Source organism: Pseudomonas sp. PVC-3-1, from assembly GCF_057444315.1.
The window spans coordinates 1,310,828-1,424,892 of record NZ_CM172023.1; the positions used below are offsets into that span (position 1 = coordinate 1,310,828).

The window sequence follows — 114,065 nt, forward strand, 5'->3', positions numbered from 1 at the left end:
CAAATGCTTCGTCAGCCAGCACAGCGATGCCGGCCTGCCGCTGATGATCGTCGGCATCGCCGAGGACATCACCGACAAGAAGCACCTGGAGACCGAACTGCACCGTCTGGCCACCACCGACGTGCTGACCCAGAGCAGCAACCGCCGCTACTTCTTCGACAACGCCGAGCAGGCTTTCCGAGACTGCAAGGCCACCTCCACGCCGCTGGCTTTCCTGCTGCTGGACGTGGATGACTTCAAGAAGATCAACGATCTCTACGGCCACCAGGTGGGTGACGTGGTGCTGCAGCGCATCGCGCAAAGCGGCGCCGGAGCGTTGCGCCGCGGAGACCTGTTCGGCCGTATCGGCGGCGAGGAATTCGCCGTGCTGCTGCCCGGTTGCGATGAGGGTATGGCGCGGCAGATTGGCGAGCGCCTGCAGCGGGAAGTGCAGCGGCTGCGCTTCAACGAGGCCGAGCATTTCTTCAGCGTCACCATCAGTCAGGGGCTGACCCTGTTGCAGCCTGATGACCAGAATCTTTCCGCGCTCTACAGCCGTTCCGACGCGGCTTTGTATCAGGCCAAGCGCACCGGCAAGGACCGCATTGTTCAGGGATGAAACACTCCGCCGCGTCCGTGGCGGGCCTGTTAATACTTTCTGATTAATACTTTTCCGCAGATGCGGAGCTGTATGTTTCTGCTGTCAAAAGGCCTGTGTCGGGATTATGGCGCCTTAGTAATCAATAACTTACAAAGTGCGAATTGCCTTTTGTCGGATTCTTGGCGTGTCGCGACATCGTTCATTGACATGCCTTCACCCCCCCCTCTATTACTATTCACATAGCAATATCGTGTGGTGTCTGGATGAGACACCTCAGGGAGCAGTCGCACGAGCAGTGTGTCACGGAAGATTCTGCCACCTCTTCTTCCTGTCACTTTCCTATCGCTGCCTGACAACTTCCGTCAGCACCCCTCGCTGCGGAAGCGCGATAGATTTTTGCTTTTGTTTTTCCAGATTTTCGGAACTTGGCCGAAGGGCGGTAGCTTTGCCCAGCGAAAAATAACGGCCACTCCAGGGACGAACAGTTGATTGTCGTTAATTGAATCGGGTCATTCGAACTCGGGCGGTAGCCTTGTCTTCGAAATTTGCATGTGGCCCGGCGCAGAGCATCTCCTGGACTGGAGTAAGTGACGATGGCCGCTGGAAGAATGGAAAACGACGGAACTTCGTGTGCCGTCCTTTCAAGCAAAAAGAGCAGCGCCTCCCCGGCGGGAATTGTTTCGCAAGTGAAACTGCGGAAGTTTGGCGCCAATCCCCTGGGTGCTAATGAAAAGTTTAGAAGGACTCTCTCGCTTAGTTCGAAATTTTGTTATGCCCCTATTTGTCGGCACGAATCAGGGTGTAACAAATATGAACTTATCGCTGAGAAAGAGCCACGCCAGATACTCTTTGTTTCATTCCTGAAACAGCAACTTCTGTCCATCACCGAAGTTAATCTGCAGGCGTTCGCCATCCATTCCGAACTGACTCCCGCGACCTTCCCGAATAAGGATCGTGCGACGGCGGCTGCGCCGCGAGTGACGGAATTCCGGCGCGTACGCCGCCACCCTGCCGGCCGACAGCGCCGGCATCACGAGAGCCGCGCGCCCCGCCGCGCTGGGAGTCAAGGCTGATGGCCGAGCAAACGCTTCGTTCCAATTATGCCTGTGTGGTCGGCGGCGCCGGCCCGGCAGGCATGGGATTCCTCTTCAACGCCTACAAGACCGGCGCGCTGGCGAGCCTCGCGCGCGATGGCCTGCTGGTCGTGGACGCTGCACTGGCGGTCGGTCGTGGCCGGCTGGGGGACTACCACATCACCGCCAACTCGGTGGGCGATGTGTTCCTCGATTGCCTGCGCGACCCGGCGCTGCTGCCGATCTTCGCGCCGCTGGCGCACTCGCCGGCGTTCCGCGCATTGCAGAACGACCCCCACGGCGCACCGATGCTCACCCAGGTGGGTGAGTTGCTGGCGCATGCCTCGACGCTGTTCATGCGCTACGTCACTGAGCACCTGGGCGTCGAAGTGGCGCTGGGGACACGTATCGAGAAGATCACCGCGCAGGACGACGGTAGCTTCCAGCTGGCGCTGCGCAGCGGCTCCCATGGCGCGCAGATCGACGCCGGTGCATTGGTGATGAACCTGGGCGGCCGGCAGAACCGCGAATACCTCAACTGGAGCCTCGCCGAGCAGGACCTGAACCTGTCCCACGACGGCCCCACGGTGTACTCCTCCGACGCGCTGCTGAGCCTGAGTCCGGCCGAGCTGGTGGAGCTGTTCGGCGACCGGGTGACCCCGGGCAGCCGCTTCACCGTGGTCGGCGGTTCCCACAGCGCCTTCTCGATCCTCGACAACCTTGCCTGCGCCCTGGATTGCCTGGGTCTGGAACAGATCACCCTGCTGCACCGCGCGCCGATCCGCCTGTTCTTCGAGAGCGTGGAGGAAGCCCGTGCGGCCGGCTATGTGGTGGACGAAGGCATGGACGTCTGCCCGGTGTCCGGGCGGGTCAACCGTTCCGGCGGCCTGCGCTATCGCGCCCACCAGGTCGGCACCGACGTGCTGTCCAACGGCGTGGTCAGCGGGACCCGCGTGAAGGTCGAACTGCTGTGCCTGGAAGACCGTTCGCCCGCCGTGCGCGAGCGCCTGGAGCAGTGCTGCAGCGAAGACGGCGTGATCGTCCAGGCCATCGGCTACCAGCCCTGCCTGCCGGCGCTGCGGCGTGCCAACGGCGAGCCGCTGCAGGTGCGCGAGAGCAAGGGCGGGCTGGATTCCGACGCCGCCGGTTGCCTGCGTGACCACACCGGCCGGCCGATTCCCGGCCTCTACAGCTTCGGCCTCGGCTCTGGCCTTGCGGCCAACCCGATGCTGGGCAGCGAGCGTTCCTTCGACAGCCGCATCTACGGCGTCTGGCAGTTCCACAACGACGCCAGCGGCCGCGTCATCGAGGCCTTGCAGGAGCACCTGGCCAGTCGCACAGCACAGGCCGAACCCGCTTCGCAGGACCACAGCCACACCCGCATCGACGACGCGCCCTTCGCGCTGTCGGCACTGGGTTGAGCGGCGCCTGCGCCGGCTCTGGCCAACGGACTTTCCATCCAACAGAGGGATGCGACCGTGATCAATGTGACCAAGACCTACCTGGGCAACCTGGACAAGTTCAAGGCCTACGTGGAACAGATCTATGCCTCCGGCTGGATCACCAACCACGGCCCCTTTGTCACGGAGTTGGAAGAACGCCTGCAGGACTACTTCGGCGTTCGCCATGTGATTCTCACCAACAATGGCACCATCGCCCTGCAAGTGGCCTACCGGGCCCTGGGCGTGACCGGCAGTGCCGTGACCACCCCCTTCAGCTTCGTTGCCACCAGCAGCACGCTGCAGTGGGAGAGTATTCGCCCGCGCTTCGCCGACATCGATGCGCGGACCTGGAACCTCGACCCTGCGCGCATCGAAGCCAGCCTTGCGCCGGATACCACCGCCATCGTCGCCACCCACGTGTTCGGTAATCCCTGTGCGGTGGAGGAGATTCAGGCGGTGGCCCAGCGCAACCAGTTGAAAGTGATCTATGACGGCGCCCACGCCTTCGGCTCGCGCTACCGCGACCGCTCGGTGCTGGCCTGGGGGGACGCCACCACCCTGAGCTTCCACGCCACCAAGCTGTTCCACACCATCGAGGGCGGCGCCATCGTCACCTCCGATGACGAGTTGGCCAGGCAGATCCGCCTGATGTGCAACTTCGGCATTGCCGGCGTCGACCAGATCGTCGGGCTGGGCATCAACGCCAAGCTCAACGAGTTCTCCGCGGCCATGGGCCTGTGCGTGCTCGACGAAATCGACAGCATCCTCGCCCAGCGCGAGGAGATCGCCGCCCGCTACACCGCGGCGCTCAGCGGCTACTACGACCTGCAGGCCAGCGAGAGCTACGCGCGGCTGAACAACAGCTACTACCCCATCGGCCTGCGCGATGAGGCGCAGGTGCTGCGCGTGCGCACTGCGCTGAACGAGATCGGGGTCAACCCGCGGCGTTACTTCTACCCGTCGCTGGACACCCTCGATTACCTCGCCCCGCAGGTGCCGCAAGTGCAGTCCCGCGAGCTGAGCCAGCGCATCCTCTGCCTGCCGCTTTATCCGGGCCTGCCGCAGGAGATCCAGCGCGCGGTGATCGAAGTGCTGCTGCTGGAAAGCGGCCGCGTCGCGGTCGCGGTGTAAGGGGACGATCATGCGCACCGCACGCTCGCTGTCGATGGTCCGCAACACCCTGCTCAACTATGCAGGGCAGGCGTACGCCATCGTCATCGGCATCCTGATCCAGCCGTTCTACCTCGGCCACCTCGGGGCCGAGGCCTACGGCCTGATCGGCTTCTTCGCGGTGCTGCAGAGCTGGCTGCTGCTGCTCGATGTCGGCCTGTCGCCGGCGCTGGTGCGGCAAGTCGCCCACGGCCGTGGGGTCAATGGCGAAGGCCAGGACCAGGCGCGCCTGCTGCGCTCCTTTGAGCTGATCCTGCTGCCGCTGACATTCCTCAGCAGCCTGGCGGTGTGGGGTGGCAGCACCTGGGTCGCCGGGCAGTGGCTCAACGTGCAGCAACTCTCGCCGGAGCTGGTGGCGCAGTGCATCAGCCTGATGGGGCTGCTGGTGGCCCTGCGGCTCTACGCCACCCTGTATCGCAGCGCGCTGCAGGGGCAGGAGCTGCACGGCTTCATCAATGCGGTGAACGTGTTCATCACCACCCTGCGTTACTTCGGCGGCCTGCTGCTGGTGGCGCAGGTCAGCCAGGACCCGCTGGTGTTCTTCCAGTTCCAGGTCGGTGTGTCGCTGATCGAGGCGCTGCTGCTGGGCGGCAAGGCCTACCTGTGGATGGATGTGCGTCTGCTGACCCGCTTCTGCTGGGACACGGTGCGCCCGGTGCTGCCCTTCGCCCTGGGCATGTCCTTCAGCTCCTGCCTGTGGATCGTGCTCACCCAACTGGACAAGGTCCTGCTGTCGAATCTGCTGCCACTGCAGCAGTACGGTTATTTCTCCCTGGTGGCGCTGATTTCCGGCGGCATCCTCACGCTGGTCAACCCGCTGGCGCAGTCGCTGCTGCCGCGCATGACCATGCTGGTCGCCGAAGAACGCCACGAAGACATGCAGCAGCTCTATCTCAAGGCGAACCGTTTCGTCTGCGTGCTGCTGTTCCCGATGGTCGCGGTGATCGCCGCTCATGGTCATGACCTGGTTCTGGCCTGGAGCGGCGATGCCGAGGCCGCCAGTTGGTGCCGGCCGATCCTCGCCTGGTACGTACTCGGCTCAGGTCTGCTGGCGGTGGCCAGCTTCCAGTTCTACCTGCAGTACGCCCACGGTCAGCTGCGCATGCACGTCTGGTACAGCGTCATTTCCACGCTGGTGACGGTGCCGCTGGTGATCGCCAGCGCCTACCTCTACGGCGTGCTCGGTGTGGCGATGTGCTGGTTCGGCCTGCGCCTGCTGTCATTCCTGATCTGGCCGGCGATCGTGCACCGCACCTTCGCCCCCGGCCTGCATGGCGCGTGGATGCGCGACACCCTGCAGATCGCCGCGTTGAGCGCCGCCGGTCTACTGATCAGCGAACCCTTCTACGCGCTGCTGGCCCGTTCCGGCGAGCGCCTGTGGCTGCTGGTGGCGCTGGCCGTGTGCGGCCTGATCACCCTGTTCCTCGTGGGCGCGGGCTCTGCCCCGGCTTTGCTGCGCCTGTTCAAACCGTCCCACAAGCCGAGTGTCTAGACATGGATATCCGCTCCGAGCTGCAGATTCTCTCCAACTGGCCGGAAGACCCCAAGCCCCTTCTGAGCATCGTTTGCCTGGCCTACAACCAGGTGAACTACATCGGCCGCACGCTGGACAGCTTCCTCGAGCAGGTCACCGATTTCCGCTTCGAAGTGCTGGTCAATGACGACGCCTCCAACGACGGCACCAGCGAGCTGATCGCCGACTACGCCGCGCGCTACCCGCACATCATCAAGCCGATCTTCCACAAGGAAAACCAGTACTCCAAGGGCGTCTCCCACGGCCTGCCGGTGTTCCGCAAGGCGCGCGGCCGCTACATCGCCTACTGCGAGGGTGATGACTTCTGGACCGACCCGCGCAAGCTGCAGATCCAGGTCGACTTCCTGGAGAAGAACCCGGACTACGTGATCACCTACCACGACGCCTACACCTACAACGAGGACGGCGTGATCAAGCCCCGGCAGCTCACCGGCAAGTACCGCGGCGATGCCAGCCGCCTGGACCTGCAGAAGGCCCGGCCGATCTCCACCCTCACCACCTGCTTCCGTAACGTCCTCACCGAGATGCCCGAGGAGCTGCGCACCACGCGCATGGTCGACCTGTGCTGGTGGTCGCTGCTGGGTGCCTTCGGCAAGGGCAAGTTCATCGAGGAAATCCGCCCGGCCGCTTACCGCGTGCACCAGGGCGGGATCTTCTCCATGCAAGCCGATCGTGTGCAGCAGCAGATGACCCTGCACACCTACTACTGCCTGTCGCGCTACTACCAGCGTCTGGGGAGTCAGGAGCTCAACGAGTACTTCCTGATGCAGGTCTGCCGGATGTCCATGGCGGCTGTCTCGCCCATGCGCAAGGTGCAGGCCTTCCTGATGTTGATCGGCAATCACGGCGCCAACCTGCTCAAGCGGCTGAACCCGATTCAGGCGCGCTGAGCCGCGCCACCTCAATGGAGGATGGAAGTCCATGAGTGTCATGCCCCAATCACGCCTGGAAACGCTCCAGGACACCCGCATCGACGTTGCCGGCCTGCTGCGCCTGCTGTTCGATCACAAGAAGATGATCCTTGCCGTCACCGGCCTGTTCGCGGTGCTCGGGCTCTTCTATGCGGTGATCGCAACGCCCATCTATGTCTCCGGCGCGATGATCCAGATCGAGCAGAAGAAGAACGGTCTGAACGGCACGCCGGAGGTGATCAACCGCCCCGACTCGGTGTCGATCGCCTCCACCGAGATCGAGCTGCTGAAATCCCGCGCCGTGCTCGGCAAGGCGGTGGAGATTCTGAAGCTGGACATCATCGCCAAGCCCAAGCGGCTGCCGCTGATCGGTGACTACCTGGCGCGGCGCTATCACCCTGAAGCCGGGCAGGCAATCGCCGCGCCCTGGCTGGGCATGGGCGCTTATGGCTGGGGTGGCGAGCAGATCAAGGTGTTCGCCCTCGACGTGCCGGAGGAATACCTGGGCGAGCCGCTGACCCTGGTGGCCGATGGCGGTGAGGCCTATCACCTGCTCAACGCCGACGACCAGTTGATCCTGCGCGGCGAGCTGAAGAAAACCGTGATGGAGAAGGGCTTCAGCATCGAGGTGGACGAACTGGTGGCGCGCCCCGGCACCGAGTTCATCGTCGCCAAGAATCGTCTGCTGACCACCACCCTGAACTACCAGAAGCTGCTCAAGGTGGCCGAGGCCGGCAAGGACTCGGGGATCATCTACATGACCCTGGAGGACCCGAACCCGCTGCAGGCTGACCGCATCCTCGACAAGATCAGCCAGCTCTATGTGCTGCAGAACGTCGAGCGCAGTTCCGCCGAAGCGTCCCAGCGCCTGCAGTTCCTGCGCTCGCAGCTGCCGGTGGTGCGCATGGACCTGGAAAAGGCCGAAGCCGCCTACAACGCCTACCAGACCACGGCCAAATCCGCCGACATCAGCGTCGAGACCCGTGGTGTGCTGGACCAGGTGGTGGGCATCGACAACCAGCTCTCCGAGCTCAAGCTCAAGCGCGCCGAGTATGACCGCCTGTACACCCCGACCCACCCGACCTACCAGGCCCTGCTCAAGCAGATGAGCAGCCTGGAAGACCGCAAGGCGCAACTGCAGAAACGCATCCAGACCCTGCCGGCGACCCAGCAGGAACTGCTGCGCCTGTCCCGTGACATGCAGGTCACCCGGCAGACCTACACCACCCTGCTGAACAAGGCCCAGGAGCAGGACATCATCCGCGCCGGCACCATCGGCAACGTGCGGGTGATCGACACCGCCCAGGCCAACGTCGAGCAGCCGGCCAAGCCCATGCGCAAGGTCATCGTGTTGCTCGCCACGCTGCTCGGCTTCTGCGTCGCGCTCGCCATCCTGTTCCTGCGCCAGGCCTTCTACCGTGGCGTGGAGAACCCCGAAGCCATCGAACAGCTCGGCCTCTCGGTGCTGGCCGCGATTCCGTACTCGCGGCAGCAGGAGCGTCTGGAGAAGGAGCGCAAGGGCGACATCCTCGGCCATACGCCGAAACTGCTGGCCGCCTCCACCCCCGGCGACCTGGCCAACGAGGCGATCCGCAGCCTGCGTACCAACCTGCATTTCGCCCTGCTCGAAGCGCGCAACAACGTGGTGATGCTCACCAGCCCCGCGCCGGGTGCCGGCAAGTCGTTCGTCTCCAGCAACCTCGCGGCCATCGTCGCGCAATCGGGGCTGCGCACCCTGCTGATCGACGCCGACATGCGCAAGGGCTACCTGCATCGGGTGTTCGGCCTGACCCCGCGCCATGGCCTGTCCGACGCGCTCAGTTCGCACCGTCCGCTGAGCGAAGTGATCCTGCCCACCGAGGTGCCGGAGCTCGACTTCATCTCCTGCGGCTTTGCTGCGCCGAACCCGTCCGAGCTGCTGATGCACGACAACTTTGCCCAGCTGCTGCGCGATGCCTCGGCGATGTACGACCTGGTGATAGTCGACACCCCGCCAGTGCTGGCGGTGACCGACGCCGCCCTGGTCGGCCGGCTGTGCGGCATCTGCCTGCTGGTGACGCGCTTCGGCCAGAGCCCGGCCAGCGAGATCGACACCGCTCGGCGTCGCCTTGGGCAGAGCGGCATCCACCTGCAGGGAGCAATCCTCAACGGTGTGAAACGCAAGGCCTCGACCGCGGCATACGACTACGGCGCCTACGCCTACCGCTACGACGCCAAGGATTGAGAAAGGAACTTAGGGAAAGGATGCAGCCATGGTCCATATCGTCAGTCTCATGCAGCCGTACCTGTTCCCCTACCTGGGGTACTTCCAGCTGATCGCCGCGAGCAGCCTGTTCATTCTCGGCGACAGCCTGCAGTACACCCGGCGTGGCTGGATCAACCGCAATCGCCTGCTGGTCGGCGGGAAGATCTGGCAGTTCAGTTTTCCCCTGGAACAGGGCTCGCAGAGCCAGGCGATCAACGAGCGCAGGCTGAGCCAGGAGATGCGCCTGACCAACCAGCGCCTGCTGCACACCATTCGCCACGCGTACCACCGCGCGCCCTGTTACGGGCAGGTGATGCCACTGCTGGAGGAGATCCTCGAACACCCCGAGCGCAACCTGTCGCACTTTGCCGAGCATTCGATCCGCAGCATCTGCCACTACATGGGTATCGATACACCCATGGCGCGGGTGTCCGAGCTGGACCTGGCCGAGGACATCGGCCGCGACCAGCGCCTGATCGAGGCGGTGAAGCAGAGCGGCGGCGACGTCTACCTCAACCCGGAAGGCGGCCGCCACCTGTACTCGCCCGAGGTGTTCCAGGCCCACGGTCTGGAGCTGCAGTTCCTGCGCATGGACGAGCTGAGCTACCCGCAGTTCAGCCCCGATTTCGTCCCCAGCCTGTCGATCATCGATGTGCTGATGTTCAACCCGCCGGACGAGATGCAGCGGTTGCTGGGCCGCTACACCCTGGAGCGTCCTGCTCCCTCGTCGGAAATCATTGGGGAGTACGAATCATGAATGCCGTGATCGGCGTGGACCTGAGTGCCGCGCAGTACCGCTGGTACCTGATCCAGAGCAAGCCGCACCAGGAACAGCGCGCCGAGGAAAATCTCGGCCGCCAGGGTTTCTCCTGCTATCGCCCGGTGGTGACGCTGGGCAACCGTTCGCAGCCGCTGTTCCCCGGCTATCTGTTCATCCGTCTCGATCAGCAGCATGACAACTGGTTCCCGATCCGCTCCACCCGTGGCGTGGCGCGCATCGTCAGCTTCGGCGCGCAGCCACTGGCGGTGACCGACGAACTGGTCGAAGGCATTCGCCAGCGCCTGGCGGCCATGCCCGAGCGGCCGTCCAGCGGCTTCCACGAAGGCCAGGTGGTGCGCGTGAAGTGCGCAGGCGAGTGCGAGGTGGAGGCCATCTTCCTCTGCGACGACGGCACCGAACGCGCGCTGATCCTGCTCAACCTGCTGCAACGCGAACAACGCATCCGGGTCCCGCTCAGCCAGCTTTCGGCGGTGGGCGGCAATGACGGCTGGCGCGCCTGAAGCGCGCAGCGCTCACAAGGGCAAGTACAAGGAGGAGTAGCGAGATGAATGGATCGACAGTGCTGGTGACGCTGACCTATGGCGATCGCCTTCAGTACCTGGAGGAGCTGCTGGCCCGAGCCTTCCGCGAGAAGGACATTTCCCGCGCCATCGTCGTCAGCAATGCCTCGGTGGCGGAGCTGGACCAGCTGTTCATGCTCTGGCCCAACCGCGTGCAGGTAATCGAGCTGGACAGCAATACCGGCTCGGCCAATGGTTACGCCGTGGGCATCGAGGCCGCGCTGCAGACCGGCTGCGATTTCATCTGGCTGATGGATGACGACAATGCGCCGACGCCGGGGTCCTTCCCGCTGCTCAAGCAACGCCTGATCGACTGCGCCCTGCGTCATGGCTCCGACAACACCGCCGTGCTGGGCTTCCGCCCGACCCACCAGGCTGACGTTGCCTCCGGCGTGCCGACCCGCTTCATCGCACCGCCGCGCTCCAGCTACTTCGGTTTCCACGTCCGTCAGTTGCCCTACAAACTCTGGCGCCGCACGCCCTGGGGCAAGCCTAAGCCGCGCCCGGCGCAGCCGCTGCTGGAGCTGCCGTTCGCCTACTACGGCGGGCTGCTCGGGCATGCCGACCTGTTCCGTCGCATCGGCCTGCCGCGCCGCGACCTGGTGCTCTACGCCGACGACACCGAATACACCTTCCGCATCGGCGCCCTGGGCGGCCATCTCTACCTGGTGCCGGAGGCCGGCCTGGATGACCTGGAGAACTCCTGGAACATCAAGGCGCGCACCTCCAACATCTACGAGACCTACCTGCTCGGCAGTTCCGACCTGCGCGCCTATTACGCGGCGCGCAACCAGGCCTGGTTCGACAAGAACCTCTGGGTCACCTCGCCGCTGATGTACCGCTTCAACCGCTGGGTGTTCATTCGCCTGCTGCACTTCTTCGCTCGTCGCCATGACCGTGGCAGCCGTCTGGCGCTGCTGCTGGAGGCGATCCGCGACGGCGAGGCCGGCGCGCTCGGCATGAACCGGGCCTACCCGTTATGAGACTGCTGCTGCTCAACACCCTCTACGCCCCGCACATCGGAGGTGGGGCGGAGGTCATGCTGCAGCACATGGCCGAGGGCCTGCGTGCCCGCGGCCATGACGTACAGGTGCTCTGCACCGGCCCGCAGGCGGGCCTGCAACACGAGACGCTGAATGGTGTGCCGGTGCTGCGCGCCGGCCTGCGCAACCTCTACTGGCCCTTTGACGAGCGCAACCACGGCTCACTCCAGCGCCTCGCCTGGCACGGGCTCGATCGCTACAACCGTGGCATGCGCAAGGTGTTGGCGCAGGTGCTGGAAGAGTTCGAGCCGGACCTGGTGGTCTGCCACAACCTGTCGGGCTGGTCGATCTCCGCCTGGGATGCAATACGCGCCGCTGGCGTGCCCATCGTGCAGATCCTCCACGACCAATACCTGACCTGCCCGCGCGGCGTGCGCTTCCACAAGGGGCGCCACTGTGAGCAGCAATGTGCGCCTTGCGCGCTACTGCGGCGCTCCCATGCCGCCGCATCGCGGGACATCGAGGCAGTGGTCGGGGTCAGTCGCTACCAGCTCAATGCTCTGCTCGACGCCGGGTACTTCACCGACAGCCAGGCCCATGTGGTCTACAACGGCTCGCCGATGGCGGAAGTGCCCGTTGCGCCGCCGGCCGGTGAGCGCCGTCCGCTGCGCTTCGGCTTCATCGGTGCACTGACGCCGAACAAGGGCGTGGAGTGGCTGATCGAGCAGTTCCAGGCGCGCGGTGACGATGCCTCGCTGCTGATCGCCGGACGCGGCGACGGTGCCTATGTGAACCAGCTGAAGTCCCTCGCCGACCCGCAGCGCGTGCATTTTGTCGGCTACCGCAAGGCGGCCGAGTTCTTTACCGAGATCGACGTTGCCGTGGTCCCCAGCCTGTCACCGGAATCCTTCGGTCTGGTGGCGCTGGAAGCCTGCGCCCACCACCTGCCTGTGATCGCTTCGCGCATGGGCGGCCTGGTGGAAATCGTCCAGGACGAAATCAATGGCCTGCTGTGCTCGCCCGACCAGCCTGATTCGCTGGGCGATGCGATCCAGCGCCTGGCGTGTGATGGGGCGCTGCGTCAGCGCCTGGCCGCGCGCGCCCGCGAAGTCGTGGCGCCGATGCTCAGCGTGGAGCGAATGCTCGACGAGTACGAAGCCATCCTGCGCCACACCCTGCTTACCCGCGGAGTCCAGCATGGAACTGCAATCCCCGTATCCCCGCTTTGAGCTCGACCGTCGCGTGACCTTCGACCGCTCGCTGCTGGCGCTCGGGGTGCTGGTGGCGTTGCTGCTGGTGGAGACGTTCAATGGCGCGCTGCGCTTCTACACCGACCAGGCCGGGCTGTCGGCCCTCGTCTACCTGCCCAAGGTGGCCTGTGTCATCGCGGTGGCCTGGGAGCTGTTCTCCCGCCCGCAGCAGCGCGGCCTGTGGTTGCTGCTGATCCTTGCGGCGGCTTCGCTGCTGCTCGGCCGGTTGCACGGCGCCGAGTTCAAGAGCGGCTTCTTCGCCGTGTTCATCTACGCGCCGCTACTGTTCGGCCTGCTCTGCGGCCCGTACCTGGAAATGCACCGCAAGGCGTTGGGCTGGATCATCGCCTTCTGCCTGATCGCCTCCCTTATCGGCATCGCGCTGGATCTGCTGATCAACGTGCCGTGGAAGGGATACACCTACTCGATGGGCGGGGTCGAGGTCAGCGCCAACCGCTCCTGGAGCGCCTATGGCCTGGACCGCATCGCCGGCTTCTCGCGGATGTCCTCGAGCCTGGCGATGATGCTGGCGATCTTCAGCCTCTACCTGGGGTCGTTCCGCCTCGCATTGCCGGTGCGCGGGCTGATCTACCTGGTGGCGCTGGTAGGCATTGTGCTGACCACCAACAAGTCCTCCGCCGGCGCCTTCTTCGTCGCCCTGCTGGTGATGAGCGTCAGCCGCCAGCGTCTGCTGTTCCTGCTGGCGGCGCTGCTGGTGGTGCTCGGCGCGTTGCTGCTGCCGCTGTACGGCCTCTACGCGCAGGTCGATCCGTACCTGGCCAGCGCCACCGGCGACAACCTGATGGGCTCGATGGTGGATCGCCTGGTCAATACCTGGCCGAACCTGATCAAGGTGATGGACTACAACGGCTGGATCTACACCGGCGCCGGCCTGGGCATGACCGGCAGTGCCTACGCGGCCTTCCCGATCTTCGGCGTCGAGCAACTGGCGGTGGCGGACAACTCGCTGCTCTACCTCTGGTGCCTGTTCGGTGTCGCCGGCGTGGCGCTCTACCTGATGGCGGTGCCGATGCTGATGCGCCTGCAACGCCAGCCCGGCCGCGAGGCTCGCGCGCTGCTCGGCATCGCCTACTGCATCCTGCTCATCGGCTGGACCAGCGACGTGCTCGAATCGCCGATACCCAGCCTGTTCCTCGGCCTGGCCATCGGCCGTGCCCTGCGCCTGCCGGGCGAGACCGCGCCACAACCGGCCCCGCGCACCCTGCGCCTGCAAGGCGGAATGCTCAGCCTGCTGGCGTGCGCGTTGCTGCTCGGTGGCCTGCTGCAATCGCCTTCCAGCATGGCCAAGGAAGCGCCGGTGGCGAACCTCGGTGCGCCGGAATTCATCGTCGGTGCCAGCACCCACCAGAACATCCGCGCGGGCAACCGTGACGGCATCAATCGCCTGGCCCGCGAGGCCGGCATCCTGTCGTTCCGCGATGACGCCTACTGGTCCAGCGTCGAGCGCGAGCCAGGCAAGCTTTCCATCGACGCCGCTTGGCGCGCGCAGTTGCGCAGCACCCGCAGCTTAGGGATAGACACCCTGCTGATCCTGGGCAACGAGAACCAGTTCTACGGCAACGCCAAGCCGCGCGACGACGCTTCCCGCGAGGGCTATCTGCGTTATGTGCGCTACGTGGTGCGCAGCTTCAAGGGGCAGGTTTCCTTCTACGAAGTGTGGAACGAGTGGGATTCGGAAAACGCCACCGACAAGGACTTCAGCGACGATTACCTGACCCTGGTGCGCGCAGCCGCCAAGGTGATCCGCGAGGAGGACCCGCAAGCCAGGGTGCTTGCCGGAGCCGTCACTCTCAAGGGCATCCGCCAGGGCTTCGCCGAGCGTATTGCCGGTGGCGGCGTGCTGGACGTCGTCGACGGCATTTCGCTGCACCCCTCGGTGTACTGCGAGGGCGAGATGTCCACGCCCGAGGCCTGGCTGAACTGGTTCCAGGGTGTGAACCAGAAGCTGGAGAACGCCGCCGGCAAGCCGGTGCCGCTGTACTTCACCGAGTTCAGTTGGCCGGCCCACGAAGGCGACTGCGGCATCAGCCGCGAGCGCCAGGCCGCGTACCTCGCCCGCGCCTACGTGCTGGTGCGCAGCCTGCCGAACGTGAAGGGCGCCTGGTGGTACGACCTGGTAGACGACGGCATCGACCGCACGGACATGGAGCACAACTTCGGCCTGCTCACCGCCAGCGGCCAGCCCAAGCCGGCCTACCACGCCATGGCCAGCATCGCCGACATCATCGGCCGCTACCGCTTCGTCGGCCGCGTGCCGAACCAGGACCCGAACGTCTACCTGCTGCGCTTCGCCAAGGCCAGCGAGGAAATCCTGGTGGCCTGGACCCTCGGTCACGAACAGACCCTGAACATCACCAGCAAGCCCGGCAGCAGCGACACCCTCTGGCGCCTGGACGCCGTGGAAGGCATCGCCCGCCGCGAGGGCCGGCCGGTGCCCTGGCAGTGCCCCGAAGGCGGCGGCGACTGCCAGGCCAGCATCCGCATCGACGAGTCGCCCACCCTGGTGCGCAGCGCGTCGGCCCCGCAGCTTTCGTTGCGCTGAACAGTGCGCGGAGAACCCCTCATGATCGTGATCAACGCGCGCTTCCTTACCCAGCAGGTAAGTGGTGTACAGCGCTTCGCCGAGCAGATATCGCTGTCGCTGGCGCGGCTGCGCAGCGACCTTCATTTCGTCGCCCCGCCTGGCGAAATCCTTCGCCCGGAGATCGCCCGTCAGCTCAACGTCGAACAGATCGGTCGCAACGGCGGCCACCTCTGGGAGCAGGTCGACCTGCCGCTGTGGCTGGCCCGGCATGGCCGGCCGTTGCTGGTCTCGCTGTGCAGCACGGCGCCGCTGGCGTACTCGCGGCAGGTGATGACGCACCACGACATCACCTACGTACGCCACCCGGAAAGCTTCTCCTGGAAGTTCCGCGCGCTGTACCGCCTGATGATCCCCCTGCTGCTTCGCCGCTCGCTGGCGCAGGTCACGGTGAGTGAGTTCTCCCGCCAGGAGATCGCCACGCACTACGGCGTCGAACCCAAGGGCATCCACGTGATCGCCAATGCGGTGTCCGCCGAGTTCTGCGCCGGCATCGAGCCGGCGGCGCTGGAGCGTCCCTATGTGCTGGCGGTGTCCTCGCCGGCCGCGCACAAGAACTTCGCCCGGCTGATCGAAGCCTTCCGCCTGCTCGGTGAGCTGGACGTCGAATTGCGCATCGTCGGCGCGGCCAACCGCAGCTTCGTCGATGGGCAGTTGCAGCAGAGCGGGCAGGCCGACCGGGTGCGCTGGCTCGGCCGGCTGGATGACGATCAACTGATCGAGCAGTACCGCAACGCCGCCGTCTTTGCCTTCCCGTCGCTGTATGAAGGTTTCGGCATCCCGCCGCTGGAGGCTCAGGCCTGCGGCTGCCCGGTGGTGGCCGCCAGCAGCGCCTCGATCCCCGAAGTGCTGGGCAACTCGGTGGTGTACTTCGACCCCCTCGATCCGCCCGGCATCGCTGCCGCGCTGCGCCGCGTGCTGCTTGACCACAAGCTGCGCGCCGACTTGCGCCGTCTCGGGCAGGAGAACGTCCTGCGCTACTCCTGGGATATCTCCGCGCTGCGGCTATCCAGCCTGATCGACACCTTTCTGATGGAGCGCTCGGACTACCCGGCGCGCTTCGACGCCAAACAGATTGCCAAGCAAGGAGGCAGACCGTGAAAGGCATCATTCTCGCCGGCGGCTCCGGCACGCGGTTGCACCCCATCACCCTGGGCGTGTCCAAGCAACTGCTGCCGATCTACGACAAGCCCATGGTGTACTACCCGCTGTCGGTGCTGATGCTGGCCGGCATCGACGACATCCTGCTGATCTGCACGCCCACCGACCTGCCGAACTTCCGCGCCCTGCTGGGCGACGGCGAACAGTTCGGGGTGCATCTGGAATACGCCGTGCAGCCGTCGCCGGATGGGCTGGCGCAGGCCTTCCTGATTGGCTCGCAGTTCATCGGCGACGACTCGGTCTGCCTCGTTCTGGGTGACAACATCTTCTACGGCCAGGGCTTCACCGAAACCCTCCGCGAGGCCGCCGCGCGACCCCATGGCGCCACCGTGTTCGGCTACCAGGTCGCGGACCCGACACGCTTCGGCGTGGTGGAGTTCGACGCTCAGGGCCGGGCGATTTCCATTGAGGAAAAGCCCCGCGCGCCGCGTTCGAACTATGCCGTCACCGGCCTGTACTTCTACGACAACCGCGTCGTGGAAATGGCCCGCCAGATTCGCCCTTCGGCCCGTGGCGAGCTGGAAATCACTGACATCAACAACCTCTACCTGGAGCTCGGCGAACTGCACGTGAGCCTGCTCGGCCGAGGGTTCGCCTGGCTGGATACCGGCACCCACGAGTCGCTGATGGAAGCCGGTCATTTCGTGCAGACCATCGAGGAACGCCAGGGACTGAAGGTCGCCTGCCTGGAGGAAATCGCGTACCAGCAGGGCTGGCTCAGCGAGACGCTGCTGGCCCTGCAGGCCGAGCGCCTGAGCAAGACCGGCTATGGCCGCTACCTGCAGCAGTTGCTGCTGGACAAGCGACAGTGAACCCGCACCCGGCGAGCCCGAGGAGGGCCCACCGGCACTGCGCCCGATAACGGACTGCGATAACGATGCAGCGGCGCCAGGAACGGCGCCGGCAGTCGTGAGGTCATCATGCCCAACAAGACGAAAGGAATCCTGCGCGCGCACCAGTCGCTGATCTCGCTGGCGCATCGCCTGAGTGACATCCTGGTGATCGTGCTCACCGGCGTGGTCCTGCTCAGCGCTGGCAACGGCGTGCTGGACGCACAGATCTGGGTCTCGGTGCTGCTCTGCGTGATGCTGTTCCACTGGCTCGGCGAGCTGAACCAGCTCTACGGCTCCTGGCGCGGTGAGTCGCTGCTGCGTGAATCGCTGAGCGTCACCCTGTACTGGTCACTGGCGTTCTTCGCCGTGCTGCTGCTGGACATCTCCCTGCGCCACGTGGAGCTGGAAGAACCCCGGCGCCTGGGCTGGTTCGCGGCGGCGCTGCTGATCATGTGCGGCTACCGCCTGGCCATCCGCATGCTGCTGCGGGTCGCCCGCCGGCACGGCTTCAACAGCCGTAACGTGGCCATCTATGGCACCGGCGAAGTCGGCGCGCGACTGGCCGAGACCATCCTCGCCGCGCCCTGGATGGGGCTGCGCCTGATCGGCTTCTACGACGACCGCCCGCAGCAGATGGAGCTGGGCGAGCGCGTGCCGGTGAAGGGCGACCGCCTGGCTCTGATCGAGGCCGCCCGCTCGGGGCAGATCGACAAGGTCTACCTGACTCTGCCGCTGTCCCGCGAGCCGCTGCTCAACGAACTGATCCGCGAGCTCTCCGACACCACGGTGTCGGTCTACCTGATCCCCGACCTGTTCATGTTCGACCTGCTGCACGCGCGCAGCGAAAGCATCAACGGGCTGGCCACCATCAGCATCTTCGACACTCCCATGGACGGCCCCAACGCCGTGCTCAAGCGAATCGAGGACGTGGTGCTGGCCTCGCTGATCCTGCTGCTGATCGCCGTGCCCATGCTGTTCATCGCGGTGGCGGTGAAGCTCACTTCGCGCGGCCCGGTGCTGTTCCGTCAGACCCGCTACGGCATGGATGGCCGGCCCATCCGCGTCTGGAAATTCCGCAGCATGACGGTCATGGAAGACGGCGCCGCCGTCACCCAGGCCTCGCGCAACGATTGCCGCATCACCCCGCTGGGCGCCTTCCTGCGGCGCACCTCGCTGGATGAACTGCCACAATTCTTCAACGTCTTGCTCGGCGACATGTCAGTGGTCGGCCCACGCCCCCACGCCGTGGCGCACAACGAGCAATACCGGCGTCAGGTCAGCCGCTACATGCTGCGTCACAAGGTCAAGCCAGGCATCACCGGCTGGGCCCAGGTGAACGGCTGGCGCGGCGAAACCGACACCCTGGAGAAGATGCAGAAACGCATCGAGTTCGATCTGGACTACATCGAGAACTGGTCCGTCTGGTGGGACCTGAAGATCGTCATGCTGACCCTGTTCAAGGGTTTCGTACACCGCAACGCCTATTGAGTTTTCACACTCGTTTCAAGGAAGGATTGCCATGAAAAACCTGCTCGCTTTCAGCTTTGTAGTCGGCAGTCTGGCGCTACAAGGCTGCGTGTTCTCACCCGGTCAGCACATGACGGACTCCGATATCCAACGCGAGGCACAGAAAGAGGGGATGAACATCACCCTCGTGCCCATCACGCCCCAGGTGCTGCAACGCCAGGAGGCGGCCTTCGCCGCCAGGCCCGGCGTACCGGCAGAGCTGACGAACTACCGTCCGCCCCAGGAGGATTATGTGATCGGCGGCGGCGACGTGCTGCTGGTGACCGTCTGGGACCACCCCGAACTGACCAGCCCCGGCTCAACCCAGCAGATGGAAGCCAACGGCCGTGTGGTCGGCGCCGACGGCAACATCTTCTTCCCCTATGCCGGCGTTGTGCGCGCCGAAGGCCAGACACCGGCGCAGCTGCGTAAACGCCTGTCCAGCCAACTGGCGAAGAAGGGCATCGTCGACCCGCAGGTGGACGTCACCGTGTTGCGTTACGCCAGCCAGCACGTGGTCCTTTCCGGAGCCTTCCAGAACGGCGGACAGGTCGAACTGAACAACACGCCGACCACCCTGGTGCAGGCAGTCAGCAAGGCCGGGGTGATCACCGGCGAGGCCGACCTGTCCGGGCTGGTGCTCAAGCGTGACGGTCGCGAATACGTGCTCGATGTCGATGCGCTGAACCGCTCCGGTTCGACGCTCAGCGGCATCTACCTGAAGAATGGCGACCAGATCCACCTGCCGTACAACGACCGCAAGAAAGTCTACGTGGTGGGTGAGGTGGAACGTCCGCAGGTGGTCACCTACCGCACCACCGGCCTGTCACTGCTGGAAGTGCTTGGCAACGCTGGTGGCCTGGCCCCGGAAACCTCCGACGGTGACTCGGTCTACGTGATCCGCGGCAACCCGCAATCGGTCGCCGGTAGCGCACCGGGCACCTTCCAGGCCCAGGTCTTCCACCTGGAAGCCAAGCGCCCGACCGCCTACGCCCTGGCCAAGGAGTTCGCCATGCAGCCGCAGGACGTGGTGTTCATCGGCCCGGCCAACATCACCCGCTGGAACCGTTTCATCAGCCAGTTGCTGCCGTCGGCCAACATCGTCAGCACCAGCGCCGCCGTTGGCGGCAACTGATGGCATAGCCGGTCCGGTGGGCAACCATGGACCGGCCTGACCTGGGTGTCTCGCCGAGTCTCTGCGGCTAGGGAATTTTCCTACGGCTGAGGGAGGCTTGTTGGAATCGACTCTTTGCAGGCTGCTGGCCACTATCTCGCCAGCCGGCGCAGTGATGCGCCACTCCTTAAGGCTGACTGATGTCTGCCACTCTCCTTTGGGGCCTTCCCCTAGCACAGGGTCCCGAACCCGCCCGCGTTGCAGCGCCGGCGGGTTTTTTTTGCCTGGCATTTGATGGCGAAGATTCCTACAACCAAATTGCTGGCAGGAGTACCACTAGCGATGGACTGCCAAAGGCATTCGAGACGCGTATCATATATTCCATAAAGAAATTACATATTAATAATTAATTCTTTTTGGATTTATGACGGTTCTTTTATCGTTGCCCTGCGTTGCCGCGAGCTGTCTCGGGCAGAGCAGAAGAGGGTGGCGATAAACCGCCAGTCCATTGCGGTAGTGTGGCGGTTTTCCGCTGACCTGGCCTTGGGGGAGTGGCTCTGAAATCGAGCCGGAGGCCGGAAAACGGGAGTGTCGGGCAGGACAGGCCGGTTGGCCTGGGGATTGCCTTGTCAGGTGGCGAATGCCCAGCGCATCGCCACAACAACAAGACACGAGAATCGATCCATGCCCTTCCCATCTTCTGCCGTATCCCTGTCCGCCTGCCTGCGCTTCGTTCCCGTCTAGCGGGGCGTCGAAACAACCAACGAATCCTGCATGCCCGTCGTGCTCGTCACGCCGTGGCCGCTGCCTGCCATTCGGTCGGACTCCCGGGGGAGCCAGTCGTCGTTGCGAATGGTGTGTTTCCAAGATCAATAAAATGGGGAAATTCCAATGAAAAGCCGCACTCTCACGCAATCGAGCCTCGCGCTCGCCATAGCCGCCGCAGGACTCGCGCAGTCCGCCGTCGCCGGCGGCTTCATCGAAGACAGCAAGGCCAACCTGACCCTGCGCAACTTCTACATCAACACCGACAACCGTAACGGCACCGCCGACCCGAGCAAGCAGGAAGAGTGGGGCCAGGGCTTCCTGCTCAACTACAGCTCCGGCTTCACCGAAGGCACCGTCGGCTTCGGCGTCGATGCACTGGGCCTGCTGGGCGTGAAGCTCGACAGCGGCGGCGGCACTCACTACGAGTCCTCTTCGCAGCGCGGCGGCACCGTCTTCCCGTCGGATAGCCACGGCGATGCGGTGGATGATTTCAGCAGCCTGGGCCTGACCGCCAAGGCCAAGGTGTCCAACACCGAATTCCGTTACGGCACCCTGCAGCCCAAGCTGCCGGTCGTGACCTACAACGATGGTCGTCTGCTGCCGGTCACCTTCGAAGGCGGCCAGGTCACCTCCACCGACCTGAAAGACTTCACCCTGACTGCCGGTCAACTGGAACACTCCAAGGGCCGTAACTCCACCGACAACCGCAGCCTGAGCATTGCCGGTGCCAACGGCAGCTCCGCCAGCTCGCGCGACAGCAACAAGTTCTACTACGCCGGTGGCGACTACAAGCTGAACAAAGACCTGACCCTGCAGTACTACTACGGTCAGCTCACCGACTTCTATCAGCAGCATTTCCTGGGCCTGCAGCACAACTGGGCTATCGGCCCGGGCGTCCTGAAGACTGACCTGCGCGCCTTCGACAGCAGCTCCGACGGCAAGAACGGCAGTTCCACCGGCCGCGCCGATGGCTATGTCAGCTCCGGCTATTACGGCAATGGTGTGACCAAGGGCGAAGTGGACAACCGCGCATTCAGCGGCCTCTTCACTTACTCCGTCAGCGGCCACAGCTTCGGCGCCGGCTACCAGGTGCTCAGCGGCGATAGCGACTTCCCGTTCCTCAACCGTGGCGATGGCGAGGGTTCGACCGCCTACCTGATCACCGACGTGCAGATTGGCAAGTTCCAGCGCGCCGGCGAGCGCACCTGGCAGGTCCGCTACGGCTACGACTTCGCCAAGGCCGGCCTGCCGGGTCTGACCTTCCAGACCCTGTACCTGCATGGTGACAACATCGACACCAAGTACGGCGACAAGAGCGAGTGGGAGCGTGACATTTCCCTGGCCTACGTGATCCCGGATGGCACCCTCAAGGGCCTGGGCTTCACCTGGAAGAACGCTGCGCTGCGCAGTGGCCTGCCAGTCAGCGGCTCGGGCACCGCGACCCAGCGCGACCAGGACGAAAACCGTCTGATCGTCAGCTACACCATCCCGCTGCTGTAATCCTCGCGGGTTGAAAAAAGCCGCCGTTCTCGCAAGAGACGGCGGCTTTTTCATGTCTGCCCCACACCTTCGGGCGTTGCTTTTTGTAGGAGCGAGCTTGCTCGCGAACGATCCCCGCTGCGAAGCCGTTCGCGAGCAAGCTCGCTCCTGCAGAGGCATTCCTCTGCCAATGAAAAAGGCCGTCGCTCCGTTAGGGGCGACGGCCTTTCATTACTCAGCGAATCAGCGAATCAGCGTTTCTGCGGCGCCGGCTGCTGCTGGGTGATGCAGTGGATGTTGCCGCCGCCCAGGAGGATCTCGCGGCCGGGCACCATCACGATTTCGTGCTCGGGGAAGATGCGCTTGAGGGTCGCCTCGGCCTCGGCGTCCGCCGGGTCGTCGAAGCGCGGGGCGATGATGCCACCGTTGACGATCAGGAAGTTGACGTAGGAGCCGGCCAGGCGGATCGACGGATCGCGCGGCTGGGTACCGATCACCAGGTCGATGCCTTCGCACTCGGCTTCGGTCGCGTGGATCGGGCCGGGGATGACGATCTTGTGCACGGTCAGCTGGCGGCCCTTGGCGTCACGGGCGCTTTCCAGCACGCGCATGGCGGCCTGGCAGCGCTCGTAGTTCGGGTCGTTCACATCGTCGGTCCAGGCCAGCAGGACTTCACCCGGGCGCACGTAGCAGCAGAAGTTGTCGACGTGGCCATCGGTCTCGTCGTTGAACAGGCCGTCCGGCAGCCAGATCACGGTGTCGATGGCCAGGTGCTCGCGCAGCACGGCTTCGATTTCTTCGCGGCTCATGTGCGGGTTGCGGTTGTGGTTGAGCAGGCATTCCTCGGTGGTGATCAGGGTGCCTTCGCCGTCGACGTGGATGGAGCCGCCTTCCAGCACGAAGCCTTCGGTGCGGTAGCCGTCGCAGCGCTCGATGCCGAGGATCTTGCTCGCCACCTGGTCGTCGTGGTGCCAGGGGAAGTACAGGCCGCCTTCCAGGCCGCCCCAGGCGTTGAAGGTCCAGTCCACGCCGCGCACGTCACCCTGGCCGTTGGTGACGAAGGTCGGGCCGGTGTCGCGCACCCAGGCGTCGTCATTGCTGATTTCCACCACGCGGATGTTGGCCGCGTCAGCCAGCTGGGCGCGGGCGTTCTCGTACTGGCCGGCGGAAACGCCGATGGTCGCCGGCTCGAAACGGGCGATGGCGCGGGCCACGGCGCTGAAGGCGGCCTGCGCAGGCTTGCCGCCCAGGCGCCAGTTGTCCGGACGCTCGGGCCAGACCATCCAGGTCTGGGTGTGGGGTTCCCATTCCGCCGGCATGCGGAAGCCATCGGCGCGGGGAGTGCTGGTCAGCGTGGTCATGGGGCGGTCCTTGGTCAGTGGTGCGAGGAAGGGGCGAGCCGATAGCCATCGATGGATATCGCCGCGCTCCACCCATCCTACGGAGAGGGTTGTGGCATTCGGGAGATCGTCGCCGGTAGCGCCGCAAGAGCGGTCCAGTATAGGTCGCCAGTGACGGCGTCGCGTCAGGACTCTCCCAGGGTGGGAGAATTTATATCCGATAAAAATCGGTTTATGAAGGGCGATCATGAAATATTTCGCCCGTCCATCCGGATATTTATCGGATAAAAATCGATTATTTAAGGGGCGACGGTCGTTTTGGCAGGCAGGGTGGCAGGTACAGCGACAGGTAGGCGTCGATCACCCGCATGCCTTCTTCGGCCAGGCGTTCGGTGATTTGCCCGTGGCGCTGCACGGAGAGGGCGTAGACGCGATCGCCCAGCTCGATGGCCAGGCTGAAAACCTCGATGTCCTGCGGCAGCGGCGGCAGCTCGAAGTGGCGCTCGAACAGTTCGCGCATGGCCTGGCCGAGTTGAACGTCGTGCTGGCTGTCGGCCTGGGTGACTTCGGCGAGGCCGTGGCTGGCGAGGATCAGTTGGCGGGCAGCGGCGTCTTCGGCGTAGACCGCCAGGGTGCGTTGCTCGACCAGTCGAGCGAGGTCGCGCCAGTCGCGCAGAGTGGCATGGTCGACGGGCTGTTCCAGGCAGGCGCGGAAGGCGGCGTGAACGTCGCTGGTCAGCCCCTGCAGCAGCGCCGGCACGCTGGGGAAGAAGTGGTAGACGGAGGAGGGCGGGATGTCTGCGCGCTCGGCCACCGCGTAGATCGACAGGCTCGCCGCGCCACTCTCGGCGAGCAGGGCGCGGGCAGCCTCGAGGATCACGGCGATGCGTGCCTGGCTGCTGGCGCGAGGCTTGCGAGTGGGAGAGGGAGCGGGCATGACGACCTCCGGAGCTGGGCGGCTATTGGACGCCAGCTCCGGGGTGCTCGGCAAGTCAGCTGCCGCCGGCGCGCAGTTTGTCCCAGACTTCGGTGATCACCGGGGCGGTCTTCTCCGGCGCGGTTTCCAGGGCGAACAGGCGACGCTTGGTCTCCTGGTCCGGATACAGGCCCGGCTGGTCGCGCAAGGCGGCGTCGAGGAACTGCGCGGAGTCCTTGTTGCCGTTGGGATAGAGGGTGGCGGCGGTGATCTGCGCGGCGACCTTGGGTTGCATCAGGTAGTCGATGAACTTGAGCGCCAGGTCCGGGTGTTCGGAGGCGGTGGGGACCACCAGGTTGTCGATGAACAGCACCGAGCCTTCCTGCGGCACCACGAAGCGCACCGGCTGGCCGGCGTTGGCGGCGCCCAGCGCATCGCCGACCCAGGCCATGGCAACGCACAGCTTGCCGGCGTTGAGGTCCTGGATATAGCGCTCACTGTCGATGTAGCGCAGGTTCGGCCGCAGTTCGGCGAGCACCTCGCCGGCGCGGCGAATCTGCGACGGCGCGCTACGGGCGAAGTTGCGGCCCTGGTAGTTCATCAGCACCGAAAAGGCTTCGTCCGGCGCATCCAGCAGGCTCATGCCGCAGGCCTTCAGGCGCTGGCTCTGCTGCGGGTCGAAGAGGATGCTCCAGCTGTCGGGCAGCTTGCCGCCGTAGGCCTTTTCCGCCTCGGGCTCGTTGATTGCCAGGCCCACGGCGCCCCACAGATAGGGCACGGCGTGCTGGTTGTTGGGGTCGACGGCGGCCAGTTTGCTCAGCAACTGGGTGTCGAGGTGGCTGCGATTGGGCAGCTTGCTGAAGTCCAGCGCCTGGATGCGCTTGTCGCGGATCAGCGCTGGCAGGTCGTTGTGCGAAGGCACGGCGACGTCGATCTTCTCACCGCTCTCCAGGGCCTTCTTGACCTCTTCGGCGGTGCTGTAGGTGGTGTACTCGACTCGAATGCCGGTGTCCTTCTCGAAGTCCTTGAGCACTTCGGGGGCAATGTAGTCGTTCCAGTTGTAGACGCGGATGACCTGGTCTGCCCAGGCGGACAGCGGGCACAGCAGCATCAGAATCAAGGCGTACAGGCGTGGCATTGGCGATCTCCCTGAATGAACCACGTAATCAGCGGATGCGGCATCAGCCGCTCGAAAGCGCAACAGCAAAGACACGACAGACGCGATGGCGCCCAGGCGGGCGGATGGAGACATCGCGAGCAGGAAGGAACGACGGATATGACTCGCCCTGGCGCCCCTCCTCGCCGTTGCGATGTCGCAGTTCCCCGGATGTGCCAGAGGCACAAGGAAACGCCGGCGCGAGGGCCGGCGTTTCGATTACCACTTATACGGTGTGCAAGTACCAGTTGTACTCGAGATCGGAGATCGAATACTCGAACTCCTGCATCTCATGCTCCTTGCACGCGACGAAGATGTCGATGTACTCGGGGCTGATGTACTTGTTCATCACGTCGCTGTCGTCCAGCTCGCGCAGGGCATCGCGCAAATTGTTCGGCAGGCTCTGTTCCAGCTGCTCGTAGGCGTTGCCTTCGATCGGCGCGCCCGGCTCGACCTTGTTGGTCAGGCCGTGGTGGACACCCGCCAGTACCGCCGAGAGCAGCAGGTACGGGTTGGCGTCGGCGCCGGCGACGCGGTGCTCCAGGCGCACCGCTTCCGGCGCTCCGGTCGGCACGCGCAGGGCGACGGTACGGTTGTCCAGGCCCCAGCTCGGTGCGTTCGGCACGAAGAAGGCCGAACCGAAACGGCGGTACGAGTTGACGTTCGGGCAGAGGAACGCCATCGACGCCGGCAGGGTCTCGAGCACACCGCCGATCGCGTGGCGCAACGCGGCGTTCTGCTCGGGATCCTCGCTGGTGAAGATGTTCTTGCCGTCCTTGTCGAGCAGCGAGACGTGGACGTGCAGACCGTTGCCAGCCTGACCCGGGTAGGGCTTGGCCATGAAGGTCGAGTCCATCTCGTGGTCGTAGGCGACGTTCTTGATCAGGCGCTTGAGCAGGACTGCGTAGTCGCAGGCCTTCAGGGCGTCGTCAACGTGGTGCATGTTGACTTCGAACTGGGCCGGGGCGCTTTCCTTGACGATGGCGTCGGCCGGGATGCCCTGGGCGCGGGCGCCGTCGATGATGTCCTGCAGGCAGTCGGCGTACTCGTCGAGGTCGTCGATGGAGTAGACCTGGACCGATTGCGGACGCTTGCCCGAGATCGGCGAGCGCGGCGGCTGCGGACGGCCGTTCACGTTCTCCTGGTCGATCAGGTAGAACTCCAGCTCGAAGGCCGCGACGATGGTCAGGCCGATGTCGGTGAACTTCTGCACCACTTGGCGCAGCACTTCACGCGGGTCGGCGAAGAACGGCGTGCGTTCTTCCATTTCGTGCATGGTCATCAGCAGCTGCGCGGTTGGGCGCTTCTGCCAGGGTTCCATGGAAAGAGTGTTGGGGATTGGGAAACAGACGCGATCCGCGTCGCCAATGTCCAGGCCGAGGCCGGTGCTTTCTACGGTGGAGCCGGTGATGTCGAGAGCGAAGAGAGAGGCGGGGAGGTTGATGCCCTTCTCATAGACTTTGGGCAGGTTGGTGCGTTCGATGCGCTTGCCGCGGACCACACCATTCATGTCTGCAATAAGGAGGTCGACGAACTGGACCTCGGGGTGTTCCTTCAGGAACTCACTCGCTTCTTCGAGCGACACGGCACTCTGGGGTACCGACATGATGTAACACCTTTATTGTTAAAAATTTCAATCATTCGAAAGCTGAGGTGTGAGTCAATCCGAATTGGCAAGGGTTGTCAATGTCGCACCAAAGTGGGGCGCATCGGTCGGGATGGGCCGTTTTTGGGGCGTTTCGAGCCGCTTTTGATGAGCGGAGAGCCTTTGCTGGCGGGCTGTTCAGTGGGGCGTGTTTGATTTTTTACATGGCTATTGTGTAAAAAAATGAACAAGGCTAAGCTCGGCCTCAAGCCCATAACACTTACAAACACGGGTGTCCCATGTCTCGCCTGCCGTTAATCGGCGTGTCCGCCTGCATCAAGCAGATCGGTTCCAAACCCTACCATGTTGCTGGCGACAAATACCTCAGAGCGCTGATCTCCGGGGCCTCGGGCATTCCTTTGATCATTCCCTCCCTGGGCGATGCCATCGACCAGGAAGACATGTTGGCCGCGTTCGACGGCCTGCTCTTCACAGGCTCGGCGTCGAACGTCGAGCCTCATCATTATAGTGGCTCCGCCAGCATTGCAGGCACCCCTCATGATCCCGAGCGCGACAGCACGACGCTGCCGCTGATCCGCCGCGCCGTCGCGGCCGGGATTCCGGTGCTGGGCATCTGCCGCGGTTTCCAGGAAATGAACGTCGCCTTCGGCGGTTCGCTGCACCAGAAGGTGCACGAAGTCGAAGGCTTCATGGACCACCGCGAACCCGCCGGTGAGCCGATCGAAATCCAATATGGTCTGCGGCACGTCGTCGACGTGCAGCCGGGCGGCGTTTTCGCCGGTATCGGGCTACCCTCGCAGTTCCAGGTCAACTCTATTCACGGCCAGGGCGTTGATCGTCTGGCGCCCGGCCTTCGTGTAGAAGCTCTGGCGCCTGACGGGTTGGTTGAAGCCTTCTCCGTCGAAGGTGCGGCCTTTGCCGTCGGGGTGCAGTGGCACCCGGAATGGCAGGTCGAAACGAACCCCAACTATCTCGCTATCTTCCAGGCATTCGGCAAAGCCTGCAGCAAGAGGGCGGGGAACCGCTGAGTCCGGCGTTGGGGCCGGGCTCTCAAACCCTGAGGTCTTTATGACTAGCAAGTTAGACCAGCTCAGTGGCTGGTTGAAGGAACGCAAGATCACTGAAGTGGAATGCATGATCGCCGACCTGACCGGGATTGCCCGGGGCAAGATCGCGCCGACCGCGAAATTCCTCAACGAGAAGGGCATGCGCCTGCCGGAAAGTGTTCTCCTGCAGACCGTGACCGGTGATTACGTCGAAGACGACATCTATTACGACCTGCTGGACCCGGCCGACATCGATATGGTCTGCCGTCCGGACGAGAATGCCGTGTTCCTCGTCCCCTGGGCCATCGAGCCGACTGCGATGGTCATCCACGACACCTACGACAAGCTGGGCAACCCCATCGAGCTGTCGCCGCGCAACGTGCTCAAGCGCGTGCTCCAGCTTTACGCCGACAAGGGCTGGAAGCCGATCGTGGCGCCGGAGATGGAGTTCTACCTGACCAAGCGCAGCGACGACCCCGACTACCCGCTGCAGGCTCCGATCGGCCGTTCCGGCCGCCAGGAGACTGGTCGCCAGTCCTTCTCCATCGACGCGGCGAACGAATTCGACCCGCTGTTCGAGGACATGTACGACTGGTGCGAGCTGCAGGGCCTGGATCTGGACACCCTGATCCATGAAGAAGGCACTGCGCAGATGGAAATCAACTTCCGTCACGGCGATGCCCTGGACCTGGCCGACCAGATTGTAGTGTTCAAGCGCACCATGCGCGAGGCCGCCCTCAAGCACAATGTGGCCGCGACCTTCATGGCCAAGCCGATGACCGGCGAGCCGGGCAGTGCCATGCACCTGCACCAGAGCATCGTCGACATCAAGACTGGCAAGAACATCTTCTCCAACGCCGACGGCAGCATGAGCGAGCTGTTCCTGCACCACATCGGCGGCCTGCAGAAGCTGATCCCCGAGGCGCTGCCGCTGTTCGCCCCGAACGTCAACTCGTTCCGCCGCTTCCTGCCCGATACCTCGGCGCCGGTGAACGTGGAGTGGGGCGAAGAGAACCGCACCGTGGGCCTGCGCGTACCGGATTCCACCCCGGACAACCGCCGCGTGGAGAATCGCCTGGCCGGCGCCGACGCCAACCCGTACCTGGCCCTGGCCGCCAGCCTGCTGTGCGGCTACATCGGCATGGTCGAAGGCCTCAAACCCAGTGCTCAGGTCAAAGGCCGTGGCTATGAACGGCGTAACCTGCGCCTGCCGCTGACCATCGAGGCCGCCCTGGAGTGCATGGAAGGTAGCAAGACCCTGGAGAAATACCTGGGTGACAAGTTCATTCGGGGCTACGTCGCGGTGAAGCGCGCCGAGCACGAGAACTTCAAGCGAGTAATCAGTTCCTGGGAGCGCGAGTTCCTCCTGCTTTCTGTCTGATCGGCGTGGGGTCCGGCGCGTGGCCGGGCCCCGTGTTTCTTAGAAAAGAGGTTTTATCAAGATGACTAACCAGACCAGCGCCAACACCCAACACTGGCAGGCGCTCAGCCGCGATCACCACCTGGCCCCGTTCACCGACTACAAGCAGCTGAACGAGAAAGGTGCGCGCATCATCACCAAGGCCGAAGGCGTGTACCTGTGGGACAGCGAGGGCAACAAGATCCTCGACGGCATGGCTGGCCTGTGGTGCGTGAACGTCGGCTACGGTCGCAAGGAACTTGCTGAAGTCGCCTACAAGCAGATGCAGGAACTGCCCTACTACAACCTGTTCTTCCAGACCGCCCACCCGCCAGTGCTGGAGCTGTCCAAGGCCATCGCCGACATCGCCCCCGAAGGCATGAACCACGTGTTCTTCACCGGCTCGGGCTCGGAGTCCAACGACACCGTGCTGCGCATGGTTCGCCACTACTGGACCATCAAGGGTCAGCCGCAGAAGAAAGTAGTCATCGGTCGCTGGAACGGTTACCACGGCTCCACCGTCGCCGGCGTCAGCCTGGGCGGCATGAAGGCGCTGCACGAGCAGGGCGACCTGCCGATCCCCGGCATCGAGCACATCGCCCAACCGTACTGGTTCGGCGAAGGCGGCGACATGGACCCGGAAGAGTTCGGCGTCTGGGCTGCCGAGCAGCTGGAGAAGAAGATTCTCGAAGTCGGCGAAGACAAGGTCGCCGCCTTCATCGCCGAGCCCCTGCAGGGCGCGGGCGGCGTGATCATTCCGCCGAAAACCTACTGGCCGAAGATCCGCGAGATCCTCGCCAAGTACGACATCCTGTTCATCGCCGACGAAGTCATCTGCGGCTTCGGCCGTACCGGCGAATGGTTCGGCAGCCAGTACTTCGGCAACGCCCCGGACCTGATGCCGATCGCCAAGGGCCTGACCAGCGGCTACATCCCCATGGGCGGTGTGATCGTTCGCGACGAGATCGTCCATACCCTGAATGAGGGTGGGGAGTTCTATCACGGCTTCACTTACTCTGGTCACCCGGTAGCCGCTGCGGTGGCGCTGGAGAACATCCGCATCCTGCGTGAAGAGAAGATTGTCGAGCGTGTGAAGAACGAAACGGCACCGTATTTGCAGCAGCGCTGGCAAGAGCTGGCCGACCATCCCCTGGTAGGCGAAGCCCGCGGGGTAGGCCTGGTGGCAGCACTGGAGCTGGTGAAGAACAAGAAGACCCGCGAGCGCTTCGAAGGCAAGGGTGTCGGGATGCTGTGCCGCGAGCACTGCTTCCGTAATGGTCTGATCATGCGCGCGGTGGGAGACACTATGATTATCTCGCCGCCGCTGGTGATCGAGAAATCGCAGATCGATGACCTGATCACCCTGGCGCGCAAGTGCCTCGATCAAACCGCCGCAGCCGTTCTGTCTTGAGTCTTTCACCGGACCTTTGACAGACTGCGCCTGTGCGTTGGCCAGGCTCACCGGGTGGTGACGGAAGGAGATGTCCACGCCACCCGGAACATCAAAAAAACAAACGGAGCTACCCGCATGTTCAAGACCTTCGGCAAATCCCTGCTCGCTGTAACGCTGGCGGGCGCTGTGGCTGGTATGGCGCAGGCAGATGACAAGGTGCTGCACGTTTACAACTGGTCGGACTACATCGCGCCGGACACGGTCGACAAATTCACCAAGGAAACCGGAATCAAGGTCGTCTACGACGTCTACGACAGCAACGAAGTGCTGGAAGCCAAGCTGCTGGCCGGCAAATCGGGCTATGACATCGTGGTGCCGTCCAACTCCTTCCTGGCCAAGCAGATCAAGGCGGGCGTGTATGTGCCGCTGGACAAGTCCAAGCTGCCGAACTGGAAGAACCTGAATCCGGACATCATGAAGACCCTGGAGATCAGCGACCCGGGCAACCAGTACGCGATCCCCTACATGTGGGGCACCATCGGCATCGGCTACAACCCGGACAAGGTCAAGGCCGCACTGGGCGACAACGCCCCGGTGGACTCCTGGGACCTGGTATTCAAGCCGGAGAACATCCAGAAGCTGAAGGCATGTGGCGTGAGCTTCCTCGACTCGCCGACCGAAATGCTCCCGGCCGCCCTGCACTACCTGGGTTACAAGCCCGATAGCCAGGACCCGAAAGAGCTGAAGGAAGCCGAAGCGCTGTTCCTGAAGATTCGTCCGTACGTCTCCTACTTCCACTCCTCCAAGTACATCTCCGACATCGCCAACGGCAACATCTGCGTGGCCATCGGTTACTCGGGCGACGTGTACCAGGCCAAGTCCCGCGCTGAAGAAGCCAAGAACAAGGTCACCGTGAAGTACAACATTCCGAAGGAAGGTGCCGGCGCGTTCTTCGACACCGTTGCCATTCCGAAGGATGCCGAGAACCAGGAAGCCGCGCTGAAGTGGATCAACTTCCTGCTCGAGCCGGCCGTCATGTCCGAGATCACCAACGTCGTGCAGTTCCCGAACGGCAACGCCGCGGCTACCCCGCTGGTGAGCGAGGCGATCCGCAACGACCCGGGCGTGTATCCGACTCCGGAAACCATGAAGAAGCTGTACGCCTTCCCGGATCTGCCGGCGAAGACCCAGCGTCTGATGACCCGCAGCTGGACCACCATCAAGTCCGGCAAGTAATCGGGTAGCCGCTGCCGCCTGGCGCGGCAGTGGATGGTCCGGGACAGCGGTGGGGGAGTGCCCTCCCTCGCCGCTACCGGCAGCAACAAACAGCTTCCATCGGTGGAATGGCTGCGCAAGCCCTGGCGCTCTCGTGCTGATGAAGGGTTCGGCGCTACCCACGGACCGGCCGTCGAAACCCCGGCAGCAACCGACTGAAGTAGTTAAAAACAACGAGAGGACTCACGTGTGCGCATTCCCTTCCGCAGAACCCTGATCGCTGCAGTCTCCGTCTTCGGCCTGACTTCGCTGGCACAGGCGCAGCAGACCGTCCATATCTACAACTGGTCGGACTACATCGGTGAAACCACCCTCGCCGATTTCGAGAAGGAAACCGGTATCAAGCCGGTGTACGACGTCTTCGACTCCAACGAAACCCTGGAAGGCAAGCTGCTGGCCGGTCGTACCGGCTATGACGTGGTCGTGCCGTCCAACCACTTCCTCGGTCGCCAGATCAAGGCCGGTGCGTTCCAGAAGCTGGACAAGACCCAGCTGCCGAACTGGTCGAACCTCGACCCGCACCTGATGAAGCAGCTCGAGGCCAACGACCCGGGCAACCTGTACGGCGTGCCGTACCTGTGGGGCACCAACGGCATCGGCTACAACGTCGAGAAGGTCAAGGCCGTGCTGGGTGTCGACACCATCGATTCGTGGGCTGTCCTCTTCGAGCCCGAGAACATGAAGAAGCTCAGCCAGTGCGGCGTCGCCTTCCTCGATTCGGGCGACGAGATGATGCCGGCTGTGCTCAAGTACATGGGGCTGGACCCCAACAGCACCAACCCGGATGACTACAAGAAGGTGGAAGAGAAGCTGATGGCGGTGCGCCCGTACGTCACCTACTTCCACTCCTCCAAGTACATCTCGGACCTCGCCAACGGCAACATCTGCGTCGCGGCCGGTTTCTCCGGCGACGTGTTCCAGGCTGCCAACCGCGCCAAGGAAGCCGGCAAGGGCGTGAACATCGCCTACGCCATTCCCAAGGAAGGCGCCAACCTCTGGTTCGACATCCTCGCCGTGCCGAAGGATGCCTCCAACCCGAAGGCGGCTCACGCGTTCATCAATTACCTGCTCAAACCCGAAGTAATCGCCAAGGTCAGCGATTACGTCGGTTACGCCAACCCGAACCCCAAGGCTGGCGAATTCATGGATGAGTCCGTGCGCAACAATCCTGAGGTGTACCCATCCCAGGAGGTTCTCGACAAACTCTTCGTGCAGCATGAGCTGCCGCCGAAGATCCTGCGCCTCATGACCCGTTCCTGGACCAAGATCAAGTCGGGCAAGTAAGACGGGTTTCCCCAAATCCGTCCGCGCGGGCACGGAGCGTCGGAGAGCCTCTCGAAAGGTTTTCCGGCGCACGTAAACTGCGCCAGCCCTGAGTAATACCAAGCATGCCCGGCCGCGGGGGCCGGGCCTCTATGATTTGGGAGTTGTGGTAATGGCAATAGCCTCCGGTGCCTACAAGAAAGCCTTGAGTGGCGACCAGAAACCGAAAGAGGTTCTGGTAAAAATCGACCGGGTCAGCAAGCAGTTCGACGAAACGCTGGCTGTGGACAGCGTGTCTCTGGACATCAAGAAGGGCGAGATCTTCGCCCTGCTGGGTGGTTCGGGTTCGGGCAAGTCGACCCTGCTTCGCATGCTGGCTGGTTTCGAGCGTCCCACTGAAGGTCGCATCTTCCTCGATGGCCAGGACATTACCGACCTGCCGCCCTATGAGCGGCCGATCAACATGATGTTCCAGTCGTACGCCTTGTTCCCCCACATGAGCGTGGCGCAGAACATCGCCTTCGGCCTGAAGCAGGACGGCCTGCCCAAGGCGGAAATCGACAAGATCGTCGACGAGATGCTCAAGCTCGTGCAGATGACCCAATACGCCAAGCGCAAGCCGCACCAGCTCTCCGGCGGCCAGCGTCAGCGCGTGGCCCTGGCCCGCTCCCTGGCCAAGCGTCCGAAGCTGCTGCTGCTCGACGAGCCCATGGGCGCACTGGACAAGAAACTGCGTTCGCAGATGCAGCTGGAACTGGTGGAGATCATCGAGCGCGTGGGCGTGACCTGCGTAATGGTGACCCACGACCAGGAAGAGGCCATGACCATGGCCCAGCGCATCGCCATCATGCACCTGGGTTGCATCGAGCAGATCGGCAGCCCGATGGACATCTACGAGACTCCGGCCAGCCGCCTGATCTGCGAGTTCATCGGCAACGTCAACCTGTTCGACGGCGAGATCGTCGAAGACCTGCAGGACCACGCGGTCATTGCCTGTCCGCAGCTGGAAAACCCGATCTACATCGGCCACGGGATCAGCACCCGTGCCGAGAACAAGCGCATCACCTACGCGCTGCGTCCGGAAAAGGTCATGGTCAGCGCGCAGAAGCCTGACAACCTGGAGCACGAAGGCTTCAACGTCGCCCAGGGCACCGTCCATGACATCGCCTACCTGGGCGGTCACTCGGTGTACTACATCAAGCTGGCCTCCGGCTTCATCGTCCAGGCCTTCATGGCCAACGCCGAGCGCCACGTGGCGCGTCCGACCTGGGACCAGCCGGTTTACATCAGTTGGTACGACGACAGCGGTGTGGTACTGCAATCATGAACATCAGCAAATCGCTCATGAAACGCCTGCCGAACGGCCGGCATGCCGTGATCGGTGTGCCGTTCTTCTGGCTGTTCCTGTTCTTCCTGCTGCCCTTCGCCATCGTGCTGAAGATCAGTCTGGCGGCAGCGGACGTGGCCATTCCGCCGTACACCGAAGTGTTCCAGTACGCCGACCAGACGCTCCAGGTCGTGATGAACCTGGGCAACTACCTGATGCTGACGGACGACCCGCTCTACATCGACGCCTACCTGGGCTCGCTGAAGATGGCGGCGATCAGCACTTTCCTCTGCCTTGTGATCGGTTATCCGATGGCCTACGCCATCGCCCGCGCCAGCAAGGAAATGCAGACCGTCCTGCTGCTGCTGATCATGATGCCGACCTGGACGGCGATCCTGATCCGTGTGTACGCCTGGATGGGCATCCTGTCCAACAACGGCCTGCTCAACAGCTTCCTGATGTGGCTGGGCATCATCAACGAGCCGCTGACGATCCTGAACACCAACTTCGCGGTGTACATCGGTATCGTCTACTCGTACCTGCCCTTCATGGTCATGCCGCTCTACGCCAACCTGGTGAAGCACGACATGAGCCTGCTGGAAGCCGCCTCCGACCTCGGCGCGCGCAGCTTCACCAGCTTCTGGAAGATCACCGTCCCGCTGTCCAAGAACGGCATCATCGCCGGCTGCATGCTGGTGTTCATCCCGGCGGTGGGCGAGTTCGTGATCCCGGAACTGCTGGGCGGCCCCGAGACGCTGATGATCGGCAAGGTGCTGTGGCAGGAGTTCTTCAACAACCGTGACTGGCCGGTGGCGTCTGCCCTTGCCGTGGTGATGCTGGCAATCCTGATCATCCCCATCATCCTCTTTAACAAGAACCAGGCTAAAGAGCTGGAGGGCAAGGTATGAACAAGCGTTGGTCGTTCTCCAACATCATGCTGGTGTTGGGCCTGCTCTTCATCTACGTGCCGATGCTCATCCTGGTCATCTACTCGTTCAACGGCTCCAAGCTGGTGACCGTGTGGGGCGGCTGGTCGGTGAAGTGGTACGTCGGCCTGCTGGACAACCAGCAACTGGTCGGCTCGGTATTCCGCTCGCTGGAGATCGCCTGCTACACCGCGATCTCCTCGGTGGCCCTGGGTACCCTGGCCGCCTTCGTGCTGACCCGCATCCCGCGCTTCCGTGGCCGCACGCTGTTCGGCGGCATGGTTACCGCGCCGCTGGTCATGCCCGAGGTGATCACCGGTCTGTCGCTGCTGCTGCTGTTCGTTGCCATGGCCCAGCTGATCGGCTGGCCGCAGGAGCGCGGCATCGTGACCATCTGGATCGCCCACACCAGCTTCTGCTCGTCCTACGTGGCGGTGGTGGTGTCGGCGCGTCTGCGTGAGCTGGACCTGTCCATCGAGGAAGCGGCCATGGACCTGGGCGCCAAGCCCTGGAAAGTGTTCATGCTGATCACCATCCCGATGATCGCCCCGTCGCTGGCGGCGGGCGGCATGATGTCCTTCGCGCTGTCGCTGGATGACCTGGTACTGGCCAGCTTCGTGTCCGGTCCTGGCTCCACCACCCTGCCGATGGAAGTGTTCTCCGCCGTGCGCCTGGGCGTGAAGCCGGAGATCAACGCCGTCGCCAGCCTGATCCTGCTGACCGTCTCGCTGTTCACCTTCTTCGCCTGGTACTTCACTCGCCAGGCCGAGGAGCGTCGCAAGCGTGCGATCCAGGAAGCCATGGAGTCCAACGCGACCGATTGGCAGAAGGGTTCGACAGCCACCGCCTGACGCCGTCTTGTCGGCCGGTAGTATCCGGCGATTGTCGAACCACGGGCCACCTTCGGGTGGCCCGTGTTTTTTTGCTCACACGTTATTCCGAAGTGCTTGGAAATTCGGGAGTTATCGGAAAAATCCGTGCGTCGCAAAGGCTCGCTCCCGGCCGATTGCGAACTACGCTTGAAGTGTTCGGATGCGTTGCCCGGTCACCCCCCGAACCAGGACCGGACCGCGTAGCCGGCAAACTTCCAGTGACGCCTTATGGCACTCCGTGCGGGAGACGGCGCCCAATACAACACCCCGATCGTTATCCCTTGGGGAAATAAAGCGCCAGGGAGCTTCGGCATCTCCCGCAACACTCTCTACAACACACCCATGAAAAACCCCGCAGGAGCGGGGTTTTTCATTTATGGGCGGTTCTTGTCGAAGACGCTTCAGCGACGGACGGGAATCAGCCGCAGGATGCCCTTGGTGTTGGCCTTCACCTCGTTGTCGTCATAGTGCTGCGGCAGGTATTGGCCCTCGATATAGGCCTCGGCCTGGTCGTCGTAGTGCTTGTCGAAGGGCACGCCGCTCTGACCCACCGGGTTGATGCCCAGGCTGTGGGCCGGGTCGGCGAAGTCGATCAGGCGACGGGTGGACGGGCCGTAGATCACCTGCCAGGGAGCCGGGCCGACGCGGGCGGAGAGGTTGTTCGGTACCTCGTGACCACCCGGCGCGGCGAACGGGCCGACGTTGAAGATACGGTCCAGCGGCTTCTGCTGACCCAGCGGGTGGCCGTGGGTCAGGGTGTGCGCCTTGCCCCACTGCCATTGCTTCGAATCCTGGCCTAGGGTGGTGCGCAGGTGCGCCAGGCTGTCCTTCCAGGCGGCCTTGACGATATCAGCGCGAGTTTCCTTCTGCGGCGTCTTGCGGTTGTCCCACCAGGGCGAATTCTCGTCGGCGGCCAGGCGCGGCAGGGCCACGTCGAGCACACGGGTGGACAGCAGGTTGTCGAAGAAGGCGTCGCCCATCTCGTCGCGCATGGCGCCGTCGGCTACCTGATAGAGCAACTGGTTGAACAGAGTGGCGGTCACGGAGTCCAGCGGGTGGTCGCCCTGCCAGTTGGCCAGGTTCTCCACCAGTGCCTTCTCCTCGTCGGTTCCGGCAGCTTCACGCAGGATCGGCAGCACCGGCTTGAGGAAGCGCGGGCCGTAGCCGGTAGCGGTGTCCAGTTGCAGCGCCTGGCTGTTCTGCAGGTCCCACTTCACCGAATCGTCGGCCAGGCGCTTGTTCAACTGCTGGCCGCGATCGGGCAGGTTGTAGTAGCCGGGCACGGGGCGGCCGTTGGCCGGTACCGGCTGGAAGTTGGCGGAGACGATGTAGCCGCGCGCCGGGTTTTCTTCCTGCGGGTTCTCGCTGAAGGGGTAGAAGCCGGTCTTGTCGGCCTGGCCGCTGGCGCCGTCGAGCAGGAAGTTCGGGTTGACCCCGTCCGGGCGCACCGGCAGCTGCGCCGAGGCCCACCAGCCGATGTCGCCACGGGCGTTGGCCCAGACCACGTTGAGGCCTGGCGACTGGATCTTCGAGGCGGCCGTGCGCGCCTTGGCCAGAGTGTCGGCGCGGTTCAGCTCGTAGAAGGCGTCGAGGATGGGATTCTGGGTTTCCAGGAAGGCCCACCACATGGACACCGGCGTCTTGCCCGAGGCGGTGCCCAGCGCATCGTTGACCAGCGGGCCATGGGGCGAGCTGCGCAGGATGATCTTCACCGGCGCCTCGCCCTTCACCGCGATGCTCTGTTCTTCGCTCTTCAGATCCGCCCACTGCCCGTGGTACCAGACCTGGTTGGGGTTGTCCGGGTTGACCTTCTCGGCGACCAGATCGACGTCGTCGTTCTGGAACATCGTCAGGCTCCAGCCGAACTGCAGATTGTGGCCGAGCGAGGCGAAGGGGTTGAGCGCCTGATAGTGACCGTACAGTTCGAAGCCCGGTGCGCTGGCCTGCATCTCGTACCACACCGCCGGCACGGCGAAGCGGATGTGCGGGTCGCCCGCGAGCAACGGCTTGCCGCTCTTGGTGCGGCTGCCGGAGACGGCCCAGGCGTTGCTGCCCTCGAACTGCGGCAGGCCGGCCTTCTCCAGCGCCGCGTGGCTCAGCCGGGCAATGGCGCTGAGGTCCTGCCAGTCGGCGGCGGCCAGCGCCTTGGGAGTCATCACGCCTTCGGGATGCCAGTCGAGATCGAAGACCTTCAGGTAGTCCGCGCCCAGTTCGTCGCGCACGTAGGTCAGCACCGGCTCGGTGCGGAAGGCGGCAGCAAAGCTGTAGGCCATGTAGCCGGCGACGCTGACGGTGTCTTCGGGCGTGAACGGGCGCTTGGGAATGCCGAGGATGTCGAACTCCACGGGGCGCGGGTGGCTGTCCTGGAACTGGTTGACGCCGTCCAGGTAGGCGACCAGCGCCTTCCAGGCCGGGGAGTTCTTGTCCTGGGTCTTGACGTACTCCGCCGCGTGGTCGCGAATGCGCAGGCTGCGGAACATGCGGTCGGTGTCCACCAGCTTGGGCCCGAGCACCTCTGCCAGCTCGCCACGGGACAGACGTCGCAGGATTTCCATCTGGAACAGGCGGTCCTGGGCGTGGACATAACCGATCGCCCGGTACATGTCCTCCTCGCTTCCAGCCTTGATGTGCGGCACGCCGCGCTCGTCGTAGCGGACCGTGACTTCGCTGGCGAGGCCGGCCAGGGGCAGTTGTCCGTCGCGTACCGGCTGCTTGCCGTGCAGGTACCAGCCGCCACCGGCCGTTGCAGCGGCGATGACGACAGCGAGGACAGTCAAAGTGCGTTTCATGCGGCAACTCCTTGTTGTTATGGGGCGATTTTGCAGTGGTTGCCGCTCGCCGCTCATTGACCAAAGGTCTCGTGACTGGAATTCTCCGGTCAATCCCAGGAGTGACCATGGCCGCCCCCGAGCTGAACTTCCCCGCCACCCCGGCGCTGACCCAGTCCGCCACCCTGCGCCGCCAGCTGTATGAAGCGCTCTCGGTGCTGGGCTTCGACCCGACCGACATCTACCGCCAGGCGCTGCAGAAGGTCCGGCTGCCGCCGCCGGCGCAAAGCGGCCGCCTGGTGCATGACGACGCGCCATTGTTCTGGACGACCCTTGACGACATTACCGGTGATGCCGATATCGGCCTGCACCTGGGCGAGGCGATGAAGCCGCGCCTGCTGGATGTGGTCGGCTACTTGCTGATGGCCAGCGGCGACCTGCGCGAGGCACTGCACAGCTTCCTGCGCTTCCAGCACATCCTTTCCGGTGGTTTTGCTGCGCAGATGCGCGAGGAGGGCGAGCAGGTAAGGCTGATCCTCGACCTCAACTACCTCGGCACCATCAATCTGCGCCAGCAGATGGAGTGCCTGATGCTGCTGTTCCTCAAATTGCTGGCGCTGATCACCGATGATGAATTCCGCGTCCAGGCCATCGAGTTCCGCCACCCGCAGCCGCGCAAGCTCAGCGAGCATCGGCGGCTGTTTGGCCTGACACCCAGCTTTGGAAAGCCCAATGACGCCCTGCTGTTCGACCGCGCCCTGCTGGCCCGGCCGTCACGCACCGGTAATCCGGCGCTGCACCGGTTGCTCACCGAGCACGCGCGCGAACAGCTGGGCACGCTGGACGAGAACGACCTGCTCAATCGCCTGCGCTACCTGATCGGCGTTCGCCTGGGGGAGGAGGATTGCACCCTGCAAAGCTGCGCCCGCGAGCTGGGCGTGCGCGCAGGGCTGCTGCAGCGCAACCTGGCGAGCCGCGCGCAGACCTTCAGGGAAGTGCGCGAAGAAGTGCGTCGACAGCGTGCGGCGCAATTGCTGGAGCAGGGCGTGGCGATCCGCGACGTGGCGCGGGCCTGCGGTTTTGCCGAGCTGTCGCCGTTCTATCGCGCGTTCAAGCGATGGTACTCGGTGCCGCCCGAACGCTATCGCCAGCGCCTGCAGGGTGGCACCGAAAGCTGAGGGTTACTCGGCCAGCGGAATTTCGCGGCTGACTTCCAGCAGCGCCATGGCGTCGAGCTGGTCCTCGATCTGCAGGAAGCGCAGCGCGCGTTGCGGCGAGACTTCCTTGGCGATGCGCTTGAGGTACTTCTCCTTGAGCTCCTGGCGGTCGTCCTGCAGCTCCAGCACCTGCTTCTGCAGCTTGGCCGCGTCGTCGTTGCTCACCGAGCCGGTGTTATAGCTGTTGGCGTAGTCGATGATGATTGCCAGGGTCTGCTTGCTCAGCTTGTCCGCCTCGGTGCGGTAGCTGTTGTAGATCGGCCAGAACTTCTCGGTTTCCTGCTGGGTGAGCTTCATGTTGGCTTCGACGATGCGCTTGCGCTTGTAGTCGATGTCGGCAATGCGGTTGTTGATGGCCTGCTTGTGTTGCTCCATCACCTGTTTGCTGTTGGGGGCATCTTCGGCGTGGGCGGCCAGAGGCAGGACAAGCCCGGTGGAGAGGACGGCGCAGAAGGCGAGGGCGGAATGAAGACGCATGCGAAAAGCTCCTTGGTAGCGATCGGCCCTTCATGGGCCGGCGAACCAAGTGTAGTCACGGATTGGCCATCGTCTTCGTTGATGCGGCTCAGTGCTTCGCGCCATCCCAGGGGCAGTAGCAACCTACCGCCAGAGTGTGGGTAGCGTTCACGTGGCGCCCCTGCACCAGGGCATCGAGGATCGGCTCGATGAAGCTGTTGCCCGAGGTGCACACCGCACCCTCGCTGTAGGGGCCGAAGTAGGCCAGCTTGCCCTGGGCGTCCCAGATCGCCACCGCAGGGCTGGCCGGCAGTTGTTCGGCGCCGGGCAGGGACTCCAGCGTACGCATGGCGTTCAGCGTGTCGGGCAGGTGGCCGCGGGTGCCGGGCTTCTGCACGGCGAAGAACTCCACGCCCTGCGGGCCGAAGCGCTGGATCAGCTCGCCCAGGTGCTGCTGGTTGCCGACGTTGCAGGGGCAGGCCGGGTCCCAGAAGTGCACCAGGCGGATCTTGCCCGGGCCGGCCAGTTGGGACGGCAGCATCAGGTGGTCGCCGGAAAACAGCTGCGGCTGGTGGCTGAACGGGCGGATGAAGCGGTTCTCGTACCACCAGTAGGTGGCGAGCAGCGCGCCCAGGCAGAGCGCGGCGATCAGCCAGGTGAACAGCGATTTTCGGCGTGAGGGCATGGCGGCGACCAGTGGCAGAGTCGGTAAGATAGCCGACAAGCTTGCCACGGGGGCGAGCGCGGCAGAATATCCGGCTGCTGCACGCGCTCCTTTCTTCACCCGCCTGCCAGAAGCGAAACGCCCATGCCTGAAGCCTTCCAGCCCGATCTGCTGCGCACCCTGCTGCGACCTCTGACCGCAGAGGCGAACGAGGTCGGTATCGCGCTGTACCAGCATTTCTACGGCCTGGACCTGCACGGCCGGCATCCGGGCCTGCAGAGCCGCCTGGGCACCTTCGAGGCCGGCGGCTACCAGATTGCGGCGCAGTACTGGCGGCCGCTGCTGGCGCGCGGCACCGTCGTGCTGCTGCATGGTTACTACGATCACATGGGGCTGTACCGCCACGTGATCGACTGGGCGCTGGGCATGAACTTCGCAGTGCTGGCCTGTGACCTGCCGGGGCATGGACTCTCGGGCGGCGCCGCCGCCAGCATCGGCGACTTTGCCGAATACCAGCTGGTGCTCGGCGCGCTACTGGCCCAGGCCCAGGCGCTGGACCTGCCGCAGCCCTGGCACCTCTGCGGGCAGAGCACCGGCGGGGCGATCCTGCTGGACTACCTGCTCACCGGCGCTCCGCGCCCGGAGCTGGGCCGTACCATCCTGCTGGCGCCGCTGGTGCGACCGCGGGCCTGGGGCTGGTCGAAGTTCAGCTACCAGATGCTGCGGCCCTTCGTGGATTCGATTCCGCGACGCTTCAGCGAGAATTCCAACGACGCCGAATTCCTTTCCTTCCTGCGCGACCGTGATCCGCTGCAGCCCAAGATCCTGCCCACGGCCTGGGTTGGCGCACTGGCGCGCTGGATTCCGCGCATCGAGGCGGCCGGCCACGGTGCGCAGAGCCTGCTGGTGGTGCAGGGCGACGCCGACGAGACGGTGGACTGGCGCTACAACCTGAAGGTGCTGGAGGAGAAGTTCGAGAAGATCGAATGCCTGCTGCTGACCGGGGCGCGACACCACCTGGCGAACGAGAGCGAGACGCTGCGCCGGCGTTACTTCGATTTTCTCAGTGAGCGGATGGCCTAGCGGGGATGATGCGGGGAAGGGAGCCACTGTAGTCGAGGGTGTGTCCTTCACTCCCTGCGCCATGCTCCTCAGGCGCCACCCTCTGTACAGCAGGCGTCATTCTAGAAGGGGTGTTCCTCGGAGTGGTCTTCAAGCAGGGTCGGTCTTTTCCGATCACTGCCCGCCGGAGGAAACCGATAACCCTGCCTTGAGGGCGGCCAGCGCGGCGCGGTAATAATCGCGTCCGGCCGGCGACTCGCTGAAGTCGGCGAACTGGCCCAGCTCGGCATCGCTAAGGCCGCGATAGACGTACAGCAGGGTGTTGTCGAGGTCGGCGCCGATCTGGCTCATCAGCTTCTGCCGCTGGCCTTCGAGCATGCCCTGGGTGGTGCCGCCACCGAGCAGGCCGGGAAGCATCTGGCTGAGGCTGTCGGCGGCCACGCTGGCCAAGGCAAGGCTCACTTCAGCGCCTGCTTCACGGGCTGGCAGCACCTGGCTCAGGCGATGGACGATCTGCTTGCGTGCGTCACTGGCCTGCTGGCGCGGCAGGCCGTTGGCGTATTTCTGCAACTGGTCGCTGCGGGTGGCCAGGGTTTCGGCACCGGCGACCTTGCGGCCCAGCGGGGATTCGAAGAAATTCACCGCCGCCGCGCTGTCCGGCAGGTTCTGGCGCAGGCCGTTCAAGGCGCGCTGGTCGATGTCGGCGGGGGCGAAGCGCTGGTTGCTGTTGTCCACCAGCGCCTGGTACAGCGCCGGCGGCAGGTTGCCCTGGTAGCGCTTTTGCGCAGCGTGCAGGGCGTCATTGAAGTGTGCTCGCTGTTCCGGCCAGCCGGCGGCCTGGTACAGGCGCTGGTAGTTGTCGGCCAGGGCAGGCATGCCCAGTACAAGAAGGGTGAGGGCCAGCAGTACGCGCATTGCAACTCCTTTTGGGCGGCAGGGTTCGCTCGCCGGGGGCTATTGTCGGCAAGGCTTGCCCTGCTTGTCGAGACACTGGCGCTGGACGTTACAATGCGCGATGCATTTCGACGTCGATTCTCCCCTCCTGCAAAGCATCGTTGACGACCTCGCCGAGAAGGGCTGGTCGCAGCAGGACGCCTTCCTTCCCGATGCCCTGATCGCCCAACTGGCGGCGGAGTGCCGTGCGCGTGACGCGGCCGGCAAGCTGGCCTCCGCGGCTATCGGAAGGGGGGACGGGCAGGCCGTGCGCGAAGGCATTCGCGGCGACCGCATCCAGTGGCTGGAGCCCGGCCAGTCCGAGGCTTGCGACCTCTACCTGGCTGCGCTGGACGAGCTGCGCCGACAGATCAATCGCGCGCTTTACCTGGGCCTGGAAGATTTCGAAGGGCACTTCGCGCTCTATCCGCCAGGGGCGTTCTACCGGAAGCACCTGGACCGTTTTCGCGACGATGATCGCCGCACCCTCTCCGCCGTGTTCTACCTCAATCGCGACTGGCCGGTGACGCAGGGCGGCGAATTGCGCCTGTATCTCCCCGACGAACGGACGCTGGACCTGGCACCGCTGGCTGGCCGGCTGGTGGTGTTCCTCTCCGGCGAGTTCCCCCACGAGGTGTTGCCGGCCAGCCACGAGCGTCTGTCGCTCACCGGCTGGTTCCGCCGCCGCGGCTAAGCCCCGCTCCGAACCCCGAAGGCGTCAGTGGCCCCAGATCTTCAGGGTGCCGCTGATGTCCTGGATGTCGCGCACCTCGATGCTGCCCAGCTTTCCGCCGCCCACGTAGAGATCACCGGCCACGCGCAGGCGGATGGTCTGCGACGGCAATCCGCTGGCGTTGAGTTGCTGGTTGATGGTGGTGAGGTCGGGCAGGGTCAGGGCCAGTTGCTGCTGGCCGCCGGCGCCCTGCACCACGTCTACCTGCAGGGTTGGTTGCTCGATGCCGAAGATCGGCAGGCTCAGGCCCAGCTGCGCGGGCCCGTAAGGCAGGCTGCCGCCGCGTCCGTCGGGGCAGTCCCCGGCACTCACGCAGCCGTTGTCGATGAACACGTTGCGCAGCGAGACACTGCCGCCATCATCCTTCCACGCCACGCTGTCCATGCGTGCCAGCACGTCGGCGCGGATGCTGATGCCATCCTGACCGGTGACGGCGCCCAGGCGCTCGTTATCCAGGGCCTGGAGCTCGGCGAAGGCAAAGGGCAGGTGGGACAGTGCAGCGAAGGTGGCGGTGCAGAGCAAGAGACGCGGCATGACGAGGGCTCCATGGCGATTGGCCGATGCGCGAGTCTGGTTGGCGGCCGGTCTTGCGGCCAGTGCCGGACGGCTGTTCCCGTCGAAGGTTGTGTTTCAGCGCTGTGCCGACGACCGGCGCGCCGCTCTGGCGCCCGACTTTCGGCGGGGCGGAAACCTGTTGCGACACACCCCCCGATGAAACTTGCGTTACCCGGCGTGACCGGCAAACGGCGAGCGGCTAGTCTGTCCCCTTCCAAAAGGGAGTGATTCGCCCATGCAGAAGGTTCTCGTCAGCCGCTGCCTGCTTGGCCATCGCGTCCGCTACGACGGCGGCGCGCACGGGCCGTTCGACCTGCTGTCGCGCTGGCTGGACCAGGGGCGAGTGGTCGCGCTGTGTCCGGAAGTCGCCGGCGGCCTGCCGACACCCCGCGCCCCGGCGGAAATCCCAGGCGGCCAGGGTCTGGCCGTGCTGGAACGGGCGCGCCCGGTGATGACGGTGGAGGGGGAGGACGTCAGCGATGCCTTCCTGCTCGGCGCCGAGGAGGCGATGGCGTTGGTGCGCCGCCACGACATCCGCCTGGCGGTGCTCAAAGCGCGCAGCCCTTCCTGCGGCAACCGCGAGAACTACGACGGCAGTTTCAGCGGCCAGAAGGTTGCCGGCGAAGGTGTGACCGCCGCTGCGCTCAAGCGCATGGGCGTACTGGTGTTCAGCGAGGAAGAGCTGGATGCCGCCGCCGTCTGTCTGGCCGGGCTGGAAGCCGGAGGCTAGAGCGCTCGCCGTCACTCGAAGAAGCACTATTTTGCTTGAGCCTCGCGCCGTGGCGCCTATGCTTGTGCGTTCCATGCGTGAGGCGAGGCCGGCCTGAGCGGCTCCTTCGCCTTTCGATTTCCATGTAGAAGGAGAAGAACATGAGAACCCTGCTGCCTTGCCTGGGCCTTGCCGCGCTGCTCGCCGGCACTTCCGCCGTTGCTGCCGACATCCCGCGTACCCCGGCTCCGGAAGGCGCGAAGGTGTACTTCATCGAGCCGGCCGACGGTGCCACGGTGGACAAGACCTTCACCGTCAAATTCGGCCTCAAGGGTATGGGTGTTGCGCCGGCGGGCGTGGATTCCCCGGCCACCGGCCACCATCACCTGCTGATCGACCTCAAGGAGCAGCCGGCGATGAACCTGCCGCTGCCGATGACCGACCAGATCAAACACTTCGGCAAGGGCCAGACCGAGACCCAGGTGACCCTGCCTCCGGGCAAGCACACCCTGCAGCTGCTGGTAGGCGACAAGAACCACGTACCGTTCGACCCGCCGGTGGAGTCGCAGCAGATTACCGTCAACGTGAAGTAAATCCGCAAGGCTGACGTTCTTGTAGGAGCGAGCTTGCTCGCGAACAATCCCGCAACGATGCGGTTCGCGAGCAAGCTCGCTCCTACAGGGGGGCGCCTCTCGCCGTTGCGTCCGGTGCGGAAACAAAAAAGGAGGCCCGAAGGCCTCCTTTTTCTTTACCGCAATCAGCGCTTAGAACAGCACGCGGCTGCGGATGGTGCCGTTCACGTGCTGCAGCTTCTCCAGCGCCAGGTCCGAGTACTCGGCGTCGACGTCGATTACCACGTAGCCGACCTTGTCGTTGGTCTGCAGGTACTGGCCGGAGATGTTGATGCCGTTGTCGGCGAACACCTTGTTGATCTCGCTCATCACGCCCGGAATGTTCTCGTGGATGTGCAGCAGACGGTGCTTGCCCGGGTGCGACGGCAGGGCCACTTCCGGGAAGTTGACGGACGAAACCGAGGTGCCGTTGTCGCTGTACTTGACCAGCTTCTCGGCTACTTCCAGGCCGATGTTGGCCTGGGCTTCGGCGGTGGAGCCGCCGATGTGCGGGGTCAGGATCACGCGGTCCAGACCACGCAGCGGGGTTTCGAACTCGTCGTCGTTGGACTTGGGCTCGACCGGGAACACGTCGATGGCAGCGCCGATCAGGTGCTCGTCCTTGATCGCGGCGGCCAGGTGGTCCAGCTCGACCACGGTGCCACGGGCGGCGTTGATCAGGATGCCGCCTTTCTTGATAGCGCGGATTTCCTTCTCACCGATCATCCACTGGGTGGACGGCAGTTCCGGTACGTGCAGCGAGACGATGTCGGACATGCCGAGCAGCTCGTGCAGGTTGCCGACCTGCTGGGCGTTACCCAGCGGCAGCTTGGTCACGGTGTCGTAGAAGAACACCTGCATGCCCAGGGCCTCGGCCAGGACCGACAGCTGGGTGCCGATCGAGCCGTAGCCGACGATGCCCAGCTTCTTGCCGCGGATCTCGAAGGAGTTGGCTGCGGACTTGATCCAGCCGCCGCGGTGGCAGGAAGCGTTCTTCTCCGGGATGCCGCGCAGCAGCAGGATGGCCTCGGCCAGTACCAGTTCGGCAACCGAACGGGTGTTGGAGTAGGGCGCGTTGAACACGGCGATGCCGCGCTCGCGGGCTGCGTTCAGGTCGACCTGGTTGGTGCCGATGCAGAAGCAGCCGACGGCGATCAGCTTCTTGGCAGCGTCGAAGACTTCTTCGGTCAGTTGGGTGCGGGAGCGGATACCGATGAAGTGGGCATCGGCAATCTTTTCCTTCAGCTCGTCACCGGACAGTGCGGTCTTGAGGTACTCGATGTTGGAGTAGCCGGCCGCCTTGAGGGTGTCGACGGCGTTCTGGTGCACGCCTTCAAGGAGAAGGAATTTGATCTTGCTCTTGTCGAGAGAAGTCTTGCTCATCTGCTTTGAACCTGTAGTCCCGGGATGTGGCGAGAAATTGAACAGCTCAGGCCGGACCGGCCGGTGCCAAGCTTGGCGCCAGGTGGCGATCTGCGTGGGGTGCGTATGCTAGCATGTTCTCCCTTTTCCTTGCCCGGTTGCGACCTGAGCTGTTCTCAGGACGACCATGAACCATTTGAGAGTTCCTCCAATGACCCGCGACGCCCTGATCGAATCGCTCAAGCCCCTGCTGGATGCCGGGAAGCTGCTGACAGACGCCGATTCCCTCGACACCTATGGCAAGGATTGGACCAAGCATTTCGCCCCGGCACCCCTGGCGATCGCCTTCCCCAAGAGCACCGAGCAGGTCCAGGCCATCGTTTGCTGGGCAAACGAGCACAAGGTCGCGCTGGTCCCCTCGGGCGGTCGTACCGGCCTCTCTGCCGCTGCCGTCGCCGCCAACGGTGAGCTGGTCGTGGCCTTCGACTACATGAACAAGGTGCTGGAATTCAACGAATTCGACCGCACCGTGGTCTGCCAGCCGGGCGTGATCACCAAGCAGCTGCAGACCTTCGCCGAAGAGCATGGCCTGTACTACCCGGTGGACTTCGCATCGTCGGGTTCCAGCCAGATTGGCGGCAACATCGGTACCAATGCCGGCGGGATCAAGGTCATTCGCTACGGAATGACCCGCAACTGGGTGGCTGGCATGAAGGTCGTCACCGGCAAGGGCGACCTGCTGGAGCTGAACAAGGACCTGATCAAGAACGCCACCGGCTATGACCTGCGCCAGCTGTTCATCGGCGCCGAAGGCACCCTGGGCTTCGTGGTCGAGGCCACCATGCGCCTGGAGCGCACGCCGAAGAACCTCACCGCGATGGTCCTCGGCACTCCGGATTTCGATTCGATCATGCCGGTGCTGCACGCCTTCCAGAACAAGCTGGACCTGACCGCCTTCGAATTCTTCTCCGACAAGGCCCTGGCCAAGATCATGGCCCGTGGCGACGTGCCGCCGGCCTTCGAGACCGACTGCCCGTTCTACGCCCTGCTGGAGTTCGAGGCGAGCACCGAGGAAGTGGCCAACGAGGCGCTGGCCACTTTCGAACATTGTGTAGAGCAGGGCTGGGTCCTCGATGGCGTGATGAGTCAGAGCGAGCAGCAACTGCAGAACCTGTGGAAGCTGCGTGAGTACATCTCCGAGACCATCTCCCACTGGACGCCCTACAAGAACGACATCTCCGTCACCGTCGGCAAGGTCCCGGCCTTCCTCAAGGACATCGACGATATCGTTGCGGCCAATTACCCCGACTTCGAAGTGGTCTGGTTCGGCCACATCGGCGACGGCAACCTGCACCTGAACATCCTCAAGCCCGAGAACCTGACCAAGGACGAGTTCTTCGCCAAGTGCGCGACCGTCAACAAGTGGGTGTTCGAGACGGTACAAAAGTACAACGGCTCCATCTCGGCCGAGCACGGTGTGGGCATGACCAAGCGCGATTACCTGGGTTACTCTCGCTCCGAGGCTGAAATCGGCTACATGAAGGCGGTCAAGGCAGTGTTCGACCCGAACGGGATCATGAATCCCGGCAAGATTTTCGCCGAATAAGTCGCTGCATATAGAGGGCCGGCTCTTTGGATAGAGGGGCCGGCCCTTCGCACGTCAGCGCCACGGGAAGTGGCGCGTGCGCCGGCAGGATGCGGGCAACCGCGCGGGATCACGAGCCCCGCGCGGAACATCTCTTCCATGCGTTCAGGAGTCGGTCATGAGTTACCAGCATCAGTACGTCGATGGCACCCCGATCCATTTCACCCTGGGCAAGGTGGTCTGCGTCGGCCGCAACTACGCGGAGCACGCCAAGGAGCTGAACAACCCGGTGCCGACCGAGCCGCTGCTGTTCATCAAGCCCGGTTCCTGCACAGTTTCCCAGGCGGGTGGCTTCGCCATCCCTGAAGATCGTGGCTCGGTGCACTACGAGGCGGAAATCGCCGTGCTGATCGGCAAGCCGCTGTCGCGCAAGCCGAGTGCCGAGGAAGTTCTGGACGCCATTTCCGGCTATGCCCCGGCGCTGGACCTGACCCTGCGCGACGTACAGGCCAAGCTGAAGGAAAAGGGCTTGCCGTGGGAGCTGGCCAAGTCCTTCGACGGCGCCTTCGTGCTGGCGCCCTTCGTCAGCGCTGACCATTTCCCGGACCCGACCGACATCGGCATTCGCCTGGTGATCGACGGCGAAGTCCGCCAGGACGGCAACAGTCGCGACATGCTCAACCCCATCGTGCCGCTGATCCAGCACATCTGCGGGCACTTCTCGCTGCAGCCGGGTGACGTGGTCTCCACCGGCACCCCGGTCGGCGTCGGCCCGCTCAAGAGCGGCAGCGACGTGGTGCTGGAACTTCCCGGCGCCAGTCGATTCGAAAGCCGCGTGCTTTAACACCGTTGTCCCGCCGAAGGCCGCCGTTTGTGCGGCCTTCGCTTGTTGCGGGGCGCCTTCGTGCTGATCAACAAGAGTCGTCATGACCATGTCCGTCCTTCGTCCCCGCTGGCTACTGCTGGCTCTGCTGCTCGTGCTGATAGTGCTTGGCGTCCTGACCTCGCTGTTCCACTGGGATGACCGCGCGCGCCTGTGGCTGCGCGAGCAGGACACCAGCGCGCAGTCCCGCGCCGAGAGCATCTGGCTGCCGGGCTATACGGCGGTGATCCAGGCCAGGCCGCTCAAGGGTGGCATCGAAGGACAGGAGACGTCGGACCTTGCCTATAACCCGGTGACCCGCACGCTCTTCACCGTCACCGGCAAGAAACCGCTGCTGGCAGAACTGTCGCTCAGCGGTGACGTGCTGCGGGTAATCCCGCTGCTGGGCATGGCCAACCCCGAAGGCGTCGCGGTGCTGGAGAACGGCAATGTCGCGGTGACCGACGAGCGCCAGAACTCCCTGACCATCTTCCATGTCGACCCGCAGACCCGTGAGCTGAGCACCGAGAAGCTCTCCAGCTTCGACCTGGGCCAGCGCGGCAAGAAGAACAAGGGCATCGAAGGTATCGCCTGGGACCCACGCCAGCACCGCTTGCTGCTCGGCCAGGAGCGCGACCCGATGACACTGTTCAGCCTTGCCAGTGATGGCAGTGCCAGCCTGAGTGGTGCGCTGCAGGCGCTGCCCAGCGAGCAGTTGATGATGCGCAACGTGTCGGCGCTGAGCATCGACCCGCGCACCGGCCACACCCTGGTGCTGTCGGCGGAGTCGCACCTGCTGCTGGAGCTGGACGAGAAAGGCGAGCCGGTGAGCTTCATCAGCCTGCTGGGCGGGCTGAACGGCCTGCACGAGAAAATCCCGCGCGCCGAAGGAGTCGCCATCGACGAGCAGGGCACCATCTACATGGTCAGCGAGCCAGACCTGTTCTACGTGTTCAAACGTGAGGCGCAGGCGGCGCAGGATTGATTCAGATCGGAGTAAGCGGCGGTTTTGTGGTCTTAAGCTTGGATTAAGTCCTGATTCAGGCTGGTTTCAGCCATGGACACTAAGCTGAGCCCATCGAAAACGCCCAAGGAGGCACTTCCATGAAACTCCGTCATCTCCCCCTGATCGCCGCCGTTGGCCTGTTCTCCACCGTTACCTTCGCCGCGGGCGGCTACACCGGCCCGGGCAGCGATGCCCAGCCCGCTGCAGCCGCTGCCGGCCAGATCGCCACGGTGAAGCAGGCCCAGGCCGCCGCCGATGACACCAAGGTCGTGCTCGAAGGCACCATCACCAAGCGCATCAGCAGCGAGCACTACGAGTTCAAGGACGCCACCGGCAGCATCCAGGTCGAGATCGACCACGACGATTGGCCGGCGGGTACTTCGGTCTCCGAAAACACCAAGGTGCGCCTGACCGGTGAAGTCGATCACCACAAGCAGAAGCCCACCGACATCGACGTGGACCGCGTGGAAATCCTCCAGTAATCCGCGCTCGATAAAAAAGCCGCGCCGGGAATTCCCATCCCCGGCGCGGCTTTTTTTGGCTCTACTGTAGGAGCGAGCTTGCTCGCGAACCCTGGCGTTTCGCCGATTTTCCCGGCGTGCCCGGTCGGATTTTCGCGAGCAAGCTCGCTCCTACAAAACAGCTCTTAGCCGATGCTTTCGAAGCCCTGCAGCACGTTGATCGCGTTGATGCCGATCTCTTCCACTGCATAACCGCCTTCCATGACGAACAAGGTCGGCAGGCCGAGCTTGCCGATGGCCTCGCCCATGCGCAGGTAGTCCGGGCTGTCCAGTTTGAACTGGGAGATCGGGTCTTCCTTGTAGGTATCCACGCCCAGCGACACGATCAGCACGTCCGGCTTGTACGCCGAGATCTGCCGGATCGCCGCCTGCAGCGCCAGGCTCCACACCGACCAGTCGCTGCCCGAGGCCAGCGGGTAGTTGAAGTTGAAACCTTCGCCCACACCCTGGCCCTTTTCGTCGGCGTAGCCGAGGAAGTAGGGGTACTCGAAGCGCGGGTCGCCGTGGATCGAGGTGAACAGCACGTCGGCGCGATCGTAGAAGATGTCCTGGGTGCCGTTGCCGTGGTGGTAGTCGACGTCGAGGATGGCCACGCGGTTGGCGCCCTGGTCGAGTATCGACTGGGCGGCGATGGCCGCGTTGTTGAAGAAGCAGTAACCGCCCATGAAGTCCGCCGAGGCATGGTGACCCGGCGGGCGGCACAGCGAGAACACCGAGCGCGCGCCCTTGGCCAGTTCGGCCTGGCCAGTCATTGCCACGTTCACCGAGCTGAGCACCGCCTGCCAGGTGCCGGCGGTGATCGGCGCGCCGGCGTCCAGGCTGTAGTAGCCCAGGCGCCCGTCGATGCTGTCCGGCTCCTTCTGCCGCAGGCGGCGGGTCGGCCAGCAGATCGGCAGCATGTCGTGGGTCCGGCCGGTGGCCAGCCAGTCACGCCAGGCATGCTGCAGAAACCGCACGAAGCCTTCGCTGTGCACCCTCAGGATGGGGTCCAGGCCGAAGTCGCGCGGGGCCTGGATTTCGCCCAGTTTCACCGCCTTGGCCCGGTCCAGCACCATGTCGGCGCGGCTGGGCTTTTCGAAGCAGGGGGTGAACTGGCCGCCGATCAGCTCATGCTGACCGTGGTGCAAGCGATGGTCGTCGGTATAGATCGTCAACATCACGCGCTCCTGAGGGCGCCTCCGGGCGCCCGTTGGGTTCTGAGTAGCTGGGCCGTCAGGCGTTTTCCTCGAAATTCACACTCGGTGCCTTGCGACGGAAGCCGCCGGTATGCACCGCCAGATAGGCAAAGCCGACTGCGAACCAGCTCAGGCCGACGATCAGCGTCAGCTGCGAGAGGCTGGTCCACAGCCACAGGGTCAGGCACAGGCCGATGAACGGAATCGCGCCATACAGCAGGACGTTCTTCGCGCCGCGACGGCGCTCCACGCCCAGGTAGGTGCGGATCACCGCCAGGTTGACCACGGAGAAGGCCACCAGCGCACCGAAGCTGATCATCGAGGCGAGGGTGGTCAGGTCCAGCACGATGGCCAGCAGCGAGATCGCGGAGACCACCAGGATCGCTACCACCGGCGTCTGGAAGCGTGCGTGCAGGACGCCGAACAGGCTGCGCGGCAGGATACCGTCACGGCCCATGGTGAAGATGATGCGCGATACCGAGGCCTGGGACGCCAGCGCCGAGCCGATGCAGCCGGCGATATAGGCGGAGGTGAAGAAGTTGCCGAGGAACTGGCCGCCGGCCTTGAGCATCACTTCGTTGGCCGCCGAGTCGGCGTTCTGGAACACGCTGCCGGGGAACACCAGCTGGCTGATGATTGCCAGCAGGGTGAACATCAGGCCGGCGATGACGGTGGTGATGATGATTGCGCGGGGAATGTCGCGGCGGGCGTCGCGGGTTTCCTCGGCCATGGTCGAGACCGCGTCGAAGCCCAGGAACGACAGGCACAGAACCGCGGCGCCGGCCATCAGCGGGGCGAAGCCGGGCTGGGTACCGTCACCAACGAAGGGCAGGGTGAAGTCGATGGCCGCGCCACCGCTCAGGGTCTTGATCGACATGACCACGAACACCGCGATGAACACCAGCTGCGCGCCGACGATCACGTTGCTCATGCCGGCCACCTGGCTGATGCCGACGACGTTGAGCACGGTGACCAGGGCGATGGAAGCGACCACGAACATCCAGGCCGGGATTTCCGGGAAGGCGATGTTCATGAACAGGCCGATGAGCAGGTAGTTGATCATCGGCAGGAACAGGTAGTCGAGCAGCAGCGACCAGCCGGACAGGAAGCCGACCACGGGGCCGAAGCTCAGGCTGGTGTAGGAGTACGCGGAGCCGGAAATCGGGTACTTGCGCACCATGAAGCTGTAGGAGGCTGCGGTGAACAGCATCGCCAGCAGGGTGATCAGGTAGGCGCTGGCGGTACGGCCGCCGGTCATCTCGGTGACCACGCCATAGGTGGTGAACATGGTCAGCGGGACCATGTAGACCAGGCCGAAGAAGACCAGGGCGGGCAGGCCCAGGACGCGTTTCAGGCGGGCGTCGGCGCTGGCCGGGGTGCCTTGTTGGGTGCTCTGTGGAGCGCTCTTTGAAGTCGGAGCAGTGCTGGCGCTGTGTTGGCTGGCCATGGGGGAATCCTCGCGATTTTTATGATGGCTTGCGGGCGGGCGGCGTTCGGTGGCCGTCCTGATGTCGTCGGCTTACGGCTCAGCCGCAGCGCTGACGACGCGCGAGGAATGAGGGTGTGTGCTGCAGGTTGACGCAAAAGCTGGTCATGGGCGTTCTCGGGGCATTTGTTCTTGTGGATAACGCGCTCGCGTTCCCTCGGGATATCCCTGCGCCATCTGCGATGGTGCAAGGGCTGGCCGCCTTTCCAGCCGCTCCCTGCGCGAGCCGCCCGACTCTAGCAACCGAGGTCACCGGGCAGAACCCTGCAAAGGGTCAAAAAGGGATCGAAATGGCCAAAATGGCTGTCAGGATCACCCGGCGCGCACCGCCGCGCCGGGTGACCTCCCGGTCACTTCTTCAGCTTGGTCCAGACCTTGGAGCGCAGTTGCAGGGCCTTGGGCGAGCAGAGCTTGAAGGGCTTCAGGCGATCCAGTTTGTCTGTCGGGGTGTTGATCGCCGGATCGTCGAACAGCTCCTTGTCCATGAACTTGTCCGAGCCTTCGATCGCGTTGTTGTACTTGGCGAAGTTGGAGGCCAGGGCGATGTTCTCAGGCTGCATCATCCAGTTCAGGAAGGCGTGGGCCTCCTTGATGTTGGTGGCGTCCTTGGGAATGGTCAGGTTGTCGATGAACAGGCGCACGCCTTCCTTGGGATAGACGTAGACCAGGCTGGCGCGCTGGGCGTGGGCGCGGTGGAAGGCGCCGTTCCATTGCTGGTGCATGGAGACCTCGCCGGCGGCCATGCGCTCGATGGTGCCGTCGCTGTTGTACATGGCCAGCATCGGTTTCTGCTTGAGCAGCAGGTCCTGGATCTTCGCCGCCTCTTTCGGGTCCTCGGTGCACTCGTCGACGCCCAGGTAATAGGACGCCGGGGCGTAGAGCTCTTCGATGGAATTGAGCGCGACGACCTTGCCTTTCAGCTCCGCCGGCGGCTCGAAGAACGGCTTCCAGCTTTCATCCAGCTTGCCGCCAGGGACCTTGGCGCTGTCGTAGCTGTAGCCGGTAGTGCCCCACAGGTAGGGCACGGAGTAGTCGTGGCCCGGGTCGTAGGTCAGGGTCTTGAACTTGTCTTTCAGGTTCGCCAGGTTCGGCAGCTGCGACTTGTCGAGCTTCTGCAGCAGGCCTTCCTTGACGAAGATCTCGATGAAGCTGTCCGACGGCACGACCACGTCGTAGGCGCCGCCGCCGGCCTTGAGTTTGGCCAGCAGGGTTTCGTTGCTGTCGTAGGAGTCCAGGGTGGCGTGTATGCCGGTGTCCTTCTCGAACTTCTTCAGCAGCTCCGGCGGAAAGTAGTCGGACCAGTTGGCGAAGTGCAGGGTGCCGTCGGCGTGGGCGCTGCCGGCCAGCAGCAGGCTGGCGGCGACGAGCGCGCGGGCGATGGGGGTACGGCGGAATTTCATCGGTGAAGCTCCTTGCAATGTTGTTTTGTTTGGCGGCAGGAGGTCAGCGGCGACGCTGGCCGACGTAGTACGACAACGCAACGAACGCGATGGAAATCAACAGTATTATTGAAGATATGGCGTTGATCTTCGGGGAAATCCCCATTCGGATGGAGCTGAAGATGTACACCGGCAGGGTGGTGGCCCCGGCGCCGGCGACGAAGTAGGTGATGACGAAGTCGTCCATCGAGATGATGAACGCCAGCATCGCCCCCGACACGATCCCCGGCGTCAGCAGGGGGAAGGTCACCTTCCAGAAGGTCTTCCATGGCGAGGCATAGAGGTCCGCCGCCGCTTCCGCCAGCCGTGGGTCCATGCCTTCGAGGCGGGCGCGGATCGGCAGGTAGGCGAAGGGAATGCAGAACACGATGTGCGCCAGCAGGATGGTGAACAGCGACAGCTTCAGGCCGATGAAGGCAAAGAACATCAGGGTCGCCACGGCGGTGACGATCTCCGGCACCAGCAGCGGCAGGCCCAGTACACCACTCATCAGCGTCTGCCCGCGGAACGAGCGACCGCGCATGCCCAGTGCAGCGAGCGTGGCCAGGGTGGTAGCGACGACGGTGGCCAGGGTGGCGACGATCAGCGAGTTCTTCGCCGCGCGAAGGATTTCCGGGTCGTCCGCAACGACCGAGTACCACTTCAGGCTGAAGCTTTCCCATAGCGTGGCCGATTGGCCGCTGTTGAAGCTCAGCACCACCAGCACGAAGATCGGGATGTAGAGGAAAGCGAAGAACAGCCAGGCGGCGGGCCGGACCCCGGTGAAGCGCCAGAGCGGGTTGGCCGACTTCATGGATGACCTCCCGACGCGCCCTGTTTGAACCGCATGCTGTAGATCATCATCGCCAGCAGCACGAAGGCCAGCAGGGCGAAGGACAGCGCTGCGCCGAACGGCCAGTTGTGCGCCGTGCCGAACTGCAGCTGGATCAGGTTGCCGATCATCAGCGACTTACCGCCCCCGAGCAGCTCGGGAATGATGTAGCTGCCCAGCGACGGGATGAACACCAGGATGCAGCCGGCGACGATGCCGGGCATGGCCAGTGGGATGATGATCCGCTTCAGCGCCTTCCAGCGGTTGGCGCCCAGGTCGAAGGCCGCTTCCACCAGGCGCCAGTCCATCTTCTCCAGGCTGGTGTAGATGGGCAGGACCATGAACGGCAGGTAGGTGTAGAGCAGGCCGATGATCACCGCGTTGTCGGTGTAGAGGATGCCCAGGGAGGCGTCAGAGAAACCCAGCCCGTGCAGCCCCTCGTCGATCAGCCCGCCGTTGCGCAGCAACAGCATCCAGGCGTAGACCCGCACCAGCAGGTTGGTCCAGAACGGCACCGTGACCAGGAACAGCAGCAGGTTGCGCCGGCGTTCGTCCTGCAGCGCCAGGTACAGCGCGGTGGGAAAACCGATCAGCACGCAGCCCAGGGTGGTCAGGATCGACAGCCAGAACGAGCGCTGGAAGATGCCCAGGTAGTCGGCGTTGAACGCCAGGCTGTCGTCCAGGTCGCGCTCCCAGAGGAAGTTGATATAGGCCTCGATGGTGTGCTGGCCCCACTTCACGCCGCCGTAGTCCCCCGGTGCCTGGATCGACACGGCGAACATGATGCCCAGCGGCAGGACCAGGAACACCACCAGCATGATCATCGCCGGGCTGGTCAGGGCCAGGCGATTGAACAGTGATTTGCGTTCCGCTTGTGCGCGTAGTGTTGTACTCATTCGGCCAGCACCCGGATGGCGGTGGCGGGAACGCGGACCCGCACCCGCGCGCCGGGCGCGTGGGTGGAAAGGGCGCCGTCGCGGTTCTGCTGACGGACCCGGAAGCCGCCCTGACCGGCGACGTTGAGGTGGTACACGGTGTCGGTGCCGACGTAGACGATGTTCTCGACCACGCCTTCGAGCTGGCCGTCCTGCGCGAGCTCGGTGCGCTCCGGGCGGATCGCCAGGGTCACCTTGCCGGGCAGAGTGGTGGCGGCCGGCAGCAACTGGCCGTCGGCCAGGCGCACGTTGTCACCGCTGGATTCGCCTTCGAGGAAATTGGTCTCGCCGATGAAGTCGGCCACCAGGCGGTTGACCGGCGCCTCGTAGATCTCGGTGGGAGTGCCGATCTGCATGACCTTGCCACGGCTCATCACCGCGATGCGGTCGGACATGGTCAGCGCTTCTTCCTGGTCGTGGGTGACAAAGATGAAGGTGATGCCGGTCTCGTGCTGCAGGCGCTTGAGCTCGATCTGCATTTCCTTGCGCAGCTTGAGGTCCAGCGCGGAAAGCGATTCGTCGAGCAGCAGTACCTTGGGCCGGCTGGCCAGGGCGCGGGCCAGGGCGATGCGCTGTTGCTGGCCGCCGGAAAGCTGGTCGGCGCGGCGCTTGCCGACGTCGGGCAGGCGCACCAGGTCGAGCATCTTCTGCACGGTGGCATCGATGTCGCGGCGCTGCTTGCCCTGCATCTCAAGGCCGAAGGCGATGTTCTCCGCCACGGTCATGTGGGGGAACAGGGCATAGCTCTGGAAGACGGTATTGACCGGGCGCTTGAAGGGCGGAAGGCCTTCCATCGCGTCGCCGTATAGGCGAATGCTGCCGGAGGAGGGTTGTTCGAAGCCGGCGATCAGTCGCAGCAAGGTGGTCTTGCCGCAGCCCGACGGGCCGAGGAGGGTGAAGAACTCGTTGGCGCGGATTTCCAGTGACACGTCGTCCAGGGCCTTGAGGCCTTGTCCGGGTGTACCGAACTCCATGCATATCCGCTCGATGGTGATCGCGCTGGTCATGCTCGTACCATGCAGTTAAGCAGTTGTTATTGTTGAGGTTTTACGGTTTCTAGGACCGTTTCACCTAGCTGCGGATTGATAATGACCAAGCGCCGGGACGCGCAGAACGATAGATCAGGCCAATAAGGGATAAATCAGGCCAAGTTGAAAATGCCGTCTGAAATGCTGGATTTCGGGCGTCAGCGGTGTGTCGTCTGCCGGGCTTTTTGTAGGAGCGAGCTTGCTCGCGAACCGATCGGCTCCGGCGCGTGGACTGGCTTTGCCCTCTCCCCAGCCCTCTCCCTGAAGGGAGAGGGAGCCGTCTGGAGTTCTTCGGATGGAATGGAGTCAGCCGGCGAGCGTGGGGCTTTCCGCTTGCTGCGGAAAGTCCCCTCTCCCTGAAGGGAGAGGGAGCCGTCTGGAGTTCTTCGGATGGAATGGAGTCAGCCGGCGAGCGTGGGACTTTCCGCTTGCTGCGGAAAGTCCCCTCTCCCTGAAGGGAGAGGGAGCCGTGCGGAGTTCTTCGGATGTAATGGAATCAGCCGGCGAACGCGGGACTTTCTGCTTGCTGCGGAAAGTCCCCTCTCCCTTAAGGGAGAGGGGGGCGTGCGGAGTTCTTCGGATGTAATGGAGTCAGCCGGCGAGCGCGGGACTTTCCGCTTGCTCCGGAAAGTCCCCTCTCCCTTCAGGGAGAGGGTTAGGGAGAGGGGTGCCGGTCTGCACCTAGCCCCGATACAGGCTCGGACTCGCCCCACTCCAGCGCTGGAAGGCATGCCGGAAGCTGGCCGTCTCGCTATAACCCAACTGCTCGGCGATCAGGTAGATCGGCAGGTCAGTATCCTTGAGCAACTGCCGCGCACGGTCGAAACGCACCTCGTCGAGCACCTGTTGATAACTGGTGTTCTGCTGCTGCAGGTGACGGCGCAGGGTGCGGGTGGAACGGTGCAGGTGGCGGGCCACGGTGTCCAGGTTGGCGGTGTCCTGCAGGTGGCTGGCCAGGTGCTGGCGCAACTGGTCGATCACGTCGCCGCGGCTGCTGAGCATCGCGCTCATGCGCAGGCATTGCTGCACACCATTGTGGCAGCTGACCGGGTCGGCCAGCGGCAGCGGCCGGTCGAGCAGCGCCGGGCTGAAGCACAGGGCGCTGGTGGGTGCACCGAAATCCACCGGGCAGCCCAGGCGCTCGGTGTAGGTCTCGGCGTGCAGCGGTGGTCGGTAGGCCAGCAGCATTCGCCGCGGCCGCACCGATTCGCCGAGCAGATCGCGGATCACCGTCAGCAGCGACGTCAGGCACAACTCGGTGTTGAACACCGTCAGCTCCGGCGCGTAGCGGTACCCGTCGGCGGTCAGGTGAACCTCGTCGCCCTGCGGCGTCAGCGCCAGGCGGAAGTAGGTGCCGAGCAGTTCGGGGAATGACAGTGCCAGGTGCAGCGCATCGCGCAGGGTGCGGCTGGCGAGCATGCTATAGCCGAGGATGCCGTAGGCCGAGACATGCATGCGCAGGCCAAGGTAGAGGCCCAGCGCCGGATCGTGGTGGCAGTTCAGGGCATTGGCGAAGACCCGCAGCTCCTGAGCGTGGGTGATCAGCTTTTCCGGGGTGAGCAGGTCCGCCTCCCCGATGCCACTGCCCTCCAGCAGCTTCGGCCGCGGCACGCCGGCGTGGTGCAGCACTTCGGTCGCCAGCACCACGGTGTGCAGGGTTGCCTGCTGGCGTTGTTCGGGAAGCAGATGCTGGGCCATCGATACGCCTCTTGCAGTCACTTGCAAAAGAATCACGGGACAGTCTTGCGCTAACCTGACTCTAGCCTGCCCGCGGTTGCTGGTGGCCTTTAAGTTTGGCTTCAGGCGCTGCTGTCACTCTGCCACGCCATCCCCACCCCGAGTCCTCCATGCGCCGTCTGCTCAAACCCCGCCGTCTGTTCCTGCTGCTGGCGCTGATCGCCCTGGCCCTGCTGCTTGCGCTGGGCCAGAGCTTCCGGGTCTACGAGCGCGGCTGGTTCAAGTTCAACGAGTGGCGCCACGCGGCGCAGTGGCAGGAGCAGTCCATCTGGCTGCCCGACTACCGCGTGGTGCTGGAGGCGCAGCCGATCGAGGGGCTGGAGGACAACGTCTCGGCGCTGACCTACGACCCGGACCGGCAGACCCTCTTCACCGTCACCAACAAGCAGAACGAGCTGGTGGAGCTGTCGCTGGAGGGCAAGCTGCTGCGCAGGATCGCGCTGCACGGTTTCGGCGATACCGAGGCCATCGAATACATCAGCCGCAACGTCTATGTGATTACCGACGAGACCCACCAGCGCCTGCTGCGTGTGGAACTGCGCGACGACACGAAGGAGTTGAACGCCGAAGACGCCCAGCAGCTTGCCCTGGCCCTGGGGCGCGGCGGCAACAGCGGCTTCGAGGGGCTGGCCTACGACTCGGTGGGCAAGCGCCTGTTCGTCGCCAAGGAGCGGCATCCGGTGCATATCTATGAGGTGCGCGGCTTCCCCTACGAGCAGTCGGAGCAGCCCATCGCTGTACACGTGGTGGAAGACCTGCAGCACAACCGCAACCTGTTCGTTCGCGATCTTTCCAGCCTGCAGTACGACGAGCGCAGCGGGCACCTGCTGGCGCTGTCCGACGAATCCCGGCTGGTGCTGGAGTTGAGCGCCGACGGCGAACCGATCAGCTCACTGTCGCTGCTGCGCGGCATGCAAGGCCTGCGGCGCAGCGTGCCGCAGGCGGAGGGCATCGCCATGGACGACCAGGGCACGCTGTACCTGGTCAGCGAGCCCAATCTCTTCTACGTGTTCAAGAAGCGCGAGGCGCACTGAGGGCGCCTCGCTTTCCCGCGATCAGAACTGCCACTGCACGCCGAGGGAGTAGGACGCCTGGCTGCCCTCGCTGTGGGCGAAGCGTGAGTTGGCCTCGGCGAATACGCCCAACTGCTCGGTGACTGCCAGCAGGGCGCCGAGCTGGGCGCGGCCGAAGTCCTTGTCCACGTCGCCCAGGTCGGCGACGCGGGTGCGGCCATCGCCCAGGGCGGTCAGGGCGATATCGTCCAGGCGGCCGTCGGCCAGTTCCTTCACCCAGCGCACGCTGGCGTAGGGCTGCACGGCCATGCGGTTGCCCAACGGCAACTCGCCGCGCAGACCCCAGCCAAGGCTGGCTTCGACCGAGTCATAGTCCTGCTTCTCGTAGCCCAGCGCAGTGCGCAGGTCGTCGTCTTCGTTGAAGTCGTCGATCTTGTAGTGCACATAGTCGAGCCCGCCCTGCGGACCGGTCTTGATGCCGGCGATGTCGAAGTCGTAACCGCCGTCGACTCGTGCACCCCAGAACCAGGCGTTGGTGTCGCCGTCGATGCGCTGGTCGAGCAGTACCGGGCCGTTCTTCGCCTTCAGGTAAACCGAGCGCTTGCTGTCGAAGTCGGCATAGCCGGCGCTCAGTTCGCCGCCCAGCCAGGCCGGGCCACCGTCGTTGAGCAGGCCGTAGAGGCCCAACTGCCAGGTTTCGGCCTCCAGGCGGGCGCTATGGTCCATATTGTCGCGGCTACGCTGGAAGCTCAGGCTACCGCCGACGGTCAGGGCCTCGCTGGCGCGGTAGTCGCCCAGCAGGTTCACGCCGGCGCGATGCGAGCGCGGGTCGCCGGGCATGTCGAAGCCGCTCTCGGGGCTGGTCTCGCCCTCCACGCCCACCGCGCCGTCGAAGCTGCCGACCGGGCGCGAGCTGCCCAGCAGCGTCAGCCAGCGGCGGTCATGCAGGCGGGTCAGGGCCAGGTGCTGGCGCTGCAGTTGGTCTTCCATTTGCCGCGCCATGGCGCCGCCGGAGGCGGTGGAGGCGAGCAGGTCGGCGTTGGTGAGCTCCAGCACCAGGCGGGTGAGCAGGCGCGAGAAGTCGCGCAGGCGCTGGTCGATGCGCTCCTGGCCGAAGGCCCCGGTGAGTACCTGTTCATTGTCCAGCGTTGGGTTGTGCCAGGTGGCGCCGCCAGGAATGGCGGGATTGTCGGTCTGCTCGTAGCCGTCCAGATCGCCCAGTTCCCAGTTGGTGGCTTCGATGAACAGCACCGGGACGTTCAAGCCCTCGAAGCTTTCGCCGTCACTGCAGCAACCGGTGCCGGCGGGGTATTCCTCGTTCAGGCCGGGGTTGGTGAACAGCGGGATCTTCAGTTCCTGGGCGATGCGCAGGAGCTGGTCGCGGTAGGCGCCCAGTGCGGGGTTGTCGACGCTGTTGAAACCGGCGTGGGCGTACATCTTGTCGCCGGTGATCAGGCTGTCGAGATTGATCATGCCCAGCAGGTTGCTGCGCTGCTCGTCGCTGAGCGAGGCGACATAGGCGCGGGAGCCGCGCAGGCCCTCTTCCTCGGCGCCGAAGCCGACCACTTCCAGGCCGTTTTCCAGCGTGATGCCGCCCAGGTTGCGGGCGATCTCGGTCAGCACGGCGGCGCCCGAGCCGTTGTCGTCCAGGCCTTGCAGGGTCGGCCGGCCGTAGTAGGTATCGTAGTGAGCACCCAGTACCACGTATTGGCCGCTGCTGCCCGGGGCACTGGCGATGACGTTCTGCGAGCTGCGGTTGCCGGCCCAGGTGAAGTCCTGGACCTGCGTCTGGTAACCGAAGCCCAGGCGCGACTGCATCAGTGCGGTGGCGCCGGCGAAGCTGGCGGTGCCACGGTAACGGCCCGGGTACTCGTTGATCAGGGTGTCGAGGGTGTCCCCGGCATACTCCCCGTATTCGTAGGCGTTGGCGTCGGTTGCCAACGCAGCGCAGCCCAGGCTGACCGCAACAGCTATAGGTTTGAACACGGCACTTTCCTCTGTGTCGATTGGAATCGCATCGGTCTTCGATGCGTGCGCCGGAGGAAAGCAGGATGCAGGCCGGTTCGCCGGAGATGGGCGGAATTTGACGCGTCAGTGACCGAGGGTGTCGCGCCACTGTAACAGTAGTGATACACGGCCGGCGATAGAGCCGGCCGTGCGAAGCGGGTGCGCCGAGGCGCTCACCGAAACGGTGCGCTGTCAGGTGTCGTCGCTGATCGGCGCGTCTGACGCGTAGCGTTTGACCGCCGCCACGCCGGCCTCGGCGGTAGCCTTGCTGGCGTACATCTGGCTCTGTCCGACGACCTGGCCGTTGGTGGCCTTGAGTACGAAGTAATGCTTGCCGTTGGCGGCGACCTTGATCTCGAAGGCCCCTTCGCGCTGCGAGTTCTTGCGCACCGATTCGATGCCGTCTACGGCCGAGGTCTTGGCCTTGTACAGCTCGCTGGTCAGGACGATTTCGCCGTTGCTGGCGTGCAGATTGAAGTGGAACTGGCCATCACTGGCCTTTTTCAGATGGTACTTGGCGGCCATGCTGCATCTCCCTTTGGGATTAAGGTCATCCCAGCGTAGACGGCAGTGGGCGCTCTGGAAGGCGCCATCCGGCGGATGGCGCCTGGCGCGTCAGACCTTGAGGGTCTTCACCCCTTCGGCGGTGCCGAGCAGCAACAGGTCGGCCGGGCGCGCGGCGAACAGGCCGTTGGTGACCACGCCGACGATGTTGTTGATCGCTTCTTCCAGCTGCACCGGGCTGTCGATGCGCAGGTTGTGCACATCGAGGATGATGTTGCCGTTATCGGTCAGCACACCCTCGCGGTACACCGGGTCGCCGCCCAGCTTCACCAGTTGGCGGGCCACGTGGCTGCGGGCCATGGGGATGACTTCCACCGGCAGCGGGAAGCCGCCGAGGATCGGCACCAGTTTGCTGGCGTCGGCGATGCAGATGAACTGCTTGGCCACGGCCGCGACAATCTTCTCGCGGGTCAGCGCGGCGCCGCCGCCCTTGATCAGTTCCAGGCGCTCGTTGGTCTCGTCGGCGCCGTCCACATAGAACTCCAGTTCGCTGACGGTGTTCAGGTCGTAGACCGGGATGCCATGGCCCTTCAGGCGCTGGGCAGTGGCTTCGGAGCTGGCCACGGCGCCGTCGAACTCGGCCTTGTGCTTGGCCAGCAGGTCGATGAAGAAGTTGGCGGTGGAGCCGGTGCCCACGCCGACGATGCTCTTGCTGTCGAGGTGCGGAAGGATGTGGTCGACGGCGGCCTGGGCCACTGCCTGCTTGAGCTGATCCTGGTTCATGGCGAAGGGTCTTCTTACCTGGCTGGGCGCGAAAGCGCCGGGGAATAATCGAAAGGGCGGATTATAGCGGTCGATGGCGCGCCGGTGTTGCGCCGCCGGGCAACTGTTACGGTCATCTGCGCGCGGATTGTTCGGTGGCCCGCGCTGCGCCCGCTGGAGTAGACTCGCGGTTCCTCGAAAAGCCGCCGATATAGCCCTTCCGATGCTCGAACACTACGTCAAGAAGATCCTCACCTCGCGTGTCTACGACGTTGCCGTGGAAACGCCCCTGCAGCCCGCCCGCCAGCTCTCCGAGCGCCTGGGCAACCAGATTCTGCTGAAACGCGAAGACCTGCAGCCGGTGTTCTCCTTCAAGATTCGCGGCGCCTACAACAAGCTGGCGCAGCTGAGCCCGGAAGAACTCGCCCGTGGCGTCGTCACCGCCTCTGCCGGCAACCACGCCCAGGGTGTAGCGCTGGCCGCCCGCGAGCTGGGCATCAAGGCCACCATCGTGATGCCACGCACTACGCCAGAGCTGAAGGTCCAGGGCGTGCGCGCCCGTGGCGGCAAGGCCGTGCTGCACGGCGATGCCTTCCCCGATGCGCTGGCGCATTCGCTGAAGCTGGTGGAAGAGAAGGGCTACGTCTACATCCACCCCTATGACGATCCGGACGTGATCGCCGGCCAGGGCACCGTGGCGATGGAAATCCTTCGCCAGAATCCGGGCCGCATCGACGCGATCTTCGTGCCGGTCGGCGGCGGCGGCCTGATCGCCGGCATCGCTGCCTACGTCAAATACCTGCGTCCGGAGATCAAGATCATCGGCGTCGAGCCCGATGACTCCAATTGCCTGCAGGCCGCCATGGCTGCCGGCGAGCGCGTGGTGCTCGGCCAGGTCGGGCTGTTCGCCGACGGCGTGGCCGTGGCACAGATCGGCAAGCACAACTTCGAGCTGTGCAAGGACCATGTCGATGAAGTAATCACCGTCAGCACCGACGAGATCTGCGCGGCGATCAAGGACATCTACGACGACACCCGTTCGATCACCGAGCCGGCCGGCGCGCTGGCGGTGGCCGGGATCAAGCGGTACGTCGAGCGTGAAGGCGTGAAGGGCGAGACCCTGGTGGCCATCGACTCGGGCGCCAACATCAACTTCGACCGCTTGCGCCACGTGGCCGAGCGCGCGGAGCTGGGCGAGAAGCGCGAAGCGATCATCGCGGTGACCATCCCCGAGCGTCCGGGCAGCTTCAAGGCGTTCTGCGAGGCCATCGGCAAGCGCCAGATCACCGAGTTCAACTACCGCTACAACACCGACAGCGAAGCGCACATCTTCGTCGGCGTGCAGACGCACCCGGAGAACGACCCGCGCGCGGCGCTGGTGCAGCAACTGCAGGACCAGGGCTTCCCGGTGCTCGACCTGACCGACAACGAACTGGCCAAGCTGCACATTCGCCACATGGTCGGCGGCCATTCGCCGCGCGTCTCCGGCGAGCAGGTGTTCCGCTTCGAGTTCCCCGAGCGTCCCGGCGCGCTGTTCAACTTCCTCAACCGCCTGGGCGGGCGCTGGAACATCACCCTGTTCCACTACCGCAACCATGGCGCCGCCGACGGTCGCGTGGTCGCCGGCCTGCAAGTGCCGGAGGACGAGCGTCACCTGGTGGCGGCCGCGCTGGAAGAGATCGGCTACCCCTACTGGGACGAGACGGACAACCCGGCCTATCGCCTGTTCCTCGGCTGAGGATCAGGCAGAGGCGGCGCGACTGCTGCTAGGCTTGTCGGAACGCCGCCTTCTTCACAGGGAATTGAAATGGAAAGCCTGCAGACCTTCCGCATCTTCCACGGCATCGCCGCGGTGCTGCCGTTCCTGGCCATCATCGGCCTGGCCTGGTACGGCTGGCGCAGCTGGCGCGGTGGCGACGCCGGGGTGATCGCCAAGGCCCTGCAGCGCATCGGCCTGATCGGCTGGGTGCTGGTCGCCGGCAGCGTCGCCAGCCTGCCGGTTACCGGCTATCGCATGGTGCAGACCATCGGCTGGCCGCTGGGGCAGACCTGGCTGCTGGGCAGTGCCTGCCTGCTGATCGTCGCGACGATCTTCTGGCTACTCTTCACCACCCGCTTGTGGCGCATCCGCGACCTCGCGCTGGTGGCGCAAAGCAGCGGCGAACCGATCTCCGCCGGTGCGGCACGGCAGTGGAAGTTCGGCCTGGCCTTCTTCGCGCTGGCGCTGCTGTGCGTGGTCGCCATCCTGGTGCTGATGATCAGCAAACCGGTGTGATTCTGCACACTGGTTCCTGCGTCCGCTTCGATCTGTTCACGTAAGGTGGCGGATCGTCGGTTGATCGAAGTACGCCCATGAATGTTCTTCTGTTAGGCGCCCGGGGGTTCCTCGGTCGTCATCTGCTACCCGCGCTGCTCGCCGAAGGGCACCAGGTCTTCGCCTGCGCCCGCGCGATTCCTCGTGGCCCTGCACTGCCGGGCGTGCAGTGGCTGGCGCTGGATCTTGTCTCGCTGGCGGATGACCCCGGCGCCTTTGTCTGGCCGGCGCCGATTGATGTGGTGATCAATGCTACTGGCGTGCTCAGTGACGACATTGATGAGCTAGACAAGGTGCAGGCCCGTGGGCCACAGCAGCTGTTCGCCTTGGCCGCGCGCAATGGCGCGCGAATTCTGCAGCTTTCCGCACTGGGCGCAGGTGAGCATGCGGATATTCCCTTCCTGGTGAGCAAGGCCGTCGCCGACCAGGCGGCTCTGTCCCATACCCGTTCGGTCGTACTGCGGCCTTCGTTGGTGCTCGGCCCTGGCGGAGCCAGCAGTGGCTGGTTGGCGCAGTTGTCGAGATTGCCCTGGGTGCCGCTGCCTGATGCTGCGGCATGTCTGCAGCCATTGCATGTCCAGGATTTGGTGGGCGCCGTCCTCGCGTTGCTCGCCGCTGGCCGGAGCGCAGCCTCGCCCTGCCGTTGGTGGGGCCGCGCGCCATGACGCAGCGCGAGTTGCTGAATCTGCTTCGTAACGCGCAGGGGCTGCGTGCGCGTCGGCCCCCACGACTGCCCTGGTGGTGTGCACGCGGACTGTCTGCCCTGGGCGCAAGGCTGGGGTGGCGCATGTTCAGTCCGCAGTTGCTGCGCCTTGCCCGTCGGGACAACCTGGCCAGCGCCGACGAGCTGGCTGGTGCCTGTGGCTATCGGGCGGCACCGCTGGAGTCTCGGCTGCTGGGCTGGCCTGATGCGCGTGCCGCGCTGTTCGAAGGCTTGCGGCCGGTCTGGTTGGGCGTGCTCGCCGCCATCTGGATCGGGACCGCTGTCGTCTGCCTGGGCCCCGGTTTCGACTGGGGGCTGCGAATCATGAGCGAGTTCGGGGTGGACGGCTGGCCGGCTGTTCTGGCAGTCGTCGTCGGTGCGCTGTTCGATGGCATTCTGGGCATCGGCCTGCTGCTGCGCCGGTGGCGCCGGCCGGCCTTGTGCGGGCAGATCGCGCTGATGCTGGCGTACATGCTGCTGATCAGTTGGCGACTGCCGCATTACTGGTTCGACCCGTTCATGGCGGTGGGAAAGAACTTTGCGATCCTGATTGCCAATATCGGTCTGCTGGCCAGTGAACCCGACAAGGACGCCGCGTGAACCTCTACCTGCTGCTCAAGACCCTGCACATCCTGTCTTCCACGCTGCTGTTCGGCACCGGGCTGGGCTCGGCCTACTACAGCTGGCGCGCCTGGCGCAGCGGCAACCTGGAAGCGATCCGCATCACCTTCCGCCACCTGGTCACCGCCGACTGGCTGTTCATCGCCACCACGGCGGTCTTCCAGCCGTTGAGCGGCATCGCCATGGCGCACATGGCCGGCTGGCCGCTGGATTCGGGCTGGCTGCTGTGGAGTCTGGCGCTTTATGTGTTCGCGGGCGCCTGCTGGCTGCCGGTGGTCTGGCTGCAGATTCGCGTGCGGAACATGGCCGAGGCTGCGTACCGGGAAGGCACCGCATTGCCGCCGCGAGCCTTCCTCTATATGCGCTGGTGGTTCGCTCTGGGGTGGCCGGCGTTCCTGGCCTTCCTGGCGATCTTCTACCTGATGGTCAACAAGAGCTTCTGATGACTCAGTCGCGCAGGCTGATTACCGGCCAGCCGCGTTCGATAGCGGTGGCGCGCAGGGTGTCGTCGGGGTCGACGGCCACCGGGTTGGCGACCTGCTCGAGCAGCGGCAGGTCGTTGCGCGAGTCGCTGTAGAAGTAGGCGTCGTCCAGCGTCAGGCCGGTTTCTTCCAGCCAGCGGTTCAGGCGCGTCACCTTGCCGCCCTGGAAGCAGGGCACGCCACAGGTCTGGCCGGTATAGAGGCCATCCCGCATCTCGCACTCGGTGGCGATGAGGGTTTCCACGCCCAGGCGCTCGACGATGGGTGCGGTGATGAAGCGGTTGGTGGCGGTGATGATCACCAGCTTGTCGCCGGCGGCGCGGTGCTCGGCCAGCAGGGCCTCGCCCTTGGCCAGGATGATGGGCTCGATGACCTCTTCCATGAACTGGCGGTGCCAGGCGGCCAGTTGCGCCAGGTCGGTGCGGCCGAGAATGGCCTGGGTGAAGGCCTGGTAGGCGAGCACGTCGAGGGTGCCGGCGACATAGTCGGCATAGAAGGCATCGTTGCGCGCCTGGTACTCGCCAGCGTCCACCAGTCCCTTCTGGCACAGCCATTCGCCCCAGCTGTGGTCGCTGTCGCCGGCCAGGAGGGTGTTGTCGAGATCGAAGAGAGCCAGTCGCACGATGGATTACCGCCAGTTGCCAATACGGAAAAGTCGCCTAGAGTAACGGCTTTTGCCCACCCAGCACAGGACGCCGCAGCCCGCGTTGCCGCTGTCACAAGCTTTATGGAACAATGCGGGCACACGCGATTTCGAGGATGTACCGCCGTGATCGATCCCGATGGTTTTCGCCCCAATGTCGGCATCATCCTTTGCAACGATGTCGGACAGGTTCTGTGGGCACGGCGCATCAACCAGGAAGCCTGGCAATTTCCCCAGGGCGGCATCAACGCCCGCGAAACCCCTGAGGAAGCGCTGTACCGCGAACTGAACGAAGAAGTCGGCCTGGAAGAGCAGGACGTCAAGATCCTCGCCTGTACCCGGGGCTGGCTGCGTTACCGCCTGCCGCAACGCCTGGTGCGTACCAACAGCCAGCCGCTGTGCATCGGGCAGAAACAGAAGTGGTTCCTTCTGCGCCTGACCGGCGAGGAAAGCCGGGTGCGCATGGATGTCACCGGCAAGCCCGAATTCGACGGCTGGAAATGGGTGAGCTACTGGTACCCGCTGGGCCAGGTCGTGACCTTCAAACGCGAGGTCTACCGCCGGGCTCTGAAGGAATTGGCACCGCGCCTGCTGGCGCGCGACTAGCACGAAGTTCAAGGAGTTAGACCCCCACGCCATGCTCAACACGCTGCGTAAGATCGTCCAGGAAGTGAACTCCGCCAAGGACCTCAAGGCGGCGCTGGGCATCATCGTGCTGCGGGTCAAGGAGGCCATGGGCAGCCAGGTGTGCTCGGTCTACCTGCTCGACCCGGAGAGCAACCGCTTCGTGCTGATGGCCACCGAGGGCCTGAACAAGCGCTCCATTGGCAAGGTCAGCATGGCGCCCAACGAGGGTCTGGTCGGCCTGGTCGGCACCCGCGAGGAGCCGCTGAACCTCGAGAACGCCTCCGAACACCCCCGTTACCGCTACTTCGCCGAGACGGGCGAGGAACGCTACGCCTCCTTCCTCGGCGCGCCGATTATCCACCACCGCCGGGTGATGGGCGTTCTGGTCGTGCAGCAGAAGGAAAAGCGCCAGTTCGACGAGGGCGAGGAAGCCTTCCTCGTCACCATGAGCGCGCAGCTTGCCGGCGTTATCGCCCACGCCGAGGCCACCGGCTCGATCCGCGGCCTGGGCAAGATGGGCAAGGGCATCAGCGAAGCCAAGTTCGTTGGCGTCCCCGGCGCTCCCGGCGTGGCCGTGGGCAAGGCCGTGGTGGTGCTGCCGCCGGCTGATCTCGAAGTAGTCCCGGACAAACCCATCGACGACGTCGAGGCCGAGGTCGAGCGCTTCAAGCAGGCGCTGGAGTCGGTCCGCGAAGACATGCGCAACCTCTCCAGCAAGCTGGCTACCCAGCTGCGCAAGGAAGAGCGTGCGCTGTTCGACGTGTACCTGATGATGCTCGACGACGCCTCCATCGGCCTCGAAGTCAAACGCATCATCCGCACCGGCCAGTGGGCCCAGGGCGCCCTGCGCCAGGTGGTGATGGAGCATGTGCAGCGCTTCGAACTGATGGACGACGCCTACCTGCGCGAGCGGGCATCGGACGTGAAGGACATCGGCCGGCGCATTCTTGCCTACCTCCAGGAGGAGCGTAAGCAGTCGCTGACCTACCCCGACCAGACCATCATCGTCAGCGAGGAACTGTCGCCGGCGATGCTCGGCGAAGTGCCGGAGGGCAAGCTGGTGGGCCTGATCTCGGTACTCGGTTCGGGCAACTCCCACGTGGCCATTCTGGCGCGTGCCATGGGTATCCCGACCGTCATGGGCGCGGTCGATCTGCCGTACTCCAAGGTCGACGGCATCGACCTGATCGTCGACGGCTACCACGGCGAGATCTACACCAACCCGTCGCCGCAGCTGGTCAAGCAGTACGGCGAAGTGGTCGCCGAAGAGAAAGAGCTGAGCAAGGGCCTCGCCGCGCTGCGCGAACTGCCCTGCGAGACGCTGGACGGCCATCGCATGCCGCTGTGGGTCAACACCGGCCTGCTGGCGGACGTGGCGCGTGCCCAGGAGCGCGGCGCGGAGGGCGTTGGCCTGTACCGCACCGAAGTGCCGTTCATGATCAACGACCGCTTCCCCAGCGAGAAGGAACAGCTCGCCATCTACCGCGAGCAGCTCTCCGCCTTCCATCCGCTGCCGGTGACCATGCGTACCCTGGACATCGGCGGCGACAAGGCGCTGTCCTACTTCCCGATCAAGGAAGACAACCCCTTCCTCGGCTGGCGCGGCATCCGCGTCACGCTCGACCACCCGGAAATCTTCCTGGTGCAGACCCGCGCCATGCTCAAGGCCAGTGAAGGCCTGGACAACCTGCGCATCCTGCTGCCGATGATCTCCGGCACCCACGAGCTGGAAGAGGCGCTGCACCTGATCCACCGCGCCTGGGGCGAAGTGCGCGACGAAGGCGTCGACATCCCCATGCCACCGATCGGCATGATGGTGGAGATCCCCGCGGCCGTGTACCAGACCCGCGAGCTGGCGCGCCAGGTGGACTTCCTCTCGGTCGGCTCCAACGACCTGACCCAGTACCTGCTGGCGGTGGACCGCAACAACCCGCGCGTCGCCGACCTCTACGACTACCTGCACCCGGCCGTGCTGCAGGCGCTGAAGAAGGTGGTCGACGACTCCCACGCCGAAGGCAAGCCGGTGAGCATCTGCGGCGAAATGGCCGGCGACCCGGCGGCCGCCGTGCTGCTGATGGCCATGGGCTTCGATTCCCTGTCGATGAACGCCACCAACCTGCCCAAGGTGAAATGGCTGCTGCGCCAGATGACCCTGTCCAGGGCCCGCGAACTGCTCGGCCAACTGATGACCTTCGACAATCCGCAGGTTATCCACAGCTCGCTGCACCTAGCCCTGCGCAACCTGGGCCTGGGCCGCGTGATCAACCCGGCGGCCACCATCCAGGCCTGACGCCGACCAAAGCCGCCTCCCGGAGCCGTGCATTTCCGGGAGGATCGAAGACGACACGGCCGGAACACCGGCCAGGACGAAGCTTATGGAAGAGCTCGACGTCACCCCTTGCACGGAGGGCGATAGCAGCGCCCGCACCCTGCGCTATGCCCTGAGTATCGTCAGCGACGGCATCTGGGACTGGGACATCCGCACCAACCATGTCACCCGCAGCCCGAGCTGGTACGCCATGCTCGGCTACGACCCCGACAGCCTTCCGGAAAACGTTGCCACCTGGCACGAGATCATCCACCCCGAAGATTTCGGCCGGGTCATGTTCGCCTTCGATGCCTACGTGCAGGGTCGCAGCGGCGTCTACCGCGAGGAGTATCGCTGCCGCTGCCTGGACGGCAGCTACCTGTGGGTCAGCGATCATGGGCGTTTCTTCGAGTTCGACGGGAGCGGCAAGCCCACGCGGATGATCGGTGCACACCGCAACATCCACGAACGCAAGCTGGCGGAGCTGGCGCTGCAGGAGAAGAACCACGAACTGCACCAGCTCAACCTGAGCCTGGAGCTGCTGGTACACACCCGCACCGAAGCGTTGCGCCAAGCCAACCAGGCGTTGGCGGAACAGGCGGCCGTCGCCCTGCGCCTGTCAGAGATCGACCCGTTGACCCAGATCGCCAACCGGCGACGCTTCGAACAGCAACTGCATGCCGAGTGGCAGCGCTTGCAACGGCACCACCACGGCTGTGCGCTGATGATGTTCGACCTCGATCACTTCAAGCGCATCAACGACAGCCTCGGCCACCAGGCTGGCGACCGCGTGCTGGTGGCGGTCGCCGAAGTGGTGCGGCGGCGCCTGCGTGAAGAGGACTGCTTTGCCCGCTGGGGCGGCGAGGAATTCATCGTGCTGCTGCCGGAAACCACCTGCGAAGCGGCGCGGGAACTGGCCGAGCGCCTGCGCCTGAGCCTGCGCCGGGCAGATATCTCGCTACCCACGCAACTCACCGCCAGCTTCTCGGTTACCGCGATGCAGCCCGGCGAGGATCTGATGGCGCTGTTGCGTCGCCTCGACGACGGGCTCTACCGCGCCAAGGGCCAGCGCGACTGCATCGTTGTCTGCTAGACGATCAGGGAAACCTCGCCCAGACGCGCTCCGCTGGGGCCGAAGCTGTGCTCCAGGAACTCGCGGCGACCATCGGCGTGGACGATCAGCGCGGTGCTGGCGCGGGTGCCGTAGGTCGGGCTGGCGATGAATATGCTGGAAAGCAGGCGCTCCGTCGCCAGGCCGACGCCGGTGTCTGGCAGCTCCGCTTCGCTGGGCTGACGATTATCCGCCAGCAGCGCAACCAAGGAGCGGGTGTCTGGTTTCTCCAACGCTGTCACCAGGCCGTTGCGGGCGGCAAGCAGTTTTGGCCAGGGTGTGTCCAGCGCGGCGTTGGACAGACCGTGCACGCCCGGCGCCACCGCCACCGGCGGGCCGACGCGGGGATTGAAGTAGCAGAGCTGCGTGCGATCGCCCACCAGCAGATTGAAGCCGCTGTAGTCCGAGGTGCGGCGGGCCACCTGCTGCAGGTACTCCAGCGGCGATTGCCGGCCCTGCAGGAAGGCTGCCACCAGTTCGCCACGGGAGCGCGGGCCTGCCTGCTGGCCAGGGTCGCGCACGTTGGTCAGCGCGGCGAAGCGTCCGTCCGGCGCCACCCCCAGCCAGGTGCCGCCGGCCTCCAGGTCGCGGCCGGCGTAGAGGCCGGGATAATCCTCCCAGGCTGCCAGCGGCAGAGTCGGGCGGGCGTAGAACTCATCGCGGTTGGCCGCGACGATCAGGGGCGTGGCGTGTTCGGGACGCCAGGCGAAGACGATCAGGCACATGGGTCGAACTCCGTGGTGTGCCGGCAGTCTATCAACATCCGCCGATGTCCCGGAGTGGCTGGAGCGCCCGGGAGCCTTCGGCTACCATGCCCGCTTTGTTGCCCGAGGTTGCCCATGGAGTTCGTGCTCTACCTGGTGCTTGGCGCCTGCGCTGGCGTGCTCGCCGGCCTGTTCGGCGTCGGCGGCGGGTTGATCATCGTCCCGGCCCTGGTATTCAGTTTCACCGCCCATGGCTTCTCACCCGAGGTGCTGACCCAGATGGCGGTCGGCACGTCGCTGGCAACCATCATCTTCACCTCGATCAATTCGATCCTCGAACACCACCGCCGCGGCGCCGTACTCTGGCCGGTATTCGCCTGGATGACCGTTGGGATCCTGGTCGGCAGCGCGCTGGGCGCGGTCACCGCGTCGAAGATCCAGGGCCCGGTGCTGCAGAAGATCATCGGCACCTTCGCCATTCTGGTTTCGATCCAGATGGCGCTGGGTCTGCAGCCAAAGGGCGAGCGGGGACTGCCCGGGCGCTTCGGCCTGGGCGTGGCCGGAGGCGTGGTGGGCTGGGCATCGGCAATCTTTGGTATCGGCGGCGGCTCGCTGACCGTGCCTTTGCTGTCCTGGCGTGGCGTCTCCATGCAACAGGCAGTTGCGACTTCCTCGGCGTGCGGCCTGCCGATCGCCATCGCCGGCGCGATATCCTTCATCGTCGTCGGCTGGCACAACGAAAAGCTGCCGGAGATGAGCCTGGGCTTCGTCTACCTCCCGGCGCTGGTGGGCATTGCCGTTACCAGCATGTTCTTTGCCCGCATCGGGGCACGTCTGGCGCATCGGCTGCCGGCCAAGGTCCTGAAGCGTTTGTTTGCCCTGCTGTTGTTCAGCGTGGGCTTGAGTTTTCTGATCTGAGTTCCTGCTAGGAGAAGCGGATGTTGCCTTATCCACAGATCGACCCGGTTGCCTTGTCGCTCGGGCCGCTGAAAATCCACTGGTACGGCCTGATGTACCTGATCGGTATCGGCGGCGCCTGGCTGCTGGCGTCGCGCAAGCTGAAGGATTTCGATCCGACCTGGACCAAGGAGAAACTCTCCGACCTGGTCTTCTGGGTGGCGTGCGGCGTGGTGCTGGGCGGTCGCCTGGGCTACGTGCTGTTCTACAACCTGGACGAATACATCGCCAATCCGACGCTGATCTTCGAGGTCTGGAAGGGCGGCATGTCGTTCCACGGCGGGCTGATTGGCGTGATGCTGGCCACCTGGTGGTTCGGCAAGCGCAACAACAAGAGCTTCTTCCAGCTGATGGACCTGATCGCGCCGCTGGTGCCGATCGGCCTGGGCGCCGGGCGCATCGGCAACTTCATCAACGGCGAACTGTGGGGCAAGGTGACCGATGTGCCCTGGGCGATGATCTTCCCCACCGGCGGCCCGGAGCCGCGCCACCCGTCGCAGCTGTACCAGTTCGCGCTGGAAGGCGTGGCGCTGTTCGTCGTGCTCTGGCTGTTCACCCGCAAGCCGCGGCCGACCGCCTCGGTGTCCGGCCTGTTCGTGCTGTGCTACGGCATCTTCCGCTTCATCGTCGAGTTCGTCCGTGTGCCGGATGCCCAGCTGGGCTACCTGGCGTGGGGCTGGCTGACCATGGGGCAGGTGCTGTGCGTACCGATGGTGCTGGGCGGGATTGCGCTGATGGTCTGGGCCTATCGCCGCGCCCCGGCGCAGCCAGCGGCGAGCTGAGCATCGCCTGAATAAAAAAGCCCGCCAATTGGCGGGCTTTTTCATGGTTTTTGTAGGAGCGAGCTTGCTCGCGAACAGGTCCCGCGGCGGGGATTGGGTTCGCGAGCAAGCTCGCTCCTACAGTTAAAGCCGGGGGGCGGGGCGGCCAGCGCGTAGGGCGGATAACGTTCGACGTTATCCGCCGTTTGGCCTTGGTTTCAGGACATTCCGAGGTTGGCCCCACAACTTCGATGATGATCGTTGGATCGGCGTACAGCCGCTAGCGGCTGTACGCCCTACGGAAGGGCGCGTGGGCCGGTGGGGCGGTGCTCAGACGGGCTCGACGAGAAGCAGCACGCCCTCCTGTCCGGTCACGCGCACTGGCGCGCCCGCCGGCAGGTCCGGGCCGCTGACCAGCCACACGCTGTCGCCGACGCGAATCTTTCCGCGACCGCCGACGATGGCGTCATGCAGGGCGAACTGGCGGCCCACCAGCTCGCTGCCGCGACGGTTGAGGCTGGAAGGTTGCGCGGCGCGCCTGTTCAGGCGCTGGTGATTCCACCAGTACAACGCGGTGAGGATCGCCAGCACGCCGAAGGCCAGGCATTGCCAGACCCAGTCCAGCCCCGGCAGCAGGAACGACAGCACGCCAGTCAGTGCGGCGGCGATACCGATCCACAGCAGGTAGCCGCCGGCGCCGAAGATTTCCAGGATCAGCAGGACGATGCCCAGGCCCAGCCAGTCCCAGAAACCGAGGTTCTGGAGAAAGGCGGCCATCAGCTGCGCCCTTTGCTTTCGCCGAAGGTGGCCTTGACGATTTCGCCGATGCCGCCCACCGCGCCGATCACCTGGCTGGCCTCCAGCGGCATCAGCACGATCTTGCTGTTGTTGGAGCTGGCCAGCTGGCCGAGGGCGTCGACGTACTTCTGGGCGACGAAGTAGTTGATCGCCTGCACGTTGCCGCTGGCGATGGCCTCGGAGACCACCTGGGTCGCCTTGGCTTCAGCCTCGGCCTGGCGTTCGCGGGCTTCGGATTCGAGGAAGGCCGATTGGCGCAGGCCCTCGGCTTCAAGAATCTGTGCCTGCTTCTTGCCTTCGGCGGTGAGGATTTCCGCAGCGCGGCGGCCTTCGGCTTCGAGAATCTGCGCGCGCTTGAGGCGCTCGGCCTTCATCTGGCTGGCCATGGCTTCCACCAGGTCGGCCGGCGGGCTGATGTCCTTGATCTCGATGCGGGTGACCTTCAGGCCCCAGGGCGCGGTGGCCTCGTCGACGGTGCGCAGCAGGCGTTCGTTGATCGCGTCGCGCTGGCTGAGCATGTGGTCCAGCTCCATGGAGCCGAGCACGGTGCGGATGTTGGTCATGACCAGGTTGCGCACGGCGTTTTCCAGCCCGCTCACTTCATAGGCCGCCTGCGCCGCGTCGACCACCTGGAAGAAGCACACGGCGTCGATCTGCACGATGGCGTTGTCGGCGCTGATGGCTTCCTGCGGCGGTACGTCGAGCACGCGCTCCATCATGTTGATCTTCTGGCCGACGCGGTCCACCACCGGAATGATGAGGCTCAGGCCCGGCTTGAGGGTGACGGTGTAGCGGCCGAAGCGCTCGATGGTCCATTCGTAGCCCTGGGGCACGACTTTGAACCCCATCAGGACGATGACGATGGCGAGGATGACGAAGAGCAGGGCGACACTGCCGATTTCCATGCAAAGGACTCCTTGTCTGCTGGATGAAAGGTCTGGCGTGGATCGAGTGAGGCTCGAGTGTAACTGCCCGGCCAGACTGGCATGCAGGAAAGTGCAGCAGTCTGCGCCGGATATTTCCTGGTGTGCCTGACGGGCGGCTTACTTCTGCTCGCTTTGCGGAGTGACCCGCATGACTTCCTCGATGGTCGTCAGGCCCGCTGCGACCTTCTGCGCGCCGGAAAGGCGCAGGCTGCGCATGCCTTCCTTGAAGGCCTGGCGGCGCAGCGGAATGAGGTCGGTGTCGGCGGTGATCAGCTCCTTCAACGATTCGCTCAGCAGCATGATCTCGTACACGCCGGCGCGCCCGCGGTAGCCGGTGTCGCGGCACTCCAGGCAGCCGACGGCCTGGTGCGCGCCGGTGGGCAGCGGGGCGTTCCACGGGCGGGTGACTTCCTGCCAGTCCTCCTCGTGCAGCTCCATCGGTGCCTTGCAGTGCGGGCACAGGGTGCGCACCAGGCGCTGGGCCATGACGCCCAGTACGGTGGCGCGGATCAGGTAGTAGGGCACGCCCAGTTCCAGCAGGCGGGTGATGGCGGTGGGCGAGTCGTTGGTGTGCAGGGTGGAGAGCACCAGGTGGCCGGTGAGCGCGGCCTGGATCGCCATCTCGGCGGTCTCCAGGTCGCGGATTTCGCCGACCATGATGATGTCCGGGTCCTGGCGCAGCAGGGCGCGCACGCCGCTGGCGAAGGTCAGGTCGATGTTGTGCTGCACCTGCATCTGGTTGAACGAGGGCTCGATCATCTCGATCGGGTCCTCGATGGTGCAGAGGTTCACCTCGTCGGTCGCCAGTTGCTTGAGCGTGGTGTAGAGCGTGGTGGTCTTGCCCGACCCGGTGGGCCCGGTGACCAGGATGATACCGTTGGGCTGGCTGGTCATGCTCTCCCAGCGGCGCAGGTCATCGGGGGAGAAGCCGAGCTGGTCGAAGCTCTTGAGCAGCACCTCGGGGTCGAAGATCCGCATCACCATCTTCTCGCCGAAAGCGGTGGGCAGGGTCGAGAGCCGCAGCTCCACCTCGGCGCCGTCGGGGGTCTTGGTCTTCACCCGGCCGTCCTGCGGTTTGCGCTTTTCGGCGACGTTCATCCGGCCCAGGGTCTTCAGGCGGCTGACCACCGCCATGCTGACCTGCGGCGGGAACTGGTAGACGTTGTGCAGTACGCCGTCGATGCGGAAGCGCACCGTGCCCTGCTCGCGGCGCGGCTCGATGTGGATATCGCTGGCGCGCTGCTGGAAGGCGTACTGGAACAGCCAGTCGACGATGGTGACGATGTGCGCGTCGTTGGCATCGGGCTCCTGGTCGCTGGCGCCCAGGTTGAGCAATTGCTCGAAGTTGCCGATACCGCTGATCTTCTGGTCTTGCGAGCTGGCGCCGGTCACCGACTTGGCGAGGCGGTAGAACTCCACGGTGAAGCGCTGGATGTCCACCGGATTGGCCACTACGCGCTTGATCGGGCGCTTGAGCACGTGGGTGAGGTTGCTCTCCCAGGCGTGCACGAATGGCTGCGCGCTGGCGATGGTGACTTCATCCGGGGCCACCGCGACCGCGAGGATCAGATGGCGCTGGGCGAAGGCGTAGGACATCAGCGGGGTGACCGCGGCGACGTCGATCTTCAGCGGGTCGATGCGCAGGTAGGGCTGTCCGGAGAAGTCCGCCAGCCACCTTACCAGGGTATCCAGGTCCAGCTTGTGCCCCGGCCGCTGGCGGTCCGCGACCTGCTGCGCGGCGAGGAATTCCAGCGGGTGCTGCTGGTTCTTCACGGCGCTGCGGCGGATCGCCAGGCACTGCTCGGCGTCATCCTGGGCGACACGGCCCTGGGTGACCAGTTCGCGCAGGATGTCGCCCAGGTCGAGCGGACGGTCCTGGGCGGATGGGGCAAAGACGGACATCGGAACTCCTGTTGGTCGTGAAGAACGACGCCGCAGCGAAGATTCCTGTAGGAGCGAGCTTGCTCGCGAACCCGGCTTGGCACCGCGCCGGCTCTGTTCGCGAGCAAGCTCGCTCCTACAAAAAAGCCTGCACCGCGGTACGCGCGAAGCTTATTTCAAAAGCGCCTTCCACGGCTTGAGGGTCAGCACAGTATGGGCCTGGGCCGCGAGGGCATCCAGGCGCCCCTCGGCGTCGGGAGTGACGAGCAGCTCCTGCAGCTTGGCCAGTTCGCCATACAGGCGATCGGTTTCCGGCAGCTCCAGCACGCCGCGCGCCAGGCGCAGCCAGACCAGCATGCGTTGCAGGCGCGGCAGTTGGTCGGCGAGTACCTCGGGCAATTGCTGGGCACGTTGCAGCGGCATGGCCTGGGCCTCTTCGGCCAGGGTGCGCTGCAGCCACTTGCCGACGGCGGAGCCGCCCAGGCGGTTGGCGCGTTCATTGCGCTCAAGGGTCCAGGCCTTGCCCAGCAGCCAGCGCGAAGTGCTCAGGGAGAACTGACCCCAGCGCACGTTGGCCAGTTCCTCGAGGAAGATTGCCGGCATCTGCTGGCGCACGGCGTCGTCGTGGCGGCCCTGTTCGATGCGCGGTTGCCAGTCGGCGATCAGTGCGTCGAGGGCTGCGCGCAGCTCGCGGGTGCTGGCGCGCGGCACGGCCTGGCCGAGGCTGCCGAGCAGGGCGCGCAGGTCGACCAACTGTTGCAGCCAGCTTTCCAGCAGGCTCCAGTGGCCGTTGAAGCGGTACTGCTCGGCCAGACGCTGGCTGCTGCCCAGCAGCGCCCAGGACAGCGCGGCGAAGGCGCCGTCCAGCGGGGTTTCATGGAGCAGCTTCTGAGTGTCGGGCTGGATGCTGTAGCTGGCCGGGTCGAACAGGCGGTAGCCGCGCTCGGCCTTGCTGATGTCGCAGGGCATCAGCGCCAGGTCGGCGGCCAGCTCGATGGCAAGTTCCAGCAGCGCCTCTGGCTCGCCCTGGCGCAGTTCCAGTTCCAGCTCGCAGATTTCCTCCTGCTGCTTGCCGGCGACGACCTTGCCCAGGTCCAGGGCGGCCTCGATTACCACCTTGGCCTTGCCGCGACCCCAGGCGATCTCGGCGCGCTGGCGGGTGAAGTCGGTGCTGAAGATCGGCTTCAGGCTCTTCTTGTCCAGGTCGGCGAGGGCGGCCGGCCAGCACTGGTCGTCGAGTTTCTTCAGGTCGAGCTTGTTCTTCTCCAGGTACCAGTCCCACTCGTTGCGCTCGGACAGGCCGGCAACGCTCTGGCCGCGCGTCTTCAGGGTCTGGATGAACTGCTCGCCATCCTTGCGCATGCGCAGCGCCACGCGGGCGCGAGCCAGGTCGCGGGCGGGGGTGTCGTAGTACTGGTTGAACAGCTCGCGGGGCTCCCAGCCGGATTTGTTGCGCTTCTTCAGCGCTGGGTGATCGCGCAGGGCTTCGAGGGTCTCGCGGCTGACGCGCAATTTGATTTCGGTTTCTTTCTGCATGGCGGGGGTCCGGTTCAGAGCGGCCGCGCCCGTTTCCGAGCTTGTTGTACGAAGGACGGAACGACGGGCGCGAAAAAGACTTCAAAGTCATGCAGTTTACAGGACTTCGGCGTTCCTGCCGGGCGCCGCGAGGTTTTACCGCACCGTCGCATGGTCCATAGTGGTGTCCATCTTCTGGAGAAAGCCATGCCGTTGCCGCCGCTGAAACAACGCTTCGCCGAACTGATCGCCATTCCCTCGGTGAGCTGCACCCAGCCCGCGCTGGATCAGTCCAACCGTCCGGTGGTCGAGTTGCTGGGCAACTGGCTGGTTGACCTCGGCTTTGCCTGCGAAATGCAGCCGGTATCGCCGGGCAAGTTCAACCTGGTCGCGACCCTGGGCAGCGGCCCTGGCGGCTTGGTGCTGGCCGGGCACACCGATACCGTGCCCTACGACGAGGCCCTGTGGAAAAGTGATCCGCTGGGCCTGAGCGAGCGCGATGGGCGCTGGTTCGGCCTGGGTTCCTGCGACATGAAGGGCTTCTTCGCCCTCGTCATCGAAGCTCTGCTGCCGCTGCTGGAGCAGCCGTTCAAGCAGCCGCTGATCATCCTCGCCACCTGCGACGAGGAAAGCTCCATGGCCGGCGCCCGCGCGCTGGCCGAGGCGGGTCGGCCGTTGGGCCGCGCGGCGGTGATCGGTGAGCCGACCAACCTCAAGCCGATCCGCCTGCACAAGGGCGTGATGATGGAGCGCATCGACATCCTCGGGCAGAGCGGCCATTCCTCCGACCCCAGCCTGGGGCGCAGCGCGTTGGAGGCGATGCAGGCGGTAATGGGCGAATTGCAGGGCTTGCGTAGCCAGTGGCAGCGTGAGTTCAACAACCCGCAGTTCAGCGTGCCGCAGCCGACCCTCAACCTGGGTTGCATCCACGGCGGCGACAACCCCAACCGCATCTGCGGCCAGTGCGCTCTGGAATTCGACCTGCGCCCGCTGCCGGGCATGGCTCCGGAGGCTCTGCGTCAGGCCATCCGCGAGCGGCTCAAGCCCGTCGCCGAACGCCACGCGGTGAAGATCGACTACGCGCCGCTGTTCCCGGCCGTGCCACCCTTCGAGGAGCCGGCACAGAGCGAGCTGGTGCGGCTGGCCGAAAGTCTGACCGGGCACACGGCGGAAGCGGTAGCCTTTGGCACCGAAGCACCGTATCTTCAGCAGCTCGGCTGCCAGACCCTGGTGCTGGGTCCTGGCGACATCGCCTGTGCCCACCAGCCGGATGAACACCTCGAGCTCGAGCGCATCGAGCCCACCGTGGAACTGCTGCGCGGACTGATCCGTCATTACTGTCTGTAAGACTGTTGTTCCTGCGTCAGAAACTGTTGATGAAGAGTTGCCTGTAGAGCGCCCCGACAACGGGCCCGACCTATCCAAGAGGAGAAACCTGTCGATGTTCCTGCGACGACGATAACCGCGCCGCCCCTGGCCGTGCCCTCGGCCGCATCCGACAGATTTCCGCCCACTCGAACGACAGGCTTTTCAAGCAATGCACGACTACGTCAACTGGCTGCGCCACGCCTCGCCCTATATCAACTCGCACCGGGACTGCACCTTCGTGGTGATGCTCCCCGGCGAAGGCGTCGAAGATCCCAATTTCGGCAATATCGTCCACGATCTGGTTTTGCTCCACAGCCTGGGCGTGCGTCTGGTGCTGGTACACGGCTCGCGCCCGCAGATCGAGGCGCGCCTGGCCTCCCACGGACTGGCGCCGCGCTTCCACCGTGGCCTGCGCGTCACCGACGCGCCGACCCTGGGCTGTGTGATCGATGCGGTGGGCAGCCTGCGCATCACCATCGAGGCACGCCTGTCCATGGACATGGCCGCCTCGCCCATGCAGGGCTCGCGGATGCGCGTGACCTCGGGCAACTTTGTCACCGCGCGGCCGATCGGCGTGGTCGACGGTATCGACTATCACCATACCGGCGAAGTCCGTCGGATCGACCGCAAGGGCATCAACCGCCAGCTCGACGAGCGCAGCATCGTGCTGCTCTCGCCGCTGGGCTATTCGCCCACCGGCGAAATCTTCAACCTCGCCTGTGAGGACGTGGCCATGCGCGCGGCCATCGACCTGGGCGCGGACAAACTGATTCTCTACGGAGCCGAGCGCGGTCTGATGGACGAGGCCGGCAAGCTGGTGCGCGAGCTGCGCCCGCAGCAAGTGCCGGCGCACCTGGAGCGTCTCGGCACGAGCTACCAGGGCGAACTCCTGGATGCCGCTGCCCAGGCGTGTCGCGCGGGTGTGCGTCGCAGCCATATCGTCAGCTACACCGAAGACGGCTCGCTGCTCAGCGAACTCTTCACCCGCACCGGCAACGGCACCCTGGTGGCCCAGGAGCAGTTCGAGCAATTGCGCGAGGCGGGCATCGAGGACGTCGGCGGCCTGCTGGAGCTGATCCGCCCGCTGGAAGAGCAGGGCATCCTGGTGCGCCGTTCCCGCGAAGTGCTGGAGCGCGAGATCGAGCAGTTCAGCATCGTTGAACGCGAAGGGCTGATCATCGCCTGTGCGGCGCTCTATCCCATCGCCGATTCGGACTCAGGCGAACTGGCGTGCCTGGCGGTGAACCCGGAGTACCGCCACGGCGGTCGCGGCGACGACCTGCTGGACCGCATCGAACAGCGCGCGCGCAACCTCGGCCTGAAGACCCTTTACGTGCTCACCACGCGGACCGCCCACTGGTTCCGCGAGCGCGGCTTCCAGCCCAGCAGCGTGGAGCGCCTGCCGGCGGCGCGGGCGTCGCTGTACAACTACCAGCGCAATTCCCAGGTGTTCGAGAAGACCCTCTGATCAGATGGGCGCGTGCTGCTTCACCGAGTGCCTGATCCGCACCATCAGTGGTAGCGCTTTGCGAGGCGCTGCCTGGGGGCGGCTCTGGTGCTGGCGCAACCGTTTGCTGCCATCGAGCCAGCCGGCTTCCCAGCTGGCGGCCAGGACTTCATGGATGGGGCGGCGAGGCTGTCGTTCGAGCAGCGCTTCCAGATAGCCCTGCTTGTAGGCGGTCTCCAGTTGCTGGAGGGTCCAGGGGGATGAAGGGGGAGACATGAATCGCTTTCCTGAGAAGGCTTGCGCGGATCGCGCCGGTGGTGCCGGTTGCGATCCGCAGGGAGGGGAATTCTCTCCCCGCCCTCACAGGATGCCGATCAGAACTCTTTGAGCTGCATGTCAGCGATTTCTTGCTCCGTCAGACGCTGAGCAGGCCCAGGATGCTCGCCTGATACGCGGCGACGAAGGTGTCGAAATCGCCTTCGGGCTGCTTCTCCAGCTCCGCCTGCTCGGCCAGGGATTCGCTGGCCATGCTTTCGAAGCGTGCCTGCTCCTCGGCCGGCAGCGGTTCGCCCTGCAGGGTGGCGGCATGCTGGCGGCTATAGCGCAGGGCGAAGGCTTCGAAGCTTTCGCCACGCTCGCGCATTTCCGCCAGAACGCGGGCGGACGGAGTCAGGCTGGAATCGGCGATCTTGGCGCGCTGCTCGGCCAGGCTCTGCGCGTGCAGGTCGCTGCCGTTGGCGCGGTCGAGCAGGTCGATGATCGGTGCGATGCCGTCGAGCAGGGCGCTCGCCCATGCTGTCATCTCGATCTGCTGGCCACCACGTTCGAGTTTCAGGCCCGGACGACGACCTTCCTTGACCACCTTGAGGAAGTTGCTGGTGGCCGAGCCGCACTCGCAACCACCCAGCGGTGGGCTGTCGGAGAGTGCGCAGTAGAGCAGGAAGGCGTCGAGGAAGCGTGCTTCGGTGACGTCGATGCCCAGCGGCAGGAAGGGGTTGATGTCCAGGCAGCGCGCCTCGACGTACTGCACGCCACGGGCCATCAAGGCCTGGATCGGGCGCTCGCCGGTGTAGGTGACGCGTTTCGGGCGAATGCTCGAGTAGTACTCGTTCTCGATCTGCAGGATGTTGGTATTGAGCTGCACCCACTCGCCATCGACCTTGGTGCCGACCTTCTCGTACGGCGCGTAGGGCGTACTCACCGCGCGGCGCAGGCTGTCGATGTAGCTGTCCAGGTCGTTGTAGCAGGGCGTCAGGCCGGCCTGGGCGTTGTTCTGGTAGCCCAGGTCGCTCATGCGCAGGCTGGTTGCGTAGGGCAGGTAGAGGGTGTGCTCGTCGAAGGATTCCAGGCCGTGCGGGCGGCCGCGCAGGAAACCGGCGTCCAGCGCAGGCGATGCGCCGAACAGGTACATCAGTAGCCAGCTGTAGCGGCGGAAGTTGCGGATCATCGCGATGTAGCGGTGCGACTGGAAGTCCCGCGCGCTCTTCTCGCTGCCTTCATCTTCGCGCAGCAGCTCCCAGATGCCTTCGGGCAGGGAGAAGTTGTAGTGGATGCCGGCGATGCACTGCATGGTCTTGCCGTAGCGCAGCGCCAGGCCCTTGCGGTAGACGTACTTCAGGCGACCGATATGCGAGCTGCCGTAGCGGGCGATCGGGATGGTCTCTTCATCCGGCAGCTCGCAGGGCATGGACGGGCTCCACAGGTACTCGCCGTCGAGCTTGCCGCTGGCGAAGCGGTGGATTTCGCCCAGCTCGTCCAGGGTCTTCTCGACGCTGGTGGAGGTCGGGGTGATGAATTCCAGCAGTGACTCGGAGTAGTCCGTGGTGATCTGCGGGTTGGTCAGCGCCGAGCCCAGGGCACGTGGATGCGGGGTCAGGGCGAGCTTGCCGCGTTCATCGACGCGCAGGCATTCGCGCTCGATACCGTGCAGGCACTGGGTGAGCAGGGACAGGTTGGCGGCATCGCCAAGCAGGGCCAGGCGGCGGGAGAGTTGGTCGCTCAAGTTGGAAGTCCTTCACACGGCAATCGCCCCACTATGGGGGTGGACTGGGCGGTCTACAAGGGGAGAACAACCGGCGTGGTCGCCTGGCTTTATCGAGGCGCTGCGCCGACGCCCGCAAATCCGGGGCTCCGGCATACAGCATAGGTCAGTTGTCGCGGCGCGAATTACAGCTGGGCGAAGGTGCCTTGTCCCTTGGCGACCAGCTTGTCGCCCTGGTGGATGTCAGCCTCGACCACCAGCGAGCGGCGCCCGGCGTGCAGGACCTTGGCCACACAGCGCACTTCGCCTTCGGATACCGCGCGGATGTAGTTGATCTTGCATTCCAGGGTGACGCTCTGCCGGTCGAAACCATGGGCGCTGGAGCAGGCCAGGCCCATGGTCATGTCCATCAGCGTGAAGAGTGCGCCGCCATGCATGACGTTGCCGCGATTGCGCAGGTGCTCGGCCATTGGCAGCAGCACCTCGGCTTCGCCGTCGGCGACACGGATCGGCTGCACGCCGAGGGTATCGCTGAAGCGGCTGATCATCAGCTCGCGGGCGGGCATCTCGCTCATGGACCCTCCTTACTTCTTCTTCAGTTGCTTGGCGTTGGCGAACAGCGAGGCCATGGCGTTGTTCGCCGGAGCCTTCTCCTGCTGGCGCGGGGCAGCGCTGCGTTCGCCACGCGGCGCGCCGTTGCCGGGACGGCCACCGCCGCGTGGGCCGTCGACCTTCTCGCCTGGGGTGTCGCTCATGCGCATGGACAGGCCGACGCGGTTGCGCGGGATATCCACTTCCATGACCTTGACCTTGACGATGTCACCGGCCTTGACCACTTCGTACGGGTCCTTGACGAACTTCTCCGACAGGGCGGAGATGTGCACCAGGCCGTCCTGGTGGACGCCGATGTCAACGAAGGCGCCGAAGTTGGTGACGTTGGTCACCACGCCTTCGAGCACCATGCCGGGGGTGAGGTCCTTCAGGCTCTCGACGCCTTCCTGGAACTCGGCGGTCTTGAACTCCGGGCGTGGGTCGCGGCCGGGCTTGTCGAGTTCCTTGAGGATGTCGGTGACGGTAGGCAGGCCGAACTGCTCGTCGGTGAACTTCTTCGGGTCCAGGCGCTTCAGGAAGCCCGAGTCGCCGATCAGCGAGCGCACGTCGCGGCCGGTGTCGGCGGCGATGCGCTGCACCAGCGGGTAGGTTTCCGGGTGCACCGCGGAGGCGTCCAGCGGGTTGTCACCGTTCATCACGCGGAGGAAGCCGGCGGCCTGTTCGAAGGTCTTGTCGCCCAGGCGGCTGACCTTGCGCAGGTCGTCGCGGGTGCGGAACGCGCCGTTGGCGTCGCGGTGCGCGACGATGTTCTGCGCCAGGGTGCTGTTGAGGCCGGAAATGCGCGCCAGCAGGGCGGCGGAGGCAGTGTTGACGTCCACGCCGACGGCGTTCACGCAGTCTTCCACCACCGCGTCCAGGCTGCGCGCGAGCTGCAGCTGAGACACGTCGTGCTGGTACTGGCCGACGCCGATGGATTTCGGCTCGATCTTCACCAGCTCGGCCAGCGGGTCCTGCAGGCGGCGGGCGATGGAGACGGCGCCACGCAGCGATACGTCCAGCTCCGGGAATTCCTTGGCGGCCAGTTCGGATGCCGAGTACACCGAAGCGCCGGCCTCGCTGACCATGATCTTGGTGCACTTGAGCGCCGGGTATTTCTTGATCAGCTCGGCGGCCAGCTTGTCGGTCTCGCGGCTGGCGGTGCCGTTGCCGATGGCGATCAGCTCCACCTGGTGCTTGGCGCACAGCGCGGCGAGCACGGCGATGGTCTGGTCCCACTGGTTCTTCGGCACGTGCGGGTAGACGGTGGCGGTGTCCAGCAGCTTGCCGGTGGCGTCGACCACGGCGACCTTCACGCCGGTGCGCAGACCCGGGTCGAGACCCAGGGTGGCGCGCGGGCCGGCCGGGGCGGCCAGCAGCAGGTCGTGCAGGTTGCGCGCGAAGACGTTGATCGCCTCGAGGTCGGCGCCTTCGCGCAGCTCGCCCAGCAGATCGGTTTCCAGGTGGGTGTAGAGCTTGACCTTCCAGGTCCAGCGCACCACTTCGGACAGCCACTTGTCCGCGGCGCGGCCCTGGTTACTCACGCCGAAGCGCTCGCCTATCATGACTTCGCACGGGTGCGAGGTGCCCGGCAGCTCTTCGCCGACCTTCAGGGCGACGCTCAGGATGCCTTCGTTGCGGCCGCGGAAGATCGCCAGGGCGCGGTGCGACGGAGCGTTCTTCAGCGGCTCGTCGTGTTCGAAGTAGTCGCTGAACTTGGCGCCTTCGGTTTCCTTGCCGGGGACCATGCGCGCGGTCAGGGTGGCGTTGTCCTTGAGGAAGCTGCGCAGACGATCCAGCAGGGTGGCGTCCTCGGCGAAGCGCTCCATGAGGATGTACTTGGCACCTTCGAGCACGGCTTTGGTATCGGCGAAGCCCTTCTCGGCATCGACGAAGCGCGCGGCTTCGGTTTCCGGGGTCAGGTTCGGGTCGTTGAACAGGGCATCGGCCAGTTCACCGAGGCCGGCTTCCAGGGCGATCTGGCCCTTGGTGCGGCGCTTCTGCTTATAGGGCAGGTAGAGGTCTTCGAGGCGGGTCTTGGTGTCGGCGAGGTTGATCTCGCGGGCCAGTTCCGGGGTCAGCTTGCCCTGTTCCTCGATGCTGGCGAGGATCGCGCCACGGCGCTCGTCCAGTTCACGCAGGTAGCGCAGGCGCTCTTCGAGCATGCGTAGCTGGGTATCATCCAGGCTGCCGGTGACTTCTTTCCGGTAACGGGCGATGAAGGGGACGGTGGAGCCTTCATCGAGCAGGGCGACGGCAGCGGCGACTTGCTGCGGTTGAACGCGGCCGGAGGGCAGTGCGGAAAGCTCTTCGGCGATACGGGTGTTGATGCTGTCCATAAATCCACCTGGTGAAACCAACAAAATACGGGGCGCATGATCTGCTGCGCGTCGGCATAACTGCGTTGAGGCCAACCGAGAAATGCTCATTGACTGCAGTCAACTGCGCTTTCTCAGCTGTCCTCGCCTTGTTCTGCTCTAGCTCGAAAGATCATGAACAGGCTCATAACAGAGCATCTGGACCGGGTTTCCCGGTCATTCGACAGGCTCTGTGACAACGCCCCGCCGCAAAAGCGCCGCATTATACCCACGACAATTTCACCGGGTGGGCGGCTGGTCGGGGAAAAATCTGCTAACAATGGACAAGCCGTGAAGCACGGCGGCTGGGCGATAATGCCCGCCGAATCAGATTCTGGGAGTTTCCATGAGCAACGCTGCCACCCTGCCGGAAGGCGAAAAGATCCTCGTGGTCGATGACGACGCACGCCTGCGCCGTCTGCTGGAACGCTTCCTCGATGAGCAGGGTTACCGTGTCCGCGCCGTTGAAAACACCGAGCAGATGGACCGCCTGCTGGCCCGCGAATTGTTCCAGCTGGTGGTGCTCGACCTGATGATGCCCGGCGAGGATGGCCTCTCCGCGTGCAAGCGCCTGCGCGACTCGAACAACCAGATCCCGATCATCATGCTCACCGCCAAGGGCGACGAGTCCAGCCGCATCTCCGGCCTGGAACAGGGCGCTGACGACTACCTGGCCAAACCCTTCAACCCGCGCGAGCTGCTGGCGCGGATCAAGGCCGTGCTGCGCCGCCAGGCGCCGCTGGTGCCGGGCGCGCCGGCGGGCGAGGACGAGATCGTCACCTTTGGCGACTATGAACTGCACCTGGCCACCCGCGAGCTGAAGAAGGGCGAGGAAGTGCACATGCTCACCACCGGTGAGTTCGCCGTGCTCAAGGCCCTGGTGCAGCACGCCCGCGAGCCGCTGACCCGCGACAAGCTGATGAACCTGGCCCGCGGCCGCGAGTGGGACGCCCTGGAGCGCTCCATCGACGTGCAGATTTCCCGCCTGCGCCGACTGATCGAGCCCGATCCATCGAAGCCGCGCTACATCCAGACCGTCTGGGGCGTGGGCTACGTATTCGTGCCGGACGGCGCTGCGCGCAAGTGATTCAACCTGTAGGAGCGAGCTTGCTCGCGAACAATGCCTCGCGCCGATGCGGGTTCGCGAGCAAGCTCGCTCCTACAATTCGTGTTCCCTGGTAGTCCGTTCTTGAAAACACCCCTCTGGTTCCCGCAAAGCTTCTTCGCCCGCACCCTCTGGCTGGTGCTCATCGTCGTGCTGTTCTCCAAGGCGCTGACCCTGGTCTACCTGCTGATGAACGAAGACATGCTGGTTGACCGCCAGTACAGCCATGGCGCGGCGCTGACCGTACGCGCCTACTGGGCCGCGGACGAGAAATCGCGGGAGGCCATCGCCCAGTCCGCCGGGCTGAAGTGGGCGCCCCACGAGCAGGGGCAGCCGGAGGAAGTGCACTGGCCGTACACCGAGATCTTCCAGCGGCAGATGCGCATGGAACTGGGCATCGACACCGAGACCCGCCTGCGCATCCATCATCCGTCGATGCTCTGGGTGCGCGCGCCGACCTTGGGTGACGGCTGGATCGGCGTGCCGCTGTACCCGCACCCGCTGCGCGGCCAGCAGATCTGGAGCGTGCTGGGCTGGTTCCTCGGCATCGGCCTGTTGTCCACGGCGGCGGCCTGGATCTTCGTGCGGCAACTCAGCCAGCCGCTCAAGCGCCTGGTCTTCGCCTCCCGCGAGTTCGGCAAGGGGCGCAGCGTGCGCCTGCCCCTGGGGCAGGAAACGCCCAGCGAAATGGCCGAGGTATACCGCGCCTTCAACCAGATGGCCGATGATGTCGAGCAGGCCGGGCGCGAGCGCGAGCTGATGCTGGCTGGCGTCTCCCATGACCTGCGTACGCCGCTGACGCGTCTGCGCCTGTCGTTGGAGCTGATGCCCGACAGTGACCGCGAGATGGTCGAGGACATGGTCCGTGACATCGAGGACATGGACGCCATCCTCGACCAGTTCCTCGCCTTCATCCGCGACGGCCGCGACGAGCCGGTGGAAGAGGGTGACCTCGCCGACCTGATCCGCGAAGTGGCCGATGCCTTCAACCAGACCGGCAACCGCGTGCGCTTGTGCCTGGAAACTCTGCCGCTGTTCCGCTTCCGTCGCGTATCGATCAAGCGCCTGCTCGGCAACCTGATCGAGAACGGCCTGAACCATGGTGGCGGCAAGGTCGAAGTGGCGGCCCACGTGGCCGGCGGTGGCGGCGCGCCCTACGTCGTGCTCAGCGTGCTGGACCGTGGCGCGGGTGTCGATCCGCAGGAACTGGAGAATATCTTCAACCCCTTCTTCCGCGGCGACAAAGCTCGCGGCGGCAAGGGCACCGGCCTCGGCCTGGCCATCGTCAAGCGCATCGCCGAACAGCACGGCGGCAGCATCGAGTTGCGCAACCGCGAGGGTGGTGGCGTGGAAGCGCGCGTCTGCCTGCCGCTGGGCCTGCTGCTGCCGCGCGATGCACATTAAGAGCCTGCTTGCGATCTGCTGCGCGTCGGCATAACGGCGTTGAGGCCAGCCGAGAAATGCTCATTGACGGCAGTCAACTCCGCTTTCTCAGCTGTCCTCGCCTTGTTCTGCTCCAGCTCGCGAGATCGTAAACAGACCCTAATCCCAGCGCAGGGATTTTCCTTCCAGCACCACCTGGCGACCATAGGGCCAGGCGCGGTTGTGCGCGCCGTGGCCGCTGGGCAGGCCATGGTAGAGCGGCACGCCCAGTTGCGCGGCGTACTCGGCGAAGATTTCTTCCAGGCTGTGGGCTACACCCTTGCGCGGGCAATCGGTGAAGGTGCCGAGGCAGATCGCGCCCAGGCGTGCGCCGTGCAGGCTGTTGAGTAGTTGCCAGAGGCTGCGCTCGATGCGGTAGTAGGGCTCGCCGACGTCTTCGAGAATCAGGATCGCGCCGTCGGGTACGTACAGCGCACCTTCGGTGCCGGCCATGCAGGCCAGCGCGGTGAGGTTGCCGCCGATCAGTTCGCCTTCTACAGCCGCTTTCGGCCCTGCCAGATGCTGCACTGCCAGTTTGCCGGGGCCGCCGGCCAGCACATGGCTGATCGAGGCCAGCGAGGCCAAGCGTTCACGCTGCTCGCTGGGGGCGCTCAGCGGCTGCAGGCCCAGTCCGGTAGCGACCATGCCGTGAATCGCCGGCAGCCCCTGCCGATGGAAGGCGCTGAGCAGGATGGAGATGTCCGAGAAGCCGATCAGCGGGCGCGGCGAAGCTGCCTCGATGCGCTGCCAATCCAGCAGCGGGATGAGTTGTCCACAACCGTAGCCACCGCGCAGGCACCAGACGGCGCTGACATCTGTCAGCTCGAAGGCGGCGTGGAAGTCTTCCAGGCGTTGCTCCGGCGTACCGGCCAGGTAGCGGTAGCGGGCGTCGGCGTGTGCGCCCAGGTGGTAGTCGATGCCCTGCACCTCCAATTGACGAAGGGTGGCCTCCAGCACTTCTTCGGCGATCGCCGAGGCCGGCGCGACCAGCGCGACGCGGCCTTCGATGGGCGACCATTTGAGTTCGGCGTGGGGGCGGGAAGCGGGCATGGTTGGATTCCGATTACTTCAGGAGAAACTGTAGGAGCGAGCTTGCTCGCGATGGGTTCCGTGGGGCAATGAAGCTTGGAGCTGGAACTTCGGGGGCTCGGTGCTTCATTCTGATTTGGCTGCCATGCGGCTCCTCACCCTCACCCTGGCTACGGGCCTCGCTCCGAAGGGAGTGGGGACTGATCGGTGCAGGACGAAACCATGGTGTCAGCCGGCACGGACGGCTCCCTCTCCCTCCGGGAGAGGGCTGGGGTGAGGGTAGGACCCGGCGCAGTGCTTGAAGGGAGCTTTATGAGAGTTTGTTCCTGACATCCATGTCGTCACTACGTGCCTCTCTGAGACCCCTGCCAGGCCATCCGTGGCCTGGCGTTCGCCGGCGCGACGCATGCGTCGCGAAGCCCCGGCTCACCCCTTGCCCTTGGTCCGCGCCAGATGCGGCCCGCCATTCTTCTCCAGGTACTCGATGATCACCCCGGCGATGTCCTTGCCGGTGGTGGTCTCGATGCCTTCCAGGCCCGGCGAGGAGTTCACCTCCATGACCAGTGGCCCGTGGTTGGAGCGCAGGATGTCGACGCCAGCCACGTGCAGGCCCATCACCTTGGCGGCGCGGACGGCGGTCATGCGCTCCTCCGGGGTGATCTTGATCAGGCTCGCGCTGCCGCCGCGATGCAGGTTGGAGCGGAACTCACCGGCTGCGGCCTGGCGCTTCATCGAAGCGATCACCTTGTCGCCCACCACGAAGCAGCGGATATCAGCGCCGCCGGCTTCCTTGATGTACTCCTGCACCATGATGTTGTGCTTGAGCCCCATGAAGGCTTCCAGCACGGACTCGGCAGCCTTCTCCGTCTCGCACAGCACCACGCCGATGCCCTGGGTGCCTTCCAGCAGTTTGATCACGAGCGGCGCGCCGCCGACCATCTGGATCAGGTCCGGCACGTCGTCGGGGGAGTGGGCGAAGCCGGTCACCGGCAGGCCGATGCCCTTGCGCGAGAGCAGCTGCAGCGAGCGCAGCTTGTCGCGCGAGCGGGCGATGGCCACCGATTCGTTGAGCGGGAACACCCCCATCATCTCGAACTGGCGCAGTACTGCGCAGCCATAGAAGGTCACCGAGGCGCCGATGCGCGGGATGACTGCATCGAAGCCTTCCAGCGATTGGCCGCGGTAGTGGATCTGCGGCTTGTGGCTGGCGATGTTCATGTAGGCGCGGAGGGTGTCGATCACCACCATCTCGTGGCCACGTTGCTGCCCGGCCTCCACCAGCCGACGGGTGGAATACAGGCGCGGATTGCGCGACAGCACAGCAATTTTCATTGATCACCTGGAAGGGTGGCGGGAACCATGATGAGGGGTTTGTCTTGTACGTAGGTCAGGCCAGGATTGACCACCAGCTGGCCCTGGACCAGGGCCTTGGAGCCTAGCAGCACGCGGTAGCGCATGGTCTTGCGGCAGGCCAGAGTGAATTCCACCGACCAGGCGCGGTCGCCCAGGGCCAGCAGGGTGCGGATCACGTAGCGGGTCTGGGCCTGGCCGTTGGAGCTCTTGATGGTCTTCATCGTCACCACCGGCGCTTCGCAGCGATGACGGCGCTGCACCTGGGTGCCCAGGTGGGCGACGAAGCGCACCCAGCTCTGGCCATTGCGTTTGAACGGCACGATCTCACTGGCATGCAGGCTGGAGGTACTGGCGCCGGTGTCGATCTTCGCGCGCAGGCCGACCATGCCCAGTTCGGGCAGGGCAATCCACTCACGCAAACCAATTACCGACAGCTGGTCGAAAGTCTTCAAGGCTGGTGTCCCCGGCGTTTGCCGGCATTCTAGTCAGGCCGGTTGTACCCCGCCAGCGGGGCGCGGGTACACTCTCAGACCCGCATGACGAGGTTGTGAAGTGAGCGAAAAAGACGACGACAAGGTCCGCCTGGACAAGTGGCTGTGGGCGGCGCGCTTCTTTAAGACCCGCTCCCTGGCCAAGGAAGCCATCGACGGTGGCAAGGTGCATTGCCGGGGCGAGCGCTGCAAGCCGGGCAAGGAGCCGAAGGTGGGCGAGGAGTATGTCATCCGCACCGGTTTCGACGAGCGCACCGTGGTGGTGAAGGCGCTGTCGATGGTGCGTCGCGGTGCGCCCGAGGCGCAGCTTCTTTATGAAGAGACCGCTGACAGTGTGAAGCGCCGCGAAGACGCCTCAGCGATGCGCAAGGCCGGTGCACTGGGCGTGCAGACCGACGGGCGCCCGACCAAGAAGCAGCGCCGCCAACTGTTCAGCTTCCGCGATCAGGAGTGATTCGCCGGTGAGGGCCGCAGGGGCCTCACTGAGAATGGCTTGTGGTCAGCCCGCGACAACGCTCAGGCGGTTGACCAGCGGAATCCTTGCCACGAGGCGGAACAGCGGCTCGGTCCAGCGCACCAGCGCGGCACTGCCCTTGGCGGCGAACGGAGTGAAGCAGCTCCAGGCCAGGGCCACCAGGGCCATCTGTACGCCGCCGATGTAGTCGTCCTGCCCCCAATGCGCGCCGGCCACCAGGCGCGGCAGCATGAACAGCAGCGCCAGGCCCCAGATCACCACCCACTGCAGGGCGTTGCGGGCGAACAGGGTGAGGAACAGTGCCCAGATCAGCAGCACCGAGGCATGGTCGCCGGGGAAGCTGCGGGCGGACTCGTCCTTCACCTCGAACGCGGTGTTTTCCCACTGCGGGAAGAAGTGCTCCAGGCGCACGGCATCCGGCGCGATGCTGGAAATACTCGCGTGCTGCCAGCCGAGCTTGTGGGCGATCTTGGCGTAGAGGATGCGCACCACTACCAGTACGACGGCCGCGCATAAAAAGCCGAAGGTCGCCGCACGGGCCTGGGTGGCCTTGAAAATCCAGTCGCCACGGATCAGCAGGAGCAGCAGGATCACCCCGACCAGCAGGTCGAACGGCCGGGTGCTGGCTACGGCCCAGGTCAGGCGCCACGCTTCGTTGGTCGCCAGCGGCTGGTTGAGCAGGCTGAACAGGCTTAAATCGAACAGGTCCATCGCGCTGCGCGTGGGCTCCCAGAGCCACAGCAGGAGCAGGGCGAGGGCCATCAGGTGACAGGCGATGAAGGGTTTCCAGGACCAGGTGGCTTGGAACGGCGTGGTTTTGTCCATAAAATCGATACCCCCTTACGGAACCACCCGACCGTGGGTGGTGCTGCAAAGCGCGCTTTATATGCCTTTGCCATTAACTTGTCATTTATTTGTGCCTATCGCAGCGTTGTGCTCAGCATGTCCCAAATCGATCAAAGTCAGCGTTTCCTGTTCGACAACACCGATGTCCGCGGTGAGCTGGTGGAGCTCGACCGCAGCTACGCCGAAGTGCTGGCCAAGCACCCCTATCCGCAGCCGGTCGCCCAGTTGCTGGGAGAAATGCTAGCCGCTGCCGCGCTGCTGTGCGGCACCCTGAAGTTCGACGGCCTGCTGGTACTGCAGGCGCGCTCCAGTGGCGCCGTGCCGCTGCTGATGGTGGAGTGCTCCAGTGATCGCGAAGTGCGCGGCCTCGCTCGCTACGACGCGGACGCCATCGGCGATACCGCCGGCCTGCCGGAACTGATGCCCCATGGTGTGCTGACCCTCACCGTCGACCCGAAGAACGGCAAGCGCTACCAGGGTATCGTGCCGCTGGAGGGCGCGACCCTGGCGGACTGCCTGTCGACCTACTTCGCCACGTCCGAGCAATTGCCGACCCGCTTCTGGCTCAACGCCGACAGCCGTCGCGCCCGTGGCCTGCTGCTGCAGCAACTGCCGGCCGACCGCCAGCGCGATGCCGAGTCCCGCGAAGCCAGTTGGCAGCACGTCACCACCCTGGCCGACACCCTCACGGCCGAGGAACTGCTGGGCCTGGACAACGCCACCGTGCTGCACCGCCTGTACCACGAAGACGATGTGCGCCTGTTCGAGCCGCAGCCGCTGGTGTTCCGCTGCAGCTGCTCGCGGGAACGCTCGGCCAATGCGCTGGTCAGTCTTGGACAGGAAGACGCCGAGCGTCTGCTGGCCGAAGAGGACGGCGAGATCGTCATCGACTGCCAGTTCTGCAACCAGCGTTATAGCTTCGACGGTTCGGACGTCGCCCAGCTGTTCTCGGGCGGCGGTAGCCAGACACCGTCAGAAACTCGCCATTGACCGCGTCGATTTGTCCGATAGCCGAACCAATGGCGCTCTCGCCAGATCAGAGGCTGCACGAGAACAGTTCTTTTCTGGCATAATCCCGCGACTTTTTTCCGCGGTAGTGGGAATCAGAAGTCACTACGCAATGTTTGGAGGACTCGGCTTCGGCCGACGGGGACCCACATGACGCAAGCCAATAAAGCCGTTTACACCGACATCAGCGTTGCCCAACTGGTCGAGGAAGCCATTCGCCGCGGCGAAGGCGAACTCGCCGACAACGGCTCGCTGGTCGTACGTACCGGCCACCGCACCGGCCGCTCGCCTGCCGACCGTTTCATCGTCGAAGAGCCGGGCAGCAAGGATTCCATCGCTTGGGGCGCCATCAACCGTCCGTTCCCGGCCGACAAGTTCGATGCCCTGTGGGACCGTGTCCAGGCCTTCAATAACGCCCAGGACCATTTCGTTTCCCACGTCCATGTAGGTTCGGCACACGAGCACTACCTGGCCGTGAAGATGACCACCGCCACCGCCTGGCAGAACCTGTTCGGTCGCGCGCTGTTCATCGAGCCCGAGCAGTACAACCCGGCCGGCCGCGAAGAGTGGCAGGTTCTCAACGTCGCCAACTTCGAGTGCGTGCCCGAGCGTGACGGCACCAACTCCGATGGCTGCGTGATCCTCAACTTCGCCCAGAAGAAAGTGCTGATCGCCGGTATGCGCTACGCCGGTGAAATGAAGAAGGCCATGTTCGGCGTGCAGAACTACCTGCTGCCGGAAAAAGACGTGCTGCCGATGCACTGCGCCGCCAACATCGGCGAAGCGGGCGACGTGACCCTGTTCTTCGGTCTGTCGGGCACCGGCAAGACCACCCTGTCCGCTGATGAAAGCCGCTACCTGATCGGCGACGACGAGCACGGCTGGGGCGAAGGCGTTGTCTTCAACATCGAAGGCGGCTGCTACGCCAAGTGCATCGACCTGTCCGAGAAGAACGAGCCGGTCATCTGGAAAGCCATCAAGTTCGGCGCCGTGCTGGAAAACGTCGTTCTCGACGAAAACCGTACTCCGGATTACGCCGATGACAGCCTGACCCAGAACTCCCGCGCGGCCTACCCGCTGGAGAACGTCGAGAAGCGTTCCGAGCAGAACCTCGGCGGCGAGCCGAATGCCGTGATCTTCCTGACCTGCGACCTGACTGGCGTTCTGCCGCCGGTGTCGATCCTGAACAACGAGCAGGCGGCCTACCACTTCCTGTCCGGCTACACCGCGCTGGTCGGTTCCACCGAAATGGGTTCGGGCGGCGGCATCAAGTCGACCTTCTCCACCTGCTTCGGCGCGCCGTTCTTCCCGCGTCCGGCCGGCGTCTACGCCGAGCTGCTGATCAAGCGCATCAAGGCCTTCGGTTCCAAGGTCTACCTGGTCAACACCGGCTGGACCGGTGGTGGCTACGGTGTCGGCAAGCGCTTCAACATCCCGACCACCCGTGGCGTCATCGCCGCCATCCAGAGCGGTGCTCTGATCGGCGCTGAAACCGAGCACCTGGACATCATCAACCTGGACGTGCCCAAGGCCGTTCCGGGCGTCGAGACCGTCCTGCTCAACCCGCGCAACACCTGGGAAGACAAGGCTGCCTACGACGAAGCCGCCAAGGGTCTGGCCAGCAAGTTCATCGACAACTTCAAGAAGTTCGACGTGAGCGACGCCATCAAGAACGCCGGCCCGCAGCTGTAAGCGAGCCTGTTCTGGAAAGAGCCGCCTTCGGGCGGCTTTTTCATTGGCGCCTCGGAACCGTCCTGCTTCAGGGGCTCTTCGTAGGAGCGAGCTTGCTCGCGAACAGTCCAGCTCCGGTTCGCGAGCAAGCTCGCTCCTACAATGACGCTTTCTAGGCTGGGTGGATGCCCATGAAAGGAGTTATCCCCATGCACGACACCCTCGAACGCGTCTTCGGCTTTCGCCAATTCCGCCCCGGCCAGGAAGCGGCGGTCAGTGCGGTACTGGCCGGGCGCTCGGCGGCGGCGATCTTCCCCACCGGCTCGGGCAAGTCGCTGTGCTACCAGTTGCCGGCGCTGCTGCTGCCGCACCTGACCCTGGTGGTCTCGCCGCTGCTGGCGTTGATGCAGGACCAGCTCGCCTTTCTTGCCCGCCATGGCATCGCTGCTGCCAGCATCGACTCGGCGCAAAGCCGCGAGCAGACAGCGCAGACCATGGCCCGCGCGCGTAGCGGCGAGCTGAAGGTGCTGATGATCTCGGTAGAGCGCCTGAAGAATGAGCGCTTCCGCAACTTCATCAGCGAAGTGCCTATCTCCCTGCTGGTGGTGGACGAGGCGCACTGCATTTCCGAATGGGGGCACAACTTCCGTCCCGACTACCTGAAGCTGCCGGACTACCAGAAGCAGTTCCGTATTCCCCAGGTGCTGCTGCTCACCGCCACGGCGACGCCGGCGGTGATCGCCGACATGCGCGCCAAGTTCGCCATCACCGAGAGCGATGTGGTCACCACTGGTTTCTACCGCGCCAACCTCGACCTGCAGATTGAGCCGATCTCCAGCGCCGCCCGCCGTGCGAGGCTGGTGCAGTGGCTGGGCGAGCGCGCCGGGCAGCCGGCCATCGTCTACGTCACCCAGCAGAAGACCGCTGAGGAAGTCGCCGCGCACCTGGCCGAGCGCGGCATTCCCGCCTGTGCCTACCACGCGGGGATGGAACACCCGGAGCGCGAAGGCATCCAGCGCCGTTTCATGGATGGCTCGCTGAACTGCATCGTCGCCACCATCGCCTTCGGCATGGGTATCGACAAGAGCGACATCCGCCAGGTGGTGCATTACGACCTGCCAAAGTCGCTGGAAAACTACAGCCAGGAGATCGGACGCGCCGGCCGCGATGGCCAGCGCTCGGAGTGCCTGGTCCTGGCCAACCGCGACAGCCTCAACGTGCTGGAGAACTTCGTCTACGGCGACACGCCCGAATGCGAAGGTATCCGTAACGTGCTGGAGGAAATCCGCCAGGCGCCCAATGGCCAGTGGGAAACCATGCTGGTGCCGCTGTCGGACCAGTCCAACATTCGCCAGCTACCGCTCAAGACGCTGTTGGTGCAGCTGGAGCTGCGCGGCATCATCGCACCACGCTTCGCCTATTTCGCCGAATATCGCTACAAACTGTTGATTGATTCCTCCGCATTGCTGAGTCATTTCGAAGGCGAGCGGCGCCAGTTCGTCGAAGCCATCCTCAGCACCTCTGCACGCGCCCGAACCTGGGCGACCCTGGACTTCGACACGCTCTACAGCCGCCATGGCGCCGAGCGCGCGCGGGTGGTGAAGGCGCTGGACTACTTCCAGGAGCGCGGCTGGCTGGAGCTGGAGAGCAAGCAGATGACCGAGGTCTACTCGGTGCGCGACGCGTCCTTCTCTGTGGATAACCTGAGCGAAGAGCTGCACAGCTACTTCAAGCGCCACGAGGAAAGCGAGATCGCCCGCATTGGCGCCATGCTCGACCTGCTGGGCAGCTCGGAATGCCTGAGCTGGCGCCTGGCGCAGTACTTCGGCGACCAGCAGGCGCCGCGCCACTGCGGCCACTGTTCGGTCTGCGCCGGCCGCGTCGCCCGGCTGCCGGAGCCGCCCGCGCTGCCGCCGCTGGACGGCCGGTCACTGCACGACCGCTGTGCCGCCTTCCTGGAAAAATACCGTAGCGCCCGCGGCTCAGAGCCCAGCGCCGACTGCATCACCCGCTTCCTCTGTGGCATCAGCGTGCCGGCCTTCACCCGCATGCGGGCGCGCACCTTGCCGGGCTATGCAACGCTGGAGGACTACCCCTACGCCCAGGTGCGCGACTGGGTTCAGGCGCAGCGCTGAACGCCGGAATACGGCGGCGCCACGCACGACTAAAGGTCGGCGTGATGCCGGCCGGGCTGCTTGTAGGGTGAGGGGAGGAAATTCCTCCTAGACTCACCAGGCACTGCCTGCCCAACGGCCGAGGAGCCCCAAGCATGTCCGTCGAGCATCTGGATGTACTGATCATCGGCGCCGGCCTGTCCGGCATCGGCGCCGCCTGCCATCTGCAGAAGCAATGCCCCGGCAAGTCCTACGCCATCCTCGAAGGCCGCGAGGCCATGGGCGGCACCTGGGACCTGTTCCGCTACCCGGGCATTCGCTCCGACTCGGACATGTACACCCTGGGCTACAACTTCAAGCCCTGGACCGATCCCAAGGCCATCGCCGACGGCCCGTCGATTCTCAACTACATCCGCGAGACCGCCCGCGAATACCGCGTCGAGGACAAGGTGCGCTACCGCCACCGCGTGCTCAAGGCCGACTGGGACAGCAACACGGCGCGCTGGAACCTTACCGTGCAGCGTGGTGACGAGGCGGAGCCGGTGCGGATGAGCGCGCAGTTCCTCTTCATGTGCACCGGCTACTACCGCTACGACGCCGGCTACACCCCGGATTTCCCTGGTCGCGAAAGCTTCGCCGGGCAGGTCATCCACCCGCAGCTGTGGCCGGAAAACTTCGACTACAGCGGCAAGCGCATCGTGGTGATCGGCAGCGGCGCCACCGCCGTCACGCTGATCCCCTCGCTGACCGACAAGGCCGCCCACGTCACCATGCTGCAGCGTTCGCCGTCCTACGTGATCACGTTGCCGGCGAAGGACCCGATCTCCAACTTCCTGCGCAACTTCCTGCCGGAGAAGTGGGTGTATCGCCAGGCGCGGGCGCGCAACGTGACCATGCAGATGATCTTCTTCATGGCTTCCAAGGCGTTCCCCGGCGCGGTGCGCAAACTCATGCTCAAGCTCGCCAACCTGCAGCTGGGCAAGGATTTCGACATGCGCCACTTCAGCCCGCGTTACAAGCCGTGGGATGAGCGTGTGTGCTGCGTGCCCGACGGTGACCTGTTCAAGGCGCTGCGCCAGGGACGCGCCTCGGTGGTCACCGACCACATCGAGCGCTTCACCGAGAAAGGCATCCTGCTCAAGTCCGGGCAGTTGCTGGAAGCGGACGTGATCGTCACCGCCACCGGGCTGGACCTGGTGATGTTCGGCGGCGCCGAGCTGGCCATCGACGGCAAGCCCTTCGAGGTCACGAAGAGCATGGGTTATCGCGGCATCATGCTGCGCGATTTGCCCAACCTCGCGGCCATCGTCGGCTATACCAACGCCAGCTGGACGCTCAAGGCGGACCTTTCCAGCGAGTACTTCTGCCGGCTGATCAATCACCTCGATGCCGTCGGCATGCGCCAGTGCACGCCGCGCCAGACCGATGGCTCGGTGAAGGAAGAGCCCTTCCTCAACCTCAACTCCGGCTATATCCAGCGCGCCGCCGACCGCATGCCCAAGCAGGGCGACCGCACGCCGTGGAAGCTCTACCAGAACTACGCACTGGACCTCGCCCTGCTGCGCTTTGGCAAGGTCGAGGATGGCTACCTGGCCTTCACCTCGCCCAAGCAGCGCCAGGCCACGGCCGCTCCGGTGGAAGCGCTGGAGAGCTGATCCCCGGTCGGAGCCCGCCGGTCCTGGCGGGCTTCGTTCTATCGAGGCATCGGATAGACATTATCGATACGTCGCTCTGCAACAGGGCTGCCTCTCGGCTTACCATGCGCGCCATTCCCGCCCATGCCAGCCAGAGGATTTTCCATGCTGATCGAAGACGCCATCCGCAGCCGCCGCTCCATTCGTGGTTTCGACACTTCCTACGTGATGAGCCGCGAGGAGAAGGACGACCTGCTGCAACAGGCGCTGCTCGCTCCCACCTCGTTCAACCTGCAGCACGTGCGCCTGGTGGAAGTCAGCGACCCGCAGCTGCGCGCACAGATTCGCAAAGCCGGCTGGGACCAGGTGCAGATGACCGAAGCTTCGATGCTGGTGATCGTCTGTGCGCAGGTCGACAGCTGGGAGCAGAACGCCGAGCGCGTGTGGGACGGCGCCCCGGTTGAAGTGAAGAACTACATGGTCGGCGCCATCGACGGCTACTACCGCGACAAGCCGCAGACCCAGCGCGACGAAGCCATGCGCAGCTGCGGCCTGGTGGCCCAGACCCTGATGCTCGCCGCCCGTGGCCGCGGCCTGGACAGCGTGCCGATGGTCGGTTTCGACTTCGATGCTGTGGGCAAGCTGATCAACCTGCCAGCCAACCATGCCATCGGCCTGATGATCGCCGTGGGTAAACAGGCGGTGGAAGCCAAGCCGCGCATCGGCCGCCTGCCGCTGGAAGAGACGATCGTTCGCGATCGCTTCTGATCCCCACGAAACGCGCCTCCGGGCGCGTTTTTCTTTTCGTAGGAGCGAGCTTGCCCGCGAACCAGCCCAACACCAGTGTTTCGGGGGACGTCTGTTCGCGGGCAAGCTCGCTCCTACAACTTGGGCCTGGCCACGTCACTCACTCCGGCGCCGCCTCGACGATCCGCTCCACCAGCCATTGCAGCGCCGCATCCCGCTCGCGCTGGGCGAGATAGACCAGATCCAGGTGGAACTGCCCCACGTCGAATGGCAGCTCCAGCACCTGCAACGGCAGCAACTGAGCGAAATGCGCCGCCAGCCGCGTCGGCAGAACCGTCAGCAGATCCGTGCTCGCCACCAGATGCGCCGCCTGCAGGTAGTTGGGCGTGGTGTAGGCAATCTCGCGCTTGAGCCCCTGGCTGGCGAGCCACTGGTCGACCATGCCCTTGGTCTGCCCGCCGGAAACCCACAGATGCCGCTGGCCGAGGAAGGTCTGCAGATCGATTGCGCCGTCCACCTGCGGATGCCCGCGCCGGGCCAGCAGGCGCAGCGTTTCGCTCGCCCAGGGACGGCGCTGGAAGCGCGCCGGCAGATCCTCGAAGCGGCCCAGCACCAGGTCGAGGTTGCCCTTGTCCAGCGCCTCGGCCGGCAGCGTGGGGGTCAGGTGCTGAATGGCGAGGCTCATGCCAGGCGCCGTGCTGCCCAGACTTTCGAGCAGGTGCGGCATGCACAACGCTTCCACATAGTCGGTCAGCGCCAGGGTGAAGCGCTGGCGGCTGCGTGCCGGGTCGAAGGTATCGCCGCCGGCCAGGCTCTGGCCGATGCGCTGCAGCGCATCGCGAATCGGCGCTTCGAGCTCCAGCGCCCGGGGCGTCGGCTGCATCGCCCGGCCGACGCGCACCAGCAGCGGATCATCGAGCAGTTCGCGCAGGCGGTTCAGCGCGTTGCTCACTGCCGGCTGGCTCAGTGACAGGCGCTCCGCCGCGCGCGAGACGTTGCGCTCGCGCAGCAGCGCGTCCAGGACGCGCAGCAGGTTGAGGTCGAACGTATTCATATTCATCAGCTGAATGCCACTTATCACAACTCAAAATTTCAAAAATAGTACCGCCTTCCCTAAGGTGAGTGGTCTTCAAACGAGCGCTTCAGGCTGACAAGAGGAACAACATGAGCCAGAACATCCGCATCGCCAGCGCCGCCGTCATCGGCGCCGGCACCATGGGCCGGGGCATTGCCATGTGCCTGGCGAACGCCGGGGTGCAGGTCCTGTGGCTGGACAACAACCCGCAGATGCTCACTCAGGCCCTAGGCGCCGTGGCCGACACCTACGCCCACAACGTCCGCCAGGGGCGCATCGACGAGGCCGAGGCGGCCCGCCGCCGTGCGCGCATCTCCCAGGTGGCGAATTACGCGGCGATCCGCGAGGTGGACCTGGTGATCGAGGCGGTGTACGAGAACCTGGAGCTCAAGCAGTCGATCTTCCGCGAGCTGGATGCGGCGCTGAAACCCTCGGCTATCCTGGCTTCCAACACTTCCTACCTGGATGTCGACGCGATCGCCGCGGTGACCTCGCGGCCTTCCCAGGTGCTCGGCCTGCACTTCTTCAGCCCGGCGCACATCATGAAGCTGCTGGAAATCGTGCGCGGCGCGAAGACCGCCCCCGCCGTGCTCGAATCCGCGCTGGAACTGGGCGAGCGCATGGGCAAGGTCAGCGTGGTGGCCGGCAACTGCCACGGCTTCATCGGCAACCGCATGCTGGAAAAATACGTCCAGGAATCGCGCCGGCTGATCCTCGAAGGTTCGTTGCCGCACCAGGTGGATGCGGCGATCCAGGGCTTCGGCTTCGCCATGGGGCCATTCCGCATGTTCGACGTGGTCGGCATCGACCTCGAATGGCGCGCCCGCGAGCTGGCCGGCAAGGGCCAGGACGCGCCGACCGTGCAGGTGGACAACCGCCTGTGCGAGATGGGCCGCTTCGGCCAGAAGAGCGGCAACGGCTTCTACCACTATGAACCGGGCAGCCGCCAGGCCGAGCATGACCCGGAAGTCGACGCCCTGGTAGTGCGCGAATCCGAGCGCCTGGGTTACGCCCGCCGCGACATCGGCGCCGAGGAAATCCTCGAGCGCTGCCTGCTGGCCCTGGTCAACGAAGGCGCGAAGATCCTCGACGAAGGCATCGCCTCCGCCAGTGCCGACATCGACACCGTTTACCTCAATGGTTATGGCTTCCCGAAGGACAAGTCCGGCCCAATGGCCTGGGCCGATGCCCAGGGCTTGCAGAGCGTGCTGGCGCGCCTGCGTGACCTGGCCGGCGAGCACGGCGCGCACTGGCAGCCGGCCGCGCTGATCGAGCGCCTGGCCGCCGCCAATGGCCGCTTCGCCGACGTGAAACAGGAGCGCTTCGCATGAGTTACCAGGCACCCCTGCGCGACATGCGCTTCGTCCTTCATGAGCTGTTCGACGTCAGCGCCCACTGCGAGCTGCTGGGCAACGGCCTCGACCGCGAGCTGATCGACGGCGTGCTGGAAGAAGGCGCGCGTTACACCGGCGAAGTGGTTGCGCCGTTGAACCGCAACAGCGACGAGCAGGGCGCGACCTTGCTCAATGGCGAAGTCACCACGCCCGATGGCTTCCGCGAGGCCTACCGGCAGTATTGCGACAATGGCTGGGCGAGCATGACCGGGCCGACCGAGTTCGGTGGCCAGGGTTTCCCGCAGATGGTTTCGGCCAGCTTCCACGAAATGCTGATGGCCGCCTCGCTGTCCTTCCGCGTCTATTCCGGCCTCACCGAGGGTGCGGTGCTGGCGCTGTACAAGCACGGTGCGGCGGAGTTGCAGTGCGACTACCTGGGCAAGATGGTCAGCGGCGTGTGGACCGGCACCATGTGCCTCACCGAGCCGCAGGCCGGCACCGACCTCGCGCTGCTGCGCACCCGCGCCGAGCCGCAGGCTGACGGCAGCTATCAGGTCAGTGGCAGCAAGATATTCATCAGCGGCGGCGAGCAGGACCTGTCCGAGAACATCGTTCACCTGGTGCTGGCGCGCCTGCCGGATGCGCCGGCCGGGGTGAAGGGCATCAGCCTGTTCCTCGTGCCGAAATTCATCGCCAATGCCGACGGCACGCCCGGCGCACGCAACTCCCTGAGCTGCGGCGCCATCGAGCACAAGATGGGCATCAAGGGCGCGTCCACCTGCGTGATGAACTTCGACGGCGCCACCGGCTGGCTGATCGGCCAGGCCAACCAAGGGCTGGCGTGCATGTTTACCATGATGAACGATGCGCGCTTCCAGGTCGGCCTGCAGGGGCTGGGCATCGCCGAGCGCTCCTGTCAGGGCGCGCTGGTCTATGCCCGCGAACGTCTGCAATCGCGCGCACTGACCGGTGCGGCGGAGCCGTCCAAAGCTGCCGACCCGATCATCGTCCACCCCGACGTGCGGCGCATGCTCTTGACCCAGAAGACCCTCACCGAGGGCTGCCGCATGGTGTCCGCGCTCTGCGCCCGTGAGCTGGACCTGGAGCACGGCCACCCCGAGGCCGAGGCCCGCAAGGCCGCGAGCAAGCGCGCAGCGCTGCTGATCCCCATCGTGAAGTCGTTCTTCACTGATGTCGGCCAGGAGGTGTCCAGCCTCGGCGTGCAGGTCTTCGGCGGCCACGGCTACATCCGCGAGTGGGGCATGGAGCAACTGATGCGCGACAGCCGCATCACCCAGATCTACGAAGGCACCAACGGCATCCAGGCCCTCGACCTGATCCGCCGCAAGTTGCTGGGCGATGGCGGCACGGAGCTGAACGCGCTGATCGGCGAGCTCGCCGCTATCTGTGAAACCGCCGGTGCTCGCGCTGAGCTGGCCGTTCTGGCTGAAACCGTACGTCAGCGCCTGCTGGAGTGGCGCAGCCTGACCAGCGAAGTGATCGCCGCCTGCCAGCGTGACCCACAGGAAATCGGTGCCACTTCGGTGGACTTCCTGCAGTACTGCTCCTACGTGCTGCTCGCCGGACTGTGGGTGCAGGCTGCCGGCGTGGCCCAGGCGAAGCTAGCGGCCGGCGAGGGCGATGCGGACTTCTACCGCGCCAAGCTCGCCAGCGCGGAGTTCTACGTCAAGCGCATCCTGCCGCGCGCCAGCATGCACCGCGAGGCGCTGCTGGGCGGCGCGGATTGCCTGATGGGGCTGGATGCGGAGCACTTTGCGTTCTGATGGCCTGAGGTAAAGAAAAACGCTGCACCGGGGGGACCGGGGCGGCGTTTTTCTTTGAAGGTACGGAGTTGGGCGTTCCCTCTCCCTAACCCTCTCCCTGAAGGGAGAGGGGATATCCGAGTGAGGCGCACTTGCTTACGTCACCGGCGAGCACGGTGTGTTCATTTCGCTCCGAACCGCTCCCTCTCCCTTCAGGGAGAGGGCTGGGGAGAGGGCACTTGCGCTGAAAATCTCAAGCCCGCTCCCAAACCTCGAACGCATAAGCCGGCGTCTCGCCCTCGGCGTCATGCTCGATGCTCGACGCCAGGTGCCAGTGCGCTTCATCCACTTCCGGGAAGTGCGCATCACCCGCCGGGCTCAACCCCACGCGGGTCAGGTACAGCCGTTCGGCGCGCTCCAGTGCCTCACCATAAAGCTGCGCGCCACCGATCAGCATCAGCTCGTCGGCTTCCTCTTCCTTGGCCCACTGTTCGGCCCGCTCCAGCGCGGCGTCGAGGCTGGTGAAGACTTCCGCACCTTCAAGCTTCAGCCCGGCCTGGCGAGTGACTACGATGTTCAGCCGGCCCGGCAGCGGGCGGCCCAGCGAATCCCAGGTCTTGCGGCCCATGATCACCGGCTTGCCCAGGGTCATCGCCTTGAAGTGCTTGAGGTCCTGCGGCAGGTGCCAGGGCAGGCGGTTGTCGACGCCGATCACGCGGTTGTCGGCAAGGGCGGCGATCATCGCCAGGGGCAGGGCTTCGGACATCGTGACTCCAGTGCTGAACATCAGTGGGAACTCCCAGTGCCAGAGGATACCAGCCGCTCGCCCTCGGCGGGGCCGGCGGCGGGCGGAACGCGCATGAAGAAGGTGCCGTCCTCGTTGACCTGGGTGATGCCGGTGGAGAGCACCTTGCGATAGTCCTTGAGGTTGAAGACCAGCGTCTGGTCCGGACGCTCGGCCTTGAGCAGCACCTGCGAGTAGGTGATGAGGATCTCGAAGATCTTCAGGTCCCCCGATTGCAGCCAGATATAGGACGGTCCCGCCTGGCGCGGTGGTTCGAAGGCCAGCGAAGCGGTGCCGGGCTTGGGCGCGAATTTCAGGTGCAGACCCTTGGTGTCCAGCCAGCTGGATTCCACCCGGCCATCGATGCCCACCAGCGGGAAGACCTGGTGGTAGTTCAGGTGCATCACGTTGTCCTGCAGCACCGCACCGGGTCGCTCAAGCGTCACCAGCGAATCCAGGCGCAGGCCCACCAGGCTCATGGCGCCGTAGCTGGGCACGCCGAGCACCTTCACGCTGTCGGGCTGGTAATCGAGGTTGTCGCCGTCGAGCTTCACCGTGCCGGAGAGCCGCAGCGGCAGCCAGGGGCCGAGGCCCAGCGGCTGCACCTCGCCGGCCACCAGCAGGCGGTCGCCCTCGATGCTCAGCTTGAAGTCGCGCAGCATGGTCTCGGGGTAGGCGAGGATGTGTTGGTTGAACAGGTTGGCAAGCTGCTCGGGGTTGAGGATCACCTCGCCCTCGGAGACGTTGATGCGCATGTCCTGCGGGCGGTCGAAGTCGATCGGCTCGCCGGCCTTGAGCGGCACCAGCCAGCCCTTGAGCTGCGGGCTGTGGAAGCCGATGTTGCCCTGGAAGTACATGTCCACGTTGTTCAGCAGGATGCCCACGCCGTCCTGGCCGGAATCGCGCAGGCCGCCCGGCCGGCTGGCCTTGAAGTCCGGCGCCGGCGGCGTCTGCTGGAACCAGCCCTGGCGCAATACGCCCAGTTCACGCTGCTGCTTGTCGATGGCGCTCTCGGCAGCGGCCTGGCCGGCCAGCGCGAGACAGAGCAGGGAAGCGAGGAGGGTTCTCATAGGGCTTTCTCCTCCGGGGCGGGCGCTTTAACGGGCGAGACGGCGATGTGCACCATGCCGTCCTCGCGCAGGCGGATCTCGCCGTACTGCAGCTGGCGGCGGTAGTCGTAGAGATTGAACAGCAGGGGGGCGTCGGGACTCAGGCTGGTGAACAGCGCGTAGGCCTTCACCAGGATGGTCCGCGCCATCTTGATGTCGCCGCCCTCGATGAACATGTAGCTCTTGGGTGCCTTGAGCTGCGGCCATTTCAGCTCGGCCAGATCGTTGCCCAGCAGCAGGTCCATGCCGCCGTCGGCGAGCTTCAGGCTGCTGACGGTGAAGTCCAGGCGCGGCGGCGGGAACAGGCCGTCGAGGTCGACCAGGATGCGGTTGCCGATCAGCTGCATGTGCGCGGTGTGCAGTTGCAGCACCTCGGACATCTCGATGGACGCGGCGGTCAGCGAGGGCGTGACGTCCACGTTGTCGACGAAGATCCGCTGCGGCACCAGCGCCACCTTCAGCGGCCCCGCCTGCTCGATCCCGGTGACCATCCGCAGCGGTCGCCAGCGCCCCTTGCGCAGCAGTTCGCCGTGAACTTCCTGGCCGTCGGCGCGGGTGCTGAGCTTGAGGTTGCGCACCGGCGCGTTGGCGTTACGCAGCTCCTCGTTGAGCAGGCTGGCGAGGGTGGCGTCGGCAACGAAGATGTCCCCGGCCTGAATGCGCGCGACCATGGACTTCGGGTCGTCGAGCATCAGCGGCGTGCTGCTGCCTGCCACCGGGCTCATCTGGATCAGCATCTTGCGGATGAAGAAGCCGATGTCGTCGTGCAGGCGGAAGTCGGTCTGGCTGATCCACAGTTGCGAGGTGTTGCTGGCGGACTGCCGGGCGCTGACGTGGGCGTCCAGCACGCGCGGCGGCACGGCCTGCATCAGCGGGGTGTCAGGGCCCCAGTTGGAAGGGCGCACCGGGGGAGTTTCCACGGCGGCCGCGGTGGCGGCGGCCAGCAGCAGGGGCAAGGCACTGAGCATCGAGCGCAGCATGGCGAGGCCTCATTGTTGTAGTTATCCCCTGAGTCTGAGGCTGGCCGGGCGCGGCGAGAGCCCCTCCTTGGTTTGGTTGACGCCACCGGGTGTTACCGGCGGTGCCGGGACGCGGCGGCGAGCAGCGGTTATCCTTGGGGCCGAGTACCGACTGTCGGAGACCCCGTGAGCGAAACCCCCGCTTCCGCCCTCGAATCCCTGTGGCTGTGCGAGGCCGTGCGCCTGCGCGAGGAGCAGGTCGGCCCGCTGGAAGACAGCGAAGCCAACCGCCGCGCCATCGTCAGCGGCGGTGACCTCGCCCGCCGCCTGCAACAGCGCGCGCTGCTGCTCGCCGAACGCGACGGCCAGCTCGGCGCTCTGCGCACCTGGGTACAGGGCTCGCGCCTGGCGCTTTATCTCTTGCTGGCGCTGGCGCTGTTCACCGGCGGTGGCCTGGCCTTCGCCGCGCTGGGGGACGGCCAGCGCCCGGTGAATGTGTTCTGGGCCCTGGCCAGCCTGCTCGGCCTGCACCTGATCACCCTGATCGGCTGGGCCCTGGCCTTCTTCGCCGGCGGCGAGGCGGCTGGTGCCCTCGGTCGCCTGTGGTTGTGGCTGAGTGGCAAGCTCGCCCGCGACGCGCACGCCGCGCAGCTGGCGCCGGCGCTGCTGGTGCTGCTGGACCGGCAGAAGCTCACGCGTTGGGCGCTCGGCCTGCTGGTCCATGGCCTCTGGTTCGTTGCACTCACGACCGCGCTGGGCGTGATGCTGGCGCTACTGGCGACGCGACGCTACGGCTTCGTCTGGGAGACCACCATTCTCGGCGGCGACACCTTCATTGCGTTGACCCACGGGCTCGGCGCGTTGCCCTCGCTGCTCGGCTTCCCGCAGCCGGATTCGGAGCTGGTGCGCGCCAGCGGCGATGCCCTGGTGGCCAGCGAGAATGCGCGCCACGCCTGGGCCGGCTGGCTGGTGGGCATCCTGCTGGTGTACGGCGTGCTGCTGCGTGGCGCGCTGTGGCTGCTCTGCCTGTGGCAGTGGAAGCGTGGGCGTGCGCAACTGGCGCTGGATGTCTCGCTGCCCGGCTACGCCCTGCTGCGCGAGCGGCTGATGCCGGCCAGCGAGCGTCTGGGCGTCAGCGATGCCGCGCCCGATGAACTGGTCGAACCGCAGGCGCAGGCCCCGGCGGCCACTGCCGATGGCGCGGTGCTGGTCTCCATCGAACTGCTCGACCGGCCCAACTGGCCGCCGAAGCTGCCGGACAGCATCGCCAATGCCGGCGACCTCGATGACGGCGCCCAGCGCCGCCGCCTGCTGGAGCAACTCACCCGCTACCCGCCGGCGCGCCTGGTGATCGCCTGCGACCCACGCCGCTCGCCGGATCGCGGCACCCTGGCGTTGATCGCCGAGCTCTCGCGCTGCGCCGCCGCTACCCGTGTCTGGCTGCTGCAGGCGCCTGCCGGCGAAGCGCTGGACGCCGAGCGCCTGGGCGACTGGCACGCTGGTATCGAGCGGCTGCAACTGCCGCACACCTCGGCGTCCCCGCTGGGCTGGCTGGAGACCGGGCATGACTGATGCGCTGAAACTGGCCGTGGTTGGCCATACCAATGTCGGCAAGACCTCGTTGCTGCGCACCCTGACCCGCGACGTGGGCTTCGGCGAAGTCTCCCACCGACCCAGCACCACGCGGCATGTGGAAGGTGCGCGGTTGTCGGTGGACGGTGAGCCGCTGCTGGAGCTTTACGACACGCCCGGCCTGGAGGACGCCATCGCCCTGCGCGACTTTCTCGACGGCCTGGAGCGGCCTGGCGAACGCCTGGATGGTTCGGAGAAACTGCGGCGCTTCCTCGATGGCAGCGAGGCTCGCGGTCGGTTCGAGCAGGAAGCCAAGGTGCTGCGCCAGTTGCTCGCTTCCGACGCCGGCCTCTACGTGATCGACGCCCGCGAGCCGGTGCTGGCCAAGTACCGCGACGAACTGGCGGTACTCGCCGCCTGTGCTCGACCCTTGTTACCAGTACTCAACTTCGTCGCCAGCCCGCAGCATCGCGAGGAGCAGTGGCGCGAGGCGTTGTCCCGTCTCGGCCTGCATGCATTGGTGCGTTTCGACAGCGTGGCGCCGCCGCTGGACGGCGAACGGCGCCTGTACGAAAGCCTGGCGCTGCTGCTGGAGCGTGCGCGCCCGCAGCTGGATCGGCTGGTGGCCGATCACGAGGCCCAGGCCGTCGCCCGTCGTGAGGCTGGTGCGCGGCTGATCGCCGAAATGCTGGTGGATGTCGCCGCCTGCCGCCAACTGGTGCCCGCTGGCGATGCCGCGGTGCGGGATGCCACCGAGACGCTGCGCAACCAGGTGCGCAAGCGCGAAGACACCTGCGTGAAGGCGCTGCTCAGCCTCTACGCGTTCCGCAAGGACGACGCTCGCGCAGTCGACCTCCCGCTGATGGATGGCCGCTGGGGCGACGACCTGTTCAACCCGGAAACCCTGCGGCAGCTGGGCATTCGCCTCGGCGGCGGTGTCGCGGCCGGTGCGGCGGCGGGGGCGGGGATCGACCTGCTGGTGGGTGGCCTGACCCTGGGTGCGGCCACTGCGCTGGGCGCCATCGCTGGTGGCGCCTGGCAGACCGTCGGCCATTACGGCCAGCGCCTGCTGGGCAAGCTCAAAGGCAGCCGCGAGCTTTCCGTGGACGACAGCGTGCTGCGCTTGCTGGCGCTGAGGCAGCGGCAATTGCTGGCGGCCTTGCAGGTTCGCGGGCATGCGGCGGTGGAAGCGATCCACCTGCAGTCGCCGGAAGACAAGCAATGGCGCGAAGGCAAGCTGCCCGAGGCGCTTCGCAAGGCGCGGGCGCATCCGGAATGGTCGGGTCTCAATGGCAAGCGGCGCAGCGAGAAGACCGAGCGGCAGGAGGCGGTAGCGCAGTTGGTCACGCAGTTGCTCGAACCGTAAATGCGGTGTGGCGGCGGTTCGCGAGCGAGCTCGCTCCTACAGGGGCGCCGCTCTTCTGTAGGAGCGAGCTTGCTCGCGAATACTCCTAAACCAGCGAAACCATCTCCACCTCGGCCGTCCCATCGACCACGGTCAGGATCGCCAACGCGATCGGCAACTTGAACCGCCGTGGCCCCGCGCTGCCCGGATTCAGATACAGCACCCCATCGCGCACCTCGTTCAGCGGCTTGTGGGAATGCCCCGCCAGCACCACATCAATGCCCTCGGCCGCCGGATCGATGGCCAACTGCTTGAGGTCGTGGATCAGGTAGAGCCGCAATCCCCCCAGCTCCAGCAGCAAGGTTTCCTGCAGCGCGGCGGCCCAGTCGTCAGTGTCGTTGTTGCCGCGCACCACCTCCAGCGGCGCGAGTTCGCGTAGCTGATCCAGCAGCGAGGCAGGGCCGATATCGCCCAGGTGCAAGATGCGTTCGCAGCCTTGCAATGCCGCCAGCGCTTCGGGGCGCAGCAAGCCGTGGGTGTCGGCGATGACGCCGATGCGCAGGGAAGTGGTCATGCAGGGGAGCATAAACGACGACGCCACCCGAAGGTGGCGTCGTGGCGGATCAGCCGTTGTGCGAGGCCTTGGCGGCTTCGGACTCGGGCAGGAACCAGTTCAGCAGCAGGGCGCAGATGCCGCCGGTGGCAACGCCGGACTCCAGCACGTTGCGGATCGCGTGGGGCATGTGCGCGAGGAACTCGGGCACCTGCGAGATGCCCAGGCCCAGCGCCAGGCTGACGGCGATGATCAGCAGCGCGCGGCGGTCCAGGTGGGTGCCGGCGAGGATGTTGATGCCCGAGGCGGCGACCGCGCCGAACATCACCATCACTGCGCCGCCGAGCACCGGCTCGGGAACGGCCTGGATCACGCCGGCCACGCTGGGGAACAGGCCCAGCACGATCAGCATCGCGGCGATCCACAGGCCGACGTGGCGGCTGGCGACGCCGGTCAGCTGGATCACACCGTTGTTCTGCGCGAACACCGAGCTGGGGAAGGTATTGAACAGGCCGGCCAGCAGCGAGTTGGCGCCGTTCACCAGCACGCCACCCTTGATGCGCTGCATCCACAGCGGGCCTTCGACCGGCTGCTTGGATATCTTGCTGGTGGCGGTGACGTCACCAATGGCTTCCAGCGAAGTGACCAGGTAGATCACCAGCATCGGGATGAACAGGCTCCAGGAGAAGCCCACACCAAAATGCAGCGGCACCGGGACCTGGAAGGCCGGCGCCTCGTGCATGCCGGTGAAGTCCAGGCGGCCCAGGTAGCCGGCCAGCGCATAGCCCACGGCCAGGGCGATGACGATGGCGCCGCTGCGCATCCATACCACCGGAATGCGGTTGAGGATGACGATGATCGCCAGCACCAGGCCCGACAGCATCAGGTTCTCGCCGTTGGCGAAGGTGCCGTTGGCCATGGCCGAGAAGCCGCCGCCCATGCTGATCAGGCCAACCTTGATCAGGGTCAGGCCGATCATCAGCACCACGATGCCGGTAACCAGTGGGGTGATCAGGCGCTTCACGAAGGGCAGGATGCGCGACACGCCCATCTCCACGAAGGAGCCGGCCATGACCACGCCGAAGATGGCCGCCATCACTGCTTCCACCGGGGTGCCGTTCTTCACCATCAG

96 protein-coding genes and 1 pseudogene (2 of these 97 running past the window's edge) are annotated in these 114,065 nt (G+C 65.0%); 57 read left to right on the top strand and 40 right to left on the bottom strand.

From position 1 onward, the window contains the following. The 16 genes from AC2T4A_RS06235 to AC2T4A_RS06310 all read left to right on the top strand — a co-directional run. Positions 1–598, top strand: the 3' portion of a protein-coding gene (locus AC2T4A_RS06235; protein ID WP_416748848.1) for a GGDEF domain-containing protein. Its footprint begins 371 nt before the window's first position; only the last 598 of its 969 coding nucleotides appear in the window; the start codon falls outside the window, past its left edge; it ends in the stop codon at positions 596–598. Between the two features lie 1,054 nt (positions 599–1,652). After that, on the top strand, positions 1,653–3,074 hold the full coding sequence (locus AC2T4A_RS06240) for a hypothetical protein (protein WP_478377655.1): 1,422 nt from the start codon (positions 1,653–1,655) through the stop codon (positions 3,072–3,074). Between the two features lie 57 nt (positions 3,075–3,131). Then, positions 3,132–4,226, top strand: a complete 1,095-nt coding sequence (locus tag AC2T4A_RS06245) for a DegT/DnrJ/EryC1/StrS family aminotransferase (RefSeq protein WP_416748851.1) — start codon at positions 3,132–3,134, stop codon at positions 4,224–4,226. Between the two features lie 10 nt (positions 4,227–4,236). After that, positions 4,237–5,757, top strand: a complete 1,521-nt coding sequence (locus AC2T4A_RS06250; RefSeq protein ID WP_478377657.1) for a lipopolysaccharide biosynthesis protein — start codon at positions 4,237–4,239, stop codon at positions 5,755–5,757. A 2-nt stretch (positions 5,758–5,759) separates the two neighbouring features. Beyond that, a complete protein-coding gene (locus AC2T4A_RS06255; protein ID WP_416748855.1) occupies positions 5,760–6,689 on the top strand; it encodes a glycosyltransferase family 2 protein in 930 nt (309 codons plus the stop codon). Between the two features lie 31 nt (positions 6,690–6,720). Next, a complete protein-coding gene (locus AC2T4A_RS06260) occupies positions 6,721–8,934 on the top strand; it encodes a polysaccharide biosynthesis tyrosine autokinase (protein WP_416748857.1) in 2,214 nt (737 codons plus the stop codon). Positions 8,935–8,962: 28 nt separating this feature from the next. Continuing rightward, on the top strand, positions 8,963–9,712 hold the full coding sequence (locus AC2T4A_RS06265) for a WbqC family protein (protein WP_416748859.1): 750 nt from the start codon (positions 8,963–8,965) through the stop codon (positions 9,710–9,712). Next, positions 9,709–10,236, top strand: a complete 528-nt coding sequence (gene rfaH / locus AC2T4A_RS06270; RefSeq protein WP_416748861.1) for a transcription/translation regulatory transformer protein RfaH — start codon at positions 9,709–9,711, stop codon at positions 10,234–10,236. Before AC2T4A_RS06265 ends, rfaH begins: the two co-directional genes overlap by 4 nt. A 44-nt stretch (positions 10,237–10,280) precedes the next feature. After that, a complete protein-coding gene (locus AC2T4A_RS06275; protein ID WP_416748863.1) occupies positions 10,281–11,279 on the top strand; it encodes a glycosyltransferase in 999 nt (332 codons plus the stop codon). Continuing rightward, a complete protein-coding gene (locus AC2T4A_RS06280; RefSeq protein ID WP_486742919.1) occupies positions 11,276–12,508 on the top strand; it encodes a glycosyltransferase family 4 protein in 1,233 nt (410 codons plus the stop codon). Before AC2T4A_RS06275 ends, AC2T4A_RS06280 begins: the two co-directional genes overlap by 4 nt. Then, positions 12,477–15,092 (top strand): GH39 family glycosyl hydrolase, encoded by a 2,616-nt coding sequence (locus AC2T4A_RS06285; RefSeq protein WP_416748866.1) that lies wholly within the window; start codon positions 12,477–12,479, stop codon positions 15,090–15,092. Before AC2T4A_RS06280 ends, AC2T4A_RS06285 begins: the two co-directional genes overlap by 32 nt. Positions 15,093–15,113: 21 nt before the next feature. Further along, the gene (locus AC2T4A_RS06290) at positions 15,114–16,232 is read left to right on the top strand and encodes a glycosyltransferase family 4 protein (protein WP_416748868.1); all 1,119 of its coding nucleotides are present in this window, start codon (positions 15,114–15,116) and stop codon (positions 16,230–16,232) included. Continuing rightward, on the top strand, positions 16,229–17,104 hold the full coding sequence (gene rfbA / locus AC2T4A_RS06295; protein ID WP_416748870.1) for a glucose-1-phosphate thymidylyltransferase RfbA: 876 nt from the start codon (positions 16,229–16,231) through the stop codon (positions 17,102–17,104). The genes AC2T4A_RS06290 and rfbA overlap by 4 nt, the downstream gene beginning before the upstream one ends. 108 nt (positions 17,105–17,212) lie before the next feature. Further along, positions 17,213–18,613 carry an undecaprenyl-phosphate glucose phosphotransferase gene (locus AC2T4A_RS06300; protein ID WP_478377660.1) on the top strand — a complete coding sequence of 467 codons (1,401 nt, stop codon included), beginning with the start codon at positions 17,213–17,215 and terminating at the stop codon, positions 18,611–18,613. Positions 18,614–18,644: 31 nt separating this feature from the next. Next, positions 18,645–19,766, top strand: coding sequence for a polysaccharide biosynthesis/export family protein (locus AC2T4A_RS06305; RefSeq protein ID WP_416748874.1), 1,122 nt, complete (start codon positions 18,645–18,647; stop codon positions 19,764–19,766). An 870-nt stretch (positions 19,767–20,636) separates the two neighbouring features. Next, on the top strand, positions 20,637–22,013 hold the full coding sequence (locus tag AC2T4A_RS06310; protein WP_478377661.1) for an OprD family porin: 1,377 nt from the start codon (positions 20,637–20,639) through the stop codon (positions 22,011–22,013). A gap of 230 nt (positions 22,014–22,243) precedes the next feature. On the opposite strand, the gene aguA is transcribed toward AC2T4A_RS06310, so the two are convergent. The 4 genes from aguA to AC2T4A_RS06330 all read right to left on the bottom strand — a co-directional run bounded on the left by aguA (position 22,244) and on the right by AC2T4A_RS06330 (position 27,010). After that, positions 22,244–23,353 (bottom strand): agmatine deiminase, encoded by a 1,110-nt coding sequence (gene aguA, locus AC2T4A_RS06315; protein ID WP_486742920.1) that lies wholly within the window; start codon positions 23,351–23,353, stop codon positions 22,244–22,246. A gap of 274 nt (positions 23,354–23,627) precedes the next feature. Further along, a complete protein-coding gene (locus tag AC2T4A_RS06320) occupies positions 23,628–24,269 on the bottom strand; it encodes a TetR/AcrR family transcriptional regulator (RefSeq protein WP_416748880.1) in 642 nt (213 codons plus the stop codon). A gap of 55 nt (positions 24,270–24,324) precedes the next feature. Then, positions 24,325–25,386 (bottom strand): polyamine ABC transporter substrate-binding protein, encoded by a 1,062-nt coding sequence (locus tag AC2T4A_RS06325; protein ID WP_478377662.1) that lies wholly within the window; start codon positions 25,384–25,386, stop codon positions 24,325–24,327. Positions 25,387–25,630: 244 nt separating this feature from the next. Then, positions 25,631–27,010 (bottom strand): glutamine synthetase family protein, encoded by a 1,380-nt coding sequence (locus tag AC2T4A_RS06330; RefSeq protein WP_024762139.1) that lies wholly within the window; start codon positions 27,008–27,010, stop codon positions 25,631–25,633. A 278-nt stretch (positions 27,011–27,288) separates the two neighbouring features. Here AC2T4A_RS06330 and AC2T4A_RS06335 point away from each other — a divergent pair, with 278 nt between their 5' ends. From AC2T4A_RS06335 to AC2T4A_RS06370, 8 genes are all read left to right on the top strand, one after another. Next, positions 27,289–28,038, top strand: coding sequence for a gamma-glutamyl-gamma-aminobutyrate hydrolase family protein (locus tag AC2T4A_RS06335; RefSeq protein ID WP_045215528.1), 750 nt, complete (start codon positions 27,289–27,291; stop codon positions 28,036–28,038). Positions 28,039–28,078: 40 nt separating this feature from the next. Then, on the top strand, positions 28,079–29,437 hold the full coding sequence (locus tag AC2T4A_RS06340) for a glutamine synthetase family protein (protein ID WP_138213740.1): 1,359 nt from the start codon (positions 28,079–28,081) through the stop codon (positions 29,435–29,437). A gap of 61 nt (positions 29,438–29,498) precedes the next feature. Further along, positions 29,499–30,866, top strand: a complete 1,368-nt coding sequence (locus tag AC2T4A_RS06345; RefSeq protein WP_045215532.1) for an aspartate aminotransferase family protein — start codon at positions 29,499–29,501, stop codon at positions 30,864–30,866. 117 nt (positions 30,867–30,983) lie between these two features. Beyond that, positions 30,984–32,084, top strand: coding sequence for a polyamine ABC transporter substrate-binding protein (locus AC2T4A_RS06350; protein WP_416748885.1), 1,101 nt, complete (start codon positions 30,984–30,986; stop codon positions 32,082–32,084). Positions 32,085–32,339: 255 nt separating this feature from the next. Further along, a complete protein-coding gene (locus tag AC2T4A_RS06355; RefSeq protein ID WP_486743654.1) occupies positions 32,340–33,407 on the top strand; it encodes a polyamine ABC transporter substrate-binding protein in 1,068 nt (355 codons plus the stop codon). Between the two features lie 151 nt (positions 33,408–33,558). After that, positions 33,559–34,713: an ABC transporter ATP-binding protein gene (locus AC2T4A_RS06360; protein WP_416748887.1), complete on the top strand. Its 1,155-nt coding sequence runs from the start codon at positions 33,559–33,561 to the stop codon at positions 34,711–34,713. Between the two features lie 26 nt (positions 34,714–34,739). Beyond that, positions 34,740–35,621 (top strand): ABC transporter permease subunit, encoded by an 882-nt coding sequence (locus tag AC2T4A_RS06365; RefSeq protein ID WP_089285861.1) that lies wholly within the window; start codon positions 34,740–34,742, stop codon positions 35,619–35,621. Further along, positions 35,618–36,490 carry an ABC transporter permease subunit gene (locus AC2T4A_RS06370; protein ID WP_081515243.1) on the top strand — a complete coding sequence of 291 codons (873 nt, stop codon included), beginning with the start codon at positions 35,618–35,620 and terminating at the stop codon, positions 36,488–36,490. The genes AC2T4A_RS06365 and AC2T4A_RS06370 overlap by 4 nt, the downstream gene beginning before the upstream one ends. Before the next feature lie 422 nt (positions 36,491–36,912). On the opposite strand, the gene AC2T4A_RS06375 is transcribed toward AC2T4A_RS06370, so the two are convergent. Further along, entirely contained in the window at positions 36,913–39,300 is a 2,388-nt protein-coding gene (locus tag AC2T4A_RS06375) for a penicillin acylase family protein (protein ID WP_486742921.1), read from the bottom strand. Positions 39,301–39,407: 107 nt separating this feature from the next. On the opposite strand from AC2T4A_RS06375, the gene AC2T4A_RS06380 reads away from it, so the two are divergent. Then, entirely contained in the window at positions 39,408–40,457 is a 1,050-nt protein-coding gene (locus AC2T4A_RS06380; protein ID WP_416748892.1) for an AraC family transcriptional regulator, read from the top strand. 3 nt (positions 40,458–40,460) lie between these two features. Here AC2T4A_RS06380 and AC2T4A_RS06385 read toward each other — a convergent pair whose 3' ends face one another. Continuing rightward, positions 40,461–40,973: a transcriptional regulator gene (locus AC2T4A_RS06385; RefSeq protein ID WP_416748894.1), complete on the bottom strand. Its 513-nt coding sequence runs from the start codon at positions 40,971–40,973 to the stop codon at positions 40,461–40,463. 88 nt (positions 40,974–41,061) lie between these two features. Continuing rightward, complete coding sequence (locus tag AC2T4A_RS06390; RefSeq protein WP_486742922.1) at positions 41,062–41,637, bottom strand: DUF6436 domain-containing protein; 576 nt, start codon at positions 41,635–41,637, stop codon at positions 41,062–41,064. Positions 41,638–41,760: 123 nt separating this feature from the next. On the opposite strand from AC2T4A_RS06390, the gene bipL reads away from it, so the two are divergent. Continuing rightward, on the top strand, positions 41,761–42,699 hold the full coding sequence (gene bipL / locus AC2T4A_RS06395; RefSeq protein WP_486742923.1) for a phospholipase BipL: 939 nt from the start codon (positions 41,761–41,763) through the stop codon (positions 42,697–42,699). A 153-nt stretch (positions 42,700–42,852) separates the two neighbouring features. On the opposite strand, the gene AC2T4A_RS06400 is transcribed toward bipL, so the two are convergent. Further along, positions 42,853–43,593 carry a hypothetical protein gene (locus AC2T4A_RS06400; protein WP_486742924.1) on the bottom strand — a complete coding sequence of 247 codons (741 nt, stop codon included), beginning with the start codon at positions 43,591–43,593 and terminating at the stop codon, positions 42,853–42,855. 100 nt (positions 43,594–43,693) lie between these two features. On the opposite strand from AC2T4A_RS06400, the gene AC2T4A_RS06405 reads away from it, so the two are divergent. Further along, positions 43,694–44,305: a 2OG-Fe(II) oxygenase gene (locus AC2T4A_RS06405; RefSeq protein ID WP_486742925.1), complete on the top strand. Its 612-nt coding sequence runs from the start codon at positions 43,694–43,696 to the stop codon at positions 44,303–44,305. Positions 44,306–44,329: 24 nt separating this feature from the next. On the opposite strand, the gene AC2T4A_RS06410 is transcribed toward AC2T4A_RS06405, so the two are convergent. Then, on the bottom strand, positions 44,330–44,878 hold the full coding sequence (locus AC2T4A_RS06410; protein ID WP_486742926.1) for a DUF6160 family protein: 549 nt from the start codon (positions 44,876–44,878) through the stop codon (positions 44,330–44,332). A 256-nt stretch (positions 44,879–45,134) separates the two neighbouring features. Here AC2T4A_RS06410 and AC2T4A_RS06415 point away from each other — a divergent pair, with 256 nt between their 5' ends. Continuing rightward, positions 45,135–45,629, top strand: coding sequence for a 2-thiouracil desulfurase family protein (locus AC2T4A_RS06415; RefSeq protein ID WP_416748905.1), 495 nt, complete (start codon positions 45,135–45,137; stop codon positions 45,627–45,629). Positions 45,630–45,769: 140 nt separating this feature from the next. Then, on the top strand, positions 45,770–46,201 hold the full coding sequence (locus AC2T4A_RS06420) for a DUF4399 domain-containing protein (RefSeq protein ID WP_138524398.1): 432 nt from the start codon (positions 45,770–45,772) through the stop codon (positions 46,199–46,201). 171 nt (positions 46,202–46,372) lie between these two features. Here the strand turns inward: AC2T4A_RS06420 and serA are convergent, their stop codons facing one another. Then, positions 46,373–47,602 (bottom strand): phosphoglycerate dehydrogenase, encoded by a 1,230-nt coding sequence (gene serA, locus AC2T4A_RS06425; RefSeq protein ID WP_486742927.1) that lies wholly within the window; start codon positions 47,600–47,602, stop codon positions 46,373–46,375. Between the two features lie 190 nt (positions 47,603–47,792). On the opposite strand from serA, the gene AC2T4A_RS06430 reads away from it, so the two are divergent. The 4 genes from AC2T4A_RS06430 to AC2T4A_RS06445 all read left to right on the top strand — a co-directional run bounded on the left by AC2T4A_RS06430 (position 47,793) and on the right by AC2T4A_RS06445 (position 51,516). Continuing rightward, a complete protein-coding gene (locus AC2T4A_RS06430; RefSeq protein ID WP_486742928.1) occupies positions 47,793–49,187 on the top strand; it encodes an FAD-binding oxidoreductase in 1,395 nt (464 codons plus the stop codon). A gap of 157 nt (positions 49,188–49,344) precedes the next feature. Further along, entirely contained in the window at positions 49,345–50,010 is a 666-nt protein-coding gene (locus AC2T4A_RS06435) for a fumarylacetoacetate hydrolase family protein (protein WP_045215570.1), read from the top strand. Between the two features lie 82 nt (positions 50,011–50,092). Next, positions 50,093–51,013, top strand: a complete 921-nt coding sequence (locus AC2T4A_RS06440) for an SdiA-regulated domain-containing protein (protein ID WP_486742929.1) — start codon at positions 50,093–50,095, stop codon at positions 51,011–51,013. Between the two features lie 119 nt (positions 51,014–51,132). Beyond that, positions 51,133–51,516: a NirD/YgiW/YdeI family stress tolerance protein gene (locus AC2T4A_RS06445; RefSeq protein ID WP_486742930.1), complete on the top strand. Its 384-nt coding sequence runs from the start codon at positions 51,133–51,135 to the stop codon at positions 51,514–51,516. A 164-nt stretch (positions 51,517–51,680) separates the two neighbouring features. Here the strand turns inward: AC2T4A_RS06445 and AC2T4A_RS06450 are convergent, their stop codons facing one another. From AC2T4A_RS06450 to AC2T4A_RS06480, 7 genes are all read right to left on the bottom strand, one after another. Then, complete coding sequence (locus AC2T4A_RS06450) at positions 51,681–52,712, bottom strand: histone deacetylase family protein (protein WP_478377665.1); 1,032 nt, start codon at positions 52,710–52,712, stop codon at positions 51,681–51,683. A 55-nt stretch (positions 52,713–52,767) separates the two neighbouring features. Then, a complete protein-coding gene (locus AC2T4A_RS06455; RefSeq protein ID WP_416748917.1) occupies positions 52,768–54,177 on the bottom strand; it encodes an APC family permease in 1,410 nt (469 codons plus the stop codon). A 389-nt stretch (positions 54,178–54,566) separates the two neighbouring features. Further along, on the bottom strand, positions 54,567–55,616 hold the full coding sequence (locus AC2T4A_RS06460; RefSeq protein WP_478377666.1) for an ABC transporter substrate-binding protein: 1,050 nt from the start codon (positions 55,614–55,616) through the stop codon (positions 54,567–54,569). A gap of 43 nt (positions 55,617–55,659) precedes the next feature. Further along, positions 55,660–56,448: an ABC transporter permease gene (locus AC2T4A_RS06465; protein ID WP_045215587.1), complete on the bottom strand. Its 789-nt coding sequence runs from the start codon at positions 56,446–56,448 to the stop codon at positions 55,660–55,662. Next, a complete protein-coding gene (locus AC2T4A_RS06470; protein WP_478377667.1) occupies positions 56,445–57,362 on the bottom strand; it encodes an ABC transporter permease in 918 nt (305 codons plus the stop codon). Before AC2T4A_RS06470 ends, AC2T4A_RS06465 begins: the two co-directional genes overlap by 4 nt. Next, positions 57,359–58,408 (bottom strand): ABC transporter ATP-binding protein, encoded by a 1,050-nt coding sequence (locus AC2T4A_RS06475; RefSeq protein WP_478377668.1) that lies wholly within the window; start codon positions 58,406–58,408, stop codon positions 57,359–57,361. Before AC2T4A_RS06475 ends, AC2T4A_RS06470 begins: the two co-directional genes overlap by 4 nt. A gap of 702 nt (positions 58,409–59,110) precedes the next feature. Next, positions 59,111–60,127 (bottom strand): AraC family transcriptional regulator, encoded by a 1,017-nt coding sequence (locus AC2T4A_RS06480; protein ID WP_416748926.1) that lies wholly within the window; start codon positions 60,125–60,127, stop codon positions 59,111–59,113. Positions 60,128–60,276: 149 nt separating this feature from the next. Between AC2T4A_RS06480 and AC2T4A_RS06485 the strand changes: the two genes are divergently transcribed. Beyond that, complete coding sequence (locus AC2T4A_RS06485; RefSeq protein WP_416748928.1) at positions 60,277–61,200, top strand: SdiA-regulated domain-containing protein; 924 nt, start codon at positions 60,277–60,279, stop codon at positions 61,198–61,200. A 21-nt stretch (positions 61,201–61,221) separates the two neighbouring features. Here the strand turns inward: AC2T4A_RS06485 and AC2T4A_RS06490 are convergent, their stop codons facing one another. The 3 genes from AC2T4A_RS06490 to rpiA all read right to left on the bottom strand — a co-directional run bounded on the left by AC2T4A_RS06490 (position 61,222) and on the right by rpiA (position 64,473). Then, the gene (locus AC2T4A_RS06490) at positions 61,222–63,165 is read right to left on the bottom strand and encodes an autotransporter outer membrane beta-barrel domain-containing protein (RefSeq protein WP_486742931.1); all 1,944 of its coding nucleotides are present in this window, start codon (positions 63,163–63,165) and stop codon (positions 61,222–61,224) included. Between the two features lie 213 nt (positions 63,166–63,378). Beyond that, positions 63,379–63,711: a YegP family protein gene (locus AC2T4A_RS06495; RefSeq protein WP_486742932.1), complete on the bottom strand. Its 333-nt coding sequence runs from the start codon at positions 63,709–63,711 to the stop codon at positions 63,379–63,381. Between the two features lie 90 nt (positions 63,712–63,801). Then, the gene (rpiA, locus tag AC2T4A_RS06500) at positions 63,802–64,473 is read right to left on the bottom strand and encodes a ribose-5-phosphate isomerase RpiA (RefSeq protein ID WP_088420080.1); all 672 of its coding nucleotides are present in this window, start codon (positions 64,471–64,473) and stop codon (positions 63,802–63,804) included. 202 nt (positions 64,474–64,675) lie between these two features. On the opposite strand from rpiA, the gene ilvA reads away from it, so the two are divergent. From ilvA to AC2T4A_RS06520, 4 genes and pseudogenes are all read left to right on the top strand, one after another. Continuing rightward, positions 64,676–66,190, top strand: coding sequence for a threonine ammonia-lyase, biosynthetic (gene ilvA, locus AC2T4A_RS06505; protein ID WP_416748935.1), 1,515 nt, complete (start codon positions 64,676–64,678; stop codon positions 66,188–66,190). 69 nt (positions 66,191–66,259) lie between these two features. Continuing rightward, positions 66,260–66,727 (top strand): DUF2269 domain-containing protein, encoded by a 468-nt coding sequence (locus AC2T4A_RS06510; RefSeq protein WP_486742933.1) that lies wholly within the window; start codon positions 66,260–66,262, stop codon positions 66,725–66,727. A gap of 77 nt (positions 66,728–66,804) precedes the next feature. Beyond that, positions 66,805–68,069 (top strand): annotated as a pseudogene (locus tag AC2T4A_RS06515) (SDR family oxidoreductase). Beyond that, entirely contained in the window at positions 68,066–68,533 is a 468-nt protein-coding gene (locus tag AC2T4A_RS06520) for a DUF2269 family protein (protein WP_486742934.1), read from the top strand. Before AC2T4A_RS06515 ends, AC2T4A_RS06520 begins: the two are co-directional and overlap by 4 nt. A gap of 4 nt (positions 68,534–68,537) precedes the next feature. Here the strand turns inward: AC2T4A_RS06520 and AC2T4A_RS06525 are convergent, their stop codons facing one another. Further along, the gene (locus AC2T4A_RS06525; protein WP_486742935.1) at positions 68,538–69,194 is read right to left on the bottom strand and encodes a histidinol-phosphatase; all 657 of its coding nucleotides are present in this window, start codon (positions 69,192–69,194) and stop codon (positions 68,538–68,540) included. A gap of 147 nt (positions 69,195–69,341) precedes the next feature. Between AC2T4A_RS06525 and AC2T4A_RS06530 the strand changes: the two genes are divergently transcribed. The 3 genes from AC2T4A_RS06530 (at position 69,342) to AC2T4A_RS06540 (ending at position 73,243) form a co-directional block, all read left to right on the top strand. Continuing rightward, on the top strand, positions 69,342–69,821 hold the full coding sequence (locus tag AC2T4A_RS06530) for an RNA pyrophosphohydrolase (protein WP_017520843.1): 480 nt from the start codon (positions 69,342–69,344) through the stop codon (positions 69,819–69,821). A gap of 31 nt (positions 69,822–69,852) precedes the next feature. After that, a complete protein-coding gene (ptsP, locus tag AC2T4A_RS06535) occupies positions 69,853–72,132 on the top strand; it encodes a phosphoenolpyruvate--protein phosphotransferase (RefSeq protein WP_416748946.1) in 2,280 nt (759 codons plus the stop codon). A gap of 85 nt (positions 72,133–72,217) precedes the next feature. Further along, complete coding sequence (locus AC2T4A_RS06540; protein WP_486742936.1) at positions 72,218–73,243, top strand: GGDEF domain-containing protein; 1,026 nt, start codon at positions 72,218–72,220, stop codon at positions 73,241–73,243. On the opposite strand, the gene AC2T4A_RS06545 is transcribed toward AC2T4A_RS06540, so the two are convergent. Then, the gene (locus tag AC2T4A_RS06545; RefSeq protein ID WP_486742937.1) at positions 73,240–73,986 is read right to left on the bottom strand and encodes an NRDE family protein; all 747 of its coding nucleotides are present in this window, start codon (positions 73,984–73,986) and stop codon (positions 73,240–73,242) included. The two genes, AC2T4A_RS06540 and AC2T4A_RS06545, sit on opposite strands and share 4 nt — an antisense overlap. Before the next feature lie 114 nt (positions 73,987–74,100). Between AC2T4A_RS06545 and AC2T4A_RS06550 the strand changes: the two genes are divergently transcribed. Both AC2T4A_RS06550 and lgt read left to right on the top strand, forming a co-directional pair. Further along, on the top strand, positions 74,101–74,883 hold the full coding sequence (locus tag AC2T4A_RS06550) for a sulfite exporter TauE/SafE family protein (protein WP_486742938.1): 783 nt from the start codon (positions 74,101–74,103) through the stop codon (positions 74,881–74,883). A 20-nt stretch (positions 74,884–74,903) separates the two neighbouring features. Then, the gene (gene lgt, locus AC2T4A_RS06555) at positions 74,904–75,704 is read left to right on the top strand and encodes a prolipoprotein diacylglyceryl transferase (protein ID WP_416748954.1); all 801 of its coding nucleotides are present in this window, start codon (positions 74,904–74,906) and stop codon (positions 75,702–75,704) included. Positions 75,705–76,013: 309 nt separating this feature from the next. Here lgt and AC2T4A_RS06560 read toward each other — a convergent pair whose 3' ends face one another. From AC2T4A_RS06560 to AC2T4A_RS06575, 4 genes are all read right to left on the bottom strand, one after another. Beyond that, the gene (locus AC2T4A_RS06560; protein ID WP_486742939.1) at positions 76,014–76,460 is read right to left on the bottom strand and encodes an NfeD family protein; all 447 of its coding nucleotides are present in this window, start codon (positions 76,458–76,460) and stop codon (positions 76,014–76,016) included. After that, a complete protein-coding gene (locus AC2T4A_RS06565) occupies positions 76,460–77,386 on the bottom strand; it encodes an SPFH domain-containing protein (protein WP_416748958.1) in 927 nt (308 codons plus the stop codon). Before AC2T4A_RS06565 ends, AC2T4A_RS06560 begins: the two co-directional genes overlap by 1 nt. Before the next feature lie 138 nt (positions 77,387–77,524). Next, positions 77,525–79,309: a type IV pilus assembly ATPase TfpB gene (tfpB, locus tag AC2T4A_RS06570; protein ID WP_416748960.1), complete on the bottom strand. Its 1,785-nt coding sequence runs from the start codon at positions 79,307–79,309 to the stop codon at positions 77,525–77,527. 150 nt (positions 79,310–79,459) lie between these two features. Next, positions 79,460–80,824: a CYTH domain-containing protein gene (locus AC2T4A_RS06575; protein WP_486742940.1), complete on the bottom strand. Its 1,365-nt coding sequence runs from the start codon at positions 80,822–80,824 to the stop codon at positions 79,460–79,462. A 186-nt stretch (positions 80,825–81,010) separates the two neighbouring features. On the opposite strand from AC2T4A_RS06575, the gene argE reads away from it, so the two are divergent. Both argE and argA read left to right on the top strand, forming a co-directional pair. Beyond that, positions 81,011–82,150, top strand: coding sequence for an acetylornithine deacetylase (gene argE, locus AC2T4A_RS06580; protein ID WP_416748964.1), 1,140 nt, complete (start codon positions 81,011–81,013; stop codon positions 82,148–82,150). A 190-nt stretch (positions 82,151–82,340) separates the two neighbouring features. After that, entirely contained in the window at positions 82,341–83,639 is a 1,299-nt protein-coding gene (gene argA, locus AC2T4A_RS06585; RefSeq protein WP_478377696.1) for an amino-acid N-acetyltransferase, read from the top strand. On the opposite strand, the gene AC2T4A_RS06590 is transcribed toward argA, so the two are convergent. The 4 genes from AC2T4A_RS06590 to AC2T4A_RS06605 form a co-directional block, all read right to left on the bottom strand. Beyond that, on the bottom strand, positions 83,640–83,894 hold the full coding sequence (locus AC2T4A_RS06590; protein ID WP_486742941.1) for a hypothetical protein: 255 nt from the start codon (positions 83,892–83,894) through the stop codon (positions 83,640–83,642). A gap of 139 nt (positions 83,895–84,033) precedes the next feature. Next, positions 84,034–85,620, bottom strand: a complete 1,587-nt coding sequence (gshA, locus tag AC2T4A_RS06595; RefSeq protein ID WP_486742942.1) for a glutamate--cysteine ligase — start codon at positions 85,618–85,620, stop codon at positions 84,034–84,036. Positions 85,621–85,784: 164 nt separating this feature from the next. Continuing rightward, positions 85,785–86,147: a PaaI family thioesterase gene (locus AC2T4A_RS06600; RefSeq protein WP_416749141.1), complete on the bottom strand. Its 363-nt coding sequence runs from the start codon at positions 86,145–86,147 to the stop codon at positions 85,785–85,787. 36 nt (positions 86,148–86,183) lie between these two features. Beyond that, positions 86,184–88,526 carry a Tex family protein gene (locus AC2T4A_RS06605; protein WP_486742943.1) on the bottom strand — a complete coding sequence of 781 codons (2,343 nt, stop codon included), beginning with the start codon at positions 88,524–88,526 and terminating at the stop codon, positions 86,184–86,186. A 364-nt stretch (positions 88,527–88,890) separates the two neighbouring features. On the opposite strand from AC2T4A_RS06605, the gene ompR reads away from it, so the two are divergent. Together ompR and AC2T4A_RS06615 are read left to right on the top strand one after the other, a co-directional pair. Continuing rightward, the gene (gene ompR, locus AC2T4A_RS06610; protein WP_416748974.1) at positions 88,891–89,631 is read left to right on the top strand and encodes an osmolarity response regulator transcription factor OmpR; all 741 of its coding nucleotides are present in this window, start codon (positions 88,891–88,893) and stop codon (positions 89,629–89,631) included. A gap of 102 nt (positions 89,632–89,733) precedes the next feature. Then, positions 89,734–91,053, top strand: coding sequence for an ATP-binding protein (locus AC2T4A_RS06615; RefSeq protein ID WP_416748976.1), 1,320 nt, complete (start codon positions 89,734–89,736; stop codon positions 91,051–91,053). 138 nt (positions 91,054–91,191) lie between these two features. Here the strand turns inward: AC2T4A_RS06615 and AC2T4A_RS06620 are convergent, their stop codons facing one another. The 3 genes from AC2T4A_RS06620 to rimB form a co-directional block, all read right to left on the bottom strand. After that, on the bottom strand, positions 91,192–92,121 hold the full coding sequence (locus tag AC2T4A_RS06620) for a S66 peptidase family protein (protein ID WP_416748978.1): 930 nt from the start codon (positions 92,119–92,121) through the stop codon (positions 91,192–91,194). A gap of 405 nt (positions 92,122–92,526) precedes the next feature. Then, the gene (gene rimK / locus AC2T4A_RS06625; RefSeq protein WP_184587846.1) at positions 92,527–93,432 is read right to left on the bottom strand and encodes a 30S ribosomal protein S6--L-glutamate ligase; all 906 of its coding nucleotides are present in this window, start codon (positions 93,430–93,432) and stop codon (positions 92,527–92,529) included. After that, entirely contained in the window at positions 93,429–93,905 is a 477-nt protein-coding gene (gene rimB, locus AC2T4A_RS06630; protein ID WP_478377701.1) for a retropepsin-like aspartic endopeptidase RimB, read from the bottom strand. The genes rimK and rimB overlap by 4 nt, the downstream gene beginning before the upstream one ends. Before the next feature lie 100 nt (positions 93,906–94,005). Between rimB and AC2T4A_RS06635 the strand changes: the two genes are divergently transcribed. Then, a complete protein-coding gene (locus AC2T4A_RS06635) occupies positions 94,006–94,398 on the top strand; it encodes an RNA-binding S4 domain-containing protein (protein WP_416748980.1) in 393 nt (130 codons plus the stop codon). A gap of 45 nt (positions 94,399–94,443) precedes the next feature. Here AC2T4A_RS06635 and AC2T4A_RS06640 read toward each other — a convergent pair whose 3' ends face one another. Beyond that, entirely contained in the window at positions 94,444–95,244 is an 801-nt protein-coding gene (locus AC2T4A_RS06640; protein ID WP_486742944.1) for a phosphatase PAP2 family protein, read from the bottom strand. A gap of 117 nt (positions 95,245–95,361) precedes the next feature. On the opposite strand from AC2T4A_RS06640, the gene hslO reads away from it, so the two are divergent. From hslO to AC2T4A_RS06665, 5 genes are all read left to right on the top strand, one after another. Then, a complete protein-coding gene (hslO, locus tag AC2T4A_RS06645) occupies positions 95,362–96,255 on the top strand; it encodes an Hsp33 family molecular chaperone HslO (RefSeq protein WP_416748984.1) in 894 nt (297 codons plus the stop codon). A gap of 168 nt (positions 96,256–96,423) precedes the next feature. Beyond that, positions 96,424–97,965, top strand: coding sequence for a phosphoenolpyruvate carboxykinase (locus AC2T4A_RS06650; RefSeq protein WP_416748986.1), 1,542 nt, complete (start codon positions 96,424–96,426; stop codon positions 97,963–97,965). A gap of 188 nt (positions 97,966–98,153) precedes the next feature. Next, positions 98,154–100,079, top strand: coding sequence for a RecQ family ATP-dependent DNA helicase (locus AC2T4A_RS06655; protein WP_486742945.1), 1,926 nt, complete (start codon positions 98,154–98,156; stop codon positions 100,077–100,079). Positions 100,080–100,213: 134 nt separating this feature from the next. Beyond that, the gene (locus AC2T4A_RS06660; protein ID WP_486742946.1) at positions 100,214–101,713 is read left to right on the top strand and encodes a flavin-containing monooxygenase; all 1,500 of its coding nucleotides are present in this window, start codon (positions 100,214–100,216) and stop codon (positions 101,711–101,713) included. A gap of 144 nt (positions 101,714–101,857) precedes the next feature. Then, positions 101,858–102,460, top strand: a complete 603-nt coding sequence (locus tag AC2T4A_RS06665) for a nitroreductase family protein (protein ID WP_416748992.1) — start codon at positions 101,858–101,860, stop codon at positions 102,458–102,460. A gap of 139 nt (positions 102,461–102,599) precedes the next feature. Here AC2T4A_RS06665 and AC2T4A_RS06670 read toward each other — a convergent pair whose 3' ends face one another. Next, on the bottom strand, positions 102,600–103,499 hold the full coding sequence (locus AC2T4A_RS06670) for a LysR family transcriptional regulator (protein ID WP_416748994.1): 900 nt from the start codon (positions 103,497–103,499) through the stop codon (positions 102,600–102,602). Positions 103,500–103,603: 104 nt separating this feature from the next. On the opposite strand from AC2T4A_RS06670, the gene AC2T4A_RS06675 reads away from it, so the two are divergent. Both AC2T4A_RS06675 and AC2T4A_RS06680 read left to right on the top strand, forming a co-directional pair. After that, entirely contained in the window at positions 103,604–104,845 is a 1,242-nt protein-coding gene (locus AC2T4A_RS06675) for a 3-hydroxyacyl-CoA dehydrogenase (protein ID WP_486742947.1), read from the top strand. Continuing rightward, positions 104,842–106,632, top strand: coding sequence for an acyl-CoA dehydrogenase C-terminal domain-containing protein (locus AC2T4A_RS06680; RefSeq protein WP_486742948.1), 1,791 nt, complete (start codon positions 104,842–104,844; stop codon positions 106,630–106,632). Before AC2T4A_RS06675 ends, AC2T4A_RS06680 begins: the two co-directional genes overlap by 4 nt. Positions 106,633–106,864: 232 nt before the next feature. Here the strand turns inward: AC2T4A_RS06680 and AC2T4A_RS06685 are convergent, their stop codons facing one another. From AC2T4A_RS06685 to AC2T4A_RS06695, 3 genes are read right to left on the bottom strand one after another with little or no spacing between them, the layout of a single operon-like run. Beyond that, the gene (locus AC2T4A_RS06685) at positions 106,865–107,377 is read right to left on the bottom strand and encodes a dihydrofolate reductase (protein ID WP_416749000.1); all 513 of its coding nucleotides are present in this window, start codon (positions 107,375–107,377) and stop codon (positions 106,865–106,867) included. A 20-nt stretch (positions 107,378–107,397) separates the two neighbouring features. Further along, positions 107,398–108,465 (bottom strand): hypothetical protein, encoded by a 1,068-nt coding sequence (locus AC2T4A_RS06690; RefSeq protein WP_486742949.1) that lies wholly within the window; start codon positions 108,463–108,465, stop codon positions 107,398–107,400. After that, positions 108,462–109,484 carry a hypothetical protein gene (locus AC2T4A_RS06695; RefSeq protein ID WP_486742950.1) on the bottom strand — a complete coding sequence of 341 codons (1,023 nt, stop codon included), beginning with the start codon at positions 109,482–109,484 and terminating at the stop codon, positions 108,462–108,464. The genes AC2T4A_RS06690 and AC2T4A_RS06695 overlap by 4 nt, the downstream gene beginning before the upstream one ends. A 165-nt stretch (positions 109,485–109,649) precedes the next feature. Here AC2T4A_RS06695 and AC2T4A_RS06700 point away from each other — a divergent pair, with 165 nt between their 5' ends. Then, a complete protein-coding gene (locus AC2T4A_RS06700; RefSeq protein WP_486742951.1) occupies positions 109,650–111,035 on the top strand; it encodes a DUF2868 domain-containing protein in 1,386 nt (461 codons plus the stop codon). Then, on the top strand, positions 111,028–112,401 hold the full coding sequence (locus tag AC2T4A_RS06705; RefSeq protein ID WP_486742952.1) for a GTPase/DUF3482 domain-containing protein: 1,374 nt from the start codon (positions 111,028–111,030) through the stop codon (positions 112,399–112,401). The genes AC2T4A_RS06700 and AC2T4A_RS06705 overlap by 8 nt, the downstream gene beginning before the upstream one ends. 85 nt (positions 112,402–112,486) lie before the next feature. On the opposite strand, the gene AC2T4A_RS06710 is transcribed toward AC2T4A_RS06705, so the two are convergent. After that, entirely contained in the window at positions 112,487–112,954 is a 468-nt protein-coding gene (locus AC2T4A_RS06710) for a metallophosphoesterase family protein (protein WP_486742953.1), read from the bottom strand. A 49-nt stretch (positions 112,955–113,003) separates the two neighbouring features. Next, a protein-coding gene (locus AC2T4A_RS06715; protein ID WP_478377713.1) for a nucleobase:cation symporter-2 family protein crosses the window boundary here: on the bottom strand, positions 113,004–114,065 show its 3' portion. The gene runs 330 nt beyond the window's last position; the window shows 1,062 of its 1,392 coding nt (coding positions 331–1,392); its start codon lies off the right edge, out of view; the stop codon is at positions 113,004–113,006.

Excerpts from the sequence above, each read along its gene's own strand:
- AC2T4A_RS06240 (WP_478377655.1), top strand. The coding sequence starts at position 1,653 with ATGGCCGAGCAAACGCTTCGTTCCAATTATGCCTGTGTGGTCGGCGGC.
- AC2T4A_RS06250 (WP_478377657.1), top strand. The coding sequence starts at position 4,237 with ATGCGCACCGCACGCTCGCTGTCGATGGTCCGCAACACCCTGCTCAAC.
- AC2T4A_RS06255 (WP_416748855.1), top strand. The coding sequence starts at position 5,760 with ATGGATATCCGCTCCGAGCTGCAGATTCTCTCCAACTGGCCGGAAGAC.
- AC2T4A_RS06260 (WP_416748857.1), top strand. The coding sequence starts at position 6,721 with ATGAGTGTCATGCCCCAATCACGCCTGGAAACGCTCCAGGACACCCGC.
- AC2T4A_RS06265 (WP_416748859.1), top strand. The coding sequence starts at position 8,963 with ATGGTCCATATCGTCAGTCTCATGCAGCCGTACCTGTTCCCCTACCTG.
- rfaH (WP_416748861.1), top strand. The coding sequence starts at position 9,709 with ATGAATGCCGTGATCGGCGTGGACCTGAGTGCCGCGCAGTACCGCTGG.
- AC2T4A_RS06275 (WP_416748863.1), top strand. The coding sequence starts at position 10,281 with ATGAATGGATCGACAGTGCTGGTGACGCTGACCTATGGCGATCGCCTT.
- AC2T4A_RS06280 (WP_486742919.1), top strand. The coding sequence starts at position 11,276 with ATGAGACTGCTGCTGCTCAACACCCTCTACGCCCCGCACATCGGAGGT.
- AC2T4A_RS06285 (WP_416748866.1), top strand. The coding sequence starts at position 12,477 with ATGGAACTGCAATCCCCGTATCCCCGCTTTGAGCTCGACCGTCGCGTG.
- AC2T4A_RS06290 (WP_416748868.1), top strand. The coding sequence starts at position 15,114 with ATGATCGTGATCAACGCGCGCTTCCTTACCCAGCAGGTAAGTGGTGTA.
- AC2T4A_RS06300 (WP_478377660.1), top strand. The coding sequence starts at position 17,213 with ATGCCCAACAAGACGAAAGGAATCCTGCGCGCGCACCAGTCGCTGATC.
- AC2T4A_RS06305 (WP_416748874.1), top strand. The coding sequence starts at position 18,645 with ATGAAAAACCTGCTCGCTTTCAGCTTTGTAGTCGGCAGTCTGGCGCTA.
- AC2T4A_RS06310 (WP_478377661.1), top strand. The coding sequence starts at position 20,637 with ATGAAAAGCCGCACTCTCACGCAATCGAGCCTCGCGCTCGCCATAGCC.
- aguA (WP_486742920.1), bottom strand. The coding sequence starts at position 23,353 with ATGACCACGCTGACCAGCACTCCCCGCGCCGATGGCTTCCGCATGCCG.
- AC2T4A_RS06320 (WP_416748880.1), bottom strand. The coding sequence starts at position 24,269 with ATGCCCGCTCCCTCTCCCACTCGCAAGCCTCGCGCCAGCAGCCAGGCA.
- AC2T4A_RS06325 (WP_478377662.1), bottom strand. The coding sequence starts at position 25,386 with ATGCCACGCCTGTACGCCTTGATTCTGATGCTGCTGTGCCCGCTGTCC.
- AC2T4A_RS06330 (WP_024762139.1), bottom strand. The coding sequence starts at position 27,010 with ATGTCGGTACCCCAGAGTGCCGTGTCGCTCGAAGAAGCGAGTGAGTTC.
- AC2T4A_RS06335 (WP_045215528.1), top strand. The coding sequence starts at position 27,289 with ATGTCTCGCCTGCCGTTAATCGGCGTGTCCGCCTGCATCAAGCAGATC.
- AC2T4A_RS06340 (WP_138213740.1), top strand. The coding sequence starts at position 28,079 with ATGACTAGCAAGTTAGACCAGCTCAGTGGCTGGTTGAAGGAACGCAAG.
- AC2T4A_RS06345 (WP_045215532.1), top strand. The coding sequence starts at position 29,499 with ATGACTAACCAGACCAGCGCCAACACCCAACACTGGCAGGCGCTCAGC.
- AC2T4A_RS06350 (WP_416748885.1), top strand. The coding sequence starts at position 30,984 with ATGTTCAAGACCTTCGGCAAATCCCTGCTCGCTGTAACGCTGGCGGGC.
- AC2T4A_RS06360 (WP_416748887.1), top strand. The coding sequence starts at position 33,559 with ATGGCAATAGCCTCCGGTGCCTACAAGAAAGCCTTGAGTGGCGACCAG.
- AC2T4A_RS06370 (WP_081515243.1), top strand. The coding sequence starts at position 35,618 with ATGAACAAGCGTTGGTCGTTCTCCAACATCATGCTGGTGTTGGGCCTG.
- AC2T4A_RS06375 (WP_486742921.1), bottom strand. The coding sequence starts at position 39,300 with ATGAAACGCACTTTGACTGTCCTCGCTGTCGTCATCGCCGCTGCAACG.
- AC2T4A_RS06380 (WP_416748892.1), top strand. The coding sequence starts at position 39,408 with ATGGCCGCCCCCGAGCTGAACTTCCCCGCCACCCCGGCGCTGACCCAG.
- AC2T4A_RS06385 (WP_416748894.1), bottom strand. The coding sequence starts at position 40,973 with ATGCGTCTTCATTCCGCCCTCGCCTTCTGCGCCGTCCTCTCCACCGGG.
- AC2T4A_RS06390 (WP_486742922.1), bottom strand. The coding sequence starts at position 41,637 with ATGCCCTCACGCCGAAAATCGCTGTTCACCTGGCTGATCGCCGCGCTC.
- bipL (WP_486742923.1), top strand. The coding sequence starts at position 41,761 with ATGCCTGAAGCCTTCCAGCCCGATCTGCTGCGCACCCTGCTGCGACCT.
- AC2T4A_RS06400 (WP_486742924.1), bottom strand. The coding sequence starts at position 43,593 with ATGCGCGTACTGCTGGCCCTCACCCTTCTTGTACTGGGCATGCCTGCC.
- AC2T4A_RS06405 (WP_486742925.1), top strand. The coding sequence starts at position 43,694 with ATGCATTTCGACGTCGATTCTCCCCTCCTGCAAAGCATCGTTGACGAC.
- AC2T4A_RS06410 (WP_486742926.1), bottom strand. The coding sequence starts at position 44,878 with ATGCCGCGTCTCTTGCTCTGCACCGCCACCTTCGCTGCACTGTCCCAC.
- AC2T4A_RS06415 (WP_416748905.1), top strand. The coding sequence starts at position 45,135 with ATGCAGAAGGTTCTCGTCAGCCGCTGCCTGCTTGGCCATCGCGTCCGC.
- AC2T4A_RS06420 (WP_138524398.1), top strand. The coding sequence starts at position 45,770 with ATGAGAACCCTGCTGCCTTGCCTGGGCCTTGCCGCGCTGCTCGCCGGC.
- serA (WP_486742927.1), bottom strand. The coding sequence starts at position 47,602 with ATGAGCAAGACTTCTCTCGACAAGAGCAAGATCAAATTCCTTCTCCTT.
- AC2T4A_RS06430 (WP_486742928.1), top strand. The coding sequence starts at position 47,793 with ATGACCCGCGACGCCCTGATCGAATCGCTCAAGCCCCTGCTGGATGCC.
- AC2T4A_RS06435 (WP_045215570.1), top strand. The coding sequence starts at position 49,345 with ATGAGTTACCAGCATCAGTACGTCGATGGCACCCCGATCCATTTCACC.
- AC2T4A_RS06440 (WP_486742929.1), top strand. The coding sequence starts at position 50,093 with ATGACCATGTCCGTCCTTCGTCCCCGCTGGCTACTGCTGGCTCTGCTG.
- AC2T4A_RS06445 (WP_486742930.1), top strand. The coding sequence starts at position 51,133 with ATGAAACTCCGTCATCTCCCCCTGATCGCCGCCGTTGGCCTGTTCTCC.
- AC2T4A_RS06450 (WP_478377665.1), bottom strand. The coding sequence starts at position 52,712 with ATGTTGACGATCTATACCGACGACCATCGCTTGCACCACGGTCAGCAT.
- AC2T4A_RS06455 (WP_416748917.1), bottom strand. The coding sequence starts at position 54,177 with ATGGCCAGCCAACACAGCGCCAGCACTGCTCCGACTTCAAAGAGCGCT.
- AC2T4A_RS06460 (WP_478377666.1), bottom strand. The coding sequence starts at position 55,616 with ATGAAATTCCGCCGTACCCCCATCGCCCGCGCGCTCGTCGCCGCCAGC.
- AC2T4A_RS06465 (WP_045215587.1), bottom strand. The coding sequence starts at position 56,448 with ATGAAGTCGGCCAACCCGCTCTGGCGCTTCACCGGGGTCCGGCCCGCC.
- AC2T4A_RS06470 (WP_478377667.1), bottom strand. The coding sequence starts at position 57,362 with ATGAGTACAACACTACGCGCACAAGCGGAACGCAAATCACTGTTCAAT.
- AC2T4A_RS06475 (WP_478377668.1), bottom strand. The coding sequence starts at position 58,408 with ATGACCAGCGCGATCACCATCGAGCGGATATGCATGGAGTTCGGTACA.
- AC2T4A_RS06480 (WP_416748926.1), bottom strand. The coding sequence starts at position 60,127 with ATGGCCCAGCATCTGCTTCCCGAACAACGCCAGCAGGCAACCCTGCAC.
- AC2T4A_RS06485 (WP_416748928.1), top strand. The coding sequence starts at position 60,277 with ATGCGCCGTCTGCTCAAACCCCGCCGTCTGTTCCTGCTGCTGGCGCTG.
- AC2T4A_RS06495 (WP_486742932.1), bottom strand. The coding sequence starts at position 63,711 with ATGGCCGCCAAGTACCATCTGAAAAAGGCCAGTGATGGCCAGTTCCAC.
- rpiA (WP_088420080.1), bottom strand. The coding sequence starts at position 64,473 with ATGAACCAGGATCAGCTCAAGCAGGCAGTGGCCCAGGCCGCCGTCGAC.
- ilvA (WP_416748935.1), top strand. The coding sequence starts at position 64,676 with ATGCTCGAACACTACGTCAAGAAGATCCTCACCTCGCGTGTCTACGAC.
- AC2T4A_RS06510 (WP_486742933.1), top strand. The coding sequence starts at position 66,260 with ATGGAAAGCCTGCAGACCTTCCGCATCTTCCACGGCATCGCCGCGGTG.
- ptsP (WP_416748946.1), top strand. The coding sequence starts at position 69,853 with ATGCTCAACACGCTGCGTAAGATCGTCCAGGAAGTGAACTCCGCCAAG.
- AC2T4A_RS06540 (WP_486742936.1), top strand. The coding sequence starts at position 72,218 with ATGGAAGAGCTCGACGTCACCCCTTGCACGGAGGGCGATAGCAGCGCC.
- AC2T4A_RS06545 (WP_486742937.1), bottom strand. The coding sequence starts at position 73,986 with ATGTGCCTGATCGTCTTCGCCTGGCGTCCCGAACACGCCACGCCCCTG.
- AC2T4A_RS06550 (WP_486742938.1), top strand. The coding sequence starts at position 74,101 with ATGGAGTTCGTGCTCTACCTGGTGCTTGGCGCCTGCGCTGGCGTGCTC.
- lgt (WP_416748954.1), top strand. The coding sequence starts at position 74,904 with ATGTTGCCTTATCCACAGATCGACCCGGTTGCCTTGTCGCTCGGGCCG.
- AC2T4A_RS06560 (WP_486742939.1), bottom strand. The coding sequence starts at position 76,460 with ATGGCCGCCTTTCTCCAGAACCTCGGTTTCTGGGACTGGCTGGGCCTG.
- AC2T4A_RS06565 (WP_416748958.1), bottom strand. The coding sequence starts at position 77,386 with ATGGAAATCGGCAGTGTCGCCCTGCTCTTCGTCATCCTCGCCATCGTC.
- tfpB (WP_416748960.1), bottom strand. The coding sequence starts at position 79,309 with ATGTCCGTCTTTGCCCCATCCGCCCAGGACCGTCCGCTCGACCTGGGC.
- AC2T4A_RS06575 (WP_486742940.1), bottom strand. The coding sequence starts at position 80,824 with ATGCAGAAAGAAACCGAAATCAAATTGCGCGTCAGCCGCGAGACCCTC.
- argE (WP_416748964.1), top strand. The coding sequence starts at position 81,011 with ATGCCGTTGCCGCCGCTGAAACAACGCTTCGCCGAACTGATCGCCATT.
- argA (WP_478377696.1), top strand. The coding sequence starts at position 82,341 with ATGCACGACTACGTCAACTGGCTGCGCCACGCCTCGCCCTATATCAAC.
- AC2T4A_RS06590 (WP_486742941.1), bottom strand. The coding sequence starts at position 83,894 with ATGTCTCCCCCTTCATCCCCCTGGACCCTCCAGCAACTGGAGACCGCC.
- AC2T4A_RS06600 (WP_416749141.1), bottom strand. The coding sequence starts at position 86,147 with ATGATCAGCCGCTTCAGCGATACCCTCGGCGTGCAGCCGATCCGTGTC.
- AC2T4A_RS06605 (WP_486742943.1), bottom strand. The coding sequence starts at position 88,526 with ATGGACAGCATCAACACCCGTATCGCCGAAGAGCTTTCCGCACTGCCC.
- ompR (WP_416748974.1), top strand. The coding sequence starts at position 88,891 with ATGAGCAACGCTGCCACCCTGCCGGAAGGCGAAAAGATCCTCGTGGTC.
- AC2T4A_RS06620 (WP_416748978.1), bottom strand. The coding sequence starts at position 92,121 with ATGCCCGCTTCCCGCCCCCACGCCGAACTCAAATGGTCGCCCATCGAA.
- rimK (WP_184587846.1), bottom strand. The coding sequence starts at position 93,432 with ATGAAAATTGCTGTGCTGTCGCGCAATCCGCGCCTGTATTCCACCCGT.
- AC2T4A_RS06640 (WP_486742944.1), bottom strand. The coding sequence starts at position 95,244 with ATGGACAAAACCACGCCGTTCCAAGCCACCTGGTCCTGGAAACCCTTC.
- hslO (WP_416748984.1), top strand. The coding sequence starts at position 95,362 with ATGTCCCAAATCGATCAAAGTCAGCGTTTCCTGTTCGACAACACCGAT.
- AC2T4A_RS06650 (WP_416748986.1), top strand. The coding sequence starts at position 96,424 with ATGACGCAAGCCAATAAAGCCGTTTACACCGACATCAGCGTTGCCCAA.
- AC2T4A_RS06655 (WP_486742945.1), top strand. The coding sequence starts at position 98,154 with ATGCACGACACCCTCGAACGCGTCTTCGGCTTTCGCCAATTCCGCCCC.
- AC2T4A_RS06660 (WP_486742946.1), top strand. The coding sequence starts at position 100,214 with ATGTCCGTCGAGCATCTGGATGTACTGATCATCGGCGCCGGCCTGTCC.
- AC2T4A_RS06665 (WP_416748992.1), top strand. The coding sequence starts at position 101,858 with ATGCTGATCGAAGACGCCATCCGCAGCCGCCGCTCCATTCGTGGTTTC.
- AC2T4A_RS06670 (WP_416748994.1), bottom strand. The coding sequence starts at position 103,499 with ATGAATATGAATACGTTCGACCTCAACCTGCTGCGCGTCCTGGACGCG.
- AC2T4A_RS06675 (WP_486742947.1), top strand. The coding sequence starts at position 103,604 with ATGAGCCAGAACATCCGCATCGCCAGCGCCGCCGTCATCGGCGCCGGC.
- AC2T4A_RS06680 (WP_486742948.1), top strand. The coding sequence starts at position 104,842 with ATGAGTTACCAGGCACCCCTGCGCGACATGCGCTTCGTCCTTCATGAG.
- AC2T4A_RS06685 (WP_416749000.1), bottom strand. The coding sequence starts at position 107,377 with ATGTCCGAAGCCCTGCCCCTGGCGATGATCGCCGCCCTTGCCGACAAC.
- AC2T4A_RS06690 (WP_486742949.1), bottom strand. The coding sequence starts at position 108,465 with ATGAGAACCCTCCTCGCTTCCCTGCTCTGTCTCGCGCTGGCCGGCCAG.
- AC2T4A_RS06695 (WP_486742950.1), bottom strand. The coding sequence starts at position 109,484 with ATGCTGCGCTCGATGCTCAGTGCCTTGCCCCTGCTGCTGGCCGCCGCC.
- AC2T4A_RS06705 (WP_486742952.1), top strand. The coding sequence starts at position 111,028 with ATGACTGATGCGCTGAAACTGGCCGTGGTTGGCCATACCAATGTCGGC.
- AC2T4A_RS06710 (WP_486742953.1), bottom strand. The coding sequence starts at position 112,954 with ATGACCACTTCCCTGCGCATCGGCGTCATCGCCGACACCCACGGCTTG.